This is a genomic window from Actinomadura macrotermitis, assembly GCF_009604375.1.
In the GTDB taxonomy this organism is placed as follows: Bacteria; Actinomycetota; Actinomycetes; order Streptosporangiales; family Streptosporangiaceae; genus Spirillospora; species Spirillospora macrotermitis.
This window is the reverse complement of record NZ_WEGH01000004.1, coordinates 112,345-224,365: the sequence shown is the minus strand read 5'-3', so window position 1 is coordinate 224,365 and position 112,021 is coordinate 112,345. Positions and strand designations below refer to the sequence as shown.

At 74.3% G+C, this 112,021-nt stretch carries 105 protein-coding genes (2 of these 105 running past the window's edge); 72 read left to right on the top strand and 33 right to left on the bottom strand.

Translation table 11 applies throughout. The features are described from left to right. Positions 1–961 carry the 5' portion of a nitrite/sulfite reductase gene (locus ACRB68_RS29610; protein WP_328594943.1) on the bottom strand. Its footprint begins 692 nt before the window's first position, so the window shows 961 of its 1,653 coding nt (coding positions 1–961); its start codon is at positions 959–961; the stop codon falls past the left edge of the window. A gap of 665 nt (positions 962–1,626) precedes the next feature. On the opposite strand from ACRB68_RS29610, the gene ACRB68_RS29600 reads away from it, so the two are divergent. The 3 genes from ACRB68_RS29600 (at position 1,627) to ACRB68_RS29590 (ending at position 4,359) form a co-directional block, all read left to right on the top strand. Next, complete coding sequence (locus ACRB68_RS29600) at positions 1,627–2,610, top strand: YihY/virulence factor BrkB family protein (protein ID WP_328594942.1); 984 nt, start codon at positions 1,627–1,629, stop codon at positions 2,608–2,610. Positions 2,611–2,665: 55 nt separating this feature from the next. Next, complete coding sequence (locus ACRB68_RS29595; protein WP_153538334.1) at positions 2,666–3,628, top strand: phosphotriesterase family protein; 963 nt, start codon at positions 2,666–2,668, stop codon at positions 3,626–3,628. 77 nt (positions 3,629–3,705) lie between these two features. Continuing rightward, positions 3,706–4,359 (top strand): phosphoribosyltransferase, encoded by a 654-nt coding sequence (locus tag ACRB68_RS29590; protein WP_153538332.1) that lies wholly within the window; start codon positions 3,706–3,708, stop codon positions 4,357–4,359. A 157-nt stretch (positions 4,360–4,516) separates the two neighbouring features. Here the strand turns inward: ACRB68_RS29590 and ACRB68_RS29585 are convergent, their stop codons facing one another. From ACRB68_RS29585 to ACRB68_RS29570, 4 genes are all read right to left on the bottom strand, one after another. Further along, positions 4,517–4,813 (bottom strand): WhiB family transcriptional regulator, encoded by a 297-nt coding sequence (locus ACRB68_RS29585; protein ID WP_081640018.1) that lies wholly within the window; start codon positions 4,811–4,813, stop codon positions 4,517–4,519. A gap of 183 nt (positions 4,814–4,996) precedes the next feature. Beyond that, a complete protein-coding gene (locus ACRB68_RS29580) occupies positions 4,997–5,902 on the bottom strand; it encodes a sucrase ferredoxin (protein WP_153538330.1) in 906 nt (301 codons plus the stop codon). A gap of 149 nt (positions 5,903–6,051) precedes the next feature. Then, positions 6,052–7,605: a glycerol-3-phosphate dehydrogenase/oxidase gene (locus ACRB68_RS29575; RefSeq protein ID WP_153538328.1), complete on the bottom strand. Its 1,554-nt coding sequence runs from the start codon at positions 7,603–7,605 to the stop codon at positions 6,052–6,054. Beyond that, positions 7,602–8,204, bottom strand: a complete 603-nt coding sequence (locus ACRB68_RS29570) for a TetR/AcrR family transcriptional regulator (protein WP_153538326.1) — start codon at positions 8,202–8,204, stop codon at positions 7,602–7,604. Before ACRB68_RS29570 ends, ACRB68_RS29575 begins: the two co-directional genes overlap by 4 nt. Before the next feature lie 66 nt (positions 8,205–8,270). On the opposite strand from ACRB68_RS29570, the gene ACRB68_RS29565 reads away from it, so the two are divergent. The 12 genes from ACRB68_RS29565 (at position 8,271) to ACRB68_RS29510 (ending at position 22,407) form a co-directional block, all read left to right on the top strand. Next, complete coding sequence (locus tag ACRB68_RS29565; protein ID WP_194293539.1) at positions 8,271–9,866, top strand: FAD-binding oxidoreductase; 1,596 nt, start codon at positions 8,271–8,273, stop codon at positions 9,864–9,866. Between the two features lie 6 nt (positions 9,867–9,872). Further along, a complete protein-coding gene (locus ACRB68_RS29560; RefSeq protein WP_153538322.1) occupies positions 9,873–10,769 on the top strand; it encodes a diacylglycerol/lipid kinase family protein in 897 nt (298 codons plus the stop codon). 758 nt (positions 10,770–11,527) lie between these two features. Further along, positions 11,528–11,824: a DUF485 domain-containing protein gene (locus ACRB68_RS29555; protein WP_407924315.1), complete on the top strand. Its 297-nt coding sequence runs from the start codon at positions 11,528–11,530 to the stop codon at positions 11,822–11,824. Beyond that, entirely contained in the window at positions 11,821–13,488 is a 1,668-nt protein-coding gene (locus tag ACRB68_RS29550; RefSeq protein ID WP_153538319.1) for a solute symporter family protein, read from the top strand. Before ACRB68_RS29555 ends, ACRB68_RS29550 begins: the two co-directional genes overlap by 4 nt. 91 nt (positions 13,489–13,579) lie before the next feature. After that, positions 13,580–15,076, top strand: coding sequence for a metallophosphoesterase family protein (locus tag ACRB68_RS29545; RefSeq protein ID WP_153538317.1), 1,497 nt, complete (start codon positions 13,580–13,582; stop codon positions 15,074–15,076). 123 nt (positions 15,077–15,199) lie between these two features. Further along, complete coding sequence (locus tag ACRB68_RS29540) at positions 15,200–15,700, top strand: DUF4234 domain-containing protein (protein WP_153538315.1); 501 nt, start codon at positions 15,200–15,202, stop codon at positions 15,698–15,700. A 220-nt stretch (positions 15,701–15,920) separates the two neighbouring features. Beyond that, complete coding sequence (locus tag ACRB68_RS29535; RefSeq protein WP_153538313.1) at positions 15,921–16,259, top strand: TraR/DksA family transcriptional regulator; 339 nt, start codon at positions 15,921–15,923, stop codon at positions 16,257–16,259. Between the two features lie 58 nt (positions 16,260–16,317). Next, positions 16,318–17,304: a sensor histidine kinase gene (locus ACRB68_RS29530; RefSeq protein ID WP_328594941.1), complete on the top strand. Its 987-nt coding sequence runs from the start codon at positions 16,318–16,320 to the stop codon at positions 17,302–17,304. After that, positions 17,301–17,969, top strand: a complete 669-nt coding sequence (locus ACRB68_RS29525) for a response regulator (protein ID WP_153538311.1) — start codon at positions 17,301–17,303, stop codon at positions 17,967–17,969. Before ACRB68_RS29530 ends, ACRB68_RS29525 begins: the two co-directional genes overlap by 4 nt. Before the next feature lie 16 nt (positions 17,970–17,985). Continuing rightward, positions 17,986–18,402, top strand: a complete 417-nt coding sequence (locus ACRB68_RS29520) for a hypothetical protein (protein WP_153538309.1) — start codon at positions 17,986–17,988, stop codon at positions 18,400–18,402. A 54-nt stretch (positions 18,403–18,456) separates the two neighbouring features. Beyond that, positions 18,457–20,715: a protein translocase subunit SecD gene (secD, locus tag ACRB68_RS29515; protein WP_153538307.1), complete on the top strand. Its 2,259-nt coding sequence runs from the start codon at positions 18,457–18,459 to the stop codon at positions 20,713–20,715. Positions 20,716–20,754: 39 nt separating this feature from the next. After that, the gene (locus ACRB68_RS29510; protein ID WP_328594940.1) at positions 20,755–22,407 is read left to right on the top strand and encodes a bifunctional 3'-5' exonuclease/DNA polymerase; all 1,653 of its coding nucleotides are present in this window, start codon (positions 20,755–20,757) and stop codon (positions 22,405–22,407) included. Positions 22,408–22,414: 7 nt separating this feature from the next. On the opposite strand, the gene ACRB68_RS29505 is transcribed toward ACRB68_RS29510, so the two are convergent. The 5 genes from ACRB68_RS29505 to ACRB68_RS29485 are packed head-to-tail and all read right to left on the bottom strand — an operon-like array spanning position 22,415 to position 27,054. Further along, positions 22,415–23,179 (bottom strand): ABC transporter ATP-binding protein, encoded by a 765-nt coding sequence (locus tag ACRB68_RS29505; protein ID WP_153538305.1) that lies wholly within the window; start codon positions 23,177–23,179, stop codon positions 22,415–22,417. Between the two features lie 5 nt (positions 23,180–23,184). Further along, on the bottom strand, positions 23,185–24,453 hold the full coding sequence (locus ACRB68_RS29500; protein ID WP_153538303.1) for a flavin-dependent oxidoreductase: 1,269 nt from the start codon (positions 24,451–24,453) through the stop codon (positions 23,185–23,187). Between the two features lie 47 nt (positions 24,454–24,500). Further along, on the bottom strand, positions 24,501–25,307 hold the full coding sequence (locus tag ACRB68_RS29495) for an ABC transporter permease (RefSeq protein ID WP_328594939.1): 807 nt from the start codon (positions 25,305–25,307) through the stop codon (positions 24,501–24,503). After that, entirely contained in the window at positions 25,304–26,080 is a 777-nt protein-coding gene (locus ACRB68_RS29490) for an ABC transporter permease (protein WP_153538301.1), read from the bottom strand. The genes ACRB68_RS29495 and ACRB68_RS29490 overlap by 4 nt, the downstream gene beginning before the upstream one ends. Next, positions 26,077–27,054 carry an ABC transporter substrate-binding protein gene (locus tag ACRB68_RS29485; RefSeq protein ID WP_153538299.1) on the bottom strand — a complete coding sequence of 326 codons (978 nt, stop codon included), beginning with the start codon at positions 27,052–27,054 and terminating at the stop codon, positions 26,077–26,079. Before ACRB68_RS29485 ends, ACRB68_RS29490 begins: the two co-directional genes overlap by 4 nt. Positions 27,055–27,398: 344 nt before the next feature. On the opposite strand from ACRB68_RS29485, the gene ACRB68_RS29480 reads away from it, so the two are divergent. From ACRB68_RS29480 to ACRB68_RS29460, 5 genes are all read left to right on the top strand, one after another. Continuing rightward, positions 27,399–30,833, top strand: coding sequence for a sensor histidine kinase (locus ACRB68_RS29480; RefSeq protein ID WP_328594938.1), 3,435 nt, complete (start codon positions 27,399–27,401; stop codon positions 30,831–30,833). After that, the gene (locus ACRB68_RS29475) at positions 30,830–31,273 is read left to right on the top strand and encodes a roadblock/LC7 domain-containing protein (protein ID WP_328594937.1); all 444 of its coding nucleotides are present in this window, start codon (positions 30,830–30,832) and stop codon (positions 31,271–31,273) included. The genes ACRB68_RS29480 and ACRB68_RS29475 overlap by 4 nt, the downstream gene beginning before the upstream one ends. Positions 31,274–31,302: 29 nt before the next feature. Beyond that, a complete protein-coding gene (locus tag ACRB68_RS29470) occupies positions 31,303–31,716 on the top strand; it encodes a DUF742 domain-containing protein (protein ID WP_407924318.1) in 414 nt (137 codons plus the stop codon). Next, a complete protein-coding gene (locus ACRB68_RS29465; protein ID WP_328594935.1) occupies positions 31,697–32,314 on the top strand; it encodes a GTP-binding protein in 618 nt (205 codons plus the stop codon). The genes ACRB68_RS29470 and ACRB68_RS29465 overlap by 20 nt, the downstream gene beginning before the upstream one ends. 103 nt (positions 32,315–32,417) lie before the next feature. Then, entirely contained in the window at positions 32,418–33,197 is a 780-nt protein-coding gene (locus ACRB68_RS29460) for an SGNH/GDSL hydrolase family protein (protein ID WP_153539261.1), read from the top strand. Between the two features lie 75 nt (positions 33,198–33,272). Here the strand turns inward: ACRB68_RS29460 and ACRB68_RS29455 are convergent, their stop codons facing one another. Next, the gene (locus ACRB68_RS29455) at positions 33,273–33,611 is read right to left on the bottom strand and encodes an STAS domain-containing protein (protein WP_194293506.1); all 339 of its coding nucleotides are present in this window, start codon (positions 33,609–33,611) and stop codon (positions 33,273–33,275) included. Positions 33,612–33,808: 197 nt separating this feature from the next. On the opposite strand from ACRB68_RS29455, the gene ACRB68_RS42630 reads away from it, so the two are divergent. Further along, the gene (locus tag ACRB68_RS42630; RefSeq protein ID WP_153538293.1) at positions 33,809–37,363 is read left to right on the top strand and encodes an AAA family ATPase; all 3,555 of its coding nucleotides are present in this window, start codon (positions 33,809–33,811) and stop codon (positions 37,361–37,363) included. Here the strand turns inward: ACRB68_RS42630 and ACRB68_RS29445 are convergent. Further along, positions 37,360–39,279, bottom strand: coding sequence for an ABC transporter ATP-binding protein (locus tag ACRB68_RS29445; RefSeq protein ID WP_153538291.1), 1,920 nt, complete (start codon positions 39,277–39,279; stop codon positions 37,360–37,362). The two genes, ACRB68_RS42630 and ACRB68_RS29445, sit on opposite strands and share 4 nt — an antisense overlap. A 207-nt stretch (positions 39,280–39,486) precedes the next feature. Between ACRB68_RS29445 and ACRB68_RS29440 the strand changes: the two genes are divergently transcribed. The 6 genes from ACRB68_RS29440 (at position 39,487) to ACRB68_RS29415 (ending at position 43,130) form a co-directional block, all read left to right on the top strand. Next, positions 39,487–40,563 (top strand): LCP family protein, encoded by a 1,077-nt coding sequence (locus ACRB68_RS29440; RefSeq protein WP_328594934.1) that lies wholly within the window; start codon positions 39,487–39,489, stop codon positions 40,561–40,563. Between the two features lie 53 nt (positions 40,564–40,616). Beyond that, the gene (locus tag ACRB68_RS29435; RefSeq protein WP_153538287.1) at positions 40,617–40,916 is read left to right on the top strand and encodes a hypothetical protein; all 300 of its coding nucleotides are present in this window, start codon (positions 40,617–40,619) and stop codon (positions 40,914–40,916) included. A 138-nt stretch (positions 40,917–41,054) separates the two neighbouring features. Further along, a complete protein-coding gene (locus ACRB68_RS29430; RefSeq protein ID WP_153538285.1) occupies positions 41,055–41,210 on the top strand; it encodes a hypothetical protein in 156 nt (51 codons plus the stop codon). A 147-nt stretch (positions 41,211–41,357) separates the two neighbouring features. Continuing rightward, positions 41,358–41,546, top strand: coding sequence for a hypothetical protein (locus ACRB68_RS29425; protein WP_153538283.1), 189 nt, complete (start codon positions 41,358–41,360; stop codon positions 41,544–41,546). 71 nt (positions 41,547–41,617) lie between these two features. Then, positions 41,618–42,106, top strand: coding sequence for a glutathione peroxidase (locus ACRB68_RS29420; RefSeq protein ID WP_153538281.1), 489 nt, complete (start codon positions 41,618–41,620; stop codon positions 42,104–42,106). Positions 42,107–42,224: 118 nt separating this feature from the next. Beyond that, entirely contained in the window at positions 42,225–43,130 is a 906-nt protein-coding gene (locus tag ACRB68_RS29415) for an oxidoreductase (protein WP_153538279.1), read from the top strand. A 27-nt stretch (positions 43,131–43,157) separates the two neighbouring features. Here the strand turns inward: ACRB68_RS29415 and ACRB68_RS29410 are convergent, their stop codons facing one another. Then, entirely contained in the window at positions 43,158–44,471 is a 1,314-nt protein-coding gene (locus tag ACRB68_RS29410) for an FAD-binding oxidoreductase (protein WP_153538277.1), read from the bottom strand. A 90-nt stretch (positions 44,472–44,561) separates the two neighbouring features. Here ACRB68_RS29410 and ACRB68_RS29405 point away from each other — a divergent pair, with 90 nt between their 5' ends. Next, entirely contained in the window at positions 44,562–44,945 is a 384-nt protein-coding gene (locus ACRB68_RS29405) for a winged helix-turn-helix transcriptional regulator (protein WP_328594933.1), read from the top strand. Here ACRB68_RS29405 and ACRB68_RS29400 read toward each other — a convergent pair. Further along, entirely contained in the window at positions 44,942–45,529 is a 588-nt protein-coding gene (locus ACRB68_RS29400) for a TetR/AcrR family transcriptional regulator (protein WP_328594932.1), read from the bottom strand. The two genes, ACRB68_RS29405 and ACRB68_RS29400, sit on opposite strands and share 4 nt — an antisense overlap. Positions 45,530–45,631: 102 nt before the next feature. Between ACRB68_RS29400 and ACRB68_RS29395 the strand changes: the two genes are divergently transcribed. The 6 genes from ACRB68_RS29395 (at position 45,632) to ACRB68_RS29370 (ending at position 50,712) form a co-directional block, all read left to right on the top strand. After that, positions 45,632–46,648 (top strand): FtsX-like permease family protein, encoded by a 1,017-nt coding sequence (locus ACRB68_RS29395; protein ID WP_153538275.1) that lies wholly within the window; start codon positions 45,632–45,634, stop codon positions 46,646–46,648. Continuing rightward, complete coding sequence (locus tag ACRB68_RS29390) at positions 46,645–47,313, top strand: ABC transporter ATP-binding protein (RefSeq protein ID WP_153538273.1); 669 nt, start codon at positions 46,645–46,647, stop codon at positions 47,311–47,313. The genes ACRB68_RS29395 and ACRB68_RS29390 overlap by 4 nt, the downstream gene beginning before the upstream one ends. 65 nt (positions 47,314–47,378) lie before the next feature. Then, complete coding sequence (locus ACRB68_RS29385) at positions 47,379–48,023, top strand: ABC transporter permease (RefSeq protein WP_153538271.1); 645 nt, start codon at positions 47,379–47,381, stop codon at positions 48,021–48,023. Further along, positions 48,020–48,982 (top strand): ABC transporter ATP-binding protein, encoded by a 963-nt coding sequence (locus tag ACRB68_RS29380; protein WP_235960398.1) that lies wholly within the window; start codon positions 48,020–48,022, stop codon positions 48,980–48,982. The genes ACRB68_RS29385 and ACRB68_RS29380 overlap by 4 nt, the downstream gene beginning before the upstream one ends. Continuing rightward, complete coding sequence (locus tag ACRB68_RS29375) at positions 48,979–49,734, top strand: ABC transporter permease (RefSeq protein WP_153538269.1); 756 nt, start codon at positions 48,979–48,981, stop codon at positions 49,732–49,734. The genes ACRB68_RS29380 and ACRB68_RS29375 overlap by 4 nt, the downstream gene beginning before the upstream one ends. Positions 49,735–49,755: 21 nt before the next feature. Beyond that, on the top strand, positions 49,756–50,712 hold the full coding sequence (locus tag ACRB68_RS29370; protein WP_153538267.1) for a glycine betaine ABC transporter substrate-binding protein: 957 nt from the start codon (positions 49,756–49,758) through the stop codon (positions 50,710–50,712). Positions 50,713–50,718: 6 nt separating this feature from the next. On the opposite strand, the gene ACRB68_RS29365 is transcribed toward ACRB68_RS29370, so the two are convergent. The 6 genes from ACRB68_RS29365 to ACRB68_RS29340 all read right to left on the bottom strand — a co-directional run bounded on the left by ACRB68_RS29365 (position 50,719) and on the right by ACRB68_RS29340 (position 60,208). Continuing rightward, complete coding sequence (locus ACRB68_RS29365; protein ID WP_153538265.1) at positions 50,719–51,267, bottom strand: methylated-DNA--[protein]-cysteine S-methyltransferase; 549 nt, start codon at positions 51,265–51,267, stop codon at positions 50,719–50,721. A 24-nt stretch (positions 51,268–51,291) separates the two neighbouring features. After that, positions 51,292–52,527, bottom strand: coding sequence for an MFS transporter (locus tag ACRB68_RS29360; RefSeq protein WP_328594931.1), 1,236 nt, complete (start codon positions 52,525–52,527; stop codon positions 51,292–51,294). A gap of 195 nt (positions 52,528–52,722) precedes the next feature. After that, on the bottom strand, positions 52,723–55,245 hold the full coding sequence (locus ACRB68_RS29355; protein ID WP_153538263.1) for a DUF6493 family protein: 2,523 nt from the start codon (positions 55,243–55,245) through the stop codon (positions 52,723–52,725). After that, positions 55,242–57,602 carry a DUF6493 family protein gene (locus tag ACRB68_RS29350; RefSeq protein ID WP_153538261.1) on the bottom strand — a complete coding sequence of 787 codons (2,361 nt, stop codon included), beginning with the start codon at positions 57,600–57,602 and terminating at the stop codon, positions 55,242–55,244. Before ACRB68_RS29350 ends, ACRB68_RS29355 begins: the two co-directional genes overlap by 4 nt. Further along, a complete protein-coding gene (locus ACRB68_RS29345; protein WP_153538259.1) occupies positions 57,599–58,954 on the bottom strand; it encodes an SWIM zinc finger family protein in 1,356 nt (451 codons plus the stop codon). The genes ACRB68_RS29350 and ACRB68_RS29345 overlap by 4 nt, the downstream gene beginning before the upstream one ends. Before the next feature lie 36 nt (positions 58,955–58,990). Beyond that, a complete protein-coding gene (locus ACRB68_RS29340) occupies positions 58,991–60,208 on the bottom strand; it encodes a LeuA family protein (protein ID WP_153538257.1) in 1,218 nt (405 codons plus the stop codon). A 66-nt stretch (positions 60,209–60,274) separates the two neighbouring features. Here ACRB68_RS29340 and ACRB68_RS29335 point away from each other — a divergent pair, with 66 nt between their 5' ends. The 4 genes from ACRB68_RS29335 (at position 60,275) to ACRB68_RS29320 (ending at position 63,350) form a co-directional block, all read left to right on the top strand. Further along, a complete protein-coding gene (locus ACRB68_RS29335; protein ID WP_153538255.1) occupies positions 60,275–61,486 on the top strand; it encodes a citrate/2-methylcitrate synthase in 1,212 nt (403 codons plus the stop codon). A 67-nt stretch (positions 61,487–61,553) separates the two neighbouring features. Beyond that, complete coding sequence (locus tag ACRB68_RS29330; RefSeq protein WP_235960396.1) at positions 61,554–61,916, top strand: hypothetical protein; 363 nt, start codon at positions 61,554–61,556, stop codon at positions 61,914–61,916. Between the two features lie 124 nt (positions 61,917–62,040). After that, positions 62,041–62,373: a DUF3817 domain-containing protein gene (locus ACRB68_RS29325; RefSeq protein ID WP_328594930.1), complete on the top strand. Its 333-nt coding sequence runs from the start codon at positions 62,041–62,043 to the stop codon at positions 62,371–62,373. Between the two features lie 53 nt (positions 62,374–62,426). After that, complete coding sequence (locus ACRB68_RS29320) at positions 62,427–63,350, top strand: bifunctional helix-turn-helix transcriptional regulator/GNAT family N-acetyltransferase (protein ID WP_153538253.1); 924 nt, start codon at positions 62,427–62,429, stop codon at positions 63,348–63,350. 876 nt (positions 63,351–64,226) lie between these two features. Here the strand turns inward: ACRB68_RS29320 and ACRB68_RS29315 are convergent. Next, positions 64,227–65,411 carry a PucR family transcriptional regulator gene (locus ACRB68_RS29315; protein WP_153538251.1) on the bottom strand — a complete coding sequence of 395 codons (1,185 nt, stop codon included), beginning with the start codon at positions 65,409–65,411 and terminating at the stop codon, positions 64,227–64,229. Between the two features lie 91 nt (positions 65,412–65,502). Between ACRB68_RS29315 and ACRB68_RS29310 the strand changes: the two genes are divergently transcribed. The 5 genes from ACRB68_RS29310 (at position 65,503) to lon (ending at position 72,310) form a co-directional block, all read left to right on the top strand. Beyond that, positions 65,503–66,789, top strand: coding sequence for an MFS transporter (locus ACRB68_RS29310; RefSeq protein WP_194293505.1), 1,287 nt, complete (start codon positions 65,503–65,505; stop codon positions 66,787–66,789). A 12-nt stretch (positions 66,790–66,801) separates the two neighbouring features. Continuing rightward, positions 66,802–68,085: an alkyl sulfatase dimerization domain-containing protein gene (locus ACRB68_RS29305; RefSeq protein ID WP_153538247.1), complete on the top strand. Its 1,284-nt coding sequence runs from the start codon at positions 66,802–66,804 to the stop codon at positions 68,083–68,085. Positions 68,086–68,179: 94 nt separating this feature from the next. After that, the gene (locus ACRB68_RS29300) at positions 68,180–69,010 is read left to right on the top strand and encodes an oxygenase MpaB family protein (RefSeq protein ID WP_153538245.1); all 831 of its coding nucleotides are present in this window, start codon (positions 68,180–68,182) and stop codon (positions 69,008–69,010) included. Continuing rightward, positions 69,010–69,810, top strand: a complete 801-nt coding sequence (locus ACRB68_RS29295) for a hypothetical protein (protein ID WP_153538243.1) — start codon at positions 69,010–69,012, stop codon at positions 69,808–69,810. Before ACRB68_RS29300 ends, ACRB68_RS29295 begins: the two co-directional genes overlap by 1 nt. 103 nt (positions 69,811–69,913) lie before the next feature. Beyond that, positions 69,914–72,310: an endopeptidase La gene (gene lon / locus ACRB68_RS29290; RefSeq protein WP_153538241.1), complete on the top strand. Its 2,397-nt coding sequence runs from the start codon at positions 69,914–69,916 to the stop codon at positions 72,308–72,310. 54 nt (positions 72,311–72,364) lie between these two features. Here lon and ACRB68_RS29285 read toward each other — a convergent pair whose 3' ends face one another. Continuing rightward, a complete protein-coding gene (locus tag ACRB68_RS29285; protein ID WP_153538239.1) occupies positions 72,365–73,036 on the bottom strand; it encodes a TetR/AcrR family transcriptional regulator in 672 nt (223 codons plus the stop codon). A gap of 57 nt (positions 73,037–73,093) precedes the next feature. On the opposite strand from ACRB68_RS29285, the gene ACRB68_RS29280 reads away from it, so the two are divergent. Next, positions 73,094–73,768, top strand: coding sequence for a DUF4386 family protein (locus ACRB68_RS29280; RefSeq protein WP_153538237.1), 675 nt, complete (start codon positions 73,094–73,096; stop codon positions 73,766–73,768). Positions 73,769–73,779: 11 nt separating this feature from the next. Continuing rightward, the gene (locus ACRB68_RS29275) at positions 73,780–74,280 is read left to right on the top strand and encodes a VanZ family protein (RefSeq protein WP_328594929.1); all 501 of its coding nucleotides are present in this window, start codon (positions 73,780–73,782) and stop codon (positions 74,278–74,280) included. On the opposite strand, the gene ACRB68_RS29270 is transcribed toward ACRB68_RS29275, so the two are convergent. Continuing rightward, positions 74,277–75,857, bottom strand: a complete 1,581-nt coding sequence (locus ACRB68_RS29270) for a nitroreductase family deazaflavin-dependent oxidoreductase (RefSeq protein WP_153538235.1) — start codon at positions 75,855–75,857, stop codon at positions 74,277–74,279. The genes ACRB68_RS29275 and ACRB68_RS29270 overlap by 4 nt on opposite strands. A 144-nt stretch (positions 75,858–76,001) precedes the next feature. Here ACRB68_RS29270 and ACRB68_RS29265 point away from each other — a divergent pair, with 144 nt between their 5' ends. From ACRB68_RS29265 to ACRB68_RS29250, 4 genes are all read left to right on the top strand, one after another. Then, on the top strand, positions 76,002–77,165 hold the full coding sequence (locus tag ACRB68_RS29265; RefSeq protein ID WP_153538233.1) for a Gfo/Idh/MocA family protein: 1,164 nt from the start codon (positions 76,002–76,004) through the stop codon (positions 77,163–77,165). 69 nt (positions 77,166–77,234) lie between these two features. Continuing rightward, complete coding sequence (locus ACRB68_RS29260; RefSeq protein ID WP_153538231.1) at positions 77,235–78,218, top strand: sugar ABC transporter substrate-binding protein; 984 nt, start codon at positions 77,235–77,237, stop codon at positions 78,216–78,218. Next, positions 78,218–79,258: an ABC transporter permease gene (locus ACRB68_RS29255; RefSeq protein ID WP_153538229.1), complete on the top strand. Its 1,041-nt coding sequence runs from the start codon at positions 78,218–78,220 to the stop codon at positions 79,256–79,258. The genes ACRB68_RS29260 and ACRB68_RS29255 overlap by 1 nt, the downstream gene beginning before the upstream one ends. Then, positions 79,255–80,082 carry an ATP-binding cassette domain-containing protein gene (locus ACRB68_RS29250; RefSeq protein ID WP_328594928.1) on the top strand — a complete coding sequence of 276 codons (828 nt, stop codon included), beginning with the start codon at positions 79,255–79,257 and terminating at the stop codon, positions 80,080–80,082. The genes ACRB68_RS29255 and ACRB68_RS29250 overlap by 4 nt, the downstream gene beginning before the upstream one ends. Positions 80,083–80,124: 42 nt before the next feature. On the opposite strand, the gene ACRB68_RS29245 is transcribed toward ACRB68_RS29250, so the two are convergent. The 3 genes from ACRB68_RS29245 to ACRB68_RS29235 form a co-directional block, all read right to left on the bottom strand. Then, positions 80,125–83,394, bottom strand: coding sequence for a hypothetical protein (locus tag ACRB68_RS29245; protein ID WP_153538227.1), 3,270 nt, complete (start codon positions 83,392–83,394; stop codon positions 80,125–80,127). Further along, on the bottom strand, positions 83,391–85,007 hold the full coding sequence (locus tag ACRB68_RS29240; RefSeq protein ID WP_207709856.1) for a serine/threonine-protein kinase: 1,617 nt from the start codon (positions 85,005–85,007) through the stop codon (positions 83,391–83,393). The genes ACRB68_RS29245 and ACRB68_RS29240 overlap by 4 nt, the downstream gene beginning before the upstream one ends. Before the next feature lie 95 nt (positions 85,008–85,102). After that, positions 85,103–86,452 carry a serine/threonine-protein kinase gene (locus tag ACRB68_RS29235; RefSeq protein ID WP_153538223.1) on the bottom strand — a complete coding sequence of 450 codons (1,350 nt, stop codon included), beginning with the start codon at positions 86,450–86,452 and terminating at the stop codon, positions 85,103–85,105. Between the two features lie 361 nt (positions 86,453–86,813). On the opposite strand from ACRB68_RS29235, the gene ACRB68_RS29230 reads away from it, so the two are divergent. Genes ACRB68_RS29230 through ACRB68_RS29215 form a run of 4 tightly spaced genes read left to right on the top strand, consistent with a single transcriptional unit; the run spans position 86,814 to position 88,469 of the window. Then, entirely contained in the window at positions 86,814–87,224 is a 411-nt protein-coding gene (locus ACRB68_RS29230) for a DUF3168 domain-containing protein (RefSeq protein WP_153538221.1), read from the top strand. Positions 87,225–87,238: 14 nt separating this feature from the next. Then, on the top strand, positions 87,239–87,793 hold the full coding sequence (locus ACRB68_RS29225) for a phage tail tube protein (protein WP_153538219.1): 555 nt from the start codon (positions 87,239–87,241) through the stop codon (positions 87,791–87,793). Then, entirely contained in the window at positions 87,793–88,101 is a 309-nt protein-coding gene (locus tag ACRB68_RS29220; protein WP_153538217.1) for a hypothetical protein, read from the top strand. Before ACRB68_RS29225 ends, ACRB68_RS29220 begins: the two co-directional genes overlap by 1 nt. A 47-nt stretch (positions 88,102–88,148) precedes the next feature. Further along, the gene (locus tag ACRB68_RS29215) at positions 88,149–88,469 is read left to right on the top strand and encodes a hypothetical protein (RefSeq protein ID WP_207709854.1); all 321 of its coding nucleotides are present in this window, start codon (positions 88,149–88,151) and stop codon (positions 88,467–88,469) included. Between the two features lie 53 nt (positions 88,470–88,522). Here ACRB68_RS29215 and ACRB68_RS29210 read toward each other — a convergent pair whose 3' ends face one another. Further along, positions 88,523–89,017 carry a helix-turn-helix domain-containing protein gene (locus ACRB68_RS29210; protein WP_153538213.1) on the bottom strand — a complete coding sequence of 165 codons (495 nt, stop codon included), beginning with the start codon at positions 89,015–89,017 and terminating at the stop codon, positions 88,523–88,525. Between the two features lie 139 nt (positions 89,018–89,156). Between ACRB68_RS29210 and ACRB68_RS29205 the strand changes: the two genes are divergently transcribed. From ACRB68_RS29205 to ACRB68_RS29120, 18 genes are all read left to right on the top strand, one after another. Next, complete coding sequence (locus ACRB68_RS29205; RefSeq protein ID WP_235960496.1) at positions 89,157–89,441, top strand: helix-turn-helix domain-containing protein; 285 nt, start codon at positions 89,157–89,159, stop codon at positions 89,439–89,441. 71 nt (positions 89,442–89,512) lie between these two features. Continuing rightward, positions 89,513–89,677 (top strand): hypothetical protein, encoded by a 165-nt coding sequence (locus tag ACRB68_RS29200; RefSeq protein WP_153538209.1) that lies wholly within the window; start codon positions 89,513–89,515, stop codon positions 89,675–89,677. Next, positions 89,677–89,937: a WhiB family transcriptional regulator gene (locus tag ACRB68_RS29195; protein WP_153538207.1), complete on the top strand. Its 261-nt coding sequence runs from the start codon at positions 89,677–89,679 to the stop codon at positions 89,935–89,937. The genes ACRB68_RS29200 and ACRB68_RS29195 overlap by 1 nt, the downstream gene beginning before the upstream one ends. Positions 89,938–89,997: 60 nt before the next feature. Then, positions 89,998–90,603, top strand: a complete 606-nt coding sequence (locus ACRB68_RS29190) for a hypothetical protein (protein WP_153538206.1) — start codon at positions 89,998–90,000, stop codon at positions 90,601–90,603. Continuing rightward, entirely contained in the window at positions 90,600–90,806 is a 207-nt protein-coding gene (locus tag ACRB68_RS29185; protein WP_194293504.1) for a helix-turn-helix domain-containing protein, read from the top strand. The genes ACRB68_RS29190 and ACRB68_RS29185 overlap by 4 nt, the downstream gene beginning before the upstream one ends. Positions 90,807–90,944: 138 nt before the next feature. Further along, positions 90,945–91,622: a hypothetical protein gene (locus tag ACRB68_RS29180; RefSeq protein ID WP_153538202.1), complete on the top strand. Its 678-nt coding sequence runs from the start codon at positions 90,945–90,947 to the stop codon at positions 91,620–91,622. A 47-nt stretch (positions 91,623–91,669) separates the two neighbouring features. After that, positions 91,670–92,896, top strand: coding sequence for a hypothetical protein (locus tag ACRB68_RS29175; RefSeq protein ID WP_153538200.1), 1,227 nt, complete (start codon positions 91,670–91,672; stop codon positions 92,894–92,896). 4 nt (positions 92,897–92,900) lie between these two features. Continuing rightward, a complete protein-coding gene (locus tag ACRB68_RS29170) occupies positions 92,901–93,773 on the top strand; it encodes a phage distal tail protein (protein WP_153538198.1) in 873 nt (290 codons plus the stop codon). Between the two features lie 63 nt (positions 93,774–93,836). Then, complete coding sequence (locus tag ACRB68_RS29165; RefSeq protein WP_153538197.1) at positions 93,837–95,084, top strand: hypothetical protein; 1,248 nt, start codon at positions 93,837–93,839, stop codon at positions 95,082–95,084. Beyond that, positions 95,084–96,250 carry a hypothetical protein gene (locus ACRB68_RS29160; RefSeq protein WP_153538195.1) on the top strand — a complete coding sequence of 389 codons (1,167 nt, stop codon included), beginning with the start codon at positions 95,084–95,086 and terminating at the stop codon, positions 96,248–96,250. The genes ACRB68_RS29165 and ACRB68_RS29160 overlap by 1 nt, the downstream gene beginning before the upstream one ends. After that, the gene (locus ACRB68_RS29155) at positions 96,237–96,989 is read left to right on the top strand and encodes a hypothetical protein (RefSeq protein WP_153538193.1); all 753 of its coding nucleotides are present in this window, start codon (positions 96,237–96,239) and stop codon (positions 96,987–96,989) included. The genes ACRB68_RS29160 and ACRB68_RS29155 overlap by 14 nt, the downstream gene beginning before the upstream one ends. A gap of 6 nt (positions 96,990–96,995) precedes the next feature. Beyond that, entirely contained in the window at positions 96,996–97,571 is a 576-nt protein-coding gene (locus tag ACRB68_RS29150) for a hypothetical protein (protein ID WP_153538191.1), read from the top strand. Next, complete coding sequence (locus ACRB68_RS29145) at positions 97,568–97,807, top strand: hypothetical protein (protein WP_235960394.1); 240 nt, start codon at positions 97,568–97,570, stop codon at positions 97,805–97,807. Before ACRB68_RS29150 ends, ACRB68_RS29145 begins: the two co-directional genes overlap by 4 nt. Before the next feature lie 97 nt (positions 97,808–97,904). Beyond that, positions 97,905–98,153 (top strand): hypothetical protein, encoded by a 249-nt coding sequence (locus tag ACRB68_RS29140; RefSeq protein ID WP_153538189.1) that lies wholly within the window; start codon positions 97,905–97,907, stop codon positions 98,151–98,153. Continuing rightward, positions 98,150–98,923, top strand: a complete 774-nt coding sequence (locus ACRB68_RS29135) for a peptidoglycan recognition protein family protein (protein ID WP_153538187.1) — start codon at positions 98,150–98,152, stop codon at positions 98,921–98,923. The genes ACRB68_RS29140 and ACRB68_RS29135 overlap by 4 nt, the downstream gene beginning before the upstream one ends. Before the next feature lie 195 nt (positions 98,924–99,118). Beyond that, entirely contained in the window at positions 99,119–101,590 is a 2,472-nt protein-coding gene (locus tag ACRB68_RS29130) for an ATP-binding protein (RefSeq protein ID WP_153538185.1), read from the top strand. Positions 101,591–101,703: 113 nt separating this feature from the next. Continuing rightward, positions 101,704–103,230, top strand: coding sequence for an AMP-binding protein (locus tag ACRB68_RS29125; protein WP_153538183.1), 1,527 nt, complete (start codon positions 101,704–101,706; stop codon positions 103,228–103,230). A 65-nt stretch (positions 103,231–103,295) separates the two neighbouring features. Further along, positions 103,296–104,246, top strand: a complete 951-nt coding sequence (locus ACRB68_RS29120) for an AMP-binding protein (protein WP_153538181.1) — start codon at positions 103,296–103,298, stop codon at positions 104,244–104,246. A gap of 31 nt (positions 104,247–104,277) precedes the next feature. On the opposite strand, the gene ACRB68_RS42625 is transcribed toward ACRB68_RS29120, so the two are convergent. From ACRB68_RS42625 to ACRB68_RS29090, 6 genes are all read right to left on the bottom strand, one after another. Then, positions 104,278–105,549, bottom strand: coding sequence for a sensor histidine kinase (locus ACRB68_RS42625; protein WP_328594927.1), 1,272 nt, complete (start codon positions 105,547–105,549; stop codon positions 104,278–104,280). Between the two features lie 69 nt (positions 105,550–105,618). Then, positions 105,619–107,052: an aldehyde dehydrogenase gene (locus ACRB68_RS29110; protein ID WP_153538179.1), complete on the bottom strand. Its 1,434-nt coding sequence runs from the start codon at positions 107,050–107,052 to the stop codon at positions 105,619–105,621. Positions 107,053–107,143: 91 nt separating this feature from the next. Continuing rightward, entirely contained in the window at positions 107,144–107,626 is a 483-nt protein-coding gene (locus ACRB68_RS29105) for a deaminase (RefSeq protein WP_328594926.1), read from the bottom strand. Then, positions 107,619–108,305 (bottom strand): RibD family protein, encoded by a 687-nt coding sequence (locus ACRB68_RS29100; protein WP_328594925.1) that lies wholly within the window; start codon positions 108,303–108,305, stop codon positions 107,619–107,621. The genes ACRB68_RS29105 and ACRB68_RS29100 overlap by 8 nt, the downstream gene beginning before the upstream one ends. Before the next feature lie 69 nt (positions 108,306–108,374). Further along, on the bottom strand, positions 108,375–109,289 hold the full coding sequence (locus ACRB68_RS29095) for an MBL fold metallo-hydrolase (RefSeq protein ID WP_153538175.1): 915 nt from the start codon (positions 109,287–109,289) through the stop codon (positions 108,375–108,377). A gap of 25 nt (positions 109,290–109,314) precedes the next feature. Then, complete coding sequence (locus tag ACRB68_RS29090) at positions 109,315–111,234, bottom strand: tetratricopeptide repeat protein (RefSeq protein ID WP_153538173.1); 1,920 nt, start codon at positions 111,232–111,234, stop codon at positions 109,315–109,317. A gap of 87 nt (positions 111,235–111,321) precedes the next feature. Here ACRB68_RS29090 and ACRB68_RS29085 point away from each other — a divergent pair, with 87 nt between their 5' ends. Beyond that, a protein-coding gene (locus ACRB68_RS29085; protein ID WP_153538171.1) for an exonuclease SbcCD subunit D crosses the window boundary here: on the top strand, positions 111,322–112,021 show its 5' portion. The gene runs 431 nt beyond the window's last position; only the first 700 of its 1,131 coding nucleotides appear in the window; it begins with the start codon at positions 111,322–111,324; the stop codon falls past the right edge of the window.

The following is a 112,021-nucleotide window of genomic DNA, read 5'->3' as shown; positions in this document are numbered from 1 at the left end:
GGCCGTCGGGCAGCGCGCGCCCAAGGTACTCCTTCTCCAGCACGTCGCGGAACCTGGCCGCGCCCCAGTCGGCGACCAGGAACTTGATCCGGGCGCGGTGCCGCAGCCGCCGGTACCCGTAGTCCCGGAAGATCGAGATGACGCCCTTCCAGACGTCGGCGGCCTCCTCGGGGCGGACGAACACCCCGAGGCTCTGCGCGAACATCGGGTTGGTGGACAGGCCGCCGCCGACGAACACCTGGTAGCCGGCCTCGCCCGCCTCGTTCACGGTGCCGACGAACGCCACGTCGTTGATCTCGTGCACGGTGCAGTGCGCGGTGCAGCCGCTGAAGGCGGTCTTGAACTTGCGCGGCAGGTTGGAGAACTCCGGCGACCCGATGAAGCGGTCGTAGACCTCGGTGATCTGCGGGGAGGCGTCCAGCACCTCGTCCTCGGCGATGCCGGCCAGCGGACAGCCGATGATCACGCGCGGGGTGTCGCCGCACGCCTCCATCGTGGACAGCCCGACGGCCTCCAGCGCCTCCCAGATCGCGGGCACGTCCTCCACCCGGATCCAGTGGTACTGGATGTTCTGCCGGTCGGTCACGTCGGCGGTGCCGCGCGCGTACTTCACCGCGATGTCGGCGATCGTGCGCAGCTGGGGGCCGCTCAGCTGCCCGCCGTCGATGCGCACCCGCAGCATGAAGTAGCGGTCGTCGAGCTCCTCGTCGGGCAGCGAGCCGGTCTTGCCGCCGTCGATGCCGGGCTTGCGCTGGGTGTAGAGCCCGAGCCAGCGGAACCGGCCGCGCAGGTCGGCCGGGTCGATGGAGTCGAAGCCCGCCTTGGAGTAGATGTCGATGATCCGGCGGCGGACGTTCAGCCCGTCGTCGTTCTTCTTGGTCTCTTCGTTCTTGTTGAGCGGCTCACGGTAGCCGAGGGCCCACTGGCCCTCGCCCCGCTTGCGCTGGGTCGCAGGTGGCACGGCGCGCGTCCTAATCCGGGTCGGGTGGGAGGTACGCGCGGCGCACCGGCAGCCTTCAACAGCCGGCTCGGCGCTGAGCAGGAGGATGTCAACGGTGACGCCGATGCGCCACGCGTCCGTTCCTAGAGAACGGAGGGGCGTGGTCGGGGCGTCACAGACAGATCGCGCTGCGGACGCGGAGGAAGTCGACGTGCCGGCGCATCACCAGCAGCGGGTCCACAGCGGTCATACGTGCACTCTGACATGCGGTTCCGAGGGCTGTCCAGTTCTGTCCGGCATGCGGACACGTGATAACCGTCATCCCTGCCGCTTCCAGTTCACCGGCGGCTCGGTCCCGGCCGGGCGGTCCTGGTCCGGGGCGTCCCGCCCCGTGCGCGGCGGCTGGTGCTGGCAGTCGCACCAGGAACCGCCACGGCAGTCGTCGTGGCGGCGCTCGCGGCACGCTTGGCAGATCACCCTCCCATTGTCACCGATGCGGGCGGGTGCGCGGCGACCGGACCCGGCCGGACCGGTAACGATCATGGGCCGGAACGCGGCCCGGCACGTCGAAACGGGTATGGGGAGCGGGTCATGCGGGCACATCAGCGGGGCGACGCGCGGAACGGGAACACGGAAATGGACGTAGTGCAGCGTTCCGGGCGCCGTACGCCCTACCGTGGGGCGGTGTGACCACCGTCTCGGACGGCGACCGGCCCTGGTGGACCGCCGCCCGGCTGCGGGTCCGGCTGCGGCCGCGGCCCGGCCTGCCCGGCGCCCGGCGGATGCTCGCCGTGGCCTGGTCGCTGGTCCGCCGCACCGCCGTCGCCGCGTTCCGCTACCGGGTCACCGGGCTGGCCGCCGAGGCCGCGTTCTTCGCGCTGCTGTCGCTGCCGCCGCTGGCGATCGGGCTGGTCGGCACCATGGGCCACTTCACCGGCGCGCTCGGCCCCGAGACCGTCGGCGACATCCGCGGCTGGGTGATCGGGCAGGCGCAGCGGCTGCTGACCGCCCCGGCCGTCGACACGGTGGTGGTGCCGCTGATCGACGACGTGATCAAGGGCGGCCGGCCCGACATCGTGTCGGTGGGCTTCCTGATCTCGCTGTGGGCCGGGTCGCGCGCCACCAACGTCTACGTCGACACCATCACGATCGCCTACGGCCTGTCGGGCGTGCGCGGCGTGGTGCGCACCCGGCTGCGCGCGTTCGTGCTCTACCTGGTCGGCCTGCTGGTCATGGTGGTGGTGCTGCCGCTGCTGGTGGCCGGGCCCGCCCTGGTGCGCCGGGCGCTGCCCGGGAGCGCCGGGCTGGTGCAGGTGCTGTACTGGCCCGTGCTGGTGACGCTGTCGGTGCTGCTCCTGGCGCTGCTCTACCACCACAGCGTGCCGGTGCGCACCTCGTGGTGGCGGGAGATCCCCGGCGCCGTCGTGGCCCTGCTCATCTGGGTCGTCGGCAGCGTCACGCTGCGCCTGTACCTCGCCGGGTCGCTGAGCGGGGTGTCGGTGTACGGGTCGCTGGCCGCCGCGATCGCCGTCCTCGCCTGGCTGTACGTGGCGGCCCTGGCGGTGCTGATCGGGGCCGCGCTGAACGCCGAGATCGACCGGCGGTGGCCGAGCGCGGGGACGGCCCGGGCGCGTGCGGGCCGAGACCGCCCGAAACAGGGCGAAGGGTAAAATCCGCCCCCATTTCCCCTCTGCTGATACCCAACGTGTCGTAATCTCGCCTGGTATGACCCCTCGCGACGAGACCGGTCGGCTGCGCACCGTCACCGGCACCATCCCGACCTCCGCCGTCACCGGTCCGGTGCTCGCGCACGAGCACCTGCGGCTCGACCTGCGCTGGCCGGCCCGCCCGGCCCAGGTGGACTCCGACGCCCGCCGCTGGCTGGACGAGGAGAAGCCGGTCACCGCCGAGCTGGCCGCGCTGCGCGAGGACCACGGCCTCGGCCTGGTGGTCGACCTCACCTGCGCCGGGATGGGCCGCGACGCCTCGGCCCTCACCCGGATCGGCGCGGGCGCGCGGGTCGCGGTGGTGGCCGGCACCGGTTTCTTCACCGAGCCCTTCCACCCCGCCTTCGTCCGCGACGCCGACGTCCCCCAGCTGGCCGAGCGGCTGCTGGCCGAGATCGGCTTCGGCATGGACGGCACCAACGCGCTGCCCGGCGTGATCGGCGAGATCGGCACCTGGGGCGAGACGCCCACCGCCGACGAGGAGCGCTGCCTGCGCGCCGCGGCCCAGGCCGCCCGCTACTCGGGCCTGTCGGTCGCCACCTACGGCCGCCCGGGCCTCGCCCAGCTGGAGATCCTCACCTCCGCCGGCCTGGCCCCGCACCGCGTCGCGGTGGGGCGGCAGGACCTGGCCGACGACCCGGCCGCCACCCGCAAGATGGCCGAGAACGGCGCCTACGTCTCGTTCGGCTCGCTCGGCCTGGCGGGGGAGGACCCCGTCGCGCTCGGCGCCCGGGTGCGGGCCGTGATGGAGCTGCTGGAGGCCGGGCACGCCGGCCGGGTGCTGCTCAGCACCGGGGTGTCGCGGATGACGCAGATCACCCGCTACAGCGGCCTCGGCTACGGCCACCTGTTCGAGGTCTTCGTGCCCGCGCTGCGCGCGGCGGGCGCCGACGAGGCCACGATCACCGCGATCCTGCACGACAACCCGCTGCGCTGGCTCACCGGCACCGGGGGCGAGTGACCGGCCCGCCCTGACGGCCTGCCCGGTCACTCCGGGGGAAAACGGGTAGGGCTCCTCCCCCGGAGGGGGTGACGGCCATGTCCGTGATTCTGCCGTTCGCCGACCGGGCCGAGGGCGGCCGGCGGCTCGCCGGGCGCCTCGCGCCGCTCGGCCTGGAGGGCGCCGTGGTGCTCGCGCTGCCGCGCGGGGGCGTCCCGGTGGCCCGCGAGGTGGCGGACCGCCTCGGCGGCCCGCTGGAGGTCCTGGTGACCCGCAAGATCGGTTATCCGCCCTCGCCCGAGCTCGGCGTCGGCGCGGTCGCCGAGGGCGGCGAGCCCGTCTTCGACCACGGCCTGCTGCGCCGGCTCGGCCTGGTGCCGGGGGACCTGGCCGGCACGGTGGCCGCCGAGCGGGCCGAGCTGGACCGCCGCGTCCGCGTCTACCGGGGCGGGCGCCCGCTGCCGGAGGTCCGGAGCCGGGCGGTGGTCGTGGTGGACGACGGCCTGGCGACCGGCGGCACCGCCCGCGCCGCCCTGCGGGCCGTACGGGCGCGCGGACCGGCCCGGCTGGTGCTCGCCGTGCCCGTCGCCGCGCGCTCCACGGTGGGCGCGCTGGCGGGCGAGGCGGACGAGATCGTCACCGTCGCCGAGCCGGAATCCTTCCACGCCGTCGGGCAGTGGTACGGCGACTTCGATCAGCTCACCGACGCCGATGTCCTGGCGCGGCTCGGCCGCCGAAAAGAAGATGTATGAATTCCCGTGAATAACCCCCGCACCGGTAAGTGATGCGGTATTGCGGGGGCCTGCTCGCGGGAACGCGAACGGCCCCGCGATGCGGGGCCGTGACGTTTTTTATTCCAGTGGCGTGCCGGGGGACGCGCGGGGGCCGGTGAGGGCTTGCCCGAAGGCGTCAGGCCGCGTTGGCGCGGCGCATGCGGCGACGACGCTCGGAGGCGCGCTCGTCCTCGTTCAGGCCGCCCCAGGTGCCGTACTTCTCGGGCCGGGACACCGCGTAGTCCAGGCACTCGGAGCGGACGGGACAACCCATGCAGATCTGCTTGGCCTTGCGCTCGCGGATCTCGCGCTCGGGCTGGCGCTCGCCGTCGGGGCCGAAGAAGAGCACGAGGTCTTCTCCCCGGCACGCCGCGGCGTCCTGCCAGCCCCAGCTGGGACGAGGGAGGTTTGCCTGCCGACGTACCTGAGCCATGGAACACCCATCCTTGATTGTTTGCTGAGCAATTGCGGACATGGACGCATGACGTGCTTCGTCACGGATGCGGCCGAAGCGCCGAATGGTCCAACGTCTAGAGTTGTCGCTCTGTTCCCCGTCCGGTGATCCGGAAACCTGGGGTCGTGCGACGCGAGGCCCTCGAATGGGGCCTCATGGAGATTACACGAGGGCTGCCTCGTTGAGAAGGGTGAGGTCCCTAACAATGTAGGAGCCGTGGTTCTCACCGCAGTCCGGGCCGCAGCCGGCGGCCTGCTCGGCGTCTTCCACGACCACCCGGTAACGGGTTCCGCGAGCGGAAACCACCGCTTCGTACGGAGAAGTCCCGGTGACCGATTCCACGGTCACCGCGCCGATCTCCAGTATGCCCGAGTGCGCGCGCACAAAGTGCTCCGCGGCCTGCGCCGGCTCGGGCAGCCCCGCCCGGCCCCGGAACCGCTCCAGGACGATCTCGCCGCGCAGGCAGGCCGCCACGGCCGCGGTCGCCTCGGCGGTGCCGAGCTCGCCGTAGTAGAGCCCGGCGGGCAGGCACACCAGGTTGGCCGCGAACCGGTCGCCGCCGACGTGGGTGGTCTCCCACACCAGCGGGCCGAACCGGGCCGCCAGGTCGCGGGCGAGGGGGGCGCCGGTGCGGGCGCAGCAGGCGTTGCGGCGCCCGTGCGTGCACACCAGCAGGACCGGGTCGGTGACGCGCTCGCCGAGGCCGGGACTGCGCCCGGCGGCGAGGGCCGCCAGGTCGAGCTCGGCCAGCCCGCCGGGATCGGTGAGCTCGCGGCCCTCCATCCAGACGCGGTCGCCCTCGGAGTAGGCCGCGTAGACCTGCACCGGGGGGACGCCGCGGCGGCGGCCGGTGCGGCGGATCAGCTGCGGCCGTACCCCGGCCGCGAGCGCGGCCTGGACGGCCGCGGCGATCGGCGCGGGACCGGTGAGCTGCTCGATCCGCTCGGGCCAGGGGCCGGGATGCTCCAGGAGCAGCCAGGCGCGGGGTTTGACGGTGGCGCTCGCCAGGCACGCCCGCGCCCCGGAGTGACTCCCCGGGCAGTGGTCGCAGCTGTTGCGGCGCGTCAAAAGAACCCCCTGTGACCTCGCGTTTCGCGAATTAGGTTAGGTTAACCTAATCGATAGCGGCACGGCCATCGCGGGTGACACACCTCATAGCCCGAGGCGATCTTCGCCATCCTGCCCGCCGCCGCGGGGCGGCCGCCATGTGCGCTTGGTCACGTCATGGCGGGCCGGTGGGCCTCCAGGACGGCCCGCGCCGCGGGCAGCGCGGCCGCGCGGTCCGCGCCGACCAGCCCGACGCGGGTCCGGCGGTCCAGGAGGTCGGCCGCGTCGAGCGCTCCCTCATGGCGTACCCCCCAGGCGAGTTCCACACCTAGCACGGGCAGGCCGGGCGCGACCGGCTCCATCAGGGCGGCGTCCTCGCGGCCGAGCGCGGCCAGCAGCGGCGCCTCGGCCCCGTAGCGCTGGACGAGCCGGCGCGGCGCGTCCAGCCGGGCCAGCTCCGCGTGCGGGGCGGCGCCGGCCAGCGGGATGCGGGCGGTGCGGCACGGCCCGGCGGTCAGGCCCCCGGCGGTGATCGCGGCGTCGACGGCGTCCTGCGCCATCCGCCGGTAGGTGGTGAGCTTGCCGCCGACGACCGTGACGACGCCGCCCGGCGAGGTCAGCACCGCGTGCCGGCGGGAGATGTCGGCGGTGCTGCCCCGGGCGTCGTCCAGCAGCGGCCGCAGCCCCGCGAACGCGCCGACGACGTCCTCCCGGCGGACCGGCTCGTCCAGGACGGTGCCGAGGATGTCCAGCAGGAAGCCGGTCTCGACCGGGGTCGGCTCGGGCACGTCGGGGATCGGGCCGTCGGCCGGCTCGTCGGTGAGGCCGATGTAGACGCGGCCGTCGCCCTGCGGGATGACCAGCACGAACCGGTTGGCCGCGCCGGGGATCGGCACGTGCATCCCGGCGGTGACGCCGCGCAGGCTCTCGGCGCGCACGACCAGGTGGGTGCCGCGCGAGGGGCGCAGGGAGATCCCGTCGACCAGGCCGCCCGCCCACACCCCGGTGGCGTTGACCACGACGCGGGCGCGGACGGTGGTCTGCTCGCCGGTCGGCTCGTCGCGGACCAGCGCGCCGTCGCCGGACAGCTCCAGCGCGCGGACCCGGGTGAGGATCCTGGCGCCGTGCGCGGCGGCGGTGCGGGCGATCGCGGTGACCAGGCGCGCGTCGTCGGCCAGCTGCCCGTCCCACGACAGCAGGCCGCCGCGCAGCCCGTGCGGGCGGAGGGCCGGGGCGAGCCGCAGCGTCTCCACCGCCGACAGGCGGCGCGGGCCGGGCAGCAGGGCGCGCGGGGTGCGGGCGGCGAGGCGCAGCGCGTCCCCGGCGAGCAGGCCGGTGCGGGTGAGCGCGGCCTGGCCGCGCGAGACCAGCGGGGTGAGCGGCAGCACGAACGGCAGCGCGCGCACCAGGTGCGGCGCGGTGCGCTCCATCAGCACGCCGCGCTCGACGGCGCTCTCGTGCGCGACGTCCACCTGGCCCGAGGCCAGGTAGCGCAGGCCGCCGTGGATCAGCTTGGACGACCAGCGGGAGGTGCCGAACGCCAGGTCGTGGGCGTCGATCGCGGCGACCGACAGGCCGCGCGCGGCGGCGTCGAGCGCGACGCCTGCGCCGGTGGCGCCGAGGCCGACCACGAGGACGTCCACCACCTCGCCGGGCAGTTCGGCCAGCTCGCGGGCGCGGCGCGCGGCGTTCAGCGAGGAGCGGGAGGGGCGGGGGGCGGTCATGGTGCGAGCGTCCTCTCGATGATGTGGCGGAGTTCGCCGTCGAACGCGCCGGAGGACAGGGCGGGATCGGCGTCCTCGGTCATCGTCGGGGCCGACAGGGCGAAGGACTGGACGACCAGCAGCAGCGCGCGCGCCTGCAGCACCGGGTCGCCGGGGCGGATCGAGCCGTCCTCGTGGCCCGCCCGGATCCCCTCCTCGAACAGCCCCAGGAACGCGTCCTGCGTCGCGCCGCGCCGGTCCAGCACGTAGGGGAGCAGCAGCTCGGGGTCGACGTCGAGGATCTTGCGCAGCAGCGGGTGCTCGCGGAAGATGCGCACGCCCTCGGCCAGCGCGCCGGTCACCCGCTCGCGCACCGTGCCGGCGCCCTCGCGGGCCCCGGGGGCGACCTCGGCGGCGATGGCGGTCCACTCGCGCGTCATCAGGTCGGCGACGATCGTGCGGACGTCGGGCCAGCGGCGGTAGAGGGTCATCCGGGAGACCCCGGCGCGGCGGGCGATGTCGGTCAGCGTGGTCCGGCGCACCCCGACGGCGAGCACGCAGTCGCGTGCGGCGTCCAGCACGGAGTCGTCCGCGGTTCTGTTGTGACGAATCGACGTCATGTGTCACAGTGTAAACCCATGACGACGATTCAAGGCGACCGGGAGGCACGGGTGGAGACCGCGGACATGCTGTGGAGCGGGTGGGGCGACCCCGCCAAGGCGGCGCCGCTGCCCGATTCTGTCACCGGGCTGCTGCGCGATCTGCTCGGCGTCCGGCCGGCCGAGGCCGCGCCGCCCGCGCTCGCCGACGTCGAGGTGGCCCCGTCGCGGCTCCCGGCCGGGGCCCTGGCCGCGATCGAGGGGCTCGTCGGCGCCGGGCACGTGCGCACCGACGCCGAGGCCCGGGTCCGGCACACCCGCGGCAAGTCCACCCCGGACCTGCTGCGCATCCGCGCCGGGGAGACCGCCGACGCGCCCGACGCCGTGGTGCTGCCCGCCTCGCACGAGGAGATCCTCGCCGTGCTGGAGGCCTGCGCCGCCCACGGCGTCGCGGTGGTGCCGTTCGGCGGCGGCACCTCGGTCGTCGGCGGGCTGGCGCCCGAGGGCGTGACCGCGTTCGTCGCGCTGGACCTGCGCCGGCTGGACGCCCTGGTCTCGGTCGACGAGGTGTCGCGCACCGCCGTCCTGCAGGCCGGGCTGCGCGCCCCGCGCGCCGAGGAGCTGCTGCGCGAGCGCGGCTACACCCTCGGCCACTTCCCCCAGTCGTTCGAGTGGGCCACGATCGGCGGGTTCGCCGCCGCCCGCTCCAGCGGCCAGGCCTCCGCCGGGTACGGGCGCTTCGACGACATGGTCGTCGGCCTCACCGCGGCCACCCCCGCCGGCACCCTGGACCTCGGCCGGGCGCCGAAGTCGGCCGCCGGACCCGACCTGCGCCAGCTCGTGCTCGGCTCCGAGGGCGCGTTCGGCGTCATCACCTCGGTGACCGTGCGGATCCGGCCGGTCCCCGAGGCCGCCGCCTACGAGGGCTGGCGGTTCCCCGACTTCGCCACCGGCGCCGCCGCGCTGCGCCGCCTCGCCCAGGACGGCCCGCGCCCGGTGGTGCTGCGGCTGTCCGACGAGGCCGAGACCATGATCGGGCTGGCCGATCCGCAGGCCATCGGCGGCGGCCTGTCCGAGGCGTCCGGCTGCCTGGCCGTCCTCGGCTTCGAGGGCACCCCCGAGGAGATCGAGGCGAACCGCGCCGTCGCCCGCGCGCGCTTGGCCGAGGCGGGCGGCGAGCCCGCCGGCGCCGAGCCGGGGGAGAAGTGGAAGCACGGCCGCTTCAACGCCCCCTACATGCGCGACGCGCTGCTGGACGTCGGCGCGTTCGTGGAGACGCTGGAGACCGCCGCGTTCTGGTCGGCGATCCCGGGGCTGTACGCGGCCGTCCGGGACGCCCTGTCCGCGACGCTGGCCGAGGCGGGCACGCCGCCGCTGGTGATGTGCCACATCTCGCACGTCTACGAGGCCGGGGCGTCGCTGTACTTCACCGTCGTGTCCGCGCAGGGGGCCGGCGACCCGCTCGCGCACTGGGCCAAGGCCAAGCACGCCGCCAACGACGCCATCATCGCGGCCGGGGGTACGATCAGCCACCACCACGGCGTCGGCACCGACCACCGCGCCTGGTACGCCGAGGAGATCGGCCCGCTGGCGGCGGACGTGCTCCGCGCGGTCAAGGACCGGCTCGACCCGGCCGGCATCCTGAACCCCGGCGTCCTCGTCCCGCCCGCCGCGCAGGAGTAGCCCGCCATGACGGTTCCCCCCCGATCCTTCACCGCCGTCGTCAACCCCACCGCCGGCGGCTCGGCCTCGGCGCGCACGCTGATGCCCCTCGCGCGGCTGCTGCGCGAGGCCGGCGCCGAGCTCGCCGTCGAGTACAGCCGCGGCCTGGAGCACGCCACCGCGCTCGCCCGCGAGGCCGCCGCGGCCGGGCGGGCGGTGCTCGGCGTCGGCGGCGACGGCATGGTCGGCTGCGTCGGCGGCGCCCTCGCCGGCACGGACGCGGTGTTCGGCGTCGTCCCGGCCGGGCGCGGCAACGACTTCGCCCGCCAGCTCGGCCTGCCCACCGACCCGGCGGGCATCGCCGAGGTGCTGCTGCACGGCGAGCCGCGCGCGGTGGACGTCATCGAGGCCAACGGGGTCCCGGTGCTCGGCAGCGTCTACGCGGGCGTGGACGCCGTCGCCAACGACAACGCCAACCACAGCAGGCTGCGCGGCCGGGCGTCCTACACCGCGGGCGCGCTGCGCGCGGTCCTCACCTGGAAGCCCGCCGACTACGTGGTCACCGTGGACGGGGAGCGGTACCGGCGGCGGGGCTTCACGGTCGTGGCCGCCAACTCCGGCTACTACGGCTTCGGCCGGCACATCGTGCCGCACGCCCGCGTCGACGACGGCCTGCTGGACGTGCTGATCGTCAAGCACGGCCCGAAGCGGCTGTTCTTCCAGGTCATGCGGGAGCTGTCGGACGGCTCGCACCTGAACCGCCCGCAGGTGGAGGTGCTGCGCGGCCGCGAGGTGCGGATCGAGCTGGCCGCCCCGGGGCGGGTGCTGCCCTACGGCGCCGACGGGGAACTTCCGGGCGTGCTGCCGGTGACCGCGAAGGTGCTGCCGGGCGCGTTGCGGATCCTGCTTCCCCGCAGCGGATGAAGGGTCCCGCGGACGGGCCGGGGACGCGGACGGGATATTTGGACCCCGCGTTTGGGGCGGTTTACAAGGCCATTAAGGTCGTCCGGATACTGTTCACAATAAGTCCCGGTTGAGGGACGTCTGGGACGTCTGCGGAGGCATCATGGGAAGGCGCTCGTTCGCCGTTCTGGGGGGACTCATGATGTCCGCAGGCGTTCTCATCGCGGTGACGCCGGTGTCTACGGGGGTGGCGCCGGCGTCCACCGCGTCCCTGCGCAAAGGGAAAGGGAGCATGCGTCCCTTTCCGGTCCGCAGCGTGACCGCCCCGTTTCCGGGCGGTCCCCGGCTGGTCCCCGCGCGCAGCGTTGTGTGAGCCCGGCGCCGTGAGCGGCGCCGGGCTCGTCGCGCGCTCCTGACGGGCGCGCCGCCGCGGGGCGCGGCCGCTCCTTCCGGTTATCCGCAAAGCCGTCCGAAATTCCGCGCACCGTCCGGATCACATTACGGTTTCGGCGCCGCATCGGCCTCATCTCCACCACCGGCCGCTTGCTCCAGTACTTGGTCAAATGGCCTCCACCGGCCACTCCGATCGGGCATTGTCACCGCCGTTCGCGGTGACATTCAGGAGTGATCTTTCGCCGGAGGTGCGTGTGACAACGGAGTCGTCCGGGCCAGGACCCGGACCCGCGAACGGCGGCCTGGACCAGGCGGCCTATGACCGAATCGAGCAGAGCCCCGAATTCGCCCGGCTGCGGACGGCCTTCCGCCGTTTCGTGTTCCCGATGACCGCGGCGTTCCTGCTCTGGTACCTGCTCTACGTCGTGCTGTCGGCCTACGCGCGCGGCTTCATGGGCACCAAGATCATCGGCGAGGTCAACGTCGCGCTGGTGTTCGGCCTGCTGCAGTTCGTCTCGACCTTCCTGATCGCCTGGCTCTACGAGCGCTACGCGCGGCGGCGGCTGGAGCCGCTGGCCGCCGAGGTGCGCGCCGGGATCCCGGCCGCGGCCGGCGTGGCCGCCCCGCCGACCATCAGCCCGCTCCGCAAGGACGGGCCCGGCCCAGAGGAGGAGCGCCGATGACCGGCACGCTCGCCGCCGCTCCCGCGCTCGCCGCCGCCACCACCGGCGGGAACGAGCACCGCACGTTCTCCCTCGTGCTGTTCGCCATCTTCGTGGCGATCACCCTGTACATCACGGTCTGGGCCAGCCGGCAGAACCGCACCGCCGCCGACTACTACGCCGGCGGCCGCTCGTTCTCGGCGATGCAGAACGGCCTGGCCATCGGCGGCGACTACATGTCGGCCGCCTCCTTCCTCGGCATCGCCGGCATCTTCGCGCTGTCGGGCTACGACGGGTTCCTGTACTCGATCGGGTTCCTGGTCGCCTGGCTGGTCGCGCTGCTGCTCGTCGCCGAGATGCTGCGCAACTCCGGCCGCTACACCATGGCCGACGTGCTCGCCTTCCGGATGCGCCAGCGCCCGGTGCGCGCCGCCGCCGGCATCTCCACCATCGTGGTGTCGATCTTCTACCTGCTGGCCCAGATGGTCGGCGCGGGCGCGCTGGTCTCGCTGCTGCTCGGCACCAAGAGCGAGGCCGTGGAGATCTGGACGATCGTCATCGTCGGGGCGCTGATGATCTTCTATGTGACCGTCGGCGGCATGAAGGGCACCACCTGGGTGCAGATCGTCAAGGCGGTCATGCTGATGACCGGCGCGTTCGTCATGACGGTCTGGGTGCTGTCGAAGTACGGCTTCAACATCTCCGACCTGCTGGGGGCCGCCGCCGACAAGAGCGGCAAGGGCGACGCGTTCCTGCAGCCGGGGCTGAAGTACGGCGCGACCGACGTGTGGTCCAAGCTGGACCTGCTCTCCCTCGGCCTCGCCCTGGTGCTCGGCACCGCGGGCCTGCCGCACATCCTGATCCGCTTCTACACCGTGCCGGACGCCCGCGCCGCCCGCGCCTCGGTGAACTGGGCGATCGGCATCATCGGCGTGTTCTACCTGATGACCCTGGTCATCGGCTTCGGCGCCGCGGCGCTGGTCGGCGGCAAGGCGATCGCCGCGCAGAACAAGGGCGGCAACACCGCCGCGCCGCAGCTGGCCGAGCACCTCGGCGGCGGCCCCGGCTCGACCGGCGGCGCGGTCTTCCTGGCGGTGATCGCGGCGGTCGCGTTCGCCACCATCCTCGCGGTGGTGGCCGGCCTGACGCTGGCGTCCTCGTCCTCGTTCGCGCACGACATCTTCGCCAACGTCATCAAGCGCGGCACCGTCACCGAGCGCGACGAGGTCAAGATGGCCCGGATCTCCGCGCTGGTGATCGGCGCGGTGGCCATCCTGCTGTCGATCTTCGCGCGCACGCTGAACGTGGCGTTCCTGGTCGCGCTCGCCTTCGCCGTCGCCGCGTCGGCGAACCTGCCGACGCTGCTGTTCTCGCTGTTCTGGAAGCGGTTCAACACCGCCGGCGCGGTCGCCGGCATCTACGGCGGCCTGGTCGCGGCCGTCGGGGTGGTGCTGCTCAGCCCGATCTGCTGGGGCGGCAAGTCCGCCACCCTCCCGAAGGGCAACGCCGAGGCGCTGTTCAGCGACACCGCCGTCGCGCTGATCCCGCTGCAGAACCCCGGCCTGATCTCCATCCCGATCGGGTTCCTGTGCGCCTACCTCGGCACGGTCCTGTCCAAGGAGCGCACCGACGCCAAGTACGCCGAGCTGGAGGTGCGCGCCCTCACCGGCACCGGCGCGCACTAGCCGCGCGCCAGGGGAGGAGCCGCCGCTTGACGGACGGATCACCTCCGGGGATAGGTTGCGCTCGTCGACCTTTACCCCCGGAGGTTTTTCGTTGCCTGCCGAGAACTCGCGGACCTCCGAGGCGGGCGCGGGCTGGACCTGCCAGGCCCCCGGAAGCTTCGAGGAACTGCTGCCCGAGCGGGTGCCCCGGTTCTCCTGGCGGCGGCCCTCGATCCTGTGGCGGTCGCGCAACGACGTGGTCGCGCGGTTGTTCGGCGACCCGTCCGACGAGATCCGGCGGCGCTGCGTGGCGGCCCTCACCGAGCGGGGCGTGCCGGCCGGGTTCACCGTGCACCGGCCCGCCGAGACGTTCTCGTTCATGTTGATGGGCGACACCGGCGAGGGCGACCGGTCGCAGTACGCGGTGGTGCCGCCGTTCCTGAGGGTCGCCGAGGGCACCGACTTCGCCGTCATCGCCAGTGACGTCATCTACCCGACGGGCGACGCGGCGGACTACCCCGAGAAGTTCTTCCGCCCCTACCGCGACTACCCCGGCCCGATCTTCGCCGTCCCGGGCAACCACGACTGGTACGACGGGCTGCGCGGCTTCCTGAAGGTCTTTTGTGACCTGGACGCGGACTGCACCCCGGCGTCCTGGCGCGGCCCGTTCAAGCCGGTCGCCCGGCTGTTCTGGCGCCGGCCCGGGCCGATCGACGAGCAGGCCCTGGCGCAGGCGCGCGCGCTGTACCGGGGCGGCGCGCGGCAGCGCAACGTCCAGCCCGGCCCGTACTGGGCGATCGACACGCCCCGGCTGCGCATCATCGGCATCGACACCGGCATCATCGGCGGGCTGGACCGCGACCAGGGCGCGTGGCTGCGCGAGGTGTCGGCCGGGCCGAAGGCCAAGCTGCTGGTGACGGGCAAGCCGCTGCGCGTCGACGACTCGTGCCGGCCCTGCCCGATCGAGGGCGGCGGCACGGTGGACGAGATCGTGCAGGACCCCTCGTGCAACTACGTCGCCGCGATCGGCGGCGACATCCACAACTACCAGCGCTACCCCGTCCAGGTGGGCGACCGGACGATCCAGTACATCGTGTCCGGCGGCGGCGGGGCGTTCATGCACGCCACCCACACCATCCCGAAGACCCGCGTGGTGGAGGAGGACCGGTTCCGCCTGTATCCGCTGCGCGGCGACTCCCTCTCGCGCTACAGCAAGCTGTACGGACGCGTGCTGCGGATGCCGGGACTGTTCGAGCTGACGCCGGAGGAGGCGTCGACGGTGATCCGCCACCGGCTCGGCATCGAACCGGCCCGCGGCTACGCCTACACCGAGCCGCCGTCGCGGCGCGTGCGCCTCGTCGCCGCCGTGCTGGGCGTGCCGCGCGGTCAGACCCGGCGGCCCCGCTTCCTGCGGCTGCCGGTGCGGCGCACCTCGCAGCGGTTCCGCTCGGAGTTCGCCGACTGGGACCGGCCGCCGTTCTTCAAGAGCTTCCTGCGCCTGGAGGTGTCGGAGCGCGAGCTGCGCATCCGCTGCTTCGCGGCGACCGGCTGCGGCGACCAGGAGGACGATTCGCCGGTCGAGGACGAAGTGACGATCACATTGCGATAGGCCAACGAACAGCACGAATAGCGGTTGAAACGCCAACTACTGCACTAATGTCGTCGCTCACCCCGCTAGGCCGTATCGCAGCGGACGGTCGGCCGTACCTCGACCGCGTCCTCAGGAGAGCACATGAGCTACCCCCAGCAGGGTCAGCAGCAGCCGTACCAGCAGCCCTACCAGGGCGGCAGCGCCCCGGCGCACGCGCCGCAGCACGCGCCCGCCCCGGCCGGCGCCGGGATCAACATGAAGCGCCGCAACCCGCTGGGCGCCTGGCTCGGCCTGCCGATGATCACCCTCGGCATCTACGGCCTGGTCTGGTTCTACAAGGTGCACGCCGAGCTGTTCGGCTACGACCGCCGCACCGGCGACGCCGCCGTCAACGCCCTGCTGTCGATGCTGTTCGGCTTCGTCACCCTCGGCATCTGGCCGCTGGTGATGTGGGTGAAGCTGGCCGGGCGCATCGCCCAGGCCCAGCGCGCGGCGGGCCTGCAGCCGTCCTGCAGCGGCGGCCTCGGCTTCCTGCTCGGCATCTTCGGCTTCGGCGTCCTGTACTACCAGATCGAGCTGAACAAGGTCGTGGACCGCTACAGCGGCACCCCGGCGGGGCAGCAGGTCTCCCTGGCCGCCTGAGCCGGCGGCTCGGCGTGCAGGGTGCCCCCGCGGGGAAATGGGTGTCAGGCCCGATATGACCCGCGGGGCCGACCGGCCAGAGTGGAGACGCGGGCCCGCCGGGTGGCGGGCCCGCACCACCCGGGCCGGCACCCTCCGCACTCGACGAGGACCCAGACGGCCCGGCCGTCTGGGTCCTCGGTCTTCGACCGGGGCCTTCCGGTCGAAGGGACGACGTCGGATGAGCACGAACCTGGCACGTACGCAGGACGCGACGGCGCGGGAGGTGCGGCAGCGCCTGGAGCAGGAGCGGCAGACCCGCGCCTCGCAGCTGGCCGTCCTGGAGCAGGCGGCCGGGCGGGCCCCGCAGGGGTGGGCCGAGGAGTCCGACCACACCCGCATGGACAACCTGCGCCAGAGCCTGGCCGAGATCGACGCCGCGCTGCAGCGGCTGCGGGACGGCACCTACGGCGGCTGCGAGGGCTGCGGCAAGGCGATCCCGGAAGGGCGCCTGGAGATCCTGCCCTACGTGCGCTTCTGCGTGAAGTGCCAGGCCCGCGCCGGCCGGCCGGGCCGCTGACCCGGCCGGTGCCGCGGGCGCCTACCGTGGAGGGCGGGCCGCCCCGGCGGCGGGGGCGGTGACGAGGGAGGACGTGCGGCCGGTGCGGCTGTTCTGGCGGGTGTTCTGGCTGAACGCGCTGGTGGGGACGGTGGCGACCGTCCTGCTGATGGCCGGGCCCTGGACGGTGTCGGTGCCGATCCGGGTGACCGAGGCGCTGGTGCTGACGGCCGGGCTGGGGGCGATGCTGGCCGCCAACGCGCTCCTGCTGCGCTGGGGGCTCGCCCCCCTGGACCGGCTGAGCCGGCTGATGGCCACCGTCGACCTGCTGCGTCCCGGCCAGCGGCTGCCGGTCACCGGCAGCGGCGAGGTCGCCGCCCTGATCGAGACCTTCAACCAGATGCTGCAGCGGCTGGAGACCGAGCGCGGCACCAGCAGCGCCCGCGCCCTGTCGGCGCAGGAGGCCGAGCGCCGCCGCATCGCCCGCGAGCTGCACGACGAGATCGGCCAGAGCCTGACCGCCCTGCTGCTGCACCTGGAGCGCCTGTCCGGCCGGGCGGACGGGCCGCTGCGGCGGGAGCTGGGCGAGGCGCAGGAGACCGTCCGCCAGAGCCTGGAGGAGGTGCGCCGCGTCGCCCGCAGCCTCCGTCCCGACGTGCTGGAGGAGCTCGGCCTGGCCAGCGCGCTGACCGCGCTGACCACCCGGTTCGGCACCCACACCGTGCTGCGGGTGCGGCGGCGCCTGCACCCGGACCTGCCGCCGCTCGGCCCGCAGGCCGAGCTGGTGCTGTACCGGGTCGCGCAGGAGGCGCTGACCAACGCCGCCCGCCACGCCGACGCCACCGCCGTCGAGCTCAGCCTGGCCCCGGCCGGCGGCGGTGTGCTGCTGCGCGTCGACGACGACGGCCGGGGCATGGACGGCGTCCCCGAAGGCGCCGGGATCCGGGGCATGCGCGAGCGCGCCCTGCTCGCCGGCGGCACCCTGGAGCTCGGTCCCGGCCCCGGCGGCGGCACCCGCGTCGCCCTGCACATTCCCACCGGACCCGCCGCCGAGGACCAGCCATGACCACAGCAGTGCCCGCGGGACGGCCCACCCGCATCCTGCTCGCCGACGACCACGCCCTGGTCCGCCGCGGCGTCCGGCTCATCCTGGACGCCGAGCCCGACCTGCGGGTCGTCGCCGAGGCCGGGGACGGCGCCGAGGCGATCGCGCTGCTGGAGCACGCCGAGGCGGACCTGGCCGTCCTGGACGTGGCGATGCCGCGGCTGACCGGCCTGCAGGCCGCCCGGGAGCTGTCGCGCCGCCACCCGGACCTGCGCATCCTCATCCTCACCATGTACGACAACGAGCAGTACCTGTTCGAGGCGCTGAAGGCCGGCGCGGCCGGGTACGTGCTGAAGTCGCTGGCCGACCGCGACCTGATCCAGGCCTGCCGGGCGGCGATGCGCGGCGAGCCGTTCCTGTACCCGGGCGCGGTGACCACGCTGATCCGCACCTACCTCGGCCGGGCGCACGCCGGCGAGGAGCCCGGGAGCGTGCTCACCGCGCGCGAGGAGGAGATCCTCAAACTCGTCGCCGAGGGCCACTCGTCCCGCGAGATCGCCGCTACCCTGGTGATCAGTGTCAAGACCGTGGAGCGCCACCGCGCCAACATCCTGGCCAAGCTCGGGATGAAGGACCGCATGGAGCTGCTCCGCTACGCCATCCGCACCGGCCTCATCGAACCCTGAACGGACGGTCCCCGAGATGACCACGAGTGCGGTGCGCGGGCGGCTGCTGGTCGCCGTGCTCGCCCTGCTCGGCTTCGTCGTCCCGGTGTCCTTGGACATCGTGTCCGCGGCTGGCGGGCCGGGCCGCGTCGCCTCCGCCGGCGAGGCGGCCGGCGGACGGCCCGTCCTCGTCCGGCAGGCCAGGCCGGGCGCCCGCGCGGGCCTGCGGGCCCGTGCGGAAAGTCGCGCGGAGAGCCGGGCGGTCGCGCGCGAGCACGGCGCCTCGTCCTCGGTGTTCGCGCCGCTTCTCGCCATCCTGCCGGCGCGCCCGCGCCTCACCGTTCCCGTGCGGCGCGTCGGCCGCCCGGTGCTGTGGGCGGCGCGCCCGCCCACCGTCCCGGGCGTCGCCGCGCGCGGCCGCGCCCCGCCCGCTTCCACGAGCACCCGTTCCTGACCGACCGGGCGGCGTCCTGTCGCGACGCCGCGGCCCTCGTGGAGGTATCCCCTTTTGTCTCGCGCCAACGCGGTGCGGGCGCTGCTGGCTTTCGCCGTGCTCGCCGCATCGCTGTTCCTCACCCTCACCCGCCCCGCCCGCCTCGGCCTGGACCTGCGCGGCGGCACCCAGATCGTGCTGGAGACCCAGGACTCGCCGCAGGCCGAGGCGAACGCCGAGGCCACCGACCGCGCCCGCCAGGTGATCGAGCGGCGGGTCAACGCCCTCGGCGTGGCCGAGGCGTCGCTGACCCGCTCGGGCGAGCGGCGCATCATCGTCGAGCTGCCCGGCGTGCAGGACCCGGCGCACGCCGCCGAGGTCATCGGCAAGACCGCGCAGCTGACCGCGCACCCCGTCCGCGCCGCCGGGGGCAAGCCCGGCCCGGGCGAGCAGACCCTGCCCGACGAGCACGGGCGGCCCGTCCTGCTCGCGCCCGCCGCCCTCACCGGCGCCGGGATCAAGAGTGCCGCCGCCGGGTTCGACCCGCAGAACCTGAACGGCTGGTACGTCACCGTCGACTTCCGCGGCGACGGCGGCAGGACCTGGGAGAAGATCACCGCCCGCGCCGCCTGCGCCCCCGGGGACGACCGCCGCATCGCCTTCGTCCTGGACGGCCGGGTCATCTCCTCCCCGCAGGTCACCCGGGAGGTGGCCTGCGGCGTCGGGATCACCGGCGGCTCCACCCAGATCACCGGGAGCTTCACCCCCGAGGAGGCCAAGGACCTGGCCGCGCTGGTGCAGGGCGGCTCGCTGCCCGTCCCGGTGAAGATCATCGAGCAGCGGGTGGTCGGCCCCACCCTCGGCGCCGCCGCGATCGAGGCCAGCCGGCAGGCGGCGGTCATCGGCGTCCTGCTGACCGGCCTGTTCATCGCCGCGGTCTACCGGCTGGCCGGCCTGCTGGCCACCCTCGCGCTGGCCTGCTACGCGCTGATCTCCTACGCCGCCCTGGTGCTGATCGGCGCGACGCTCACCCTGCCCGGGCTGGCCGGGTTCGTCCTCGCCATCGGCATGGCCGTGGACGCCAACGTGCTGGCGTTCGAACGGGCCCGCGAGGAGTACGCGGCGGCGCCCCGGCGCGGCGTACGCGCGGCCCTCGGCACCGGCTTCACCAAGGCGTGGTCGGCGATCGCCGACTCCAACGCCACCACGCTGCTGGCCGCCGGGCTGCTGTTCTTCCTGGCGTCCGGCCCGGTGCGCGGCTTCGGCGTCACGCTGACGATCGGCGTGCTGGCCTCGCTGGTGTCGGCGATGCTGCTCAGCCGCGTGCTCACCGAGTCGGTGCTCGGCCGCCGGGCCGTCGCGCGGCGGCCCCGGCTGACCGGCCTCGGCTCGGTCGGGCGGCTGCGCGCCCGGCTGGACCGCCGCGACCCCGACCTGATGCGGCACCGGAGACTGTGGCTGGGGATCTCCGGGCTCGCCGTGGCGATCGCCGTCGCCGGCATCGCCGTGCGCGGCCTGAACTTCGGCGTGGAGTTCACCGGCGGCCGGCTGGTGGAGTACTCCACCAGCCGCCCGGTCGCCATCGACGACGCCCGCGCGGCGGTGTCGTCGGCCGGGTTCCCGCGCGCGGTGGTGCAGACCTCCGGCGGCGCCGGCATCTCGGTGCGCACCGAGAAGCTCACCGACGCCGAGGAGCGGCGCGTCCGCGACGCCCTGGCCGAGCGGGGCGGGCCGGTCACCCGGCAGCGCGACGAGCTGGTCGGCCCGACCCTCGGCGACGAGCTGCGCCGCAAGGCCGTCATCGCGCTGGCGGTGGCGCTGCTGATGCAGCTGGCCTACCTGGCGGTCCGGTTCCGCTGGACGTTCGGCGCCGCCGCCGTGCTGGCGATGCTCCACGACGTCGTCATCGTGACCGGCCTGTTCGCCTGGCTCGGCAAGCCGGTCGACGGGGTCTTCCTGGCCGCGCTGCTGACGATCGTCGGCTACTCGGTGAACGACTCGGTCGTCGTCTTCGACCGGATCCGGGAGCTGTGGCGCGCCGACCCGGCGGCGCCGTTCGCGCGGACCGCCGGCCGCGGCGCCCTGCAGACCGTGCCGCGCACCGTCAACACCGGCATGGGCGCGATCTTCATCCTGGCGGCGCTGGCGGTGCTGGGCGGCGACTCGCTCACCGACTTCGCCGTCGCGCTGCTGGTCGGCATCACCGTCGGGACCTACTCCAGCATGTTCACCGCCACACCCCTGGCCGTGGTGTTCCAGGGCCGGAGCAAAGCGCCGCGGCCGAAGCCCGGGAAGCGGCCCGCCAAGCGCGAGGGCTCCGGCGCGGTCGTCTGAGCAGGTGATTCTGTCGGTGGCGATCGCGACAATGAGAAGGTGAGAATCGCGGTCGCCACCGGTCCCGGCGGCGCGGGGACGCTGCGTCCCCTCGCCGAGGACGGCACGCCCGCGGGCCCCGCCGAGACCGTGCCCGACCTGGTCGCGGCGATCGAGGCCCGCGAGCGCGCCGGCCGGCCGCGCTGGGTGTGGCCCGCCACCGCCCGGCTCTACCCGGCGCTGCTGGAGCGGGGCGTGCGGGTCGCGCGCTGCCACGACCTGGAGCTGGCCGAGACGCTGCTGCTCGGGCACGCGGGCCGCTACGGCGAGCCGCGCTCGGTGCGGGCCGCGTGGGCGCGGCTGCACGGCGCGCAGGTCCCCGCCGACCAGGCCCCCGCGCACGAGGGGCCGCAGCCGTCGCTGTTCGACACCGACGACCCGGCCCCGGCCGACGACCTGGACCAGATCGTCGAGGTGCACGCGGCGCAGCAGTGGTCCATCGCGGCGCTGCCGGGGTTCGCGCTGCTCACCGCCGCCGAGTCCGCCGGGGCGCTCGTCGCCGCCGAGATGGGCCACGACGGGCTGCCCTGGTCGGCGGAGAAACACGACGCGCTGCTCACCGGGCTGCTCGGGCCGCGCCCCTCCGGCGGGCTGCGCCCGCGCCGGCTGCAGGACCTCGCCGACCGGATCAACGACGCGTTCGGGCCGCACAGCCACGTCAACCCCGACTCCCCGGCGCAGATCCTCAAGGCGTTCGCGGCGGTCGGGCTGCCGGTCGCCTCCACCCGCGCGCACGTGCTGAAGAAGATCGACCACCCGGCCGTCCCGCTGCTGCTGGAGTACAAGGAGCTGGCGCGCCTGCACACCGCGCACGGCTGGGCCTGGCTCGACACCTGGGTGAAGGACGGCCGGTTCCGCCCCGAGTACGTCGTCGGCGGCGTGGTGTCGGGCCGGTGGGCCACCAGCGGCGGGGGAGCGCTGCAGATCCCGCGGGTGCTGCGGCAGGCCGTGGTCGCCGACCCGGGCTGGACGCTCGTCGTCGCCGACGCCGCCCAGCTGGAACCGCGCGTGCTGGCCGCGCTGGCGGGCGACCGCGCCTTCGCCGACGCCGCCGCGCACGGCGACCTGTACGCCGCCCTGGCCTCGGCCTTCCCGGCCGGCGGCGCCCTGTCCGCCCGCGACAAGGCCAAGATCGCGCTGCTGTCGGCGATGTACGGCGGCGGCACCGGCGAGGCCGTCCAGCTCCTGGCGGTGCTGAAGAACCGCTTCCCCGACGCGTTCGGCTACGTGGAGGCGGCGGCGCGCGCGGGCGAGCGCGGCCGGCTCGTGCGCTCCCTGCTCGGCCGCACCTGCCCGCCGCCGTCGGCCGACTGGCGCGCGCTGACCTCCACCGGCGACGACGACCGCGCATCGTCGGCGCTGCGCAGCCGGGGCCGCTTCACCCGCAACTTCGTCGTGCAGGCCACCGCCGCCGACTGGGCCCTGGTCCTGCTGGCGACGCTGCGCCGCCGCCTCACCGGGCTGGGGTCGCCCCGGCTGGTGTTCTTCCAGCACGACGAGGTCATCGTGCACGCTCCGCAGGAGCTGGCCGGGCAGGTCACCGCGGCGATCCACGCGTCGGCGCAGGAGGCGGCCCGGCTGCTGTTCGGCGGCACCCCCGTCGTGTTCCCGATGGAGATCGCCGCCGTCCCCTGCTACGCCGACGCCAAGTAGCGCCGCCTCAGGCGGGGGAGCTGGTGACGGCGCCGCGCACCAGCTTGCCGACCTCGGCGCGCAGCCGGACGAAGTCGGCGTCGGCGCGGGTGGCGATCTGGTCGCGCTCGGCCGGCAGGTCCACCGCGATCTCGGCGCGGATGCGGCCGGGGTTGCGGCCGAGCACCACGACCCGGTCGCCGAGGTAGACGCTCTCGTCGATGTCGTGGGTGACCAGCAGGATCGTCATGCCGCCGTCGCGGTGCACCTGCAGGACCAGGTCCTCCAGGTCCTCGCGGGTCTGCGCGTCGACCGACCCGAACGGCTCGTCCATCAGCAGCAGCGACGGCCGGTAGGCCAGGGCGCGCGCGATCGACACGCGCTGCTGCATGCCGCCCGACAGCTGCCAGGGGTACTTGCGGCCGGCGTCGGCGAGGCCGACCGACTTCAGCGCCTCCTCGGCGGACGCGCGCCGCTCGGCGCGGGTGCCGCCGCGCCGCTTCAGCGGCAGCGCCACGTTGTCGCGGACGGTCAGCCACGGCAGCAGCGACCGGCTGTAGTCCTGGAACACCACCGCCAGGTCGTCGGGGACGCCGTCGACCGGGGTGCCGTTCAGCACGACCTTCCCGCCGGTCGGGGCGATCAGCCCGGCGATGCAGCGCAGCAGCGTGGACTTGCCGCAGCCGGACGGGCCGACGATGCTGACCAGCTCGCCCTCGGCGACCTCCAGGTTCATGTCGGACAGGACGGTGTGGTCGCCATAGCTGTGGGTCAGCGCGTTGATCTCGAGCATGTCCTTCACCGGGGTAGACGGGCCGGGACGGCCCACGGCGAGTCGCCGTTCAGGTCGTCGGTGTGGGTGATCTGCCGGTACCCGCCGCCGAGCGGGGCCAGCTCGGCGGGGGTGAGCACGTCCTCGACGCGGTCGAAGCCTTCGGGGGCGCGCTCGGCGACGGTGTTCAAGATGGCGTCGCCGGGGTTGGCGCGGTTGCCGAGGACGATCTTGTTGACGGGTTCGCGGCGCGCCGCGTCGTAGGCGGCCAGGCCCGCGGCCGGGGAGGTCGCGCGGGCCAGCTCGAAGGCCAGGACGCGGGCGTCCAGCACCGCCTGTGAGCCGCCGTTGGAGCCGAGCGGGTACATCGGGTGCGCGGCGTCGCCGAGCAGGGTGACGTTGCCGCGGGTCCAGAACGGCAGCGGGTCGCGGTCCACCATCGGGTACTCCAGGATCTCGGCGGCGCCCCGGATGAGGCCGGGCACGTCGATCCAGGGGACCTTCCAGTCCGCGAAGTGGGGGAGGACGTCGGCCAGGGCGCCCTCGCGGTTCCAGTCGGCGACCTCGGTCAGCTCGTCGTGCGGGAGCTGGATCTCGCCGAGCCAGTTCACCAGGGCGCGGCCCCGGTCGCCGGCCTCCTTGGAGATGGGGTAGCAGATGAACTTGGCCTGGTACTTGTTGCCGAGGACCGCCATCGTGGCGTTGTCCAGGAAGGGGTCGGCCTCGGTGACGCCGCGCCAGAGCCGCACCCCGTTCCACAGCGGCGCGCCCTCGCCGGGGTGCAGGGCGCGGCGGACGGCCGAGTGCAGGCCGTCCGCGCCGACGAGCACGTCGGCGGTCTCGGTGGTCTCGGCTCCGGTGGCCTGGTCGCGCAGCCGGACGGTGACGCCGTCCGCGCCGTCGGTGAACCCGCTCAGCGCGGTGCCGGTGCGCACCGCGCCGGCGCCGAGCCGCTCGCGGACCGCGGCGACGAGCAGCATCTGCAGCTCGCCCCGGTGCACGAAGTACTGCGGCCACCGGTAGCCGAGCGCACGGCCGCGGCCCTCGCCCCACACCCGGTTGCCGTGCCGGTCGAAGTGCACCAGCGACTCGGCGGGCAGGGCCGTCCGGGCGAGGTCGTCGCCGAGCCCGAGCCCGATCAGCTCGCGGACGGCGTGCGGCAGCAGGTTGATGCCGACGCCGAGCGGCCGCAGCTCCCGCGCCGACTCCACCACCTCGGCGTCGATGCCGGCGGCGTGCAGGGCGAGCGCGGCGCTGAGGCCGCCGATGCCGGCCCCGGCGATGAGGACGCGCATGACCGTGCTTACTCCAATCGAAAAAGGTGGTCCCCGAAGGGGCGGGCTCAGCCCGTGTTGCGGCGCAGGCCGGCGTGCCAGGCCAGGACGCGGTGCTCCACCAGGTGGAAGACCAGGTTGAACAGGCAGCCGAGGACGCCGAGCAGCACGATCCCGCCCCACATCTGGTCCATGTGGAAGCTCTGCTGCGCAGTGGTGAGCCGCACCCCGATGCCGGTGGTGCTGCCGACCAGCTCGGAGATCACCATCAGGATCAGCGCGAAGCCGAGGCTGACCCGCAGCCCCGCGAAGATCTTGGGGGCGGCCGACGGCAGGATCACCCGGCGCAGCCGCAGCGCGCCGGTGATGCCGAACACCTTGGCGGTCTCCAGCTGGAGCCGGTCGACGGAGCGGACGCCGTCGATGGTGTTGAGCAGCACCGGCCAGATCACCCCGTACACGATCGTGGTGACCTGCAGCTCGGTGCCGAGCTCCAGCACCGCGATGAGGAACGGGATGAGGGTCGGCGGCGGGATCGAGCGGCCGAACTGCAGCAGCGGCTCCAGCACCGCGCCCGCGATCGCCGACCGGCCGATCAGCAGGCCGAGCACGACGCCGGCGACCGAGGCGATGGCCCAGCCGGTGAACAGGTGGGCCAGGCTCGGGCCGAAGTCGTCGAACGCCTCGTCGGTGAGGAACGCCTGGCCCGCCGGCCCGGAGAACCAGACCTCGTGCATCGCCTTGACGATCTTCGAGGGCGGCGGGAAGAAGTCGTCGGCGGCCGAGCGGGCGGCCAGCTCCCAGGCGCCGACCAGCAGCGCCAGCAGCCAGAGCCGGCCGGCGGCCGCCAGCGCCCGGGTGAGCTTTGCGGTCACGAGAGTCCCTCCGTCCGGACGGTGTGCCAGCGGAACGCCCGCCGCTCCACCGTCACCAGCAGGGAGTTGGCGGCGATGCCGAGCAGGCCGGCCCAGACCGCGCCCGCCAGCATCAGGTCGGGGTGGCCGCCGCCGGACTGGCTCTGCATCAGCCAGCCGCCGACGCCCTCGCCGGCGCCCGCGACCAGCTCGGTGCTGACGACCACGACCAGGCCGACCGACGCGGCGATCCGCACGCCGGTGAGCACGAACGGCGCGGCGCTCGGCAGGCTGACGCGCAGCAGCACCGCGGCCTTGCCGAAGCCGAAGCTGCGCAGTGTCTCCTTGGCGACCGGGTCCACGTCCCGCAGCGCGTACAGGGTGTTGATCAGGATCGGCCAGGTGGAGGCGTAGAAGACCAGCGACATCTTGCCCTGGGTGATCGAGCTGAAGGTGACGATGGCCAGCGGGATCAGCGCGAGCGAGGGGATGGGCCGCAGCAGCTCGACCACGAGCCGGGCGGCGTTGTTCAGCCAGGGGGTGGCGCTCAGCAGCAGGCCGAGCAGCACCGAGAAGAGCGTGGCGAGCAGCAGTCCGCCGAGCCAGGCGCGCAGGGTGTCGCCGACCGCGGTGAGGAACTCGCCGTCGCCCGCCATCTCGGCGGCGCGGCCGAGCACCGTCGAGGCGGCGGGGACGGCCTCGCGGTCCACCAGGCCGGTCCGGGTGACCAGCTCGGCGACCGCGAACGCCCCCGCCACCCCGGCGGCGCCGAGCGCGATACGGGTGGTCCTCATCCGTTCTGCGACACCATGGGCTTGACGTCGAACGGCTCCTTGAGGTAGCCGAACTGCTTCATGACGTCGGCCACCCGCTGCAGCCGGGTCGCGTTGGTGGAGGTCGGGAAGGCGGGCAGGTTGATCAGGCTGATCGTCTTCGGGTCCATCTTGGTGAACTTGGGCATCGCCGCGGCGAGCACCGAGCGGTCGCTGGCCAGGGCCTGCGCCTTGACGAAGGCGCGCTGGAAGGCCGCCACCGTCTTGGGGTTCTTGGCGGCGAACTCGTCGGTGGAGGAGAACCCGGTGATCGGGAAGTCCTTGGTCGGGCCGCTGGAGAAGTCGGTCAGGACGCGCGCCCCGATCGTCTGCTGGATCTGGGTGACGAACGGCTCCGGCACGATGATCGCGTCGACCTTGCCGCTCTTGAGCAGCTGCTCCTGCGCCGGGAACGGCGCGACGACCACGTCCTTGTCCTCGTTCACGTTGATGTTGAACGGGGCGAGGGTGGCGCGCAGCAGCAGGCTGTTCTGGTTGCCCTTGGCGTTGGTGCCGATCTTCTTGCCGGCCAGGTCCTTGGGCGAGGCGAGCTTGGAGTCCTTGGCGACCAGCACCCCGTTGAGGTTCTTGGTCATCGAGGACGCCTCGGCCAGGATCTTCAGCTTGAACGCACCGCTGGTGTGGGCCTGGATGATGCCGACGTGACCACCGTGGATGATGTCCAGGCTGCCGCCCTTCAGCAGCGGCAGGCCTTCGGCGGCACCGGTGATGGTGCGCATCTTCACCTTCAGGCCCTCGGCCTTGAAGAAGCCCTTGTCGATGGCGATCTGGATGGCGGCGCCCTCGGTGATGGGCATCACGCCGACGTTGATCTCGGACTTCTCCAGGCCGTTGGCGGATTTCTTGTCGTCACCGCCGCACGCCGTCATGGACAGGGCTAGCGCGGCGGCGACCACGCCGCCGAGGGAGACACGGCTGAGACGAGCGAACTTCATGAACGCTCCTTCACGGGGGCGTAAGGATGGGGAAGGGGCCGTCCGGACGGCATGATCGTCGCAGACCCTAGCGCAGTGACCCACGGTGATCATCCGTGGTTCCGGGATGTTTACCTAGGTGAGATACAAACCGGTCACGCGGCACGTTCCACATACGGAACGTGACGAATACATCGAAGAACGGAATGTCTAAACTTCGGGTTGGTCCTAGGGATTACTCTGTGCTCCAATGACCCACGCCCCAGAGGTCACAAAGGTCACAGGCGCCCCACAGCGAGGTCGGCCTCCCGGTGACCGCCGGGCCCCCCGCCCAGCCCGAATGCCATGAGAGGTGATGGAGGGAAGTGCGACCAGCAACGCCAGCGGACCGTCTCCCGGGTCCCGAAGCTGAGTCCCTCCGCGACGGCGGGGGTGACCGGCCCCGGGCGCGGACGCGCCGCGGCCGGTTCCGGCTCGCCGACCGCCGCGTCACCACCCGGCTGATCGCGCTCATCGTGATCCCCGCCGCCGTCGCCGGCATCCTGGCCGGCCTGCGCGTGCGCGACGCCATGAACGACGCCGCCGTCTACACGCGCGTCGAGCACCTGGCCACGCTGGGCGACCGGCTGGCCGGGCTGGTGCACGAGCTGGAGGAGGAGCGCGACCTCACCGTCCAGTTCCTGTCCCTGCCCACCAGCGCGCGCACCGGCAGGGCGCAGGACGTGCGCAACCAGCACGACGCCACCGACCGCGCCGCCCGCCTGGTGCGCGGCGCGACCGACGGCGTCGACGGCGACTACTCGCCGCAGGCCATCGCCAAGGTCCGCGACATCCGCTACCGGCTGGACAACCTCGCCACGGTGCGCCGCACCGCCTCGGGCGAGAACGCCTCGGCGTTCGCCACCCTGGACATCTACAGCCAGGTCATCGCCTCGCTGCTGGAGTTCGACGACCTGATCGCGCAGGGCAGCCCGAACGCCGCGCTCTCCGAGAGCACCCGTGCGTTCGCCTCGCTCGCCCGCGCCAAGGACTTCGCCTCCCAGGAACGCGTCCGCGTCACCATGACGCTGCTGAAGGGCCGGTTCGCCAACCCGGCCGACCGCGAGCACCTGGAGGCCATGCGCTCCCAGCAGGACACCCAGATCGCGCTGTTCCGCTCCGCCGCCACGGTCGAGCAGCGCCAGCACTTCGAGGACGTCGTCACCGGCCCCGAGATCGGCCGGCTGGAACTGCTCTACCAGCAGGTGCTGGTGCGCTCCGACGCCTCGCGCACCCTGTCGGTCCGGCCGCTGCGCGCCCGCGACGCCGCCGGGTGGGACCAGGCCGCCTCCTCGCGCATCCAGCAGATGCGCACGGTCGAGCGGCGGATGTCCTCCTCCCTGGTGAACACCAGCCGCTCCCTTCAGGACGACGCCTGGCGCGCGGCCTTCACCGACGCCGCCGTGCTGCTGATCGGCCTGCTGCTCGCGGGCCTGGCCACCATCATCGTCGCCCGCTCGCTGGTGCGGCCGCTGCGCCGCCTGCAGACGGGCGCGCTGGAGGTCGCCGGCACCCGGCTGCCCAGCCTGGTCGACCGGCTGCGCGACCCCGAGGCCGCCGCCGGCGGCATCGAGGTCGAGCCGATCGACGTCGACTCCGCCGACGAGATCGGCCAGGTGGCCCGCGCGTTCGACGAGGTGCACCGCGAGGCCGTCCGCCTCGCCGCCGACGAGGCCGTGCTGCGCGGCAACATCAACGCGATGTTCGTCAACCTGTCGCGCCGCAGCCAGACCCTCATCGAGGGCCAGCTCCAGCTGATCGAGAAGCTGGAGCAGAGCGAGCGCGACGAGGAGCAGCTGGCCAACCTGTTCCAGCTGGACCACCTGGCCACCCGCATGCGCCGCAACTGCGAGAACCTGCTGGTCCTCGGCGGCCAGGAGCAGGTGCGGCGGCGCAACCAGCCGGTCCCGCTGATCGACGTGGTGCGCGCCTCGCTGTCGGAGGTGGAGCAGTACGAGCGGGTGTCGCTGCGGGTGCACGGCGACATGACCGTCGCCGGCCCGGTCGTCAACGACCTGGTGCACCTGCTGGCCGAGCTGATCGAGAACGCCACGGTGTTCTCCTCCGAGCAGACCAAGGTCACCGTCTCGGGCCAGCTGCTGAGCGGCGGCGGCGCGATGCTGCAGATCAACGACAACGGCGTGGGCATGGCCCCCGACGTGCTGGAGCAGGCCAACTGGCGGCTGGCCAACCCGCCGGTCATCGACTTCGCCGCGGCCCGCCGCATGGGCCTGTTCGTGGTCGGCCGCCTGGCGGTCCGGCACGGCATCCGGGTGGAGCTGCGCGCCGCGCAGGGCGGCGGCCTCACCGCGTTCGTCATGCTGCCCGAGGGCCTGATCATCCCGTCCGAGGCCGGCGTCGGCGGCGGCCGCTTCGGCGGCCGCGCCCCCGAGCCGCGCACCGCCGGCGGCGTCGCGCTGGCCGAGCAGCCCCCGATGGTCGCCGAGGAGCCGCTGCCGGGCGCCCGCCCGCACCGCGGCGGGACCGGCCCGCTGCCGCGCGTCGACGCGGGCGGCCCGGTCATGCGCACCACCGCCCCGCAGCCCGTGGTCCGCGACAGCGGCGCCCACCCGATGTTCGGCCCGCGCGACGGCTCGGCCGGCGCCGCCGCCAACGGCGCCGCCGAGAGCTGGGACGAGGCCCCCGAGATCCGGCCCGCCTACGGCGGCGGGCGTCCCGACGTCCCCGGCCCGCAGCCGGTGTTCGGCGGCGAGTCCCGCGACCGCGACACCGGGGCCCATCCGATGTTCGGGCCCCGCGACGGCTCGCTCAACGGCGCCGGCGCCGGTGGCGCCGCCGGGTGGAACGACGCCCCGGAGGCCCGGCCCGCGTACGGCGGGCCCCGCCGCGACACCGGTGCCCAGCCGGTGGTCGGCGACGCCCGCCCGCCCGGCCGCGACACCGGTGTGCAGCCGGTCGTCCACGACGCTTTCGGGCAGTCCTTCGGCCATGAGCAGACCGAAGAGCGGCCGCCCGCCGGCGGCCACGGCGAAGGCGGCGACCGGTTCGCGACCGGGGCGCAGCCGATGATCAACGACACCGGCGCGCAGCCGGTCGTGCCGCCCGCCCGGCCCGAGGCCGGCCTGCCGGTGCGCCGGCCCGGGGCGCAGCTGCCCGGGCGTCCGGGCGCCGCGGCCGTGCCCGAAGCCCAGCCCGTGATGCCGGAGCGGACGGCGCCGCCCCGGCGCGTCTCCTGGGACACCGGCCCGCTGCCGGAGACCCCGGCGGACCAGCGTGCCCAGGACGGCGCGCCCGCGGGCCCGTCCGCGCCGTTCACGCTGGAGGAACCCATTCCGGAACCGCCCGCTCCCGAACCGCCCGTGGCCGTCCGCCCGCCGGCCCGCCCGCCCGCCCGCTCGCCCATCTTCGACGCCATGCAGTCGGAGTGGTTCCAGCGCCGCGACGGCGGCCCCGGCGGGAACCAGGACCCCGCGCGGGGCTGGGCCTCGCCCGCCGACGCCGGGTTCGAGGCGGCCGCGGCCGCCGCCAAGCCGGCGGCCGACCGCCGCACCTCGGCCGGGCTGCCCAAGCGGGTGCCCGGCAAGAACCGGGTGCCCGGCGCGGTGGCCGCCCAGCCGGCCCCGCCCGTGGTGCCGCAGGCCGAGCAGCAGCCGGCGGCCCCGGCCCCGTCGGCCGAACAGGTCCGCAACCGGTTCTCCAGCCTGCAGCGCGGCGTCCACAAGGGACGCAGCGAGACCCGCGGTGAGCCCGGCAGTGAACGCCCGTCGTGGAATGACGGAGAGACAGGAGGAACCCGGTGAACGGGCAGGATCTCAACTGGTTGGTCACCAACTTCGCGGACCGGGTTCCCAAGGTCGCGCACGCCGTGGTGGTCTCCTCCGACGGCCTGCCGATGGCCTACTCGGCCGGGTTCCCGCCCGAGCGCGCCGACCAGCTGTCGGCGATCGCCTCGGGGCTGATGAGCCTCACCCAGGGCGCCGCGAAGATCTTCGACGCGGGCGGGGTGAACCAGACCGTCGTGGAGATGGACCGCGGGCTGCTGTTCGTGATGTCCATCGCCAACGGCTCGGTGTTCGCGGTGCTGGCCGCGCCCGACTGCGACCTCGGCCTCGTCGCCTACGAGATGACGCTGCTGGTCGAGCGGGTCGGCCGGGTGCTGACGCCCGCGCTGCGCGGCGGGCTGGAGCAGCCGCCCTATCCGCCGGTGACCGAGATGGGCGCCGGCCCGGCCCGTTACTGAACTGACTGATTCCGGCGGAGGTCGGCGTGGTGGAGCGAGGCAGGCATTACGGGCCCGGATGGCCGGGCGATCCGGGTGCGGGGCAGGGCGTGCCGGAGGAGCCGGCGGCCAGTTCCCTGGTGCGCCCGTACGCCGTCACCGGCGGGCGCACCAAGCCCCGGTACGACCTGGCGATCGAGGCGCTGGTCTCCACCGTGCCGCAGCCGCCGCGCGACGTCGCCGGGCTGACGCCCGAATACCGGGCGATCATGGACCTGTGCCGGTCGGCCCGCTCGGTCGCCGAGGTGTCGGCGCTGCTGCGGCTGCCGCTCGGGGTGGCCCGGGTCCTGGTCGCCGACATGGCTCTTGAGGGACTGCTGCGGTTGCACCAGTCGCGTCCCACCGGTACGCAGCCGGACCTCCGCCTGCTGGAAAGGGTTCTGAGTGGACTACGCAAGCTCTGACCGGGCCGCCGGGCCGGACCCCGAGCTCACTTCGGTCAAGATCGTCGTGGGTGGCGGCTTCGGCGTCGGCAAGACCACCTTCGTCGGGTCGGTGTCGGAGATCATGCCGCTGACCACCGAGGCGGTGATGACCGCGGCGAGCGCCGAGGTCGACGACCTGTCGGCGGTCCCGGACAAGACGACCACCACGGTCGCGATGGACTTCGGCCGCGTCTCGCTGGACCGCGAGCTGATCCTGTACCTGTTCGGCACCCCCGGGCAGCACCGGTTCTGGTTCATGTGGGACGACCTGGTCAAGGGCGCGATCGGCGCGGTGGTGCTGGTCGACACCCGGCGCCTGGCCGACTGCTTCGCCGCGGTGGACTACTTCGAGGAGCTCGGGCTGCCCTTCGTGGTCGGCGTCAACGGCTTCCACGGGGAGTTCCAGTACGCGGTGGAGGACATCCGCGAGGCGCTGTCGATCAGCCCCTACGTGCCGATCGTGGAGTGCGACGCGCGCAGCCGCGAGTCGACCAAGTCGGTGCTGATCACGCTGGTGCAGCACGCGATGACGGTGCAGACCGCGCCGCCGGGCGGGATGGCCGCGCAGCGGGGCTGACCCGGGCCCCGGGCCGGGAACGGATCTTACGGTCGCGTAGGCATGTGTGCAGGATGCATGATAAATCCCCGTGACCGACCATAGACCCGTCCTGGGGACCCCGATGCTCGACCTGGAGAAGATCGACACTTTCGTCGCCCTCGGCGACAGCTTCACCGAGGGCATGAACGACCCCGACCCCGCAGGCGCGCCGGACGCCTTCCGGGGATGGGCCGACCGGCTCGCCGAGCACCTGGCGCAGGTCCGTCCCGGCCTGCGGTACGCCAACCTTGCGGTGCGCGGCAAGCTGCTGCGCCAGATCGCCGAGGACCAGGTGCCGGCCGCGCTGGAGCTGGCGCCCGACCTGGTGACGCTGTGCGCCGGCGGCAACGACATGATCCGCCCGGGCGCCGACCCCGACGCCCTCGCGGTGCTGTTCGACGACGCGGTGCGGCGGCTGCGCGGCGGCGGAGCCGAGGTGGTGCTGTTCACCGGCTTCGACACCCGCAGCCTGCGCTCGGGCCACCGCATCCGCGGCAAGGCCGCGACCTACAACATGCACCTGCGGGCCATCGCCGACCGGCGCGGCTGCCACGTGGTCGACCTGTGGTCGTCCACGGCGTTCTACGACCCGCGCGCCTGGTCGGAGGACCGGCTGCACCTGTCGGCCGAGGGGCACCGGCGGATGGCGCTGCGGGTGGCCGAGGCCCTCGGCGTCCCGGCCGCGCAGAGCTGGCGCGAGCCGTGGCCGCCGCTGGAGGCGCCCGCCGACTGGCTGACGCTGCGCCGCGAGGACATCCACTGGGCGCGCACCTACCTGCTGCCGTGGATCGGGCGGCGCGCGCGGGGCCGCTCGTCCGGCGACGGCCGCGCCCCGAAGCGCCCGACGGCCCTCCCGCTCTAGGGCGCGGGCCCCGGAGGACGGGGCGGCGGCCCGCGGCGTCGGGGGTCGCCGCAGGCCGCCGCGTCCGGGGACCGGTCAGGTGGCGAGCGCCTCGTCCAGCGTCCCGACCACCGTCATCCGGCGGTTCAGGCCGGTGACCTCCAGGGTGCGGCGCACCACCGGCCGCGGCCCGGCGAGGGTGAGGCTGCCGCCCGCGGCGGTGACGTCCTTGTAGCAGCCGACCAGGACCGACAGGCCGATCGCGTCCATGTACTCCAGATCGGCCAGGTCGAGGACCAGGTTCTCGCCGTGGTCGCGGCGGGCCGAGCGCAGGCACCGCTGCAGCTCCTGCGAGCCGGCGGCGTCGAGTTCACCGCGCAGCCGGACCAGGGCCCGTCCGGCGTGGGCGCGGGTGGTGAGCTCGAGAGGTCGCACAGGGTATCCCTCTTCCTGCCGGGGCGTCTCCGCGGAGGGGACCGGCAGACGTTTTCCTTATGACAACTATTGCCGAGGAACGCCCGTCTGCCAACCCGTGCGGCGTGCCGGGAAGGGATGTGCCCGGTCGGGGCCGCGCCATAGGGTGCTGGGCAGACCCGTACGCCGACGCTCCTTCGCTGAAAAGGACATTCCCGGTGAATGCTCCCCGCCTGCCGGAACACCTCGAGCTGCTGCTGACCGACGAGCCCGTCCTGGACGTGTACGCGCACGGACCGTGGCGGGTTCCGGACGGCCTTTACGAGGAGCTGCGCGGCCGGGCCGTCGGGCTGGACCGGGACCGGCGCGCGGCCGTGTTCGTCCGGCGCCTGTCGGACTTCTACGGCCGCGGCGCCACCGCCGTCGGCGCCGAGCTGTGGTCGCAGCTGACGTTCCTGCTCGGCGCGGCCGCGCTGCGCGGCGGCTCGCGCGGCGACGTCGACTACGAGGTGCTGTCCGACTTCCTGGCCGCCCCCGAGAAACCCGTCCGCGACCCGCTCGGCTGGTTCACCCAGGGCGGCCGGTGGCGGCCGCCGGGCCTCTGGCTGCCCGAGCCCGCCGGCGACGACCCCGAGCGCCGCGCGGTGATGTACGAGCTGGCCCGCGAGTGCCTGGAGGTCTTCGCCGGGCTGGAGCCGGTGCAGGAGCGCCGCGCCGCGCTGGCGGAGCTGTTCGAGCGCCGCGCCGCCGACCCCGGCCTGCGGCGTGAGGACCTGGCCGTCCCGCACGACCGGCTCGCCGAGGTGTGGACGGCCGGGCTGCCCGACGCGACCGTCCAGGTGCTGCCCGAGCTGGCCGGGCCGCTGTCCTACCTCGGCTGGGCCTGCTCCGGCCTCGCCGCCGCGCACGGGCGGCTCACCGCCGCCCTCGGCGAGGACGAGCCGTTCACGACGGCCCTCGCCCGGCTGCTGCTCGCCATGGACGTCACCGTCGCGCCCGCCGAGCTGGCCCTCCCGCTCGGCACCGGCGGCTACACCGCGCTGCAGGAGCGGCTGCGCGCGCTGCGCGGGGACTTCGCCGCCGAGGTCTGGCAGCGCGAGGTGCGCGACCGGCTGGCGCGCGGCCTGGTCGCGGGGGAGGCCGACGCCTGCCGCGCCTGGCTGGACCTCGGCAACCGCGTCCTCGGCGCGGTGAAGGGGCTGCCGGACGCCGCGATCGGCCCGCGCAGCCCGCTGCCGGTCCGCCACTTCCAGGCCGACCTGCGGCGCCTGTTCACCTACCGGCGCATCCTGCACCCGGGCGCCATCGAGGCGCCGGCCCCCGCCTCCGGGCAGCCCCGCCCCGAGTCCGCGAAGCCCATGGAGCCCGCGGAGCCGGCGGGGGAGTTCCTGGTCGAGCAGCCGCAGCTGACCGCCGCCCTGCACGACGCGCTGACGGCGCGCCTGGCGGGGGAGCGGCCCGTCCGGCTGCTGGTGGCGGGCCCCGAGGGCACCGGCAAGGGCACCGCCGCCGAGCTGGCGCAGCGCGTCCTCACCGAGCGCGGCATCGTCCGCGACGCGCTGTGGATCTCCGACCAGGTGTTCGCGGCCCTCACCGTCAGCGACGCGGTGCTGTGGCTGCAGGCCCGGGTCCGCGAGTGCGTCGAGGGCCGGCTGCTGCTCGTCGTCGACGACCTGGAGCGCCTCGCCGCCGCCGAGCGGTGCGGCCCGGCCGCCGCGGAGGAGCTGCGCCGCCTGCTGGCCCGCTCGCCCGCGCTGGACGTCGTCGCGCTCTGCCGCCCCGGCGGCGACCGGCGGCTGTTCGAGGCCAACCCGGCGCTGGTGCGGGCGTTCGACACCGCCGCCACCCGCGACTTCACCGAGACCGGGTTCGCCGAGCTGTTCCGCCGCGCCGCCGCCGCGCGCGGCGCGGCGGTCTCGGCCGAGGTCGCCGCCGCCGCCGGGCGGCTGCTCGCGCGCACCCCGCCGGTGGACAACCTGCGCGGCGCGCGCCTGGCCGACCGGCTCGCCGCGCAGTGCGCCGCGACCGCGCTCACCCGCGCCGACAGCGAGGCCGCCGAGATCACCACCGCGGACCTGCCGCAGCACGCCGCCGGCGGCGTCCGCGACCCCGAGGACGAGCTGGCCGGCCTGATCGGCCTGGACCAGGTCAAGCGCGCCGTGCGGGAGCTGTTCGCCGAGGCCAGGGCCGTGCACCTGCGCCGCGAGGCCGGCATGGCCGCGGCCGGCACCCGGCCCGGCCACCTGGTGTTCGCCGGCAACCCCGGCACCGGCCGCCGCACCGTCGCCGGGATCGTCGGCCGCGTCTACGCCGCGCTCGGCGTGCTGCCCGAGGGCCGCCTGGTCGAGGCCGACCGCGCCGACCTGCTCGGGGAGTACGCCTCCGACACCGTGCTGAAGGTGCGGCGGGTCGTGCAGCGCGCGCTCGGCGGGGTGCTGGTCGTCCGCGACGCGCACGCCACCGACCCGGCCGACCCCGCGCGCGCCCGCGAGGTGATCGACGCGCTGCTCGCCGCGCTGCACGCCAACCCCGGCGACCTGCTGGTCGTGCTGACCGGCCCGGAGGCCGAGCTGAACGGGATGCTGGCCTCCCACCCCGACCTCGCCGCGCTGTTCCCCCGGATGATCCGCTTCCCCGACCTGTCGGCCGGCGAGCTGGTGCAGGTCTTCCAGCGCGGCGCCGCCGAGGCCGGGTACGCGCTCGGCGAGGGCGTCGCGGAGAAGGTCGGGGCGCTGCTGCGCGCCGCGCCGCGCGAGCGCGGCGTCGCCAACGCCCGCCTGGTCGCCGGGCTGCTGGAGTGGGCGGTGGCCGCGCAGGGCCGCCGGGTGCTGGCCGACGGCGTCGTCGACGAGACCGAGCGGCTGGACGAGATCCTGCTCGCCGACGTCCCCGACTCGCTGCTGCAGGCCCGCGAGCGGCCGGCCGGCGACCCGCTCGCCGAGATCGATCGGCTGATCGGGCTGGAGGAGGTCAAGGAGGAGATCCAGCGGCTGGTCTCCGACGCCCGCATCGAGCCCGACCGGCGCGAGGCCGGCCTGCCCGCGCAGGCGCCGGCCCGGCACATGGTGTTCGTCGGCAACCCCGGCACCGCCAAGACGACGGTGGCGCGGCTGCTGGCCGGCGTCTACGCCGAGCTCGGCCTGCTCGCCTCCGGGCACCTGGTCGAGGTGACCCGCGCCCAGCTCGTCGGCGAGTACGTCGGGCAGACCGCGCCGAAGGTGCAGGCGGCCGTCGAGCGCGCGCTCGGCGGGGTGCTGTTCATCGACGAGGCCTACGCGCTGGCCCCCGGCGACCCGGGCGGCCGCGACTTCGGCCAGGAGGCGATCGACGCGCTGGTGCAGCTCATGGAGCGCCACCGCGCCGACCTGGTGGTGATCGTCGCCGGGTACGAGGAGCCGATGAAGGGGTTCCTGGCCGCCAACCAGGGCCTGGCCGGCCGGTTCCCGCGCACGCTGCGCTTCCCCGACTACGACGACGACCGGCTGCTGGAGATCTTCGTGGCGATGACGGCGGAGAAGGGCTTCGTCCTCGGCGACGGGGTGCTCGCCGCGGTCCGCGCGCGGCTGGCCGCCGAGAAGCGCGACGAGACGTTCGGCAACGCCCGCCTGGTCCGCAACATCCTGGAGGAGGCCATCTCCCGGCAGGGGCTGCGGATCACCCAGGCGCCCGCCTGGCACGACGAGCACGACAAGGCGGCCGCGGTGCGCCTGCTGCTCCCCGAGGACGTCCCCCCGGCCCCGCCCAGGGGGACGCCCCGCAAGTTCGGCTTCTAAGCGGCGTGGTAGGCGGCGGCCTGGAGGGAGTACAGCTCGGCGTACAGGCCGCCGGCCGCCATCAGCTTCGCGTGGTCGCCCTCCTCGATGACCCTGCCGCCGTCCAGCACGTAGATCCGGTCGGCGTGCCGGACGCTGGCCAGGCGGTGCGTGATCAGCAGCACGGTGCGGCCGTCGGCGTGCGCCCGGATCCGCTCGAACAGGTGGTGCTCGGCGCGGGCGTCGAGCGCGGCGGTCGGCTCGTCGCAGATCAGCAGCGGCGCGTCGCGGAAGAAGCCGCGGGCGACCGCCAGCCGCTGCCACTGGCCGCCCGACAGCTCCGCGCCGCCCTCGAACCGGCGGTCCAGCAGCGTCTGGTAGCCGCGCGGCAGGTCGGCCACCACCTCGTCGGCGCCCGCCGCGCGGGCCGCGGTGAGCATGCCGTCCTCCCCGTCCCCGTCCCCGCCGCCGCGGCCCATGGTGATGTTCTGCGCGGCGGTCATCGGCCAGTGCGTGTACTCCTGGGCGATCACCGCGATCCGCTCCCACACCCGCTCGGGCGCGACGGTGCGCAGCGGCACCCCGTCCCAGCGCACCTCACCGCCGTCGGGGTCGTACAGGCCCGCCATGATCTTGGCGAGGGTGGTCTTGCCCGAGCCGTTCTCGCCGACCAGGGCGACGACCTCGCCGCGCCGCAGCGTCATCGAGATCCCGTTCAGCGAGCGCTTCTCCGCGCCGGGGTAGGTGAAGGTGACGTCATGGACCGCGATCTCGTCGAACCGGCCGGGCAGCTCGCCGGTGGCGGTCTCGGCCGGGCGGGCGGGGGCGAGCGCCTCGGCCTTGTCGCACAGCCGCAGGTAGTCGCCGAAGTACAGGCCCTCCTCGTAGCACTGGTTGACCGCGTAGACCAGATTGGCGAGCGAGCTCTGCCCGGCGCGGATCGCCAGCACGGCGGTGCCGGCCACCGCGAGCGGCACCGCGCCGCTCCACAGCATGAGGCCGAGCGCGACGTACACGCCCGCCGACGCCACCCCCTGGAGCAGGTCGCCGGTGACCCGCACGATCGTCTGGCGGCGCGCGAGATCGAGCTCCACGCCGCGCTGGTAGGCGGCGAGCCGGTCGTACTCGCCGAGCAGGAAGCCGCGCATGGTGAACGAGCGGACCTCGGCGGCGTGCCGCCGGTCCGCCATCAGGTCCGACAGGATCCACTTGCGGCGGACCACGCCGACCACCGCGAGCTCGACCAGGTACCGCATCCGCGCCGACCGCACCGACGCCCAGCCCTCCGGCAGCGCCGTCAGCAGCAGCAGGGGCAGCAGCAGCGGGTGCAGGACGCCGAGGGTGCCCGCCGCGGCGAACATGCCGACGGCGCCGGTGAGGACGTCCACGGCGGTCCGCACGACGAGGGGCGCCGCCGCCATGCCCGGCCCCTGGGCGCGCTTCAGGTCGTCCAGGAAGTCGGGGTCGTCGAGCGCGGCCAGCTCGACGGCCGTGGTCAGCTCGTACAGCCGCAGCTCCACCAGCCGCGTCACCTGCGGCTGCAGCCGCGACTGCGACCACCCGGCGGCGGCCTGCAGCCCGGCGCGCAGCGCGGCGGCGACCGCGACCAGCACCAGCGACGGCAGCGCCGCGCGCACCCGGTCGGGCGTCGGCCCGGCGCTGAACAGCGCGGTGAGCACCCCGGTCGTGGCGAGCAGCCCGAACGCGGTGAACACCCCGGCGAGCAGGTTGCAGCCGACCGTCACGCACGTGTCGGCGCGGCTGGCCCGCCAGGCCAGGCCGGCGGCCCGGGCGACCACCGACGGCAGTTGCCGGGCCATCACCCGCATGCCGGTCTCGGCGAGCTCCCCGCTGCGGGCCGTCCAGGTGTGGGCGACCAGTTCGGGGAACGGATCGGCCGGTTTCTCCCGTTGCCTTTTCCTGCGCCGCAGCCTCATCCGCCGCCCCTCTCCGATGCGTACGACCCCAGGGGCAGTGTGCATCGGTAGGAGGAGGCCGTCAGGGGAGAACGTCACATGTGAGGGTGACGATGCCCTGCCCCTGATTCATGCGGGGGGCCGACGCGAGCAGGCGCCGGCCTTGTCTAAGGTCGACGGCAGTACCGATACCGGGTCTGGCTCCCAGGCCCCGAGGAGGAGATGCGCGTGGCGCGCAGCAGGCCGGCTCCTGTTCCCGAGGAGGACCCCTACGCCCGCCAGGGCGACCAGCTCCACGGGTACGGCGACCCGTACCGGCAGGGCCCGCCGCCCGGCGGCCGGGTCCGGCGGCCGCACGGCCGGCGCTGGCCGAAAGTGGTCGGCGGGCTGCTGGCGCTCGTGCTGGTCCTGATCGTCGGCGGCTACTTCTTCTTCGACGCGCGGCTGAAGCGCGAGCAGGTGCTCGTCGACTACGCCGGCCGGGTCGCCGACACCCCCGGCACCAACTGGCTGATCGTCGGCTCCGACAGCCGCGCTGGCCTCACCCGCGAGCAGCGGCACAAGCTCGCCACCGGCAAGGCCGCCGGGCGCCGCACCGACTCGATGATGCTGCTGCACTACGGCGCGGGCGGCACCACCCTGGTCAGCCTGCCGCGCGACTCCTACCTGCCGATCCCCGGCCACGGCTCCAACAAGCTGAACGCCGCGTTCGCCTTCGGCGGCCCGAAGCTGCTGGTGCGGACGCTGGAGGGCGCCACCGGCGTGCACATCGACCACTACGCCGAGATCGGCTTCGGCGGGTTCGTCGGGGTGGTCGACGCGATCGGCGGCGTCGACATCTGCGTCAAGAAGCCGATGAAGGACCCCAAGGCGGGCCTGGACCTGCAGCCGGGCTGCCAGACGCTGGACGGCGGGAAGGCGCTCGGCTACGTGCGCACCCGCGCCTCGGCCCGCGCCGACCTGGACCGGGTGGAGCACCAGCGGCAGTTCTTCGGCGCGCTGATGAAGAAGTCCACCAGCCCCGGGACGCTGCTGAACCCGATGGCGAGCATCCCGCTGGCGATGAACGCCACCTCCAACTTCCTGGTCGACGACGGCGACCACCTGTACGACCTGGCCCGGATGATGTGGGCGATGCGCGGCGTCACCGGCGGGGACGGCGTCACCACCACCGTCCCGATCGGCGGCGCCGGGTCCTCGCCGGTCGCCGGCGCCTACATCACCTGGAACCGCACCCTGGCCGGGCAGCTGTTCGGCGCGCTGAAGGACGACCAGCCCGTCCCGCGGAGCGCCGTCACCAAGTGAGCCCGCCGCGCTCGTCGCGATTAGGGCGCGTTCGCCTGGTTAGAGACCAGGACATGACCGATGTGAAAGCCGGGGCGGACGAACTGGACAACCTGCCGACCGCCGAACTGCACGACGCGGCGGTGAAGCGGGCCAAGGAGCGGCACGACGCCCGCTTCCTGTGGGACCTGCTGCGCGCCATCCCCGCCGCGGCCGCCGCCGTGGGGGAGGTCGACCGCGCCGAGTTCGACATGTTCCACGGCCTGTCCCTGCTGGAGGAGTTCCGCAATGCGGGCGAAGGGGACCTCGGTGAGGCGCTGCGGCCCATGTATGTGAGCTATCTCACCGAGCACGGCATGCCCAAGGCGGACTGACCGCCCCACCAGCGGAGATGTCCCGGCGGCCCCGTTTCGGCGGGGTCGCCTGGCCGGGTTTTTGTGCCGCGTTGGTCTATGCCCTCCCAGCCTGGGGAATCACTCTGTGTAGGCGAGTGACCGCGGAAGGTGGGGGACGTGAACAAGAAGCACTTGAAGCTCGGCGCGATCGCGTTTGTCGTCTGGTACGTGATCAGCAGGCCCGAAGGGGCCGCCAGCCTGGTCAACAGCGGACTGGGCGGGCTCGGCACCGCGGCCGAGTCGATGTCGCAGTTCGTGAGCGCCATTCCCTGACCCGGGAACGCCGCCCGCCCCGTGCCCGGAATCCGGGTACGGGGCTCTGTCGTTCCCGATAGGCCGTCAGCGTCCGCTAGCCCCTTGGTCACAGTAAAATCCCGCTTTGCGGGTCGGAGCAGATGGGCACAATCTGATCGGGTCAGTGTGTCGCTGCGCTACAACAGGGACGGCGTTCGGATGAAGAAGAACCTCCGCTATGTGGCCATCGCCTTCGTCATCTTCTACTTGCTCACCTCCCCCCGGGCCGCGGCTCAGGTGGTGAACAACGCGTTCGACCAGCTCGGCAACGCGGGCAAGTCGCTTTCGGTGTTCGTGAGTGATCTGGGGACCTGAGCCGGGGCCGGCGCGGCGCCGGCGGTGCACACGGCGGGGCGGCGGTGCGCCGATCTTCTAGGATCGGCCACATGTCTGTCTTCGACGTAGAGATCGCAGGACTGCGGACCGGGTCCGCGGACCTAGGGCAGTACCGGGGCAAGGCCGTGCTCGTCGTCAACGTCGCCTCCAGGTGCGGCCTGACCCCGCAGTACGAGGGTCTCGAGAACCTGCAGAAGCGGTACGCCGAGCGCGGTTTCACCGTCCTCGGCGTGCCCTGCAACCAGTTCATGGGGCAGGAGCCGGGAACGGCGCAGGAGATCGAGCAGTTCTGCTCGACGACCTACGGCGTGACCTTCCCGATGACCGAGAAGGTGGAGGTCAACGGGGAGGGCCGGCACCCCCTCTACCGAGAGCTCGTCGGCGTCCCCGACGTCGAAGGGCACACCGGCGACATCCGGTGGAACTTCGAGAAGTTCCTCATCGCCCCCGACGGCACGGTCGCCGCGCGCTTCGCGCCGCAGGCCGAGCCGGAGTCGGACGAGGTCGTCGCCGCCATCGAGAAGGCCCTGCCGGCCTGATCCCCGGCCCGTGCGGCGGCCGGGTGTGCGGTGTGCGTCACACGCCGTGCACCCGGCTTGTCGCCGGTTGACACCGCGTCTAGCTTTGTCGCAACGCGATATGACGTGGAGGTGCCCCATGGGCTGGACGGCGTCCGACATCCCTGATCTGCACGGGAAGCGGGCCATCGTAACCGGCGCCAACAGCGGCATCGGCTACCACACCGCGCTGCAGCTGGCCCGGCACGGCGCCGCGGTGGTGCTGGCCTGCCGCAGCGCCGAGCGCGGGCGGCACGCCCTCGGCAAGATGACCGCGGCCGTCCCGGACGGCGACATCACCCTGGCCTCGCTGGACCTGGCCGACCTGGCGTCGGTCCGCGAGTTCGCCAAGCGGCACGGCGACGGGCCGCTGGACCTGCTGGTCAACAACGCCGGCGTCATGGCGCTGCCGCACCGCACCACCGCCGACGGCTTCGAGATGCAGTTCGGCACCAACCACCTCGGGCACTTCGCGCTGACCGGCCTGCTGCTGCCCGCGCTGCGCTCGGCCGCCGCGCCCCGCGTCGTCACCGTCACCAGCATGGCCGCCTGGATGGGGCGGCCGCGCTTCGACGACCCCAACTGGGAGCGCGGCTACCGCAAGTGGGGCGCCTACGGCTGGTCCAAGCTCGCCAACCTGGTCTTCGCCAAGGAACTGGACCGCCGCTACGCCGGCCTGACCAGCAACGCCGCCCATCCCGGATACGCCGCGACCAACCTGCAGCAGGCGGGCCCGAAGATGGCCGGCAGCGCCCTGCAGGACCGGCTGAACGCCGCCGCCAACGCGCTGGTCGCGCAGTCGGCCGCGATGGGCGCGCTGCCGACCCTGTACGCCGCGACCGCGCCGGCCGCCGAGGGCGGCGCCTGCTACGGGCCGCGCCTGCTCGGCTACCGGGGCACGCCCGCCAAGGCCATCATGCCGGGCCAGGCGGGCCGCCCCGAGACGGGCCGCCGGCTGTGGACCCTGTCGGAGGACCTGACCGGCGTCGCCTACGACCCGGCGTGACGGCGCGCCGCCCTCCGCCGGGAGCGATCAGATCGGCAGGGGGCGGAAGACCCCGCCGGGGTCGTAGCGGCGCCACAGCTCCTTCACCCGCGCCCCGGTGGCGCCGGGGTAGGAGCGGTCGAACGCGTCGGCGCCCGTGGTGCTCTCGAAGTTCACGTACGAGCCGGGGCCGTGCGCCCAGACCGGCTCCCAGGCCCGCCTGAGGTCGTCCCAGGTGCCGGGCGGCGGGAACAGCGGGCTGGCGAAGACCTTGGCGTCGCGGTGCGCGAACGCCGTGGCGTCCGCCGCGACGTCGTTCGGCGCGCCGCCGATCCAGCGCAGGTGCACCATCGCCCCGGGCAGGACCCGCGCGGCGCGCATCAGCGCGCGGGCCGCCTCCGGCGTCATCTCCGGCAGCAGCGCGCTGGTGCTGGACGCGCGCTGCTGCCCGGCGTTGCGGTGCTCGTGCGCGGTGGACACGAGGGCGGTGTAGGGGGCCATCCGCGCCTTGGCCTGGAGCGGCCGCGGGCCCGACAGCAGGGGCCGCAGGGCCGCGCGCACCGCCTCGGGGTCGTCGGCGGCGACGGCGGCGGTCACCACGAGCACGGCGCGGCTCCCGTCGCGGGCCAGGAACGCGCCGGTGGTGACCTCCCGGGGCGAGGCGGCCATGGCGGCGGCCCAGCGGACCAGCGCCTTCCCGTCGGCCTTGGCCTCGAACGCCATCTCCACGACGCCGATCCGGCGCAGCGGCATCGCCTCGATCTCGACCGACGTCACGACGCCCACGCCGGCGCCCGCCCCGCGCACGGCCCAGAACAGGTCCCGGTGGCGGCGCTCGTCCGCGCGCACCTGCGTGCCGTCGGCGAGCACCACCTCGGCGGCGCGGACGTTGTCGACGGTGAGCCCGTACCGGCGGACGAGCCAGCCGATCCCGCCGCCGGTGGCCAGGCCGCCCACCGCCACGTTGCCGTGGTCGCCGGAGCTGATCGCCAGCCCGTCCCGGGCGAGCCGCTCGGCGACCGCGCCCCAGCGGGCGCCCGGCCCGAGCCGCACCAGCCCCGCCGCGCGGTCCAGGACCTCGACGCCGTTCATGCCCGACAGGTCCAGCACCACGCCGCCGTCGTTGGTGGACCGGCCCGACATCGCGTGGCCGCCGCTGCGCACCGTGAGGGCCAGGCCCTGGTCCTGGGCGGCCGCCAGCGCGGCGGCGGCGTCGCGGGCGTCGCGCGCGAGCACCACGGCGGCGGGGCTCCCGACCCGGGTGTAGGTCGAGCGCAGCAGCCGGTAGCGCGGATGGCCGGGCTCCACGACCCGGCCCGCCAGCTCGGGCGGCGCGGCGAAGGCCGCCGCCGCGGTGGTCATCTTTCCGCCGTGCGCCGGTGAATCATGGGTCAAGTCTGGTGAGCGCGGTCCGCCTTGCCCATCCGGCGGGTAGCAACTTACTTTAGGTAAGTGCTTTCACCGGATCAGCGCACCCTCGACGAGGCCGCCGCCGTCCCCGATCTCGACCTGGGCACCTGCCAGGCCTACCAGCGCCTGCTCGAGCTCGTCGGCCGGCGCTGGACGGGCGCCGTCCTGCTGGCCGCCAACCGCGGCGCCCGCCGGTTCCGCGACTACCGCCGCATGGTCCCGGGCATCTCCGACCGGCTCCTGTCGGCGCGGCTGAAGGAGCTGGAGGAGCTCGGCCTCCTGGAGCGCGAGGTGGTCCCGACGACCCCGGTCCAGATCCTCTACCGCCCGACGCTCCAGGGCGCCGAGTTCATGGCGGCCATCGGCCCCCTGGTCACCTGGGGCACCCGCCACGTGCAGTCCGGCGGGCCCGCGGCGGACCGCTAGGAGGCCCCGCCGCCGAGGCCGTGCACGGCCTGGGCGACGGCCGCCTCGATGACGGCCTCGGCCCGGCCGGGGCGGCGCTGCGCCGCGCCGGCGGCGGCGTCCACCACGCCCTGCACCAGCTCGGCGCGCAGCCCCGGATCGGGCACCCCGGCCTCGGCCAGCGCGGTGACCAGCGGCTTCATCAGCATCGCGTGCCCGTCGCGGATGCGCTCGCGGGCGGGCTCGGCGAGGGCGTGCTCCACCAGCGCGACGGCGGCGGCGTGCCGCCCGTCGGTCATCACCACCAGCTGCGCCCGGACGTAGGCCTCGATCTTGCCGACCAGGTCGGCCGGTCCGCTGAGGGCGCGCTCGGTCAGCTCCGCCCAGCGCGGCAGCTCCTCCTCCACGATCGCGGCGACCAGGTCGTCGCGGGAGCGGAAGTACTCGTACAGGCTCGGCCGGGACAGGCCGACGCGGCGGGCGAGCGCCGCCAGCGACAGCGCCTCGATGCCCTCCTCGGCCACGAGGGCGCGCGCGGCGTCGAGCAGCGTCCTCAGCTGGCGGGCGCGGTGCTCGGCGACGGTGGGCTCGCTGATCTTCGGCACCCGCCCATTCTACGTTTTCCGACAGGCTGTCGGTAACTTGGCATTCCGACAGGCCGTAGGTATCTTTGCCTACACACTGTCGGAAACAAGGAAGGCCGTCATATGTGGTTCCTCGCCTGGCGGGAGATCCGTCACGGGCGCGTGCGCTTCGGGCTGACCGCCGTGCTCGTCGGGCTCGTCGCCTTCCTGGTGTTCATGCTGACCGGCCTCGCGGTCGGGCTCGGCGAGGCGGGCGTGTCGGGGCTCCAGCGGCTGCCCGGCCAGGTCGTGGTCTACTCGGCCGGCGCGGAGAAGACGGTCTCGCGCAGCGCGCTGCCGGAGTCGGCCGCCGCGAAGATCGCCGCGGTGCCGGGGGTGACCGCCGTCCGCCCGCTCGGCCAGTCGATGGCGCAGGCCGGCGGCCTGCCGGTCGCGCTCATGGGCGTGGACACCCGTGCCGGCGGGATCGTCCTGGACCGGACCTTGAAGGCGCGCGTGGGGGACACGCTCACCCTGCAGCCCGGCGGCGTGCGGGTCCGCGTCGCGGGGTTCGCCGACCTCGGCTCGGTGCAGCACACCGCCGTCGCCCGGGTGCCGCTGGAGGTGTGGCGGAGGACCCAGCCCGCCAGGCCAGACGCCGGCGTCTACCTGGTGGACGCCCGCGACCCCGCCGCCGCGGCGAAGGCGATCGCCGCCGCCGTCCCGGGCACCGAGGCCGTCACCAAGGACGCCGCCATCGAGGCCGTCCCCGGCTACGCCGCCGAGACCGGCACCGTCACCATGATCCGCGGCTTCCTGCTGGCGGTCGCCGCGCTGCTCATCGGCACCGTCTTCTGGATCTTCACCATGCAGAAGGAGGCGACCCTGGCGGTGCTGCGCGCCACCGGCGCCCGCGCCCGCCTGCTGGTCGGCTCCTACCTGCTCCAGGTCGCCGCGACGACCGCGCTCGGCGTGCTGCTCGGCTTCGCCGCCGTCCTCGCCATCGGCGCCGCGATGCCCGCCGGGACCTTCTCGCTGCCCGGCCGGTCCGCCGCGCTGTCGGCCGCCCTGCTGGCCGCCCTCGCGCTCGGCGCCTCGGCCGGCTCGCTGCGCCGCCTGCTCACCGTCGACCCGCTGCTGTCCCTCGGGAGGAACGCATGACCGCCGCGCTCGCCACCGCCCCCCTCGCCCTGCGCGGCGTCCGCCACTCCTACGGCGACGCCGAGGTCCTGCACGGCGTCGACCTCACCTTGGACCGGGGCGAGCTGGTCGCCCTGCTCGGCCCGAGCGGGTCGGGCAAGACGACCCTGCTCGCCGTCGCGGGCGGCCTGCTGAAGCCGACCGCCGGCGAGGTCTCCCTGCTCGGCGCGGACATGACCGGGCAGCGGCTGGACCGGATCGCCCGCCAGGTCGCCTACATCCTGCAGGCCGGCGCGCTGATCCCGTACCTGACGGTCCAGGAGAACCTGATCGCCCGCCGCGTCGTCACCGGCCACCGGCCGACCGCCGCCGACCAGCGGGACGCCGCCCGCCTGCTCGCCGCCGTCGACCTGGCCGGCAAGGCCGGCCGCTACCCGGACCGGCTGTCGGGCGGCGAACGCCAGCGCGCCTGCGTCGCGCAGGCCCTCTACACCGGCGCGCCGGTGCTGCTGGCCGACGAGCCCACCGCGAGCCTGGACCGCGCGCGGGGCCGCGCCGTCATGGAACTGCTGGCCGCGCACGCCCGCGACACCGGCGCCGCCGTCCTGGTCGCCACCCATGACGAGCGCTCCCTGGACCTGGCCGGCCGCACCCTCGCCATCGAGGACGGAGTGCTCACCGGCTGACAGCCGCCGCGGAAGATCGCGCCCAGGCCTTGTTTTGACGATCACCCCTGGGCAGATTCTCAGGTATGAGCTTCAGCGAGTACCTCGCCGAGCGGTGGCCGCGGATCCTGCAGATGACGGCCGAGCACGCCGAGGTCGTGCTGATCGCGGTGGCGGTCGCGGCGGTGCTCGGCATCGGCCTCGGGATCGCGGTGCAGGGGCGGCCGCGGGCGAGCCAGGTGGCGCTCGGGGTGGCCGGGACGATGCTGACGGTCCCGTCGCTGGCGCTGTTCGGGCTGCTCATCCCGCTGTTCGGGCTCGGCCTCGCGCCGACGATCACCGCGCTGGCGCTGTACGCGGTGTTCCCCATCCTGCGCAACACCATCACCGGGCTGGAGTCGGTGCCGGGCGCGGTCGAGGAGGCGGCGCGCGGCATGGGGCTCGGCGCGGCGGGCTGGCTGGTGCGGGTCCGGCTGCCGCTGGCGTGGCCCGTGGTGCTCACCGGGGTGCGGGTCGCCACGATCATGACGGTGGCGATCGCGGCCATCGCGGCGGCGGTGGCCGGCCCCGGGCTCGGCGAGCTGATCTTCCAGGGGCTGGCCCGGATCGGCGGCGCCAACGCCCTCAACGACACCGTCGCCGGCACGCTGGGGGTGGCGCTGCTCGCGCTGCTGCTGGACCTGGCGTTCGTCCTGCTGGCACGACTGACCACCTCCAAGGGGCTGCGATGACCGACGAGATGATCCGCCTGGACGGGGTGACCAAGCGCTACCCCGGCACGGACGCCCCCGCGGTCGGCGGCCTCACCCTCGGCGTCCGGGCCGGTGAGACCGCCGTGCTGCTCGGGCCGTCGGGCTGCGGCAAGACCACCACGCTGCGGCTGATCAACCGGCTGATCGAGCCGACGTCGGGGCGGATCTTCCTGGACGGCGAGGACGTCACCCGCGCCGACCCCGACCGGCTGCGGCGCCGCATCGGCTACGTCATCCAGCAGGTCGGCCTGTTCCCGCACATGACGATCGCCGACAACATCGGGCTGATCCCGCGCACGCTCGGCTGGGACAAGAAGAAGATCCGGGCGCGGGTGGACGAGCTGCTCGACCTGGTCGGCCTCGACCCCGGCACCTACCGCCGCCGCTACCCCAAGGAGCTGTCGGGCGGGCAGCAGCAGCGGGTCGGCGTCGCGCGGGCGCTGGCCGCCGACCCGCCGGCGCTGCTCATGGACGAGCCGTTCGGCGCCATCGACCCGATCACGCGCGAGCGGCTGCAGGACGCGTTCCTGGAGCTGCAGGCGCGGATCGGCAAGACGATCGTCCTGGTCACGCACGACCTCACCGAGGCGCTGAAGCTCGGCGACCGGATCGCGATCCTCGGGCAGGGCGCCCGGCTCGTCCAGTACGACACCCCGGCGGCGATCCTCGGCGAGCCGGCCGACGACTTCGTCGCCGAGTTCGTCGGGGCGGGCGCGGCGATGCGCCGGCTCCGGCTGGTGGCGGCCGGGTCGATCGAGCTGGAACCGCTCGGCGGCGACCACGCGGGCTGGCCGGAGGTGCAGGCCGAGCAGAGCCTCTACGAGGCGCTGGACACGATGCTGCGGTCCGGCCGGGAACGCGCGCTGGTCGCCGACGGCGACGGGCGGCCGCTCGGATCGCTGTCATGGGCGGCGATCGTCCGGGAGACCCCGGCATGAGCGTCTCCGCGATCCCCGCCGAACGGGACGGCCGCTCGATCGCCGGGCTGCTGGCGACACCGGTGTTCCTGCTGCTGGCGTGCGCGGCGCTGCTGGTCTACCTGCGGGGACGCGACCTGGACGAGATCGAGCGGCGCGCGGTCGGCGGCCACGTCATCCGGCAGCGGTTCGTCGAGCACATCGAGCTGGTCGCGGTGTCGACGGTGCTGGTGCTGGCGATCGCGATCCCGCTCGGCGTGCTGCTCACCCGGCCGCGGCTGCGCCGGCTGGCGGCGCCCTTCCTGGCCCTGGCCAACGCCGGCCAGGCCGTCCCGTCCATCGGGGTGCTGGTGCTGCTCGCCGTCACCGTCGGCATCGGGTTCCGGCCCGCGGTGGTCGCGCTGGTCCTGGTGTCGGCGCTGCCGGTGCTGCGCAACACGATGGTCGGGCTGCAGGGGGTGGACCACTCCCTCATCGAGGCGGGGCGGGGCATCGGGCTGTCCAAGGCCGGGGTGCTGTTCCGCGTCGAGCTGCCGCTGGCCGTCCCGGTGATCTTCGCCAGCGTCCGGGTCGCGGTGATCCTCAACGTGGGCAGCGCGACCCTGGCCGCGTTCACCAACGCCGGCGGGCTCGGCGACCTCATCAACACCGGGATCGCGCTGAACCGCACCCCCGTCCTGCTCACCGGCAGCGTCCTGACCGCCGTGCTGGCGATGGCCGCCGACTGGCTCGTCGGCCTCGCCGAGCACTTCCTGCGCCCCCGCGGAGTCTGACCACCTGAGGAGAGTCCCATCATGCGCCTGCTCCCGATCGCCGCGACCGCCGCGGCCCTGACCCTGACCGCCGGGTGCTTCAGCCAGTCCGGCACGGACGCGAAGGGGGGCAGCCTCGCCAAGGGCAACTCGCTGAAGGGCGCCTCCCTCACCGTCGGCTCGAAGGAGTTCACCGAGCAGCTCGTCCTCTGCCAGATCACCGCGCTCGCGCTGCGCTCAGCGGGCGCGACGGTGAAGGAGAAGTGCGGGCTGCAGGGCAGCAACACCACCCGCACGGCGCTGACGTCCGGCAGCATCGACATGTACTGGGAGTACACCGGGACGGCCTGGATCAACTACCTGAAGAACACCAGGCCGATCGGCGACCCCGCTGAGCAGTACCGCGCCGCGGCCGAGCAGGACCTGGCCAAGAACAAGGTGAAGTGGCTCGCCGCCGCGCCGGCCAACGACACCTACGCGATCGCGGCGAAGACGACCGCCGCGCAGGAACTGGGCGTCAAGACCCTCTCGGACTACGCGCGGCTGGCGCGCACCGACCCGGCCAAGGCGGCCACCTGCGTGGCGAGCGAGTTCGCCGGGCGCAGCGACGGCTGGCCCGGCCTGCAGAAGGCGTACGGGTTCACGCTGCCCAAGCAGCAGGTGGCGACGCTCGCCGAGGGCGCGATCTACGACGCGATCGGCAAGCGCAGGCCCTGCACGTTCGGCATGACGACCACCACGGACGGCCGGATCAAGGCGCTCGGCCTCACCCCCATCGCCGACGACAAGAAGTTCTTCCCTGTCTACAACCCGGCACTGACACTCCGCGACGAGGTCCACCGGGCCCACCCCGCCATCCAGAAGATCATCGACCCGGTCGCGGCGGCCTTGACCGACCAGGTCCTGCAGGACCTGAACGGCCAGGTCGACATCAAGGGCAAGGAGGCCTCCGACGTCGCCCAGGCCTGGCTCCAGTCCAAGGGCTTCATCGGCAAGTGAGCCGGGTCAGGACAGGGGGCCCTGGGCGGGGTCCCAGTCGAGGGTGGCCGGGACGGCGCCCTCCAGGGTGAGCAGCCAGCGCTTGACCTCCACGCCCGAGCCGCCGCTGTAGCCGCCGAGCCCCGTCGACGACACCACCCGGTGGCACGGCACGATCAGCGGGATCGGGTTGCTGCCCATCACCTGGCCGATGACCTGCGGCGGGACGCCCGCGGCGCTGCGCGCGCCGATCTCGCCGTAGGTGACGAGCGACCCGTAGGGGACGGTCTCGTAGAGCGTGGCCAGGACCTGCCTCTGCAGCGGCGAGTACAGCCGCCAGTCGACCGGCACGCCGAACGTGCGGGCCGCGCCGGTGAAGTACGCGCCGATCGCGGCGAGGGCGGGGGCGGTGCGGGCCGGGTCGTCCACCACGGGCAGCCCGAGCGCCGCGACCGCCCGCGCGCGCTCCTTCGGGGTGTCGGCGAAGGCCAGCCAGGCGACGCCGGCCCCGGTGACGGCGACCAGGAGGCGGCCGAGCGGCGTGTCGGTCGCGCCGAACGCGACGGTCTCGTTCATCGGCTCCATACTCCTACAACCCCGCTACCCCTCGGACGGTTGCGGGGCGCGGGCCGACAGCAGCAGCGCGGCCGCCATCGGGGCGACGACGCCGACCGCGATCGTGGCGAGCGCGGCGTAGGACAGGGCCGTGACGATCGCGCCCGCGGCCAGGCCGCCGAGCGCGGCGGCGCCGTTCATCATCAGGTCCGACAGGCCCTGGACGGCGGGCCGGTCGTGCTGCGGGACCGACTCGGTGAGCAGCGCCGAGCCGCCGACCAGGCCGAACGACCAGCCGAGGCCGAGCAGCACCAGCGCGATCGTCAGCCGGGCCACCTGGTGCGGCGACGACAGCGCGGCGAGCCCGGACGCGGCGGCGAGCAGGGCCATCCCGGCCAGGACGACCGGGATGCGGCCGAAGCGGTCGGCGAGCCAGCCCGGCAGCGGCGACAGCGCGTACATCCCGGTGATGTGCAGCGAGATGACGACGCCGACGATCGTCAGGCTCGCGTGCCCGTGGTTGAGGTGGACCGGCGTCATCGTCATCACCGACACCATCACCACGTGGCTGACCACGATGGAGGCGACCGCGAGGCGGGCCCGGGGCGTGGCGCGCAGCACCGGCCAGCCGCCGCCGGGGGAGGGGCGGGCGACGGTGCCGCCGGACAGGTGCAGCGGGTCGGGCCGCAGCAGGGCGAGGACGCCGAGCAGGGCGAGGCCGAAGGCGAGGGCGGCGAGCGCGTACGGGCCGGCCCAGGCGGCGAGGCCGAGGGCGCGGCCCGCCTCGTCGGCCGGGTGCGCCAGGTTCGGGCCCGCGATCGAGCCGACCGTGGTGGCCCACACCACGACCGACAGGTCCCGGGCGGAGTGCCGCGGGTCCGACAGGTCGGTCGCGGCGTAGCGGGCGGCGAGGCCGCCGGCGGCGCCGCCGCCGAACAGGAACAGGCCGGCGAGCAGCAGCGGCCAGGCGTCCAGGACGGCCGCCGCGGCGGCGACGAGCGCGCCGAGGGTGCCCGCGCCGTAGGCGAGGGCGAGCGCGGCGCGGCGGCCGCGGCGGGCGGCGGCGCGCGCCATCGGCACCGCGAGCACGCCCGCGCCCGCGACGGCGCTGGTCTGCGCGAGGCCGCCGACCGCGTCCGAGCCCGACAGCGTCGCCGCGGCCAGCGTGCTGATCGCGACGCCGGTGGCGACGCCGACGCCGCCGAGCACCTGGGTGGCGGTCAGCACCGCGAGCACCCGGCGCTGGGCCGGGTGCCGGCCCGTCCCGGGGACATCCTCCACGAGCGTCATCATTGACCCCGATCTACCGAGATAGGCGATATGCCAGGGCAGTATACGGATGAGGGGTATGACCCCCGCGAGCGGCCGAGACCACCCGCCCTCGGGGAGCGCGCGGACACCGGCCCACCCCTTCACACCAGTGCCTCCTTCAGCGGCGCGCCTCCTGCACCGGCCGGAATGAGCCGCCCCGTCCGGTCACGCCAGTGCCTCCTTCAGGCGGCGTGCCTCCCGCACCAGCCGGGACGAGCCGCCGCGTGCGGCGACCTCGGCGAGGCCTGGGATGTCGGGGCGATGCCCGATCATCCCGGCGGCGCGGGTGGCCACGGAAAGCAGGTCGGGCAGGCCGGTGGCAGGCCGGGCCAGCAGCCGGGGGAGCGCGGCGGCGAGGGCCGTCAGGACCTCCGCCGCGGCGCCCGCGTCCACGGCCTGCCCGAGCGGCCCGGCCAGCCGGTTCAGCATGAGCTGCTCCCGGTCGGCGATGGCCGTGCCGAGCTCGGCGGCGGGCAGGGCGCCGCGTGCGGCGAGGATGAGCAGCGCGTCGACCGCGCCGTTGCGCTCCTCGGTGTGCCGGGAGCCGAGGGTGAGGGCGAGCACGGCGGCCGTCGCGGCGCCGGCCGGGCCGTCCGCCTCGGCGAGCGCGGTGGCGAGCGCGCCCTGCCCGGACCGGTCGTCGACGTACATCGGCAGCGAGAGCAGGATCTGCGCCGCGATCACCTCGCGGTGCGACGGCAGCAACGACGGCCACCAGCCGATGGTGGTCAGGTCGAAATACGTCCGCTGCAGATGACCGAACAGATCATCGACCAGGCTGCCCGGTGCCGGCGGGGCGGCCGTCGTGATGGCCGGGAAGAGCCGGTGCTCCTCTGGAGCGTCGCCCCTGCCGACGAGGGTGACCTGCGGGTCCGGCAGGCAACCCGAGGCCAGCCATTCCGCCGCGGCGCGTCCGGCGGGGGAGGCGAGGCCGCGGAACCGGTCGGCGGTGGCGGGGTCGATCTCGCGCGGCAGGCGGAGGAGGGCCTGCTCCAGATCGAGCGCGCCCGGCTCGGCGCCCGCCTTCTCCAGGAGGGAGAGGCGCTCCAGCAGGACGTCGGGGGCGAGGTGGCCGGTGGACAGCGTCGGCGTCGCGAGAAGGACCGGCGCCTCGCCGAGCAGGCCGGCGATCTCGCGCATGCGCTTGATCAGCGCGCGGCACGGGCCGGGCCCCAGGTCGCGGTGCGGGAAGGGCCGGGGACGCGCCTCCTCCCGGGGCGGGACCAGCGCTTGCAGCGCGGTGCCGATCCAGGTGCCGGGATCTTCGTTGAGGCCGCTGCGGCGGTCCGCCAGCCAGGGCGCGGTGTCCGCGATCACCTTCCGCACGGCCTCGCGGGTGGCGGCGGGCTCGCGGTGGGCGAAGGCGGCCAGGCCCGCGAGGACGCGCTCGCCGCCCGCCCACGTGCCGCCGTGCAACTGCGCGGTGACCTCGGCGGCCAGTTCGGCGACCGAGGAGATGGGCGGCGGCAGTTCGCTCGGCACGGGCGCGGGGGGCAGCGCGGGAAGTGCCGTGCTCACCGCCGCGACCTGGCCGATCGCCGCGGCGATCTGCTCGCGGGCGGTGGCCGGCAGTGCCCCGGCCGCGTCCCGGACGGCTGCGCGGGTCTCCGCGCCGGCGCGAGCGGCGTGCTTGACCACGATCCGCGCGGCCCGTTCCTGCGCATCCAGGCTCTCGTGCCCGAACGCGACGGTGAGCGCGCCCAGCACGGCGTCCTCACGGCCGCGCGCGGCGCGGTCGAGCCAGCCCAGCGCGGCGTTGACCAGTTTCTTCTCGGGGCGGAACAGCAGCGCCCCGGCGGCCTCGGCGAACAGGGACGTCTCCAGCGCGCCGGCCTCGTCCACCTGGCGGACCGCGCGCAGCGCCAGTTCGGCGACGCCCGGCGGCGCGGCGGGCAGCAGCCGGACGTAGTCGCGGACCCGTTCGGCCGCCTCCTGCGCGGTCGGCTCCAGCCGGACGTGCAGCTTGACGAAGAAGCGCAGGTCATGGGGTGTGCCGCCGCGCAGGAACCGGGAAAGGCACCCGTCCAGCAGCGCTGCACGCCTGATGCGGCCCGCGGCGGCGAGCCGCGCCAGCTCCCCGTCCCAGCTGCCCTGCCAGTCCCGGAGGCGCCCATTGCCCGCGAACGTTCTTCCGACGCCGTCCACCTCGAACAACCGGGGGAGCATGGCGTCCAGGAACGGGTCGTCGGCGAGCGGGAGGCGTCCCTGGTCCCGGATGGTCCAGCCGAGGACGAAGCCGTCGTTCAGCGGGACCGGCCCGCCGTCCGCGCGGACCAGCGCCGCGGTGATCTGCCAGGCGGCCGGCTGCTGCCACGGCGGGGCACCGGGCGTGAAGCGGGCGGCCAGGCGGTCGACCAGATCGGTCCGCCACTGCGCGGGCCGGGCCGCCAGGACCCGCTGGAGCGGGCCGGTCAGCGACGTCCAGCCGCCGGTCGGTATCACCTGCAGGTCGCGGTGGCCGAGCCAGGACGCCACCGCCGCCGCGCCGCCGATCGTGCCCGCGCCCGCGACCAGCAGCGCCGGTGTCTGCCCGCCGTGCAGCCAACCCCATCCGCTCTCGGCGGTCATCTCCTCCGGCAGACCGGGCAGCCGCGCCGCGACCTCCTTGCGCCCGGCGGCGTCGAGGGCGAGGACGGCGTCGGCGACGGCCTCGGTGTCCCCGCTCTTGACCAGGTCCAGCACCTTCATCGGCGCTCTCCGTTCAGCAGGCCGTTGAGGCGGGCGGCCTCGCGGACCAGGCGGGACGCCCCGCCGCGCCCGGCGACGTCCGCCAGGCCCGGGATCCCGGCGCGGGCGCCGGTCGTCTCCGCCGTCTCGGCGGCGACCGCGATCAGGTCGGGCAGGCCCGTCGCGACGCGCTCGCCCGGCGCGGGCCAGAGCACGGGCAGCAGCCCGGCCGCGGCGGCGAAGACCTCGGCGGGCGCGCCGGAGCGGGCGGCGTCGCCGAGGCCGGACGCGATCCGGTTCACCTTCAGCTCGCCGGTCCCGGCGAGGGCGGCGAGGGCCGTGCCGAGGTCGCCGCCGTCCAGCTGGTCGCGGGCGCGCAGCGTGAGCAGGGCGTCCACGGCGCCCGACCGCTCCCGCGCCTCGCGGGTGTTCAGGCCGTGGGCGAGGGCGCTGTTCAGCGCCGGGCCGACCGGGCCGTCGGCCTCGGCGAGGGCGAGCAGCACGCCGCCCTGCCCGTTGGCCTCGTCGAACCAGTGCGGCAGCCAGGGCAGCAGGTGCGCGGCGATCACCTCGCGGTGCGAGGGCAGCAGCGCCGCCCACCCGTCGACCGGGCCGGCGAAGTCGATGCGCAGCCACATCGGCTGGGTGGTGAACAGCGGCCCGCCCGCGTCGCCGGCCGGGGTGATCCGGGCCCGGATCGCGCCCTTGTACGGCGTGCAGACCACCGCCGGGTCGGGGACGATCCCGGCGGCGTCGCGCGGCAGGCGCAGCAGCGCCTGCTCCAGGTCGGCCGGGCCCGGCTCGACGCCCGCCTGCTCGTACCGCTTGCGGCGGGCGGCGAGCACGTCGGGGTCGATGTGGCCGCTCGCCCGTGTGGGCGTCGCCAGCAGCACCGGCACCTTGCCGACGAGCCCGACGATCTCGGTGTAGCGCCGGTAGAGGAAGACGTTGGGCGGAACGGAGCTACGGCTGAAGTACGCCGCGCGGGCCTCGGCCGTACCGGGGAACAGCAGGCTCCGCGCGGCGATGCCCGGCCAGGTGTAGTCGAGCCACCAGCGTTGCGTGCCGGAGACGATCCGCCGCAGCGTCTCGATGGTCTCGGCGCGCTCGTGGAACGCGAACTCGACCAGGCCGCTCAGCGTCCGCTCCAGCACGGCCGCCTCCTGCTCATAGTCGTGCAGCGACACCATGAGCTCGGCCTCCAGCTCCGCCAGGGAGGCGATCGGCTGGACGGCGGCGGGCGGCGTCCACGACGGCGCGACCGGCGCGGGCGCCGTCGCCGGGACGGGGGCCGTCGCCTCGCGCAGGGCCTCCTGGACGGCCTCCCCGGCCCGCGCGGCGTGCTTGGCCGCGATCGCGGCGGCGCGTTCACGCAGGTCCAGGGCCTCCAGGCCGAACGCGGGGAGGAGAGCGGACAGGGCGGCGTCGGGGCGGGTGCGGGCGCTGCGGTCCAGCCATCCGAGCGCGGCCCGCACGAGCTTCTTCTCCGGCCGGAACAGCAGCGCGCCGGCGGCGTCGGCGAGGTCGGCGTCGTCCAGGCCGGGTGTCCGGCGCACCTCGGCGAACGCCAGCTCCGCGACGCGGCCCGGCGCGGCCGGCAGCAGCCGCAGATGGTCGCGGACCCGGGCCGCCGCCTCTTCGCCGGTGGTGGCGAGGGCCTGGTACAGGTCGGCGTACCAGCGCAGGTCGCGCAGCTCGCCGCCGAGCAGGAAGCGGCGCACGCAGCCGTCCAGCAGGACGGCCCGGTCGACGCGGCCCGCCTCCGCCAGCCCGCACAGCGCGCGCGCCCAGTCGTCGCGGCCTTCCAGGGCCCGCCCGGCGGCGGTGATCTCGAACAGCGACGGCAGCAGGTCGTCCAGGAACGGGTCGGCGGCGAGCTCGCCCGGCTCGGTGCTCTGCAGCCAGCCGATGACGAAGCCCTCGGCACGGGGCGTCGGGGCGCCCGCGCTGCGGGTGAGGACGGCGGCGATGCGCCAGTTCGCCTCGTCGCGGCTCCAGCGGAGCTGGTCGGTGACCCGCAGCCGCGCCGCGATGCGCCGCCCGGCGTCGGCCTGCCACCCTTCGGGGCGGCGCGCGAGGAGCCGGGTGACGAGCAGGACGTGCGTGAGCAGGGTGGTGCGCTGCAGCCAGAAGACGCGCAGGTCACGGCGGGTGAGCCAGGACGCGACACCCGCCGCGCCGGGGATGCACGCGGCCCCGGCGACGCGCAGCGGCAGGATCTGGTGCCCCGCGCCGTTGAGCCGCAGGCTCTTCAGGTGGCCGGGCAGCTCTTTGGCGACGGTCTTGCGCGCGTCCTCGTCCGCGTTCGCGACGAAGGAGGCCACCGCGTTCGCGTCGCCCTTGTCGATGGCCTCGCGCACGTCGTCCCAGAGGCTCATCGGGCCGTCTCCTTCTCCGCGTCCCGCACCATCCGTGCCGCGAGGACGTGCTTGCATGGCCCGCGTTCGCCCCGGTAGTCCATCCACCACGGGCAGGTGCAGTACTCCTTGCCGTCGACGAAGCGCACCTGCCGCTCCTGACCGTTGCTGAGGACGACCGCCGCGTCGGGCGCGGTGAAGCGGACCGCGTCCGTCAGCTCCCGCGCCGACCGCAGCCGCGGGTTCAGCGCCGCGACCCGCGCCGGGTCGTAGGGCAGCTCGCGGTGGAAGAACGCGGCCTCGGCGGCGTCGAAACCGACCCGCCCCGACGTGCCGAGCCAGGTGAGCGCGGCGCGGGTGCGCGCGGCGTCCAGGCCCGCGCGCTCGGCCAGCAGGTCCGGCTCGACGCGCGGCTCGAACGCCAGCAGCGCCCCGAGCAGGTCGGCGTCGGCCGCGACGTCGTCGCCGGCGAGCGCGTCCAGCACCGCGCCCTCGCCCGAGAAGCCCCGGTTGTTCTCGGGCGACAGCGCGAGGACGTAGCGCATCCCCGGCAGCTCCAGCTCCCACACGCTGGACATCGGGCCGCTGCGCGCCTCCACCGGCGGCCCGTAGGCGCGCAGCGCCTTGGCGAAGCGCAGCAGCGGCAGCATCGTGCGCAGCCGCTCCGGCCCGGCCAGGCACACCGCGCCGGGGACCGGACGCGCGCCCAGGCGCATCATCTGTCCGGCCGGAACCGCCCAGAGCGGCCCGCGCGACCGCCCCGGCAGGCCGCGCAGGAACCGCACCGCCTCTGGCGCGGACAGCTCGGCGCGCGGGTCGAACCCGGCGGTGATCACCTGCACCTCGGCGAAGCCGCGCAGCCACCGGTCGGGCAGCGGCACCTTCTTCTCCACCACCGCGCCGTCGCCGGTCGTGACGACCAGTTCCTCGGCGCCGACCGCCAGGTGCAGCGGGTCGGCGCCGCCGACGCGGGCGAGCGCCTCGCGCAGCGGGCCGTTGACGTCGACGTTGGTGGTGCCGCGCTCGTGCACCTCGCCGTCCAGGGCCTGCTGCAGGACGTCCAGCCGGGCGTACACCCCGCCGCACGCCGAGAACGACTCCAGCCGCAGCCGGTCGCCGTTGCAGGTGACGACCGGGTCGCGGAACCCGGTCGGCCGCGGCTGGAAGTACCGCGTCCGCGCGACGTCGGCGAGCCCGAGCAGCGCCGCCGCGGCCGGCGCCGCCTCGGTCAGCAGCCCGCTGAAGAAGTGCGGGTGCGCTTTCGGCCCGGCGAGGGTGGTGCCGCCGGAGGTGGACAGGCCGAGAAGCCCGCCGGACAGTCCCGAAGGACGCGGGTAGCTGTAGCCCTGTGCAGGGCTCGCCGTCGTCGCCATGGCGGAGAAGCTAGAGGACGGGCCCGACAAAACCGATCAATTCAGCTGACCGGGGAAGAGCAGCGCCAGCTCGCGCGGATAGCCGCCGATGAGGCGCAGCTCGTCGTCGGTCAGCGGGCGGCCGGTCTGGGCGTTGCAGAGCTGGACGAGCCTGAACGCCAGTTCCTCGTCCACCGGCTCGATGCCGAGGCCGTCCATGACGTGCCGGAAGCCCGCCTTGCCGCCGTACTCGCCGGTGAGCACGACCCGGCCCGGCCGGTCGTGCCGGTCGGCAGGGAACGGGCCGAGCGTCCGCTCGTCGTAGAGCTCGTAGTTGCCGTGGTCCTTCAGCGCGCCGTCGGCGTGGATGCCCGACTCGTGCGCGAACGCGTTCGCGCCGACGCCGACCTGGTTGCGCGGGAGCGGCTGGCCGAACGCGTACGACGCCCACAGCGCGAACCGCCGCGCCCATGTCAGGTCGATCGGATCGCCGATCTCGGCGTCCAGCCCGAACCCGTGCCGGAAGGCCAGGATGCACGACAACAGGTCGGCATTGCCTGCCCGTTCCCCGACGCCGTTGATACAGGTGTTGATCCAGGCGTCCTGCCCGGCCTCCAGGTCGCCGAGCGCCCCCGACACCGAGTTCGCGACGGCCATGCCGAGGTCGTTGTGGCAGTGCGTCTCCACCGGCATCCCGACGGCCGAGGCGAGCTTGGCGAACCGCTCGCGGATGCGGTCGGGGGTGTCGCCGCCGATCGTGTCGCAGTAACGGACGCGGTCGGCGCCCGCCTCCTTGGCGGCGAGCGCGAACTCGGTGAGGAAGCCGTCGTCGGTGCGCGAGCCGTCCTCGGCGTTCACCCCGACGGTCTTGGCGCCGCCCGCCTTGGCGGCCCGGACCGCGGCGACGGTCTCGCGGACGATGGCGTCGCGGTCCAGCCGCCCCCGGAACTTGTTGGCGATCATGTAGTCGGACGTGGAGATCGACAGGTTGTAGTGCGCCAGGCCGAGCGGGACGGCCTTCTCCACGTCGGCGGCGACGCCCCGGCACCAGCCCGACAGCCGCAGGCCGCCGAACGCGCCCGCCTCGGCCAGCGCGACCTGCGCGCGGACGTAGGGGACCTCGTGGAACAGGAACGGGAAGCCGATCTCCGACTGCGCGACGCCGAGTTTGCCGAGGTAGAGGTTCACCATCGTCTTGCCGAACTTCGACAGGCCGGTCCGGGCCGTCTGGACGCCGTCGCGGTTGGTCACATCCAGGAAGTGAATCTGAGGCATGCCCACAGATTGACACTGCCGTCTACATGTATCAATATTGACGAAAATCAATGTGAGTGAGGGCGCATGAGCGGGGACCCGCAGGCGGGGGAGTGGATCGACGCGGCGGCGGCGGCCGAACGGCTCGGTGTGAAGCCCGCCACGTTGTACGCCTACGTCAGCCGCGGCGTGCTCCGCCGGCGCCGCGGCGACGACGGCCGCCGCAGCCTGTTCGAGGCCGCGCAGGTCGAGGAGCTCGCCCGGCGCGGCCGGCCGCGCCGCCCGCCCGGGCCCGGCGAGCTGGCGATCGAGTCGGCGATCACCGCGCTCGGCCCGGACCGCCCCTACTACCGGGGCCGCGACGCGCTGGAGCTCGCCGCCGCGCACCGCTTCGAGGAGGTCGCGGGCTGGCTGTGGACCGGCGACCTCGCCGCCCGCGACGGCTGGACCGCGCCGCCGGACGGCCTCGCCGCCGCCGTCGCCGCGCAGTCCGGGCTGGCCGCCGGGGCGCTGCCGCTGGACCGCCTCCAGCTGATCGCCACCGCGCTCGGCGTCGCCGACCCGGCCCGCCACCGGCTGGACCCCGGCGCCGTCACCGCCACCGCCCGCGCCCTCATCGCCGGGCTGGTCGAGGCGCTGCCGGCCCTGTCGGGCGACGAGGCCGAGCGCACGATCGCCGGGCGGCTGTGGGCGCGGCTCACCCCGCGCCGCGCCGAGCCGGGCCTGCTGCGCGCGCTGGAGACGGCCATGATCCTGCTCGCCGACCACGAGCTGGCCGCCTCCACCGTCGCCGCCCGCGTCGCCGCGTCGGTGCGCGCCGACCCCTACGCCGTCGTCGCCGCCGGGCTCGGCGTGCTCGGCGGGCCGCTGCACGGCGGCGCGTCCTACGCCGCCGAACGGCTGCTCGCCGAGATCGGCGACGACCCGGCGCGGGCGGCCCGGGTGCTCGGCGAGCGGCTGCGCGGCGGCGAGCGCGTCCCCGGCTTCGGCCACCAGGTCTACAAGCAGGGCGACGCCCGCGCCGGCCACCTGCTCGCGGTGCTGCGCGACGCCGCCCCCGGGCGCCTGGCCGCCCTGGACGCGGTGCTCGCCGAGGCCGCCCGGCTCCGGCTGCCCGAGCCCAACATCGACCTGGTGGTCGCCGCGCTCGGCGGCGCCGCCGGGATGGTCCCCGGCGCCGGCGAGGCGGTCTTCGCGGTGGCGCGGACGGCGGGCTGGCTCGCGCACGCGGCCGAGGAGTACGAGCGCCGCGCGCCGCTTCGCCCCCGCGCCGTCTACACCGGGCCGCCGCCGGCCTGAGCGGGCGGCGCACCGCTGCGCCGGGGGCGGGCACGGGCTCGGCGGTGCCGGGGGTACGCTCGGTGACGTGCGCAGGTTCCTCACCCCCGGCTGGCTCGGCCTCCATGCGATCGCCGTCGTGCTCTGCTGCTCGTTCCTCGGGTTCGGGTGGTGGCAGTACGACCGCGCGCAGGCCGGCAACGACCGCAGCTGGGCCTACACCTTCGAGTGGCCCGTCTTCTCGATCTTCGTCATCGTCATGTGGGTCAAGATGATCCGCGACGAGCTGGCCGAGGACGGCAAGCCGAAGACCCCGAAGACGATCGAGGAACCGGCCGAGGCCGCGGTCAAGCGGGAGATCATCCGGCAACAGGAGCAGGAGGACCCGGCGCTGGCCGCCTACAACCGCTACCTGGCCCGGCTGAACTCCGAGTCCCACCGCCGCGACTGACGGCGGCCCCTCCGGCCGTCCCGCCCGGCCGGCCCGTGGTCGATCGGCCCGTGGTCGACCGGCCCGTGTTCGACCAGCCCGTGTGATTGCGCCGGGGACCGGCGCGCTGAGAAAGGTGTGAACTGTGGAAGCGGCCATCAAGCGGTACCGCGTCATGGCTCTGGTCGTCGGTGTGATGCTGCTGGTCCTGGTCTTCGTCGGGATGCCGCTCCGCTACATCGGCGGCGACCCGACGCCGTCGGGGATCATCTCCCCGATCCACGGCACCCTCTACATCGTCTATCTGATCTGCGCCTACGACCTGTGGAACAAGACCGGCTGGCCGCTGAAGAAGATGGGGATCATGGTGTCGGCGGGACTGATCCCGTTCCTGGCCTTCTACATCGAGCGCAAGATCGTCCGCGAGGCGCAGGAGGTCTCCCGCGCCCGGGCCGAGGCGGCCCCCGCCGGCTTCTGATCCACTGCCGATGCCGGTATGTTTGACTCAGTCAAACATACCGGGAGGCAGGCATGGGCGCCCGCACGGACGACGTCGCGACGGTCCGTTCGTTCAACCGTTTCTACACCGGCGTCATCGGCGTGCTCGGCGAGGGCCTCGCCGGCACGCCCTACTCGCTCACCGAGGCCCGGGTGCTGTTCGAGCTGGCGCAGCGCCCGCGGACCGCGGCGCTGGACCTGCGCCGCGCCCTCGGCCTGGACGCCGGCTACCTCAGCCGGATGCTGGCCCGCTTCGAGGCCGACGGCCTCATCGCCCGCGACCGCGACCCCGCCGACGCGCGCCGCCAGGTCGCCCGGCTGACCGAGCGGGGCCGCGCGGTGACCGCGACGCTGGACGAACGCTCGTCCGCCGAGGTCGCCGCCCTGCTGGACGGGCTGCCGGACGCCGGCCGGCGGCGTCTCACCGCCGCGATGCGCACCATCACCGCCGTCCTGGAGGGCACCGGGCCCGAACCGGCCGTCACCCTGCGCGGCCTGCGGCCCGGCGACCTCGGCTGGATCGTGCAGCGCAACGGCGCCCTCTACGCCGCCGAGTGCGGATGGGACCGCACCTACGAGGCGCTGGTCGCGAGCGTGGTCGCCGAGTACGTGGACGGGCACGACCCCGAGCGCGAGAACGCCTGGATCGCCGAAGTGGACGGCGAGCCGGTGGGCGGGGTGTTCTGCGTCCGCCGCGAGGAGAAGGTCGCCCAGCTGCGGCTGCTGCACGTCGAGCCGTCCGCCCGCGGCCTCGGCGTCGGCGCCGCCCTGGTGGCGGAGTGCGTGCGCTTCGCCGCCGCGGCGGGCTACGCCGAGATCATGCTGTGGACGACCGCGCTGCAGCGCCCGGCGCACCGCCTCTACGCACGCGCCGGATTCGAACTGGAGACCGAGGAACCCCCGGTCCGCCGGTTCGGCGACATGATCCACGGCCAGGTCTGGCGCCGCCGCCTCTGAACCCCGCCTGTCTCGGCCACGCCCGCGCGACCAGCGATGTGCTCTGCGGAGGTGGGGGGCATGGCCCGTGCGGGCGGGGTGCGCGCACGGGCCATGGTCGTTCCGGCGGCGCTGCGCTTTCCGGGCGTCCGGGACGGGGGTCGGGGCGTCGGTCCGTCTGCCCGGGCGGGTCGGCTGGCGCCGGTGACTCGTTCGGTGTCGGTCTGGGGCACCTCCTTCGCGTCGGACGGTGGATGGCGAGGCAGGAAAGACGAGCGGGGCTTGGACCGCTGAGCGGGGCCGGACTACCAGGCCGGCGGCACTGCACGATGCCGCCGGCCCGGCGGGGGCGGGCGTCCGTGCCGCGGGGGCGTGCGGCACCGGCGCCCCGGGGTGGTCGCGCGGCCCGGCGGTGGCGCCCGCCGGGGGGACCGGGAGCCTGCCGCCGCACCGCGCACCAGCGGCGGCAGGCTCGTCTGGTGGCCCCGCCGCCGCGCGGCGGCAGGGCGGACGGGCCCGGAGCGGCCGAGGACCCGAGGTGTGTCGCCCGGCGTCGCGCGCACCGTGCGCACCGGCGGGGACGGGTGCCGGTGCGGGGTGCGGCGCGACGCGCGGGGAACGCCCTCGGCCGTCCGGACGAGCCCTGGCGGCGGGGCCGCGCCGGGCGGCGCGGTGGCGAGGGCCGCCCGGGCCGCTGTCGCCGACGTTCCGCTTCCCACGATGCCCCTCCTTGGCCGCCTGCCGGGTTGGGACGGCGGACCTTTACCGGCCCACCGTGATTCTTTCACCCAGCGTCATGGTCTCGTTGCGGAAAGTATGCTCCGATCAAGCGCGCGTAAACCTGGCGCCACCCAGAATCATGGCCATGACCTGGGCTTTACCTTGATGAGGGCCCGCTCAGCCGAGCTGACGGAGGGTGAGGGCCGCCGCGCACAGCAGCATCCCGCGCGTGGTGCGCGGATCCACGCCGAGCAGCCGCGCCGCCCGCGCCAGCCGGTTGTCGACGGTGTTGGGGTGGACGGCCAGAGCGCGCGCGGTGCGCCGCCGGTCGGCGTCGTTGTCCAGGAAGGCGCGCAGTGTCGCCAGCAGCTCGGGGGAGCCGTCCAGCGGGTCCAGCAGCGCGGCGACCGTCCGGCCGCTGTCGGCCGCGCCGCTCAGGTGGTAGTCCAGCAGCACGTCGCCCATCTCGTAGAGGCCGGGCGGACGGCCCGTCGCCTGCGCGATGTGGGCGATCCGCGCGGCCTGGCCGGCGGCGGCGGGCACGTCGGCGACGCCGCGTGAGCGGGCCGCGCCGACCACGAGCGGCTCGGCGGGGGACAGGACGAGCCGTGTCAGCTCCTCCATCCGGTCCGCCGCCGCGGCCGGCAGCAGCACGTGGCCGCCGTCGGCGTCCGGCAGGGTGAGCGGCGGGTCGCCGGTGAAGCCGTCCAGCCGGGCCCGGACGCGGCGCAGCGCCCGCCGGTCCGCGACCGCGCCGCCCGCGGCCACGTCGGCCTGGCGCAGGTTCAGCACCAGGTAGGCCGGCGCCAGCGGGACGCCGAGGCGGGCGGCGGTGGCGTGCGCCGACTCGCCGGTCAGCAGCGCCCGCGCGACCTCCCGGAGCGCCTCGCGCCGCTCGGCCAGGATCGCGGCCTGCTCGGCCTGGTAGGCGGCGGTGACGGCCGCCACCACCCGGCCGAGCCCGCGCAGCTGGACGCGGGCCAGCCAGCGCAGCGCCTCCTCCTCGCCGGGGCGGGCCGCCGCGCACAGCGCGTCCCAGACGGCCTCCGCGCCGATGTGGTAGGTGCCGAGCAGCGTGGCGAGGTCGATGCCCTCCTCGGCGCGCTGCGCGGCGCGCTCGCGGAACAGGGCGAGGTCCTCCTCGCCGACCGGGACGCCCATCGCGTTGTGAAGGAACTGCCGGAGCGCGTACCGGGCGGTCCCGGCGATCTCCAGGTCGCGCATGTCCTCCGGCAGCCCGCTGTACTCGGGCAGCACGGCGAACCGGCGTTCGGCCAGGTCACGGGCCAGCCGGTTGACCTGGCCCTCGCAGCGGGCGGCGATCCGCGCCGCAACCCGCCGGACCTCCTCGTCCGCGCTCATCCCCGAGATTGTGACATGTCACAACGGGGCGGCCCCGCGGGTGGGCGCATCGCCGCTTGCCGGGCACCCCGCGCCCGGTGAGGGTGATCACATGACCCCTCCCACCCCGGCCCCCGCCCGGAGAGCATGGACGGTCGTCGTCCTGCTGGTGCTGTTCATGGCCGTCAACTTCCTGGACAAGAGCGTGCTCGGCCTCGCCGGCAAGCACATCAAGGACGACCTCGGCCTGGACGACACCCGCTTCGGCACCATCGGCAGCGCGTTCTTCCTGCTGTTCAGCCTGTCCGGCGCGGCGGCCGGGTTCGCCGCCGACCGGCTCACCGCCCGCCGCCTGGTCACCGCCATGGCCGTGGTGTGGAGCCTCGCGCAGCTGCTGGTGGCGCTGCCCGCCGCGGGCCTGGCCACGCTGGTCGCCACCCGCGTCGTGCTCGGCGCCGCCGAGGGCCCGGCGTTCCCGCTGGCCAACCACGTGGCGTTCAGCTGGTTCCCCGACGAGCGGCGCACGCTGCCGGGCAGCCTGCTGACGATCGGCGGCGCGGTGGGCGTCGCCGTGGGCGCGCCGCTGCTCGCGCTCACCATCACCCGGGCCGGCTGGCGGGCCGCGTTCGCCCTCACCGGCGTCCTCGGCCTGCTGTGGCTGCTGGCCTGGCTGCGCTGGGGCGGCGAGGGGCCGCACGGCGTCCACGCGCGGCCCGCGGAGGGCGGCCGCGTCCCCTACCGGCGGCTGCTCACCCGCGGCACTGTGCTCGGCGGCCTGGCGGGCGGGTTCGCCGCGTTCTGGCTGATGGCGGTCGCGCTCACCTGGCTGCCGCAGTTCCTGCAGCGGGTGCACGGGTACGAACTGGAGCGCGCCGGGCTGGTCGCCGCCGGGACGCAGGTCGCCGGCATCGTCTTCATCCTCGGCATCGGCTACGCCTCCCAGCGGATGCTGCGCCGCGGCCGGTCCAGCCGGGTCGCGCGCGGAGTGCTCGGCGGCGCCGCCGTCGTCGTCTCCGGAGCGGCGACGCTGCTGCTCACCCGGGTCGGCGGAGGCGTCGCGCTGGTGGCGGCGATGCTGGTCGCCTTCACCGTCGGCAACGCCTTCTTCGGGCTGATGCAGGCCGTCCTCGCCGAGATCGCGCCGCTCCGTCAGCGCGCCGCGCTGCTCTGCACGGTGACCGCGGCGGCCTCCACCGCCGGCGCGTTCGGGCCGCTGGCCAGCGGCGCGCTCGTCGACGCGGCCGGGTCGGCGGCGGCCGGGTTCCGGCACGCCTTCGACCTCGCCGCCGCCCTCATGATCGTCTGCGGCCTGCTGGCCGCGGCGCTGATCCGCCCCGCCCGGGACCGCGCGTCCCTGGCGGAGCCGCCCGCGGCCGCCGTGCCGCAGGCGGCGCACTGAGAAGGAACCCTCATGGACATCAAGGACTACGCCGACCGGGTCTGGCGCGGCGAGCAGGACGACAGCATCGTGCACACCGGCATGGGCGGGGCGGGCGTCGTCGACATCGCGGACGGCCTCGGCTGGCTGCCCGGCTTCGGCAACGTGGTGGCGTTCCGCGCCGCCGGCGAGCTGATCCTGTTCGACACCGGCAACCCGGCGACCGCGGAGCGGGCGCACGCGCACCTGCGCGCGTGGTCGCCCGACCCGCTGACCACGGCGTTCTACTCGCACGGGCACATCGACCACGTGATGGGGCTCGGCCCGTTCGACGCCGAGCCGGGCGCGTCCGTCCAGGTCGTCGCGCACGAGGCCGTCCGCGACCGCTTCGACCGGTACCGGCTGACCAACGGCTACAACACCGTCATCAACCGGCGCCAGTTCCAGGTGCCCGACCTCACCTGGCCGTCGCGGTACCGGCAGCCCGACGTCACCTTCCGCGACGGCCTTACCGTCACCCGCGGCGGGCTGACCTTCGAGCTGTTCCACGCCAAGGGCGAGACCGACGACGCCGCCGTCGCCTACGTGCCCGAGCACCGGCTGCTGCTGCCCGGCGACCTGTTCATCTGGCTCACCCCGAACTGCGGCAACCCGCAGAAGGCGCAGCGCTACCCGCGCGAGTGGGCGCACGCGCTGCGCCGCATGGCCGCGCTCGGCGCCGAGCTGATGATCCCCTCGCACGGCGCGCCGGTCTACGGCGCCGAGCGGATCCACCAGGCGCTCACCGAGACCGCCGAGTGGCTGGAGAGCATCGTCGAGCAGACGCTGGCGATGCTGAACGACGGCGCCCGCCTGGACGCGATCGTGCAGGCGGTGAAGCCGCCCGCGCACCTGGCCGATCGCGTCTACCTCCAGGCCAAGTACGACGAGCCGGAGTTCATCGTGCGCAACCTGTGGCGGCTGTACGGGGGCTGGTACGACGGCAACCCCGCGCACCTGAAGCCCGCGCCCGACGCCGTGCTGGCCCGTGCCGTCGCGGACCTGGCGGGCGGCGCGGCGAAGGTCGCGGACGCCGCCCGCCGCGCCGTCGACGCCGGCGACCTGCGCCTCGCCGCGCACCTCGCCGAGATGGCCGTGCAGGCCGACCCGCAGGACGGCGGCCTGCACGAGGTCCGCGCCGAGGTGTACCAGGCGCGCGCGGCGGCAGAGCCGTCGCTGATGGCCAAGGGCGTGTACACCTGGTCGGCCGACGAGTCCCGGCGCGCGGCCGGTGTCGAGGCGGGCGGGCACACCGCCCCGTACCGCCTTCTCGGTTAGGAACGCGCAGAGGAGGGGGCGGCTGCTATTGGCACAGCGCCAATAAGGGAGTAGACATATCGGCATGAGTCCGCCCCACCCTCCGGAGGCGCCCATGTCCCCGGCCGATCTGCGCGACCGGCTCGCCGAGCGGTCCGTCCTACAGGAGCTGGCGGCCGAGCCCCTGCTCGGCCTCGGCGCGGGCCGCGCGCTGCTGCTGCAGCTCGCCGAACCCGGCGTCGCCCAGGGCGTCGCCGACCACAGCGACTTCCAGCGGCGCCCGCTCGCCCGCCTGTTCGGCACGCTGGACTTCCTGCTGATCGTCACCTTCGGCGAGCCGGACGAGGTCGAGCGCATGGCCGCCCGCGTGCGCGGCCTGCACAACCGCGTCACCGGCCCCGGCTACTCGGGCAACGACGCCGATCTGCAGGTCTGGGTGAACGCCACCCTGATCGACGCGGCGCTGTACGTCTACCGGGAGGTCATGCGGCCCGGCGACGACGAGCGCGACCTGTCGGCCGACTACTACCGCGAGGCGCGGATCGTCGCCGAGGTCCTCGGCTGCCCGCCGGACGCGCAGCCGCCCGACCTCGCCGCCTTCGAGGCCTACATGGCGGAGAAGATCGCCACCCTGGAGGTCGGCGACGCCGCCCGCCAGGTGGCCCGGGCCGTCCTGTGGCCGGGCCGCCTGTGGTACCTCGCGCCCGCGATCGCGCTGTTCCGGCTGCTGACGATCGCGATGCTGCCCGAGCCGGTGCGGGCGCAGTACGGGTTCGAGTGGAGCCACGGCCGGCAGCGCGCCGCGGACCTGTTCCTGCGGCTGGCCACCGACCTGTACCACGTGACGCCCGCGTTCCTGCGCCGCCCGCCGCGCCGCCTGCTGGTCCGGCTCGCCGAGCGCCGCGTGCAGGCCACGTTCCGCTCCCGCCGCGCCCGGAGACGGTGATGCTGGGCGTCTACGCGGACGTGCCCTGGTCCTACGCCGCCGGCGCCGGGATCGCCCTGGCCGCCGCGCACCAGCTGAGGCTCGGCCGCGCCGGACGGCACTTCGCGCTGGCCCTGCTGTACGGCGGCCTGGTCTTCGTCCCGGCCAGCCTGTCCGTGGCAGCGGCCTACCCCGAATGGGCCACCCTGCAAGAGCGCGCCTCCCTGCCGGGCGGGTTCCTGCCCGGCCTCGGCGCACTCGAGCTCGCCCTGCTCGCCGCGGGGTTCCTGCTCACCCGCTGGGCGATCGCCGCCGGCCGGACGCGCTGGGCCGTCCTGCAGGTCCTGCTGCCCTGCCTGGTGATGGCGGTGCTGCTCGTCCACGGCTGGAAGCGGCTGATCTCCCTCGACCGGGCCGGCTACGCGCACTTCCCGGAGCTGCGCCGGGTGGACGACCTGCGCCCCCTGCTCGCCCATGCGGTGACCTTCCTGACCTCGGGCCTCGCGCTCACCCTCCTGTTCACCGGCGCCCTCACGGTCGGCGCCCTCGCCCTGATCATGGGAATCCTGCACCAGTTCGGCCTGACCGACGCGGGCGTGCGGGAGGGCCCCGGGCTCATCCGGGCCGGGCTCGCCGGTGTGATCACCATCGCGGGCACCCTCGCCGTCGCGGCCCTGATCGGCCTGCTGCTGCAGGGCGTCGGCCCGCTCGGGGTGCTGGCGGTCGTCCCGGTCCTGTGGCTGGCGATCGCGGCCCGGGGCGGTTACGCGTCGCTGCTCGTCGCCGACCTCGCCCTGCCTCCCGGCCGCGAGAAAACGTGATCGCTGAGAGCGAACGTTGCTGAGGAAACAAATCCGTGCTCCGTTTTCTTGAGTGTGTATGACTCAACTTGAGGTTGGGTCTGTCGATGACTTGGAGCTGAGCATGAGCGAGACCCTGACGCTGCCGGTGCTGCCCCTGGACGAAGGGGTCGTTCTGCCCGGCATGGTCGTTCCGCTGGACCTGTCGGAGAGCAGCGAGGTTCGGGCCGCCATCGAGGCGGCCAAGGCCGGCGCGCAGGTGAAGGGGCCTGGGATCCGGTCCGCCGTGAAGCCGCAGGTGCTGGTCGTGCCGCGGCTGAACGGCCAGTACGCGGCCGTCGGCACGCTGGCGGTCGTGGAGCAGGAGGGCCGGCTGCCCGGCGGCGAGCCCGGCGTGGTCGTGCGCGGCGTGTCGCGGGTGCGCATCGGCACCGGCACCACCGGCCCCGGCGCGGCGCTGTGGGTCGAGGGCGCCGTGGTCGAGGTCCCGGCCCCGAACGGGCGGGTGCAGGAGCTGGCCAAGGAGTACAAGGGCCTGGTCAGCGCGATCCTGCAGAAGCGCGGCGCGTGGCAGGTCGTGGACGTCGTCCAGCAGATCGACGACCCGTCGGTGCTGGCCGACAACTCCGGCTACGCCCCCTACCTGACCGACGAGCAGAAGATCGAGGTGCTGGAGACCGCCGACACCGCCGAGCGGCTCTCCCTCGTCATCGGCTGGACCCGCGACCACCTGGCCGAGCTGGACGTCGCCGAGACGATCCGCAAGGACGTCCAGGAGGGCATGGAGAAGACCCAGCGCGAGTTCCTGCTGCGCCAGCAGCAGGAGGCCATCCGCAAGGAGCTGGCCGAGCTGAACGGCGACCCGGCGGACGAGGAGGACGACTACCGCGCCCGCATCGACGCCGCGAACCTGCCCGAGAAGGTCCGCGAGGCGGCGCTGAAGGAGGTCGACAAGCTGGAGCGGTCGTCCGACGCCTCCCCGGAGGGCGGCTGGATCCGCACCTGGCTGGACACCGTCCTGGACATCCCGTGGAACGAGCGGAGCGAGGACTCCTACGACATCGCGGGCGCCCGCGCCGTCCTGGACGCCGACCACACCGGCCTGGACGACGTCAAGGAGCGCATCGTGGAGTACCTGGCGGTGCGCAAGCGCCGCGAGGACAAGGGCCTCGGCGTCGTCGGCGGCCGCCGCAGCGGCGCCGTGCTGGCGCTGACCGGCCCGCCCGGGGTCGGCAAGACCTCGCTCGGCGAGTCGATCGCGCGCTCGATGGGCCGCGAGTTCGTCCGCGTCGCGCTCGGCGGCGTCCGCGACGAGGCCGAGATCCGCGGCCACCGCCGCACCTACGTCGGCGCGCTGCCCGGCCGGATCGTGCGTGCGATCCGCGAGGCGGGCTCGATGAACCCGGTGGTGCTGCTCGACGAGATCGACAAGGTCGGCGCCGACTACCGCGGCGACCCGACCGCGGCGCTGCTGGAGGTCCTGGACCCCGAGCAGAACCACACCTTCCGGGACCACTACCTGGAGGTGGAGCTGGACCTGTCGGACGTGCTGTTCGTGGCCACCGCCAACGTGGTCGAGGCGATCCCCGGCCCGCTGCTGGACCGCATGGAGCTGGTGCAGCTCGACGGCTACACCGAGGACGAGAAGGTCGCCATCGCCCGCGACCACCTCGCCCCGCGCGAGCTGGAGAAGGCCGGCCTGGACGCCACCGAGGTCGTCTTCGCCGACGAGGCGTTCCGCCGCCTGGCCGCGGAGTACACCCGCGAGGCCGGGGTGCGGTCGCTGGACCGCTCGATCGCCCGCGTCCTGCGCAAGGTCGCGGCGAACGTGGCGCTGGAGAAGGCGACGCTGCCGGTCGCGATCGGCGCGGCCGACCTGAAGGACTACCTCGGCCGGCCCCGGTTCACCCCCGAGGCCGAGCTCAGCAAGTCCGAGCAGCGCACGGCGGTGCCGGGCGTCGCGACGGGCCTGGCGGTCACCGGCGCGGGCGGCGACGTCCTCTACATCGAGGCGTCGCTGGCCGACAAGGAGACCGGCGGCACCGGGGTGACCCTGACCGGGCAGCTCGGCGACGTGATGAAGGAGTCGGCGCAGATCGCGCTCAGCTACCTGCGGTCGCGGGGCGCCGAGCTGGAGCTGCCGGTCGGCGACCTGAAGGACCGCGGCGTGCACGTCCACGTGCCGGCCGGCGCGATCCCCAAGGACGGCCCGTCGGCGGGCATCACGATGACCACCGCGCTCGCCTCGCTCCTGTCGGGCCGTCCGGTCCGCCCGGACGTGGCGATGACCGGTGAGGTGTCGCTGACCGGGCGGGTGCTGCCGATCGGCGGCCTGAAGCAGAAGCTGCTGGCCGCGTCCCGGCTCGGCATCACCACCGCGATCGTGCCGAAGCGCAACGAGCCGGACCTGGAGGACGTGCCGGCCGAGGTCCTGGACGCCATGACGGTGCACACCGTCAGCGACGTCCGCGAGGTCCTCGACCTGGCGCTGGAGCCGGCGACCACCCCGGTCGCCGTCTGACCCCCTCCGCCCGAAGGCCGTCCCCGCGTCATGCGGGGGCGGCCTTCGCCGTTCTCAGGCCAGGCCCGTCAGCAGGCGCTCCAGCCCCCAGCGGAACTGGCCGGTCGACACGTAGGCGGCCATGGTGTCGGCCGCCGCGTGCGTCAGCGGGTAGGCGGCGGGGTCGAGGTGGCCGAAGGCGGCGCGGCGCTCGGCGACGCGGTCGGCCTCGGGCGCGGCCGGGGCGCCCGGGGTGATCTCGGCGGCCTCCAGGGCGATCGCGCCGAGCACGTAGACCATCACGGTGTAGGACGCGCGCGCCGCGTCGCCGGGCTTCAGGCCCGCGTCGCCGAGGGCGTGCAGCATGCGCTCGCCGACGGTCAGCGCGACCGGCCCGGTGAACGGGCCCGCGAGCATCGCCGGGACGGCGCCCGGGTGGCGCAGCAGCACCTCGCGCAGGCCGAGCGCGAACCGGGTCAGCCGCTCCTGCCAGGGCAGGGCCCCGTCGAGCAGGGGCGCGGTGTCGGCCTCGGCGAGCAGGTGGTCGACGAGCGCCGCCACGATCGCCGCCCGGTCCGGGAAGTAGGTGTACAGCGCGCCGGGGGTGAGGCCGACGCGGGACGCGAGCGCGCGCATGGTGAGGGCCGGCAGGCCGCCGGCGTCCACCAGCGCGAGGGCCTCGGCGAGGACGGCGCCGCGGTCGGCGGAGCGTTTCGGGCCGCGGCGGGCGGGGCTTCCCTGATCCATGGCAACAGTGTACGGTGTTTAATGTTGAACAGCGTTCACAGTTTCTGGGAGGTCGTCATGCACGAAAGGTCACTGGCCGCCGCGCTGGCCGGCGGGGTCGTCGCCGCCAACGCCGCGTTCATCGGGCTCGGCTCGGTCTTCGACTACCCGGCGGTCCTGCACCGCCCGGCGGGGGAGGTGCTCGCCCGCTTCGCCGCCGACTCCACCGCGATCAGCGGGTTCTTCCTGCTGCTGGCGCTCGGCGCCGGCCTGCTCATCCCCGCCTCGGTCCTGCTCGGCAGGCGCCTCGGCTCGGCCGCCGTCACCTGCGCCGGCGTGCTGGCCGGGCTCGTCCAGCTCCTCGGGCTGCTGCGGTGGCCGTTCGCGGTGCCCGCCCTCGCCGACGCGCACCCGGCCGACCCACGCACGACCGAGACGGTCTTCACCGCGCTCAACGACTACCTCGGCGTCGCGGTCGGCGAGACCCTCGGCTACCTGTTCACCGCGGCGTGGACGCTGCTGGTGCTGCGCGCCCTGGACGGTGCGCCCCGCTGGTTCACCGGGCTCGGCGCCGTGTCGGCGGCCGCCGTCGCGGCGGGCGCGTTCGGCGCGGCCCAGGTCAACTTCGCCGGCTACCTCGGCTGGAGCGTCTGGATGCTCGCCCTCGCCGTCCTGATCCTGCGCGATCGCGGGCCGGTGCGCATATTCGCCCGGAACGCGGGGACACCCGTCGCGGGTTCGAGCGAGATCTGAGGGAGTGGAACGTGGCGGTGACGGCCGAGATGGAGCACACGGCAGCCGGTGCCGAGGAGAAACCGGCCTGGTACGTCACCGCCCTGCGGGGGCTGGGGGTGCTGGTCGCGCTCGGGGCGCTCGGGGTCTTCTTCTACTTCGCGTTCCGGCTCACGCTGACCCCCGTCCACGACAACGGGCAGGCCGGCGGCAACACCAGCCCCGGCCACTCGCTCCGCTTCTACCTGAACCGGCCCACCAAGGAGGCGCTGCTGCAGGTCGGCGGCAACCTGATGCTGCTCGCCCCGCTCGGCGTGCTGCTGCCGTGGGTCTCGGTGCGGCTGCGCGGCCCGCTCCGGCTGGCCGTGATCGGCGGCCTGGTCTCGCTGGTGATCGAGACCGTGCAGGGCCTGCTGGTGATGGGCCGCGCGTTCGACATCGACGACGTCATCCTCAACACCGCCGGCGTCGTGCTCGCCTACCTGGTCATCGGCCGGAAGACCTCGCGGATGATGCGGGGCCGCCGCCGCTAGCGCGGCGTCAGCCGGAAGACCCGCAGCTCGCGGCCGGAACGCTCGACGTAGCGGTCGTAGACCGGCCAGACGGTCAGCAGCCGCGGCCACACCTCCGCGCGCTCCTCGCCCGTCAGCAGGCGCGCGGTGACGGGGGTGCGCCGGCCGCGGAAGCTGACGGTGGCCTCGGGGTTCTTCAGCAGGTTCCCCGTCCACGCCGGGTGCTTCTCGCGGCCGAAGTTCGAGCCGACCACGACCCACGTGCCGCCGGCCTCGGGCAGGCAGGCGAGCGGCGCCTCGCGCGGCTCGCCGCTCTTGGCGCCGACGGTGGTGAGGACCAGGCTCGGCACCAGCGACTGGCCGAGCAGCACCCGGCCGCCGGTGAGCCGGTGCAGGGCCCGGTCCAGCGGCGGGACGACCTTGGGCCCCACCTTGGGGAACCAGGACGACCCCGCCATCCGCTGGAAGAGCGGCCCGAGGGTGCGCTGGACGAGGGACGGCATCGGCTGCTCCTTGGTGTCGGCGAGACGCCCGGCCTTGCGGGCGTCCAGGTGGCCTGCTTCGACGAGCCAGCGCAGCGCGTCGGCGACGGTCTCCTCGACCGGGCGCAGGGTGAGGCCCAGCGCGTCCAGCGCGGGGCGGTCGTCGGTCGGGACGAGCCGCACCATGAACTCGGCGGCGTCGCGGGTCAGCGGGTAGTCGAACGGGCGGACGCGCTTGACGGCGTCCAGTGCCGACCCGGCGGCGAGCAGCAGCCCGGCGGGCGCGGGCAGCCGGCGGCACTTCACGCCGGTCAGCTCGTCGCACAGGTCGGCGTAGGCGGGCCAGGTCAGGTAGTGGCCGCCGAGCAGCCAGCGCTCGCCTTGCCGCGGCGCGGCCACCGCGCGGGCGAGCGCCTCGGCCAGGTCGCGGACGTCGATCACCGACACACCGCCGCGCGGCGTCGGCCACGCCGTGCCGAGGGCGCCCGCCAGGCCCTCCATCAGCGCGTCCAGCGTCGGCTGGTGCGGGCCGCAGACCCCGCCGGGGTAGACGATGCAGACCGGCGCGCCCTCTTCCTGCAGGCCGCGGACGTAGCGCTCGGCGGCGACCTTGGACCGGCCGTAACCGGTGCGCGGCCGCGCCAGCGCCCCGTCCGCGGTGATGACGGGGGGCCGAGGCGCCCGGAGCCTGCGACGCGCCGAGGTGTTGGGGGTGTCCCCCATGGTGATGACAGGCCCGGCCGGCGGCACGAACACCGCGATCGTGGACACGTGCACCACCGGCGCCAGCCCGGCCGCCACCGCGCCGCCGACCACGTTGCGGGTGCCGGTGACGTTCACCTCGACCAGGTCGCCCGCCGCGCCGGTGACGCCGATCGCGGCGGCGGCGTGGATCGCGGCGTCGCAGCCTTGCAGCGCGCCGGCGACCGTGGTGGGGTCGAGCATGTCGCCCTCGACGAACTCGACCGCGGCCGGATCGGCGCCGATCGCGGTGAGCACCCGGGCGGCCTTGGCGGGGTCGCGGACCAGCGCCCGGGGGGTGTGCCCGGCCGCGAGCAGCGCGCGCACCGTGTAGGAGCCGACGAACCCGGACGCGCCGGTGAGGAAGACCCGCATGGAGTCAAACTAGCGCTTGGTGGGCCGACTGGCACGCCTTTCGGACGGCTACTTATCCCCTCCGGGGGAAGGGCCGGGCGTTGACGGCCCTGGAACGCTCCAGCACACTCGGGGCCCACCCAACCGCCGACCGGGAGGGGACCCATGAGGATCGGACTGGCCGGCGCGGGGCGCATCGGTGCGCGCCACGCCGCCGCCCTGAGCGCGCTGCCCGAGACGGAGACCCTGATCGTCGCCGACGCCGACCCCGCCAGAGCCCACGGCCTGGCCGCCCGCCTCACCGCCGCGGCCGGCGGACACGACCCGGCCCGCGCCCCCGAGCCCGCTTCTCCCGTGCCGGTGCGCGCCGGATCCGCATCTGCCGGGTCCGCGCCCGCCGGCTCCGCCGGATCCACGTCCATCGGGCCCGTGCCCGCCGGGCCGCTCGCCGCCGGAGCCGGGCGGGCCCGGGTCGTCGCGGTCGACGATGTGGCGGAGCTGTTCGGGCAGGTGGACGCCCTGGTCGTCGCCGCCGCGACGGACGCGCACGCGGATCTGGTGCGGCGGGGCGTCGCGGCCGCGATTCCCGTCTTCTGCGAGAAGCCGCTCGCCGCGGACCTCGATGGAACGTTCCACATCATGGCGGCGGCGGCGGCCGATGCCGGAGTGCCGGTGCAGGTCGGGTTCCAGCGGCGCTTCGACGCCGGGTACGTCGCGGCGCGCGAGGCCGTGGCGTCCGGGCGGCTCGGGCGCCTGCACACGCTGCGCTCCTGCGGCCTGGACCCGGCCCCGCCGCCGGCCGCCTACGTCCCGACGTCGGGCGGGCTGTTCCGCGACTGCCTGATCCACGACCTGGACTCCGTCCGGTACGTGACGGGCCGGAGCGTGGTGCAGGTGATGGCCGTCGGCGCGAACCTCGGCGACGCGGTGTTCCGCGAGTGCGGCGACGTCGACACCGGCGCCGCCCTGCTCGTGCTGGACGACGGCGCGCTCTGCCTCCTCGCCGCGACCCGCTACAACGCCGCCGGCTACGACGTGCGGCTGGAGCTGTTCGGCTCCCGCGACAGCGTCGTGGCGGGCCTGGACGAGCGGACGCCCGTCACGCCCCTGCCCGGCGGCGGGCCCGCCGCGTCCCCCTACACCGGGTTCCTGGACCGGTTCGCCGCCGCCTACGACGCCGAGCTGCGCGCGTTCGTCGAGGTCGCGGCGGGGGAGCGGCCCAACCCGTGCCCCCCGGAGGAGGCGCTGGAGGCGTTCTACCTCGCCGAGGCGTGCGAGCTGGCGCGGCGCGAGGGACGCGCCGTCGACCCCCGTGAGGTGCGGCGCTGAGGCCCGGACGCGCCCGTATGTGATCTCCTAGGGTCGGCCATTTCTTCGGGGGAGAACGGAGAAGGACCGATGCGAGGCTTGTTCAAGGGCGCGCCGATCGCGGCGGCCGTGCTCGCCGGGGCGCTGGCGCTCGGCGGGTGCAGCAGTTCGGGCGGCAAGAAGGCCGAGGAGAAGGCGACCGGGGACGGCGGTCCCCGGCTGAAGGTCGCGATGGTGACGCACTCGGGACCCGGCGACACGTTCTGGGACATCGTCCAGAAGGGGGCGAAGGCGGCCGCGGCCAAGGACAACGTCGACCTGCTCTATTCGGCCGACCCCGACGGCGGCAAGCAGGCCCAGCTGGTGCAGACCGCGATCGACCAGAAGGTCGACGGCATCATCGTCACCCTCGCCAAGCCCGACGCGCTGAAGGACGTCCTCGGCAAGGCCGCCGCCGCGAAGATCCCGGTCGTGTCGATCAACTCGGGCGCGGAGGTGTCGGCCAAGCTCGGCGCGCTGGTGCACTTCGGGCAGGACGAGTCCGTCGCGGGCGAGGCCGCCGGCAAGGAGCTGGCCCGCATCGGCAGCAGGAACGCGCTCTGCGTGGTGCACGAGCAGGGCAACGTCGGGCTGGAGAGCCGCTGCGCCGGGGCGCGCAAGACCTTCGGCGGCAAGCTGCAGAACCTGTACGTGCCGGGCACCGACATGCCGCAGGTGAAGTCGGCCGTCACCGCCAAGCTGCAGGCCGACAAGTCCATCGACGGGCTGCTGACGCTCGGCGCGCCGTTCGCCGCGACCGCCGTCGACGCCGCCAAGGACGCCGGCAGCACGGCCAAGGTCGCCACCTTCGACATGAACAAGGACCTGATCGCCTCGATCAAGTCCGGCGCGATCTGGTTCGCCGTCGACCAGCAGCCCTACCTGCAGGGCTACGAGGCCGTCGACGAGCTGTGGCTGTTCAAGCGCAACGGCAACGTCCTCGGCGGCGGCCGCCCGGTGCTGACCGGCCCGGCGATCGTCACCAAGGACAACGCCGCGTCCCTGGCGGAGTTCGCGAACCGGGGCACCCGCTGATGGCGCAGGCCGTCACCGCGGGACCGGCCGGCGACGAGCGCCTCGCCCGGCGCTCGCCGCTGCGCCGGCTGCTCGGCCGCCCCGAGCTCGGCGCGCTGCTCGGGGCCGTCGCGCTGTTCGTGTTCTTCTCCGTCGTCGCCGACGCGTTCCTGCAGGCGAGCTCGTTCTCGACGGTGCTGTACGCCAGCTCGACGTTCGGCATCATGGCGGTCGGGGTGTCGCTGCTGATGATCGGCGGCGAGTTCGACCTGTCCGCCGGGGTGATGGTGACCAGCAGCGCGCTGATCGCCGCGCTGACCTCCTACCAGCTCACGCTGAACGTGTGGGCGGGCGTGGCGATCTCGCTGGTGCTGACGCTCGCGCTCGGCTTCCTCAACGGGCTGCTGTACGTGAAGACCGGACTGCCGAGCTTCATCGTCACGCTCGCGACGTTCTTCATGCTGGCGGGCGCGAACCTCGGCGTGACCAAGGCGGTGACCGGCAACGTCGCGTCCGACTCGGTCCGGGACATGGACGGGTTCGCCGCCGCCCGGAAGGTGTTCGCCTCGCAGGTCGACATCGGCGGTGTCAGCGTCACGGTCACGGTGTTCTGGTGGCTGCTCTTCGTCGCCGTCGCGACCTGGCTGCTGCTGCGCACCCGCGCCGGGAACTGGGTCTTCGCGGCGGGCGGCGCGGCGGACGCGGCCCGCGCCGTCGGCGTCCCGGTCGCCCGCACCAAGATCGCACTGTTCATGGGGGTGGCGTTCTGCGCCTGGTTCCTCGGCATGCACCTGCTGTTCGCGTTCGCCAGCGTGCAGTCGGGCGAGGGCGTCGGCAACGAGTTCTACTACATCATCTGCGCGGTGATCGGCGGCTGCCTGCTGACCGGCGGCTACGGCTCGGCGGCCGGCGCCGCGATCGGCGCGTTCATCTTCGGCATGACGAACAAGGGCATCGTGTACGCCGAGTGGAACCCCGACTGGTTCAAGTTCTTCCTCGGCGCGATGCTGCTCCTGGCGACCGTGGTGAACCTGCTGGTGCGGCGGCGGGTGGCGCGGTGAGCGGGCTGATCAGGCTGGCCGGCGTCGGCAAGGACTACGGCAACGTCATCGCGCTGCGCGACGTCTCCCTGGAGGTGGGCGAGGGGGAGGTGGTGTGCGTGCTCGGCGACAACGGCGCCGGCAAGTCCACCCTCATCAAGATCATCGCGGGGCTGCACCGGCACGACGCGGGCACCTACGAGGTGCAGGGCGAGCCCGTGGCGTTCTCCTCCCCCCGCGACGCCCTGGACCGCGGCATCGCCACCGTCTACCAGGACCTGGCCGTCGTGCCGCTGATGCCGGTCTGGCGCAACTTCTTCCTCGGCTCGGAGAAGCGCAAGGGCCCCGGCCGCCTGGACATCGGGTCCATGCGGCGCGCCACCCGCGACGAGCTGCTCGCCATGGGCATCGACCTGCGCGACGTCGACCAGCCGATCGGCACCCTGTCGGGCGGCGAGCGCCAGTGCGTCGCGATCGCCCGCGCGGTGTACTTCGGCGCCAAGGTCCTCGTCCTGGACGAGCCGACGGCCGCGCTCGGCGTCAAGCAGGCCGGGGTGGTGCTGCGCTACATCGTGCAGGCCCGCGCGCGGGGCCTCGGCGTCGTGTTCATCACCCACAACCCGCACCACGCCTACCCCGTCGGCGACCGGTTCCTGATCCTCAAGCGGGGCCGGGCCGTCGCCTACCACGCCAAGGACGACATCACCCGCGACGAGCTGACCGCGCTCATGGCGGGCGGCACCGAGCTGGAGGAGCTGGCGCACGAGCTCGGCACCGTCGCGTCGGACGCGGGCGGGGAGATGGCCGCCGAGGCCCGCCGGCTGGGGCTGCCGGACGGCGAGTAGCGCGGCGGCGGCGAGGCCACGGCCCGGGGTCTCGCCGCCGGCCTACTCCAATGCGGTGCGGATCTCGCGGGCGGCGAACGCCACGTCCTCGTGCGGGTGGGCGCGCAGGTCCCGCAGCAGCGCGCGCCACTCCGCCGGCCACCCCGCCCGCTCCCCGTGCTCGCCCGCCAGCGCGCACGCGAACAGGCCCCCGGTGAGGTCGCCGCGCGCCGCGAGCCGGGCCGCGTGCGGGAGCGCCAGGGCCGGGTCGGGGCGGGGGCCGAGGTGCGGCCCGGACCAGGCGAGGGCGGCCGCGACGTGCCGGACGGCCAGCACGCCGCCGAACCGGCGGCCGGCCAGGGCGTCCACGGCCGGCCCGGCGGACGGGTCGTCCCAGCGCAGCGCCGCGGCGGCCAGCCGGCCGGCGAGCGGCTCGGGCAGCCGCCCCTCCAGCGCGCGGACGACGCGCGCCGCGCCGCGCGGATCCCGGTGCGACAGCGCCGCGACCTGGTCGGCCAGGGCCGCCAGGCGCTGCTCGGCGGGGCGGTCGCGCTCGGCGCCGGCGTCGGGCAGCGCGGGCGCGGCGGCCAGCCGGGAGGCGGCGGCGGCCAGGTCGTCCGCGCCGTGCCCGCCGGCCACGCAGGCGACGAGGGCGTGCAGCGCCTCCCGCCAGTTCGCGCAGTCCAGGTCGGCGGCGAGCCCGGCGGGCACGGCGGTGACGTCCGGCGCCCAGGGCGCCCACGGGCCGAGGGCCGGGATCGCGGCGGCCTGCGCCTCGGGGTCGGTGGAGCGGGCGACGCGCACGATCAGCGCGGCGTAGCCGGGGCGGAGCCGCTCGGGCAGGCTCAGCGGGTGCGTGCCGAGGACGTGCCGGGCCACGTCGCGCGGCCCGGCGGCGGCCTCGGCCAGGATCCGCGCGGCCACGGGGTCGGCCAGGCGCGGCCGGAGCGCCGAGGCGATCGCGCCCCGCACGTCGCGGTGCTGGTCCGGCGCGTCCCAGGCGGCGGCGAGGACCGCCACGGCGTCCGGGACGCGCTCGCGCAGCAGGATGCGCAGCGCCTCCTTGCGCGCGGTGATCTTCCCGTCGGCGATGACCGGCGCGAGCACGGCGGACAGGGCGGACGGCGCGGCGTACCGGGCGGCGCGCGCCGCCGCGTACAGCGCGACGTGCGCGTCGTCGGACGAGGCATGGGACAGCAGCAGCGGCAGCGCGTCCTGCGGGCGGGACGTCCAGGGCATGGCGGTCAGCGCGGCGCGGCGCAGCACGTCGTACTTCAGGTGGCGCTCCAGGTCCGCGACGCCGGCGCCGGGGACCCCCGCGATGAGGTGCACGGCCTGGACGCGCTCGTGCTCGCGGGAGCCGGCGTCGCCCGCGAGGCGCCGCAGCAGGAGCAGATAGCGGCGGTGCTGCGCCGCCGTCCAGCGGCGCATCCAGGACGGCTGCGCCAGAGGGACGACGGGCGCCCGGAACCGGCCCTCGTGCGGTGCGCCCGTCAGGGCCAGGTGCAGCAGGTCGGTGCGTTCGGAGGCGACGGCCGCGAACACCTCGGGCAGGGCGATGGTGGAGGCGTCCCCGGCCAGTACGCGCGCCACCCGCTCGCCGCGCGGGCCGGGCGGGGCGAGCCAGAGCGCGGCGGCCCGCCGGACGGTGGCGTCCTCGCGGGCCGACAGCGCCGCCTCCAGCGCGTCCTGCACGACCGGCAGGCGGTGCGCGCGGCGGCCGAGGGCGGCGGCGAGGTCGAGCGCGAGGCGGTGGTCGCCGCGGCGGCGCCCGGCCTCCAGGCGCGGCGCCATCAGCGCGGCCAGCTCGTGCTCCTGCCCGCGCCGCAGCGTCCTTTCCAGCCGGCCGAGCGAGACGGACTCGGCGACCTTGGCGTAGGTGTCCAGGCCGAACGCGAGCAGGTCGCCGTCGGAGCGCGCGGCGCCCTGGCGGCAGAACAGCGCGGCGAGGGCGGCGAGCGCGGAGCGGGTCGCGTAGGAGCAGTCGCGGGCGCCCAGCGCGTCGTCGGTGAACTGCGCGACCAGCACGGCGTGGTCGGCGTTCAGCAGGCCGGGCGGGATGCGCGCGAGCGCGCCGAGCGCGGCCGAGCGGACCGGGTCCTGCTCGTTGCGCAGGCGGCCGAGCGTCTCCAGCAGCCGGGTCAGCACGCGCGGGTCGCGGGCCCGGCCGGCGCAGGCGATCAGCAGCCGGTAGCCGGTGGCGCGCTCGTCGGCGTCGGGGCGGCGGGCGAGGTCGCCGAGGACGGGCAGCGCCTCGTCGTAGGGGAGGAACGCGGTCGTCTCCCAGGTGCGGCGCGGGCTGGTCGCGATCCGGCGGAGGCCGAGCATCCGGCGCGCCTCGCGGACGCGCACGGCGGCGGGGAGGACGTCCAGGAGGGCGTCGCCGAACACGGCCGTGGCCAGGTCCCGGCCGTCCGTGGCGAGGGCGAAGACGCGTTCGCGGCGGCTCGGCGGGAACGCGCGGAGCAGCAGCCGCAGCGCCTGCTCGTCGTCGCGGACGGCGCGGGCCAGGGCGGCGACGTCGTCGTCGCCGAACGCGGCGACCCGGTCGCGGATGGCGCGGCGGGCGAGCACCGTGCGCAGGCCCGGCAGCCGTCCGGGGTCGAGCAGCAGGCGCAGCGTCCGGTCGCGGTCGGCGTCGAGCAGCAGGCCGATCCGGCGTTTCAGCGCGTGCGGGAACGGGCCCGTCCGCCAGTACCGCTCCAGCAGGCCGAGGACCCGCTCCGGCGCGTGCGGCGCGGCCGCCGCGAGGCCGGGGCCGTAGCGGGACCACCAGGCAGGCAGCGCGCTCTCGGGCAGTTCCGCCAGCGTGCCCTCGGCGTGGTCGAGGACCGGGCCGGGATGGGCGCGGCCGAGCGTCCGCCAGTTCGGGACGGCGTCCGCGAGGCCGGGGAGGCGGCGCCGGACGGTGTCCTCGCCGCACGCGGGCAGCAGCGCGGCCGCCTCGGCCGCGCCCCAGCGCTCGCCGGTCCGTTCGATGAGCGCCTCGGCGAGGCCGGCCCGGTGCCACTTGCGGACCGCCTGGTAGAAGGCGCGGCGCAGCGCGGACGGGGCGTCGTCCCCGAGCCCGGGGTCCAGGCCGTACCGGACGGCCAAGTGGACCGCGGTGGCGGCGAGGCCTGCGTCGGGATCGTGCGCGGCGCGGGCGATGTGCGCCAGCGACGCCTCGTCGCGCACGGACGCCGCGACGGACAGGGCGAGGGAGCGCTCGTAGTGGCCGCGCCCGTTCAGGTCGTCCAGCAGGGCCGCGACGTCGCGCAGCGCGGCGAGCCGGCGGCGGCGCTCGCGGTGCGGCAGCGGCTCGACCTCGGCGAGCAGGGCGTCGGCCGTCACGTCCAGGCGGCCTTCTTCAAGATCTCGTCGAGACCGGGGGTGTTCCACTCGTCCACAATAAGGATCTTGGAGTCGGGCAGGTACCAGAGCCGCTGCACGAACGACACCGCCGGCCGGTTCTGGTTGTCGGCGCAGACCAGCCGCCACTCGAAGTACTGCGCCTGGTGCGCCCCGACCGGGCGGAGCTCGTTCTTGAGCCGCTTGTACTCGCTGCCGGGGGTCACCGCGAGCTGGTGGTACTTGGCCGGAGCGGGCGGGCAGACGTGCGAGGGGTCGGTGCCGGGGATGAAAGGGTACTTCGGGTCATAGGACTGGATGGAGCGGTTCTCCGAGGGCCGGATCCAGTCGTTGCCGAGAACAGCGAAACCGGCGCATTGGGTCGTGTACTCGTACTTGTCCTGGAAGTCGGTCAGTTGACGGTCCTTCGCCGCGGCCGGGCAGGTGGGCGCCAGATCGACGCGGTAACTGCCGGTCAGGGCCTTGTCCTCCCTGCTCCAGTCGCGCAGCCGCTTCACCTTCCACCCGATCGGCCCGGCGGTGCGGAATTTGCCGAATACGAGCGGCGCGGCCGGGGGAGCGGACGACACGGCGGCGGGCCGCTTGCGGGGCGCGTCGGGCCTGGTGGCCGCGTACACGCCGTAGCCGCCCGCCGCCGTCGCGCCGACGACGGCCGCGCCCGCGACGGCGATCCCGGCCTTGGTGCCGAGGACGGCGAGAACCCCCGAACCGCCCGCGCCACCGGCGGCGGCACCCGGTGCCAGCCCCGCGGCGAGCGGGAACAACGCGGCGAGCGCGACGGCCGACCCGGCCAGGGCGCGGACACCGCGCGACTCCCAGTCCGCCCCGTAGGCGCCGCGGGCCAGCTCCTCCAGCTCGCCGACGAACGCCGCGGCACCCGCCGGCCGGCCCGCCGGATCCTTGGCCATGCCGCGCTCGACCAGCGGCCGCAGCACACCGGGCACCCGCTCGACCGGGACGGGCCGGTTCAGGTGCCCGTCGCGCACATCGCCGGTGTAAGGCCGCTCCCCGGTGACCGACTCGTAGAAGACGCAGGTCGCGGCGTACACGTCGGTCGCGGGGCTCGCGGGTTCGCCGCGCCACTGCTCGGGCGCCATGTAGACCGGAGTGCCGGAGCGGGACGCGGCGCCGTCCAGGGTGGCGACGCCGAAGTCGATGAGCTTGCTGTTGCCGTCCGCCGGGACGATCACGTTGGCCGGCTTGTAGTCCCGGTGCACCACGCCCGCGGCGTGCGCGGCGGCCAGCCCGCGCAGCGACCCCTTCAGCACGGCCAGCGCCGCCTCGGGCTCAAGGGTGCCGTACCGGCCGAGGATCTCCTTGAAGGAGACGCCGTCCACGGCCTCCATCACGATCGCCAGGCCCTGCTCGCTCTCCACCAGCCGGTACAACCGCGCCACATGCGGATCGCGCACCTGCCCGAGCAGCCGCGCCTCGCGCCGGAACATCTCCCGCGCCGCCTCCGGCGCCCCCGCCGCCAGGTACTTGATCGCGACCGGGGTGCCCCGCACGGCGTGCCGGGCCAGCACCACCCGCCCCTGCGCGCCCCGGCCGAGCTCCCTGACCTCGTCGAATCCAGCGACCCGCCACTCCGCCACCACGGCTCCCCTCAAGATCCCGAAAGTGGGACGCGGCGGCCCTGGGGAAGGTTGGTCCTCCCGGCACTGCTCTACTTTGTAAAGGCAGTCGGCGGTCAGCGCCGGCGGTGGTGGTGCGGCGGGGGCTGGGCGCGCAGCCGCAGGCGCTGGATGTTGACGAGGAAGGCGTGCACCGGCGGGACCAGCGTCATCACGATCAGGAACGTCATCGCCGCGACCGGGTTGCCGTTCGGCCCCAGTTCGGAGTCCGGGGTGGTGACGATCACGACCAGCATCGCGATCGTCAGCGCCAGGTAGGCCAGCGCCGTGGCGAGCCAGACGCGGTGGCGGTGCCGGATGCCGATGTACAGGAACGCCGCCCACGGCAGCATCCCGATGGAGAACGTCGGCAGCACCCACAGGCTGTGCAGCAGGTGCCAGCCGACGCCGAGCCGCTGCTGCTGCACTGGGTGGTGGCCGGTGTAGGGGAGAGGTTGCGGGATCGGCGGCGGGAATCCCGGCGGGGGCGGCACGGCGGTCATGGGCGGGACGGTGGTCACCGGCGGCAGGGTCCGGGCCGACGCGCCGGCGGGCAGCGCCGTGACGTCCAGGCGCGGCGGCGGGACGGTCAGCGCCCGGGCGCCGGCGGCGTGCGGCAGCAGCCGCGCGCGCACCTCCTCGGCCCCGGTGGGCCGTTGCGCCGGGTCCTTGGCGAGCATCTGCAGGATCAGCCGTTCCAGGTCGACCGGGACGTCGGCGCGGCCGATCGGTTCGGGTGCGCGCTCCAGGTGCTGGTAGCCGAGCGAATGCGGGGAGACGCCGCTGAACACCCGGCGTCCGGCGAGCATCTCGTACAGCACGCAGCCGAGGGCGTACAGGTCGGTGCGGGGGCCGACCGGCTCGCCGCGCACCTGCTCAGGCGACATGTAGGCGACGGTGCCGAGCGCCGCCCCGGTCTGGGTGATCTTGGTGTCGGTGTCGAGCACCGAGGCGATGCCGAAGTCCAGCACCTTGACGGTGCCGTCCGGGGTGACCATGAGGTTCTGCGGCTTGATGTCGCGGTGCACCAGCCCGCGCGCGTGCGCGTGGGCGAGCACCGCGCAGATCTGCACCCCGGCGGCGGCGGCCGTCCCGGCCGGGAGCGGCCCCTCCTCGGCCACCAGCGCGTCGACGGTGCGCCCCTCCACCAGGTCCATGACCAGGTAGAGGCCGCCCTCGTAGATGCCGGTGTCGTGCACCGCGGGCACGCCCGGGTGGGAGAACCCCGAGGTCACCGAGACCTCCCGGGAGAAGCGGCGGATGAGCTCGGCGGGGTCGCTGCGGCCGGCGATGGTCTCGTGGGTGAGCAGCTTGACCGCCACCCGCCCGCCGGTCCGCCGGTCGGCGGCGGCCCACACCTGCCCCATCCCGCCGCGGCCGAGCTGGGCCGTCAGTTCGTAGCGCCCGCCGAGGAGCCCGTGGACCATGGCGCCGCGTCTCCCGTCCCCGTGTCCGATCACTGGTTCAGGCGACCGTACCGCAGCGCCCCGGCGGATTCCGGCCGGTGACGTTTCCGCCGGGAGACGCCGGGCCGGTGAACATCCTGTTGCGAAGCCCAGTCAATTGCGGCGGACCCGTGGGGCCGTCACCATCTGTTCCGATGGTGGTGCTCCATATTCAGGAGGCCACAGGGAAGCCCGCCGGTCATATTGATGTCCGGCGGGCTTTCCATTCTCGGCTCAGGTCGCGGTGGCCGCCTCAGTCAATTGCAGAGGCCAGGGGGCGCCGTAACACTGTTTTTCGACGGTGGTGCTCGATTGGCCGGGTGCCGCGAAGAGAGGAGGGACGATGTCGGCACAGATCTTTCCGGATGTGGAAAAGCTCGTCGGGGACCGGTTGCGGGCGCGCCCCGAGCTGGCCGGGGTGGCGATCGGGCCGCTGCCCCCGGCGGGCACGGACGGCACCGTGCCCGCGGTGGTGCTGATCCGCGACGGCGGCTCGTACCGCGAGGACGAGGTCATCGATGACGCCCAGCTGCGGATCGAGACCTACGGACCGGATCTGCCGGCGGCGCACGCGCTGATCCTCAAGGTCCGGGCACTGCTCGCCGACCTTCCCGAGGCCGACCTGCCGGGGGTCGTCGTCTCCGATGTCTCCGAGGAGGGGGGAGTGCGCGGACTGCGGCGGCTCACCGATCGCAACCGACCGGCGTTCACGCGCTACGTCCTCAACGTACGTCTGCTCATCCGATTCAAGTAAGCGAGGGAAAAACGATGGCTGGAATTAATGCGACCGAGATCCGCGTTGCCGGCAACGGCCGGGTGCTGATTGCTCCGAAGAACACCGATATGGCTCTTCCCGGCACTGCCGTCACCGCTGCGTGGAAGGATCTGGGTTACACCACCAACGACGGCATCAAGCTCACCAAGAAGGACAAGATCGACCCGGTCGACGCCTGGCAGACCTCGGCCGCGGTGCGTTTCATTCAGACCGACCGCGACCTGACGGTGAAGTTCCAGCTGCTCCAGGTCAATGCCGACACCCTTCCGTTCGTGATGGGTTCCGGCACCAACGCGCTGACCCCGGACGCGGCCGGCATCATCCGGTACGACATCGACGCGGCGCCGGTGGCGGCCGAGTTCGCGCTGGGCGTGGAGTTCGTGGACGGCGGCACCGTCACCCGGTTCTACGTGCCCCGCGCGGTGGTGACCGAGATGGACGAGGTCCAGTTCGTCAAGTCCAGCCCGGTCAAGCTGGGCGTCACCATCAACGCCATCGCCACCGACAGCACGCCCGCCAAGCCGCTGGCGAGCTGGATGGCCAAGTGATGGCCCGCTACAACGTCAACGCCGTCCGGGCCCAGCGGCTGGAGGCGCTCGGCGAGCGGTGGGAGTTCGAGTTCGAGGGCGAGGTCTACTCGCTGCCGAGCGAGCTTCCGCACACGGTGGTGCAGCGGCTCGGTGAGCTCGACTCCTCCGATGTGGCGGGCATGCTGGAGCTCCTGCTCGGCGCGGAGCAGTACGAGCGCTTCCGCCGGCACGAGGCCAGCGTGCAGGACGTCCAGGCCCTGATCGAGGCGTACGGGGAGGAGTCGGGGATGTTCGCGGGGGAATCCTCGGCCTCGACGAGCTCCTGACCGAGCACGCCGAGGCGATCGAGGCGGACCTTCTCCGGTTCTACGGCGTGGACCTTCTCGATTACCACCGCGGCACGCTGTCCGCGCGGCGGGTGCGGGTGCTGGTCCAGCACCTGCCGCGCGACAGTGCGTTCGTCCAGGAGCTGCAGGGCGAAGAGGCCCAGTGGGGCCTGGGCGAGCATCTGATGGCGAGTGCGGTGGATCAGCTGGCGATCGGCAACTGGTTGTTCACGGCGGCGCACACCGCCGAGCACGACACGGTTCCCGATCCTCCGGTCCCGCTGCCCCGGCCAGGGATGGACGAGGACCCGGAGGAGGACCCGGTGACGGACGGAACGGACATCGCGGCCTTCTTCAGCGGGCTGTGAACGAGAGTCCGTCCACCATGCCCCACGAGGACCGATGACGGCTTCCTGCCCGCTCAGGACGGGTCGCCCGACTCGGTGGCGGCGGCGTGGATCTGGCGCTGGACGCCTTCCCAGCGCTCGACCCGCCGCCGCCTGCCGTGCCGCTCGGGCGGCGGCGGGTCCGTCTCCAGCGCGAGCACGATCACTCTCAGGCCGCCGGCGATGTCCAGCACGGCCGAATCGAACAGCTCGTGCTCGGCCAGCTCGTCCCGCACGCGTTTGGGCAGCCGTGCGGCCCATTCCCCGCTCGGCGGCTCGGAAGGTGAGGCGTCCAGCTGCCGTGGCTGCTCCCCGGCCTCGAGCACCTCGAAGGAGCCGGGGGCCCAGCCGAGCGCCCGCTCGACCAACGGCCATTTGGTGGGCCGGCCGCCGATCCGGCCGGCCTCGATGTTGCGGACCGTCGTCTCCGACACACCGGCGGCTACGGCCAGGTCGCTTTGGCGCAGGCCGAGCTGGACACGGCGGGTGGCCACCGCGGCGCCCACGTGTGCGTGACTTTGCAAGGACATCGCTTCATTCTGTCGGAGCCGAGCGTCAGTATGCCGCTCCTTCGGCAGGCCGGCGAGTGAAGTCTGGGCGTGGTGACGTTGCTGATCAACGACGTGGCGGCCGATCGGTTTACCGCCGAGACGAGATCGTTAAGTGAAGATGATCACTGCAAACCGTCAAGTTTTTACTCGCCATGACCGCACCTTGTTGACATTATCTGGCGTCATGAAACGTCAACTTCTGGTTCATGTAGATGGGGTGGCGCTGCGCGCCCTGCGCCGCGGCCATGCGCTCAGGCAGGCCGATCTAGCTGCACTCGCGGGCATCGACACCTCGTACCTGTCCATGCTGGAGACCGGGCGCCGGACACGTGCCTCATTGCCGGTGGTGGACGCTCTGGCGGAAGCGTTGGCGGTCGATAAATCGTCAATAACCATCAACTAACGACAACTCTGTGCGTACTTCGAAGGAATGAACATGCAGATGTTCCACAGTCGCCCGGCGAAGGCCCGCTGATGCCGGCGCTTCTCGAGCAGGCCGCTCTCGCGGTCGGGCTGGTCGTACTGGTGTCGATGGCCCTTGTCTCCGGCCTGGCCGTACTCGAGGTCGTCATCGAGGAGGTGCGCGCCGGCGGCCCCCGCCCGCGCCGGTCCGTCCACGGCAGGAAGGGAGAACGGTGATGCTCACCACCGAGCAGTCCTGGCACCCCGGCGCACGGTGCCGTGACGCCGATCCGGAACTGTTCTTCGCCAAGGCGGCCGAGCGCGCCGCCATCGCCAGTGCCAAGCGCATCTGCGCCGGGTGCCCGGTGCGCGAGCAGTGCCTGTCACAGGCGCTGGAGGACGAGTCGCTCGAAGGCATCTGGGGCGGCACCACCGAACGCGAGCGGACGGCCGCCCGCCTGCGCCTCCGCCTCACCACGTTCCGCCGCTCGGCCTGACGCACGGCGACCAGGCGTGACCGCAGCACGCCTGGTCGGCCCGATCCATCGAGGAGCCCCATGTCCGCCTGCCCAGGCCCTTGCAACCGCCGTCGCTCCGGCGACGAGCCCGGCCGTCCCACCGAGGGCGAGCCGATCTGGTGCCGCCGTTGCGCGTCGCTGGTCCGCAAGCGGCTCGCCGAACTCGACGACCTCGCCGCCCGCACGGGCGCCGCGCTCGACCAGCGCCGCAACGGCCCGGCCGAGCGGGTGTCGGGCTCCCGGTCCCGCCCCTCTCCCTCGTCCGCCGTCGACGACCTGGACGAGCTGCTGCACACCCTGCTGGGCTGGGAGGACGCCTACCGGGAGACGCGCCGCTTCGCCCCGCGGCCGCGGCGAGGCCGCTACGCCCCGACCCTGGCGGCCTGCATCGCCTGGCTCGGCGCCCACGTGGACGGCCTGCTCGTCTTCCCGGGCGCGGCCGATTTCGGTCACGAGGTGCTGAGCCTGCACCGCCGGCTCTCCGCCCGCGTGGCGCCGGCCGCCCCGCCCCGCCGCCCGTGCCCGCCCTGCCCCGAATGCGATCTGCTGACGGTGAAGTACGACGACACCACCGACACGGCCCGCTGCCGCGCCTGCGGCTGGACCGGCGTACCCGCCCCCGCCGCCGGGCGCCGCGCCTCATGAGCGGCGACCTGTCCCGCACCTACCTGTCGATCCCGCAGGCCGGCGAACGCGTCGGTGTCGGCGCCTCGACCATCCGCCAGTGGATCCACCGCGGCCACCTGCCGGCCGTGCGCATCGGCCGCCGCGTCTTCGTCCGCGAACTGGACCTGCTGAAGGCCGAACGCGCCACCCGCCACCGCGGCGGCACCCGCCGTACGGCTTGAAGCCAGGGGTGGACGCTCCAAGATTCCCCGACTCCTGTCCGCAGCAGTGCGCCGCGATCGGCGCCGGCTGCTTCACGGTGAGCGGTTCCTGTAGGACGCCCCCGCAAGGGCGATTCTTTTCGAAAGGAAGTTGCCGATATGGGGAAATATGTTACCGAAGAAGAGCTTGAAGGGAAAATTCAGAAGTGGGCCGACAGGAAGGGGTATGAGCCAAAAGAAAAAGAGAAGACCCTGCAGCAGCAGTTCAAGGAGTGGGGTGCGAAGAATTATGAGATCGACCTGCAGAAAAAGGTCAAGCAGTGGAGTGAGACTGCCGTAACCCTTAAATGGGAGACGGTCAAGGCGACCGAGCTGAGCGCCTTCAAGGGTGAGGCTACGGGCATCAAGCCCGAACTGCTTCTCGCTGCCGTGGCCGTCGGGATGGCCAGCTTCGACTTCAAGTTCCTCAAAGCCGACTTTGCCGTCCTTGATTACACGGATCGACTCAAGAGGTACGCGCTCACCTCGCGCAACGATCCGGAAGAGCTGAGAAATCGCGCTCGAACGAGCATTGATAAAAACCGTAACAGAGAAAAGGAGATCAAGAATTACGAAAAAATAATCAGGGAAAATCCCGATACGAAGGCCGCGATTGAGGCGGCTAAAGAAATAGAGAAGCTCAGGGTCAAGATCGAGTCCGAAGAGAGGAAAATAGATAAATATACAAAGAGAATCGCAAAAGTCAGAGTTGATGCCGAGGCCACGGAAGATGCTCTGGAAAGCCTCGAAAATAGCGCATTCAATGCGGAGAAAGCGTTCCGGCGACTTTCCGGGTAAGGCCTATCGTATAGAAGAGGATTTTGATGTCTCAAGTGCTATCGCGCGTGGCGCAAGGGCTGACGAAGGTCAAGGCTTCGGCGCAGGGCGCTTCTACGGCGCTGGGCCGGCTGCAGGGATCGACGGTGAAAGCCGGGCAGGCGCTCTCGGGGGTGCAAGGTAAGGCCCAGCAGGCAGCCGCTTCCGTTGGAAGGGTCAAGGCGCAGGCCGCGCCCACCGGCTCGGCCCTGCAGAAGCTCGGCACCCAGGCGCGGAGCGCCGGGACCGGAGTGGTCTCCCTCCAGAAGGGGGCAGCCCAGAGCGGCAAGGCCGTCGCGGGACTGAAGAAGGATTTGACATCCGCCGGAACCGAGGCGACCAAGAGTGGAAAGAGCCTGGGGGCCGCCTCCAAGGGAGTGAAGGGCCTCGGGCCGGCGGGGAAGCTGGCCGGAGGCGGCCTCAAGGCGGTCGGGGCCGGGTTCAAGTCGGCGCTCGGGCCGGCCGGGCTCATTCTGATGCTCCTGCAGCCCTTCCTGGAGAAGCTCATCGAGGCCGTCACCAATTCCAAGACGTTCAAGAAGATCGTCTCGGGGGCGATGAAGGCGGTCTCGGCCTCGGTCAAGTGGCTGAAGGACGCCGGGAAGGTCGTCTTCGACTGGATCAAGAAGAACTGGCCGCTGCTGCTCGCCATCCTGACCGGCCCCATCGGGATCGCCGTCCTGGTGATTAAGAAGAACTGGGGCAAGATCAAGGAGGGCGCCACCGCCGTCAAGGACTGGATCGTCGGCAAGTTCACCGGCATGGTGGGCTTCTTCCAGAACCTGCCGGGCAAGCTGGCGCGCGGTCTCGGGAACGTCAACCGCACCCTGTTCAACAAGGGCCGTGACCTGATCATGGGTCTCATCCACGGCATCACGTCCATGGCCGGCAATCTGCTCAACGCCATCAAGAACTCGGTGACGGACAAGATCCCCGGCTTCATCAAGAAGGCCATGGGGATCAATTCCCCCTCCGTGCTGATGATGGGCCTGGGCCACAACATCGGCGAGGGCATGGCCATCGGTGTCGCCAAGGGCGGTGAGAAGGTCGACACCGCGATGAAGGGCCTGGTCATGCAGCCCGCGCAGCTGTACGCGCACGCGGCCGCCTCACGCAAGCACGCGATCGCGGGCATGCCGGCCCGAGTCGGTGCCGTCTCGGGCGGCCTGCACGTGGAGAACTACTACGAAGCCGAGCGCGGTGACGCGCGCAGGACCGCTGAGGAACTGCTGTGGCTGGCGAAGGGCAGGGGGTGAGGTCATGCCGAACCTGATCACAGGGGCGGGGCAGATCGAATGGAACGGCTTGCTGATGGGGGATGGGACGGAGTACTTCGTCCAGTCGCTCACCGGCTGGCGTGAGACGCCCGGAATGGACATCGGCAGTGAGAACAGGCCGATGGTGCACGGCGCGTGGGCGGGCCGGGTGCTCTCACAGGAGCGCGTCGTCACCGCGGAACTCACCCTCTCTCCCGCGGACGGCGACGTCGGCGCGGCGGTGACGGCACTGGAGAGGGCGACCATGCCGTCCGAGGACGGCCTCGAGTACGAACTGGCCGTCGCCGACCTGGACGCCGAGCCGAAGGTGGCCTTCGGTCAGGTCACGCGCCGCTCGGTCCCGTTGACGGTGGGATACGGCCGGCGCGTCACCGGAGTCGCCGTGCAGTGGAACTGCTCCGACCCGCGCCTCTACGGGGCCGTCGAGAAGGAGGCCGGCAGCGGGCTTCCGTCCGCCTCCGACAGCGGCCTCGTCTATCCCTTGCAGTATCCGCTGGACTACGGGGCGCCCGGCAGCAGCGGGAATCTCCAGGTGGTGACCACGGGCAACGTGCCCACCGCGCCCGTGGTGACGTTCACCGGACCGTGCGTGCAGCCACGGGTGCTCAACCAGACCACCGGCAAGTCCCTGGGGTTCGGCTTCAAGATCGCCGCCGGGGAGTGGCTGGAGGTCGACTGCCGGGCGGGGACCGCGATGCTCAACGGCGCCGTCGACCGGCTGTACCTGCTCACCCCGGATTCGGTGCCCCCCGAAGAGTTCGAACTGATCGCAGGAACCAACGACCTCACCTTCCGTGCCTTCCGTGACGATGCGGACGCCCAGTTGACGCTCCGCTGGCGCGACGCCTGGCTATAGCCGCCCTTCCGCAGGGCGCCCTTTTTTGATGTCGAGCAAGCACTGACTAAGAGGAGTACTTCGATGGCCGTTCATGTTCTGGCGCTCAAGTCGGGTGCCACCACCGCACAGCAGCACCGGCTCGGGCTGGGGGTGTTCATGCCCCAGTCGTCGGGAAGCAGTTCGTGGTTCCAGCGGCGTAGCGGTCTGTTCCCCGGCGCCGCGGGCCTGGGCGATCTGGTCGGCACGACCGGGACCATGCAGGCGGTGGTCAAGCCGTTCAGCGCGTGGATCAACGGGACGTCCAATGTGACGCAGGGCGGCTACAGCTTCGTCAACGGCACGGACGTCACGCTCACCTTCGACCCCGGTGAGGCGGCGGTCGCGCGGGTCGACCGGGTCATCGCACGGGTCAAGGACGACGCCTTCGACGCCTCGGGCGTCCAGGACGGCTTCGTGGAGGTCCTCAAGGGCGGCTCGGACGGCACCGCGGCCGCGCTGCCGGCCTCCGCGCTGCTGCTCTGGGAGGTGACGGTCCCCGCCGGCGCCTCGGTCGGCACCGGCGGCCTCAACTGGAACACCGTGCGCGCCGACAAGCGCCGCTTCACCGCCGTCAGCGGCGGGATGATCCCCGTCGTCGACGCCGCCGACCGCGACAGCAGCCTCAGCTTCTACGACGGCCTGACGGTCTGGCGCCGTGACCTGCGGGCCCAGCAGGTCTACCACAGCGGCGCGTGGCGGTGGCCGACCACCATCGCCGTCACGAACGCCGCCGACCGCAACCTCAAGGTGCCGTCGACCGTGGCCACGACGGGGCAGCAGGTGTGGCGGTCCGACAGCCGCATGCTGGAGGCGTGGGACGGGGCGCGCTGGCTGGAGCAGGGGGCCCTGCTCGCCCGGAAGTCCGCCGACCAGACCGTGACCAACTCGACCACGGTGGTCGACGACAGCGACCTGGTCCTGACGCTGCCCCCCGGCGGCCTCTACGAACTGTCCGGGATGCTGATCTACTCGGCCCACATGGACGCCGACCTGAAGATCATGTGGTCGGGCCCGGCGAACGCCACCCTGGACTGGTCATGCCGGGCGCTGCACTCCGCCAGCGATGGAGTCGACGGCTTGCAGTTCGTCGACCGTCAGACCATCACGAGCATGCCCGGTCTGGGCGGCGGGGCGGCCAACAACACCGTCGTGCTCACGGGCACGCTGCACGGCCTGCTCTCCTCCGGAGACGGCGGCACCCTCAGGCTGCGCTGGGCCCAGCGCGTCGCCAACGCGACCGGATCCATCCTGCGGGCCTCGTCCTATGTGCTCCTGCGGCGGGTCGGGTGATGTCCGCCTACCGCTACCTGTTCTGCGACCTGCTGACCGACCGGCCGATCACGACGCTGGAGCTCGCCGGCGTGAGCTTCGAACGCCGCATCGTCCAGGCGGGCACCTTCCAGGCCACGCTGCCCGTCACCAACGCGCAGACGGCCGAACGCGTCCGGCAGGTGTTCCCTCCCGAGGACCAGCCCCGGTCGCTGGCGGGACCGGGCCGGGTGATCTGCCATGTGTACCGCAACGGCGACCTGTGGGGTTCGTACGTCATCTGGCAGGCCACCCCGGCAGGGGACAGCAGGGGAAAGGTCACGTTGCAGATCCAGGGCGCCTCCCTGGAGTCCTACCTGCACCGCCGTGAGATCTGGGACGACCTGGCCTTCACCGGTGAGGACCAGATCGACATCGCGCACGCCCTGATCGCCGACATGCAGGACGAACCCGCCGGCAACCTCGGCATCGTGCCCGTCGGCGCTCCGTCCGGTGTACTGCGGGACCGGCAGTACAAGGCGAGCGAGGCGTCGACCTACGGGGACAGGCTCGCCGAGCTGGCCAACCTGACCGACGGGTTCGAGTACTGCATCCGCACCTACCTGAACGGGGAGGGCGAGCGGGTACGGGAGTTCGTCACCGGCCAGCCTCGGCTGGGCCGCCCGGCAGGGGACGCGGACATGGTCTTCACCCGTCCGGGGAACCTGCTGTCCTGGTCGTACGAGAGCGACGCGACGAAGGCGGCCACCCGCTGGAGGGCGCGTGGCGACACGGTCAACGACGACCTGACCACCGACTCCGAGCCGCTGGTCGGCCCGGCCGTCCCGGCGCAGGAACTGCTGGACGTCGGCTGGCCTTACGTGGACCGCACGGTCGACTACCAGGGCGCCCGCGACGTCGCCACGCTCCAGGGGTACGCCGAGTACTACGCCGCCAAGCGCTCGGGGGCCGTGCGCATCCCGCAGATCACGGTGCGGCTCGCCGAGGACACCGTGGTCCATCCGAACCGGCTCGGCGACCACGCACGGGTGACGATCGTCGACGACTGGTGGCCGCTCGGCGCGGACGGCAGGCCCACGTTCGCGCACACGTGGCGGGTCGTGGGATTTCAGATCACGCCCCCGGCGCGGGGCGCCGCGGAGCAGGCGACGCTGATCCTGGAGGAGGCCGAAGATGGGGACGCCTAACTACCCCGACGACTGGGCCGACCAGTGGAACCGGATGCGCACCGGCCTGCAGGCCGCGATGACGGCGGCGCGCGCCCGGGTCAAGTACGCCCGGATCGCCGCCGCCGAGATCCTCGTCGGTGAACAGCCCGGCCGCCGGATCGTGGTCAACCCTGAGGGGGCGGCCACGCCGAGCATCCGCTTCTACCCCGAAGGGGTGCCGGAGAACTACGCCGAGATCCTGGGCAGCGCGGACCCCGATTCGCCCGGTTTCACGCGGATGCTGCTCAACACGATGACGCAGGCGCCGCACACCCAGCTTCTGATCGACAAGGACCAGTTCCGGGCCACCATGCGCGACGAGCGGGGCACCGTCAACGGCGGCACCCTCGAACTCAACCGCAACGCGGTCAACGTCGGGTTCGTCTCCACCGCCACACAGTCGCGGATGCAGTTCCAGGCCAACGGGGTCACCGCGCACTACGGCCGCTGGAGCAACACCGGCCTGACCAACTCACAGACGGGGATCTTCGCCGGCCAGGTGCTGCAGGGCAGCGGTTCGGGTTCCACCTGGACCGACCTCGCCATCGGCTACGGCGTCACCATGGCCAGCCCGATGGTGGCCGTCGCCACGATCAAGAACACCGGCGCCCAGGCGCCCTTCGCCCACTATGTCACCGCCGAATCCGTGACGGGGTTCACGATGCGGGTCGAAGGGTCGCATGCCTTCTACGCGAACTTCTGGTGCTTTCGAACATGAGGGATCATGCCTGACGTTTACGAAGTCGATGCCGTCGAGCGGTGCACCGTCGGCCAGGTCGAATGCTGGCGGGTCGCCTACCGGCGGCCGGACGGCGGACTGACCGGATATGTCTTCCCGGTCGAAACACTCGAATGGCGCGCGGCGGAGTACGGGATCGACCCGGCGGACGTGACCACCCTGCTCGACATCGTCCTGCACGAGCCGTTCATCCCCGACCCGACCGATCCCGCCTCCTTCGCCGGCGACGCGGCGGCGGCCAAGGGCATGACCGTTCCGGCGGCGGCCTCCGGCGACCGGGTCGCCGAGGGGGACCCCGTACCGGTCTGGCTCTACAACGCCGAGACGATCGAGCAGGCGAGAGCCGCTCATCTCGCCCGCGTCGCGGCGGTCAAGCGCGACCGGGTGCGCGTCGCCACCGCCGCGCGGACCGGTGCGCGCGCCGCCGCCGATCCGCTGAAGGCGATCCACGCCCGCGCCGTCGATCCCGCCGCGGTCAAGGCCAAGGCCGAGGTGGTGGCCGCGCTCAGAGAGCGGGTGCGCGCCGAGGCGCGCCTGCGGGACGAAGGAGGCGACCGATGATGAACGAGACGCACAGCGTCCTCATCACCGCACGTGACATCTACGACAAGCTCGTCGAGCTGAGCGGGAAGGTGGACGGCAGCCTCGCCGCGCACGAGCAGCTCCGTCTCCAGGTCATCGACCACGAGCAGCGGATCCGGGCGGTCGAGCGCTGGCGCTACACCCTGCCGGCCTCCCTGCTGCTCGGCGTGATGTCGGCGGTCGCCTCGATCCTCGCCGGGTTCAACGCCACCTGACCGGCCGGCCGGAGCCGGCCGGCGGTTTCCCTTGTTCTCCACGGCCGCTGCCGCACCTTCACCGGGTGCGGCGGCGGCCGTCGTCATTGGAGGAATCATGATCGACAGTCTCATCCGCACCTTCGTGCCGCTGATCGCGGGCGCCCTGCTCGCCCAGGCCGCCAAGTACGGCCTGGACCTGCCGGAAGGGACGGTGACGGAACTGGTCACGGTGCTGTCCACCGCCGTCTACTACGCGCTCGCCCGCCTCCTGGAGAGGCGGCTGCCGAAGGCCGGCCGCCTGCTGCTCTCGCTCGGCCTGACGAGGCGAAGCCCCGTCTACCGGTCCCCGGGCGGTGCGGCATGAAGCTGGTCGGCCGGAAGCAGTGGGGCGCGCGCGACGCGCGGGCCACGACCTACCTGGCCTCGGCGCGGGGGGTCAAGGTCCACTACGTCGGTTCGCATGTCGACCGCAGGCTGGAGACCGACCATGCGCGCTGCGACGACGCGGTGCGCGGCATCCAGCGCGACCACATGGACGGCAACGGCTGGAACGACATCGGTTATTCGATGTGCGTCTGCCCGCACGGATACGTGTACGTCGGGCGCGGGCCGCACCGGCTCCCCTCCGCCAACGGGCCCGGCCTGAACTCCGGCCACTACGCGGTGCTCGGGCTGGTGGGCGACACCGGCCTCACCGAGCCCACCGCCGCGATGCTGAACGGCATCCGCGACGCCATCGACTACCTGCGTGACAAGGGCGACGCGGGCAGGGAGATCAAGGGACACCGCGACGGTTACTCCACGTCCTGCCCGGGGGCGGCCCTGTACGCATGGGTCAGGAAGGGGGCGCCCCGTCCCGGGGACAAGCCCGCGCCCCCGCCCTCGCCCGGCCCTTCCGCCGGCCCGAAGTGGCCCGGCCGGTATCTCGCCTGCCCGCCGACGATGCGCGGGGACGACGTCCGGACCTGGCAGGCGCAGATGAGGGCCCGTGGCTGGGACCTCACCGTCGACGGGGCGTACGGGCCGGGGTCCCAGAAGGTATGCCGTGCCTTCCAGGCCGAGAAGGGCCTCGCCGTGGACGGTGTCGTCGGCCCGGACACCTGGCGGGCCGCGTGGACCGAGGCCGTCACCTGAGAAAGCCCCGGGTGCGCCGGAACCGGCGCACCCGGGGCCCGGCAGGTGTTCCGGGAGCCGCTGGGGCGGGGGGATGCCCGAAGGCGGCCAACGGGGGAGAAAGCGGGGACGGCGCGGCGGCGCCGGTGACACACTCACAGGGAACGCACACACACGCCACGCACGGCCGGAGCAAACGACACCACCAGTGGGCGCATGACTTCGCTGAACCCCCCATCCGACGGCGGCCTGCCCGTGGAGACCGACGCCTTCGTCGGCCGCGAGCGGGACGTCACCGACCTGTGCCGCCTGCTCGGCACGCTGCGCGCGGTGACACTGTGCGGCGCGGGCGGCATCGGCAAGACCCGGCTGGCGGTGCGGGTCGCGCGGTCGCTGCCGGACGCCCGGCCCGGCCGGGTGTGGTTCGTGGACCTGGCGGGCGTCGCCGGGGACGGCACGCCCGACCCCGCCGCGCGCCGCGTCGCGGCCGTGCTCGGCGTCACCGGCGGTGAGGGACGCCCGTCCGCCGAGGGCGTCGCCGGCGCGATCGGGACCGGGCCGGCGCTGCTGGTGCTGGACAACTGCGAGCACCTGGCCGAGGGCTGCGCCGAGCTCGCCGGGGCGCTGCTGGCGCGCTGCCCGGGGCTGCGGATCCTGGCCACCAGCCGCGAGCCGCTGCGGATGCCCGGCGAGACGGTCTGGCGGGTGCCGCCGCTGGACCCCGACGAGGCCACCGCGCTGTTCGTCGAGCGGGCCCGGGCGGTGCGGCCGGGCTTCGCCGTCACCGAGGCCGTCGCCGAGGTCGGCCGCGCCCTGGACGGGCTGCCGCTCGCGCTGGAGCTCGCCGCCGCCCGGGTGCGGGTGCTGTCGGTGGAGCAGATCGCGCAGCGGCTCGGCGACCGGTTCCGGCTGCTCAGCGCCGGCGACCGGACCGCGCCGCCGCGCCAGCGCACGCTGCGCGCCGCGATCGACTGGAGCCACGAGCTGCTCGGCGACGCCGAGCGGGCGCTGCTGCGCCGGCTGTCGGTGTTCGCGGGCTGGACGCTCGGCCAGGTCGAGCAGGTCTGCGCCGACGACGGCCCCTACCTGGCGGGCCTGGCCGGTGAGGACCTGCTGGACCTGCTCACCGCGCTGGTCGACAAGTCGCTCGTCGTCGTCGGCGGCGAGGTCGCGGGCGAGACCCGGTTCCGGCTGCTGGAGAGCATCCGCGGGTACGCCGCCGAGCGGCTGGAGGCCGCCGGGGAGGCCGAGGAGATCCGGGTCCGGCACCGCGACGCGGTGCTGGAGGCCGCCGAGCGCGACGGGGAGGTCGTGTTCGCCGAGTGCCCGGCGTCGTGGCCCGAGCGGGTCCGGCTGTTCCAGCGCCACGACGCCGAGACCGGCAACGTGCGGGCCGCGCTCGCCTGGTCGCTGGAGCACGGCGACGTCGAGGAGGGCCTGCGCCTGTGCACCGCGCTGCGCGCCTGCTGGATCGTGCGCGGCCGCGCCGCCGAGTGGGCCGGGTGGGCCGACCGGTTCCTGGACGCGGCCGGCGGGCAGCCCGCCTACGTCCTCGGCCCCGCGCTGGCCGGCCGCGCCCAGCTCGCCGCGGGCGCCCGCGACTTCGCGCGGGCCGCGGCGTTCGCCGACCGCGCGCTGGAGCCGTGCCGCAAGGCCGGCGACGACTTCATGGCCGCGGTCGCCCTGATCACGCTGGCCGAGGCGCACACCCACGCCGGCCGGTTCGCCGAGGCCGCCGCCCGGCTGGACGAGGCCGACGCGGTCGCCGCCGGCGAGGGCCAGGAGTGGAACCGCGCCCACGCCATGATCGTCCGCGGCCGGCTGCGGCTGCGCCAGGACCGCCAGCGCGAGGCGCGCGAGCTGCTGGAGTCGGGCCTGCACGCCATGCGCGCGATCGGCCAGGAGTGGGGCGCCGCGCTCGCGCTGGCCGGCCTGGCCCGGCTGGCCCGGCTGCGCGGCGACCTCGCCGCCGCCCGCGCCCGCCACGACGAGGTGCTGCCGATCCTGGCCGAGATCGGCGCCCGCCCCGAGACCGCGCGCGTCCTGGCCGGCGCCGGCCGCGTCGCGCTCGCCGCGGGCGACCTGCCCGCCGCCCGCCGCGCCCTCGCCGAGAGCCTGGAACTCAGCCAGGCCTGCGGTATCCGGCTGGACGTGGCGCGCGCGCTGGAGGTGTTCGCCGACCTGCTGGCACGCGAGGGCGACCCGCGCGGCACCGTCCTGCTGGCCGGCGCCGCCGCCGCGCTCCGCGACGACGCCGGCCGCGGCCCCGGCACCGGCGCCCGCCTGGAGACCCTCCTGGAACCGGCCCGCCGCGCCCTCGGCGAGCCCCTGGTCGCCCAGCTGTGGGCGCAGGGCGGCGCCCTGCCGCAGGGCGACGCCGTCGCCTACGCGCTGCGCGGCCCCGGCGCGGGCACCGGCACGGGCCCCGGTCCCGCCGCGGCCGTCGTGCCCGCGCCGCGCACCGAGGAGCCGGTGACGCCGCCGAGCACCCTCACCGCCCGCGAACGCGAGATCGCCGCGCTCGTCGCGCGCGGCCTGTCCAACCGCGGCATCGCCGACGAGCTGGTCATCAGCCCCGCCACCGTCGCCCGGCACGTCACCAACATCCTCACCAAGCTCGGCTTCGCCTCCCGCGCCCAGGTCGCCGCCTGGGCCGTCGACACCGTCGCCGACGAGCCGCGCGGCTGACCGCCCGGGGGGATGTGTACACACCCCCCGGCGTCCCGGCGCGCCGCCGAATACGAAGCCGGTTGCACACTGTGGAGCATGCGCGGCGGGCGGCGCCCGCCTACCGTCGGGGCATGATCTCCCACGGTGCGGACGCGGGGCCGGTCTACCCGTCGGTGACCATGGCCGAGGCGGTCTTCGGCGCGGCCGGCGACCCCGCCCGGCAGCACCGGCCCGCCGTGGTGGACGCCACCTCCGGCCGCGGCCCCTCCCACGCCGAGCTCGCCGCCGCCGTCGGCGCGGCCGCCGCCGGCCTGGCCCGCGAGGGCGTCGGCCCGGGCACCGTCGTCGCGCTGCACCTGCCCGACACCCCCGAGTTCGCCCTGGCCCTGCACGCCGTCGCCGCGGCCGGCGCGATCCCCTTCCCGGTCCGCGCCACCGTCCCGGCCGCCGAGCTGGCGCGGCTGCTGAAGGCCGCCGGCGCCCGCGTCCTGGTCACCTGGCCGGTGCTGCTGGACATCGCCAAGCAGGCCGTGGACGCCGCCGGCGGCGCCGTCGAGCGCCTGTACTGCTTCGGCGACGAGCCCGACGCGGTGCCGTTCGGCCGGCTGCTCGCCGCCGGCGGCGCCGCGCCCGACGTGGCCGTCGACCCGGCCCGCGCGCCCGCCCTCATCGCCTGCACCCGCGGTCTGGCCGGGCCCGCGCGGCCCGTCGTGCTCACCCACGCCGAGGTCGTCGCGGGCCTGGTCCGGGTCGCCGGCGCCGGCATGATCGGCGCCGCCGACACCGTGCTGACGGCGCTGCCGTTCGCCGACGTGCTCGGCCTGAACGGCCTGCTCAACCCCGCGCTGCGGGTCGGCGCCACCGTCGTGGCGCGGCCCGGCGCCGGCCGCCACGACCTGCTGCGCGCCCTGCAGGACCACCGCGTCACCGTGGCGGTGCTGCCGCCCGAGCTGGTGGAGACGCTCGCCTACGACCGCGCCGTGACCGGCTACCGGCTGCGGTCGCTGCGCGCCGTCGTCGCCACCGGCGGGCCGCTCGGCGCCGAGGCCGCCCGCGCCTGCGCGACGCGGCTCGGCTGCCCGGTCCGCCAGGCCTACGGCCTCGCCGAGGCCGCCGGGTTCACCCACCTGAACCTGCGCGCCGCCGAGGAGGGCACCCACGACTCGGTCGGCCGCGGCCTGCCCGGCATCACCGCCCGCGTCGTCGACCCCGGCACCGGCGCCGACCAGCCCGCCTACCAGCCCGGCGAGCTGTGCCTGCGGCTGCCGGCCGCGGGCGTCCCGGGCGCCGTGCCGCGCTGGCTGCCGGCCGGCGACGCCGCCTTCGCCGACGAGCACGGCCGGGTGTACGTCCTCGGCCGGGTCGGCGCCGACCCGCCCGAGCCGCCCGCCGAGCCCGACGCCGTGCTCGCCGCGCACCCTGCCGTCAGCGACGCCGCCGTCGCCGCCGCCCCCGACCTCGACCTCGGCCTGGTCCCGCACGCCTTCGCCGTGCTGACCGAGCCGGTCCCGGCCGCCGACCTGCTCGCCTACGTCAACGGGCACGTGCCGGCCTACCGGCGGGTGCTGGCGGTGCACGTCGTCGACAGCATCCCGCGCGGCGCGGGCGGCCGCGTGCAGCGCCGCGCCCTGCTGGAAAGCGCCGGGCTCGCCCCGTGAGCTACACATCGGCGTACACACATCTGCGGATGCAGGGGCCGCCCGGCCGGGCGTACGTTCACCGCATGCTCGACGGACACCACGGCCGCACGGCCGTCTCCGACACCACGGTCACCGCCGCGGTGCTCGCCGCCGCGCGCGAGCACGCGGCCGGCCGGCCGGGCGCCGCCGCGCTGCTGGACCCCTTCCACCGCCTCGGCTACGCCCGCTTCGCCGAGGCGGTGCCCGCCGCCGCCACCGGGCTGTGCCGCCTCGGCGTGCGCCCCGGCGACGTCGCCGCGATCCACCTGCCCGGCGTGTGCGAGCTCGCGCTCGCGGTGCACGCGGTCAGCGCGGCGGGCGCGGTGCCCGCGCCGCTGCCCGCCGGGGCGGGCGCCGCCGAGCTGGCCGCGATGATGACCGACTCGGGCGCCCGGTTCCTGCTGACCGGCGGCGCCACCGCCGCCGAGGCGGTCGCGGCGACCGAGCACTCCTACGTGCGGCAGGTGTTCTCCTTCGGCAACGTGCCGGGCGCCGTCCCGTTCGCGCGGCTGGTCGAGGCGGGCACGCCCGCCGCGCCGGGGCCGGGCCCGCTCCCGGGGCCGGTCCCGCCGCCCGACCCGCTGCGCGACCTGGCGTTGCTGCTCTGCGACCCGCCCGGCCGGGTCACCCACGCCGAGCGGTTCGCCGACCTGTACCGTCTCGCCGCCGCGGCCGACCTCGGCCCCGGCGACGTGCTGGCCTGCAGCGCCCACGACGTGCCCGCGCCCACCTGGATCGGCCTGGCCGACGTGTGCCTCACCGCCGGCGCCGCGTTCGCCGGGGTGCCCGGGCCCGACCCGGCCGCGCTGCTGGCCGCGATCGAACGGCACGCCGCGACCGTCGCGGTCGTCACCCCGGCCAAGCTGGGCGCGCTGGTCCACGGCAACGCCGCGCCGCCCGCGCCGGGCCTGCGCCTGCTGCTCACCGGCCCGCCGGCCCCCGAGCTGGTCCGGGCCTGCCGGCTGCACCACGGCTGGACGGTCCAGGCGCTGTGACCCGGTCCCGCCGGGGAAGGACGCGGCCGCGTCACGGGCCGGGCGCGAGGTCCCCGGCCGGGATGGCGGGGACGCTGGCGCGGACCGCGGTGCCCGCGCCCGGCGCGGACTCCACCGCCAGCGTCCCGGCGACGCGCGCGACCCGGCGGTGCATGGCGGCGAGCCCGTACCCGCCGGACTCGTCGCCGCCCCGGGGGCGGTCCGGGGCGAAGCCCGCGCCGTCGTCGCGCACGTCCAGGGCGACCTGGTCGTCCCGGTAGGCCAGCGTCACCGTGACGCGGGAGGCGGCCGCGTGCTTGGCGACGTTGGCGAGCGCCTCCTGCGCGGTGCGCAGCAGCGTGCCCTCCACCTCCGGGTGCATGGGCCGCGCCGCCCCGGTGGTGCGCACCTCGGCGGCGATCCGGTGCGCCTCGCTCCAGCGGGCGGCGATCTCGGCGAGCGCGGCCGGCAGCGCGGCGTCCTCCAGCTGCCGCGGGCGCAGCGCGTGCACCGACCGGCGCGCCTCGGTGAGGCTGCCGCGCGCCATCTCCTCGGCCAGGGCCAGGTGCCGGGACCCGTCGCCGCCGCGCTCGTGCGCCCGCCGCGCCGCCTGCAGCTGGGCGACGACGCCGGCCAGGCCCTGCGCGACGGTGTCGTGGATCTCCCCGGCCATCCGCTGCCGCTCGTCGTGCACGCCCGCCGCGCGGGCCTGCGCGAGCAGCCGGGCGTGCAGCTCGGCGTTCTCGCGCATCATCGCCTCCAGCCGGGCGTTGGCCTCGCCCAGCTCCCCGATCACGGCCTTGCGCCGCTGCGACTCCTCGTCGCCGCGCCAGCCGAAGAAGCAGAACGTCCCGGCGATCATCGCGTTCACCGCGAAGACCAGCAGGTAGACCGGCACGCTCGTGGTGTGCAGGCCGTGCACCCCGCCGACCTGCGACAGCGCGGCGAGCGCGGCCGTGGCGACCACGCCGGGGATGCGCCAGGCGCGCGGCAGCAGGAAGGCGTGCACGTATCCGGTGAGCACCGCGAACCCGTACATCGGGTTCAGCGCGACGAGGGAGCCGAGCAGGCCGAGCAGGACGAGGTAGTAGCACGCGGCGAGCCGGGCCCGTTCCCGCCACCGCGGGTGCAGGGTGACCATCCAGGCGATCCAGCCGTGGGCGGCCGCGGTGAGGCCGACCATGGCCAGGTCCCGCCCGGCCGAGCCGTGGTCGACCAGCAGCGCCAGGACGGTGGAGATCGTCAGTGTGGCGTAGGGGACGAACGCGAGGCCGATGCGCTCGCGCCGCTCCCAGGTGTCGATGCCGTCCGCGTGCTGCGCCACTGCCCTACCTCCGACCGCCCCGCCCCATTATGGCGAGCGGGGCGGGGCGTGCGGACCCGGCCGGGTGTCCTAGGCAGGACGGGCGATGGCCTTGTGCTCCAGGTAGGCCGACAGGCCCTCGGGGCCGAGCTCGCGGCCGAGGCCGCTGTCCTTGTAGCCGCCGAAGGGGGTGTTGGGGTCCAGGATGTACATGTTGACGCCGCAGCTGCCGGTGCGGATCCGGCGGGCGACCTCGACGCCGTGCGCGACGTCGGCGGTCCACACCGAGCCGCCGAGGCCGTAGTCGCTGTCGTTGGCGATCCGGACGGCGTCGTCCTCGCCGTCGTAGGGGATGAGCGCCAGCACCGGGCCGAAGATCTCCTCGCGGGCGATGCGCATGTCGTTGGAGACCTCGCCGAACACCGTCGGCGCCACGTACCAGCCGCGGTCGTGCGGCCGGGTCAGCCCGCCGGTGATCAGTTTGGCGCCCTCGTCCTGGCCGATGCGGATGTAGTCCTCCACCCGCTCCTGCTGGCGGCGCGCGACGAGCGGCCCGATCTCGGTGCCGTAGTCGGCCGGGTCGCCGACCGCCAGGCCGGCGACCATCTGCGCGAGCGCGTCGGCGACCTCCTCGTAGCGGCCGCGCGGCGCCAGGATGCGGGTCTGCGCGGCGCACGCCTCGCCGTTGTTCATCAGCGAGGCCATCTTGAAGCCCTCGATGGTCGCGGCGAGGTCGGCGTCCTCCAGGATGATCGCGGCGGACTTGCCGCCGAGCTCCAGGGTGGCCGGCCGCAGCCGCTCCCCGCAGACCGCGCCGATCTTGCGGCCGGCCGCGGTGGAGCCGGTGAAGGCGACCTTGTCCACGCCCGGGTGCGCGACCAGGTGCGCGCCGACCTCGCGGCCGGCCGGGACGATGTTGACCACGCCCTCGGGGATGCCCGCCTCCTTGATCCACTCGGCGAGCAGGAAGCCGTCCAGCGGGGTCTCGGGGGAGGGCTTGGCGACCACGGTGCAGCCGGCGACCAGCGCCGGCGCCAGCTTCATCATCAGCGTGAACTGGGGGACGTTCCAGGGGTAGATCGCGGCGACGACGCCGACCGGCTCGCGGGTGACCGCGACCGGGCCGAGCATGCCGGCGCGCTCCTCCTCCCAGGTGAAGGTGGCGGCGAGGTCGGTGTAGTACTGCAGCACCATCTGCGGCAGCGCCGCCTGCCCGAAGATCGAGAACAGGATCGGCGAGCCCATCTCGGCGGTGACCAGGTCGGCCATCTCCTGCTGGCGCTCGGCGTAGATCGCCGACAGCCGGCCGAGCGCCTCGGCCCGTTCGGCGGGGGTCAGCCGCGGCCACGGGCCGTGGTCGAAGGCGCGCCGGGCGGCGGCGACGGCGGCGTCGATGTCGGCCTCGGTGCCCTCGGGGACGCGCCCGATGACCTCCTCGGTGTGCGGGGAGACGACCTCGATGACACCGGTGCCGGCCGGCGCCGTCCACTCGCCGCCGATGAACAGCCGATCGTGCTCGCGCATGCCGGAACGCCTCCTCTTGACCGAATGCTTGCTTGGTCACAGCATGGACGGCGCGCCCGCGCCTTGGCAAGAGCGAAATGAGACGGGAGTCTCAGCCGAGCAGGTGCGCGTTCGGCTCGCGGGCGCGGCCGGCCAGCTCCGCCAGCTCGATGGTCCGCACGCCGTGCGCGGCGAGCAGCTCGGCGCCGGTGCCCTCGACGAACAGCGCGGGCTCGCGCCAGGCGAACACCGCCCGGCGCAGGCCGGCCGCCACGATCAGCTCGGCGCAGCAGCGCGGCCGCGACAGCCGCCGCCCGCACGGCTCCAGCGAGGTGTAGATCGTCGCGCCGGCCAGGTCGGCGCCGGCGCCGAGCCGGCCGAGCGCGGACTCCTCGGCGTGGTCGCGCGGGTCGCGCTCGCGGGAGAAGCCGCGCGCCAGCTCCCGCCCGTCCGCGCCGACGATCACCGCGCCGACCGAGAACGCGGTGCCCGACGGCGGGCAGCGCACCGCCAGGTCGCAGGCGAGCGCGAGCCAGTGCACGTCGGAGGGCTGCACGCCGGACGGCCCGGCCGCCGCGGCGTCCCGCTCAGGCACGGGACCCGCCGGCCAGGTAGCGCAGCAGCGCCAGGTTGCCGATCCGGGTGATCTCCTCAAGCCGCATCGGCTCGGCCGGCGTCTGCGGGAACACCCCGGACTTGACGAACCGCGGCGCGGACGGGTCGCCGATGAAGAACGGCGCGATGACCAGCTGCAGCTCGTCCACCACCCCGGCGGTCAGGAAGCGGGTGTGGATGCCGCCGCCGCCCTCCACCATCAGCCGCCGCACGCCGCGCGCGGCCAGGTCGGCCAGCAGCACCGGCAGGCCGAGCGGGTCGCCCGCGTCGATCACCTCGGCGCGGTCGCCGAGCCGGGCCGCGGTGGCGGCCGCGGCGGAGGTCGGCGCGTAGACCAGCTTGGGCGCGTCGCCGGTGGTGAAGAACCGCGACCCCGGGTCCAGGTCGCCGCTCCAGGTCATGGTGACCTTGGTCAGGTCGGCCGGCAGGCCGCGCGCGACCCGGGCCGCGCGCCGCGTCTCCGAGCGGAGCAGCAGTTTGGGGTCGTCGCGGCGGACGGTGTTGGCGCCGACCAGGATCGCGTCGCAGGAGGCGCGCACGCCGTCGACGCGGTCGAAGTCGGCGGGGCTGGACAACCGGAGCCGCTCGGGGGTCGCGTCGTCGATGTAGCCGTCCACCGACATCGCGCAGCTCAGCAGCACATAGGGACGCTCGCTCACGCGGTCACTCTAGGGGAGCGACCCGCCCGGCGCACAGAGTGAGTAAAATATCACTGTGGGTAAGGAAGGTCAGGCCAGGCAGGTCGGGATCCGGCCGCCGTTGTACTCGACCATCTCCATGATCGCGGCCATGGAGTCCAGCGGCGTCCCGGGCGGCTCGCCGAGCGCCTCGGAGTAGGCGCGGTGCAGGTTGCCGACGAGCCGTTCGGGGTCGGTCCACTCCCGGTACACGCCGAGGTCGGTCTCGCGGGCGAGCGCGAGCGGGGACAGCCCGGCGGCGATGCCGTCGCGGGCGAGCTCCTGCAGCCACCGCAGGTAGCCCTCGGTCCGGTCGAGCACCTCGGGGCCGCAGACCGGGCCGTGGCCGGGCACGATCGTCTCGGGGCCGAGCGCGCGCAGCTCGTCCAGGGTCCGCAGCCACCCCCGCACCGAGCCCATCAGCACGAACGGGGTGCCGCCGTTGAAGATCAGGTCGCCGGTGAACAGCACCCGCTGCCCGGGCAGCCAGGCCACCACGTCGCCGGTGGTGTGCGCCGGGCCGTGGTGGATCAGCTCGGCGGTGAGGTCGCCGGCGTGCAGGGTCAGCCGGTCGGTGAAGGTCACGGTGGGCGGGACGACCCGGATGTCGCCCCACTCCACCTCGGTCCACAGCTGGGTGGTCAGCAGGCCGTGCTCGATCATCTCCGCCGCGCAGTTCTCGTGCGCGACGATCGCCGCCTCCCCGGCGAATACGACGTTGCCGTAGGTGTGGTCGCCGTGGAAGTGGGTGTTGACGACGGTGCGCGGCGCGAGCGGCGTCACCGCGGCGATCGCGGCGCGCAGGCCGCGGGCCCGCGCCTCGGTCGCGGCGGTGTCGATCACCGTCACCGCGTCCGGGCCGACCAGGAACCCGGCGTTGTTCAGGCACCAGGTGCCGTCCGGCTGGATCCAGGCGTAGACCCGGTCGGCGATCTCTTCCAGGCGGGGCGGGGGCGCGGTGCTCATGGTCACTCCTCGGGAGGGGGTCCGCCTACGCTACGCTGGTCGGCTCGGCCGGGCGGCCGCGGCGCTCGGTGAGCAGCGCCCCGATGCGATGCCGGGGATGGGCGCGCAGGATCTCCTCCACCAGGGTCTGCGCCTCGGCGTCGCGTCCCAGCTCGTACAGCACCTCGGCGAGGGGCTCGCGCGGGTCGAACAGCGAGGTCCGCATGAAGCCGGTGTAGCCCTTGAGCACGTGCGGGTGGACGTCCACGGCGGTGCGCAGCCACTGCGCGGCCTCGTCCGTCCGGCCCTGCCCGCGCAGCGCCAGCCCGAGCCAGTAGGCGGCCTCGTGCAGCGGCTCCTGCTCCGCGCGCGCCGCGTAGGCGGTGCGCAGCAGCGGCTCGGCCTCGGCGTGCGCGCCGCGCCGCACCATGGCGCGGCCCGCGAGCCAGCCGCACCAGGGCACGCCCCGGCGGGCGGCGAGCGTCCACATCCGCTCGGCCTCCTGCGGGTCGCCGTGCTCGGGGGTGTCGGACCGGTTGCCCGCCCACCAGGCGGCGTTGCCGTGCCCGAGCCGGGCCGCGCGGCGCAGCCACCGCTCGGCGAGGAAGTCGTCGCCCTCGTCCAGGTACAGCCGCCCGGTCCACTCCACCAGCGTCACGTCGGCGGGGTCGGCGACCGGCGCGGCGAAGGCCCGCGGGTAGGCGGCCTCGGCGGCGGGGACGGCCAGCGGCAGCACGTGCCGGGCCTCGGACCCGCAGTGCTTCCACAGCAGCCGGGCGAGCGCCTCGCGGGCGCGCAGGTCCCCGGCGCCCGCGGCGGCCCGGAACCGGCGGACGGCCTCGGCCAGGTCGTGCCGGTCGCGCAGCAGCCCGCCCAGCTCGAACGCGGCGGCGGCGTCGCCCGCGTCGGCGGCCACGCGCAGGTCCGGCAGGCGCGCCTCGTCTTCGGCGGACAGGACGTTGTCGGGCGCCGCGCGCAGCTCGGCCACCCGGGCCAGCTGGGCGCCCGCGTCGTTGTCGCCGCCCGCCTCGCGGTAGCGCCCGAACCACTCCTGCGCGCCGTCCAGGTCGCGCAGCCGCAGCCGGTGCAGCGCCAGGCTCCACATGCCGGGCAGGTAGCCCCGCTCGGCGCTGACGCGCAGCGCCTCGCCGGCGGCGTCGAGGTCGCCGCGCTCCAGATGGGTAAGGCCGAGGACGCGCGCGGCGTACCCCTCCTCGGGGTGGCGCTGGACGGCCGCGCCGAGGACCTGGCACGCCTCGTCGACGTGGCCGAGCTTGTCCAGCAGCAGCGCCTTCCAGACGGCCGGGCGGTCGTCGCCGACGACCTCGGCGGCGGCGTCGTAGACCTTCAGCGCGTCGTCGAGCAGGTGCGGGAAGGCCCGGAACCGCTCGGGGCGCTCGTCCAGGCCGCCGATCAGGTCCAGCACGTACTCGGCGTCGGTGTCGGCGCGGACCTCGCCGAGCAGGGTCTTCAGCTCGTCCGCCAGCTCCGCCATGTCCCCCAGCCGGCCGGCCGCGACCTCGTCGCCCTCGGCGGCGGCCTCCCGCAGCGCCTCGGCCGCCTCCACCTCGCCCTGCTCCAGCCGCCGCAGCGCGCCGTTGGTCTTGCACTCCAGGCTGCCGAGCGCGGCGCCCCGGTCGTACCACTCCAGGGCGCCCGCCAGGTCGCCGGACTTGTCCAGCAGGTCGGCGAGCCCGAACGCGCATCCGCCGTCGCGGTCGGCGGCGGCGCGGTACCAGCGTTCGGCGTGCTCGTGCTCCCCGCGCGTGCGCATGATGATGGCGAGGGTGCGCGCGGCGTGGCCGTCCCCGGCGAGCGCGGGCGCCTCCAGCCAGGGCAGCGCGCCGTCGATGTCGCGGCGCCCGCACAGCAGCTCGGCGTACCGGACCGAGGCCCGCAGGTCACCGCCCCGCGCGGCGGCCAGCAGATCGGACTCGGCGGGATCAAGCGGGTTGTTCCGGGACATGTGCCCTAGAGATACCAGAGATCATTTGGGGCGGTCCGGCGTTTCCGGGCAGGAAGTGGCCCCGGTGGTGCCTAAGGTGTGTGCGTCATGCGAATCCTGCACACCTCCGACTGGCACCTGGGACGCTCCTTCCACCGCGAGGACCTTCTGCGCGCCCAGGGCGACTTCGTCGACCACCTGGTCGAGACGGTCCGGGCGGAGCGGGTCGACTGCGTGCTGATCTCCGGCGACGTCTACGACCGGGCGCTGCCGGCGGTGGACGCGGTCCGCCTGTGCGACCAGGCCCTCGCCCGGCTGGCCGAGCGGGCCCGGGTGGTGCTGATCGCGGGCAACCACGACTCGGCGCACCGGCTCGGCTTCGGCTCGGCGCTGATGGACGGCTCCGGCGTGCACGTGCGCACCGACCCCGCCCGCGTCGGCGACCCCGTCGTGCTCGGCGACACCGCCTTCTACGGCATCCCCTACCTGGAGCCCGAGCTGGTCCGGCACGACTGGGAGCTGGCCGAGCGCAGCCACGCCGCCGCGCTCACCGAGGCGATGGGCCGGATCCGCGCGGACGCCGCCGCGCACCCGGGCCGCCGCTCGGTGGTGCTCGCGCACGCGTTCGTCACCGGCGGCGAGGCCAGCGACAGTGAACGCGACATCTCGGTCGGCGGCTCGGCGCACGTGCCCGCCGCGGTGTTCGACGGCGTCGACTACGCCGCGCTCGGCCACCTGCACGGCGCCTGGACGATCACCGACCGGGTCCGCTACTCGGGCTCGCCGCTGGCCTACTCCTTCTCCGAGG

What these genes read in the sequence shown, in the direction of transcription:
- ACRB68_RS29595 (WP_153538334.1), top strand. Translation starts at nt 2,666, where the DNA reads ATGACCCCTCGCGACGAGACCGGTCGGCTGCGCACCGTCACCGGCACC.
- ACRB68_RS29590 (WP_153538332.1), top strand. Translation starts at nt 3,706, where the DNA reads ATGTCCGTGATTCTGCCGTTCGCCGACCGGGCCGAGGGCGGCCGGCGG.
- ACRB68_RS29585 (WP_081640018.1), bottom strand. Translation starts at nt 4,813, where the DNA reads ATGGCTCAGGTACGTCGGCAGGCAAACCTCCCTCGTCCCAGCTGGGGC.
- ACRB68_RS29575 (WP_153538328.1), bottom strand. Translation starts at nt 7,605, where the DNA reads ATGACCGCCCCCCGCCCCTCCCGCTCCTCGCTGAACGCCGCGCGCCGC.
- ACRB68_RS29570 (WP_153538326.1), bottom strand. Translation starts at nt 8,204, where the DNA reads ATGACGTCGATTCGTCACAACAGAACCGCGGACGACTCCGTGCTGGAC.
- ACRB68_RS29565 (WP_194293539.1), top strand. Translation starts at nt 8,271, where the DNA reads ATGCTGTGGAGCGGGTGGGGCGACCCCGCCAAGGCGGCGCCGCTGCCC.
- ACRB68_RS29560 (WP_153538322.1), top strand. Translation starts at nt 9,873, where the DNA reads ATGACGGTTCCCCCCCGATCCTTCACCGCCGTCGTCAACCCCACCGCC.
- ACRB68_RS29555 (WP_407924315.1), top strand. Translation starts at nt 11,528, where the DNA reads ATGACCGCGGCGTTCCTGCTCTGGTACCTGCTCTACGTCGTGCTGTCG.
- ACRB68_RS29550 (WP_153538319.1), top strand. Translation starts at nt 11,821, where the DNA reads ATGACCGGCACGCTCGCCGCCGCTCCCGCGCTCGCCGCCGCCACCACC.
- ACRB68_RS29540 (WP_153538315.1), top strand. Translation starts at nt 15,200, where the DNA reads ATGAGCTACCCCCAGCAGGGTCAGCAGCAGCCGTACCAGCAGCCCTAC.
- ACRB68_RS29535 (WP_153538313.1), top strand. Translation starts at nt 15,921, where the DNA reads ATGAGCACGAACCTGGCACGTACGCAGGACGCGACGGCGCGGGAGGTG.
- ACRB68_RS29525 (WP_153538311.1), top strand. Translation starts at nt 17,301, where the DNA reads ATGACCACAGCAGTGCCCGCGGGACGGCCCACCCGCATCCTGCTCGCC.
- ACRB68_RS29520 (WP_153538309.1), top strand. Translation starts at nt 17,986, where the DNA reads ATGACCACGAGTGCGGTGCGCGGGCGGCTGCTGGTCGCCGTGCTCGCC.
- ACRB68_RS29505 (WP_153538305.1), bottom strand. Translation starts at nt 23,179, where the DNA reads ATGCTCGAGATCAACGCGCTGACCCACAGCTATGGCGACCACACCGTC.
- ACRB68_RS29500 (WP_153538303.1), bottom strand. Translation starts at nt 24,453, where the DNA reads ATGCGCGTCCTCATCGCCGGGGCCGGCATCGGCGGCCTCAGCGCCGCG.
- ACRB68_RS29490 (WP_153538301.1), bottom strand. Translation starts at nt 26,080, where the DNA reads ATGAGGACCACCCGTATCGCGCTCGGCGCCGCCGGGGTGGCGGGGGCG.
- ACRB68_RS29485 (WP_153538299.1), bottom strand. Translation starts at nt 27,054, where the DNA reads ATGAAGTTCGCTCGTCTCAGCCGTGTCTCCCTCGGCGGCGTGGTCGCC.
- ACRB68_RS29460 (WP_153539261.1), top strand. Translation starts at nt 32,418, where the DNA reads ATGCTCGACCTGGAGAAGATCGACACTTTCGTCGCCCTCGGCGACAGC.
- ACRB68_RS29445 (WP_153538291.1), bottom strand. Translation starts at nt 39,279, where the DNA reads ATGAGGCTGCGGCGCAGGAAAAGGCAACGGGAGAAACCGGCCGATCCG.
- ACRB68_RS29435 (WP_153538287.1), top strand. Translation starts at nt 40,617, where the DNA reads ATGACCGATGTGAAAGCCGGGGCGGACGAACTGGACAACCTGCCGACC.
- ACRB68_RS29420 (WP_153538281.1), top strand. Translation starts at nt 41,618, where the DNA reads ATGTCTGTCTTCGACGTAGAGATCGCAGGACTGCGGACCGGGTCCGCG.
- ACRB68_RS29415 (WP_153538279.1), top strand. Translation starts at nt 42,225, where the DNA reads ATGGGCTGGACGGCGTCCGACATCCCTGATCTGCACGGGAAGCGGGCC.
- ACRB68_RS29410 (WP_153538277.1), bottom strand. Translation starts at nt 44,471, where the DNA reads ATGACCACCGCGGCGGCGGCCTTCGCCGCGCCGCCCGAGCTGGCGGGC.
- ACRB68_RS29395 (WP_153538275.1), top strand. Translation starts at nt 45,632, where the DNA reads ATGTGGTTCCTCGCCTGGCGGGAGATCCGTCACGGGCGCGTGCGCTTC.
- ACRB68_RS29390 (WP_153538273.1), top strand. Translation starts at nt 46,645, where the DNA reads ATGACCGCCGCGCTCGCCACCGCCCCCCTCGCCCTGCGCGGCGTCCGC.
- ACRB68_RS29385 (WP_153538271.1), top strand. Translation starts at nt 47,379, where the DNA reads ATGAGCTTCAGCGAGTACCTCGCCGAGCGGTGGCCGCGGATCCTGCAG.
- ACRB68_RS29380 (WP_235960398.1), top strand. Translation starts at nt 48,020, where the DNA reads ATGACCGACGAGATGATCCGCCTGGACGGGGTGACCAAGCGCTACCCC.
- ACRB68_RS29375 (WP_153538269.1), top strand. Translation starts at nt 48,979, where the DNA reads ATGAGCGTCTCCGCGATCCCCGCCGAACGGGACGGCCGCTCGATCGCC.
- ACRB68_RS29370 (WP_153538267.1), top strand. Translation starts at nt 49,756, where the DNA reads ATGCGCCTGCTCCCGATCGCCGCGACCGCCGCGGCCCTGACCCTGACC.
- ACRB68_RS29365 (WP_153538265.1), bottom strand. Translation starts at nt 51,267, where the DNA reads ATGAACGAGACCGTCGCGTTCGGCGCGACCGACACGCCGCTCGGCCGC.
- ACRB68_RS29355 (WP_153538263.1), bottom strand. Translation starts at nt 55,245, where the DNA reads ATGAAGGTGCTGGACCTGGTCAAGAGCGGGGACACCGAGGCCGTCGCC.
- ACRB68_RS29350 (WP_153538261.1), bottom strand. Translation starts at nt 57,602, where the DNA reads ATGAGCCTCTGGGACGACGTGCGCGAGGCCATCGACAAGGGCGACGCG.
- ACRB68_RS29345 (WP_153538259.1), bottom strand. Translation starts at nt 58,954, where the DNA reads ATGGCGACGACGGCGAGCCCTGCACAGGGCTACAGCTACCCGCGTCCT.
- ACRB68_RS29340 (WP_153538257.1), bottom strand. Translation starts at nt 60,208, where the DNA reads ATGCCTCAGATTCACTTCCTGGATGTGACCAACCGCGACGGCGTCCAG.
- ACRB68_RS29335 (WP_153538255.1), top strand. Translation starts at nt 60,275, where the DNA reads ATGAGCGGGGACCCGCAGGCGGGGGAGTGGATCGACGCGGCGGCGGCG.
- ACRB68_RS29320 (WP_153538253.1), top strand. Translation starts at nt 62,427, where the DNA reads ATGGGCGCCCGCACGGACGACGTCGCGACGGTCCGTTCGTTCAACCGT.
- ACRB68_RS29315 (WP_153538251.1), bottom strand. Translation starts at nt 65,411, where the DNA reads ATGAGCGCGGACGAGGAGGTCCGGCGGGTTGCGGCGCGGATCGCCGCC.
- ACRB68_RS29310 (WP_194293505.1), top strand. Translation starts at nt 65,503, where the DNA reads ATGACCCCTCCCACCCCGGCCCCCGCCCGGAGAGCATGGACGGTCGTC.
- ACRB68_RS29305 (WP_153538247.1), top strand. Translation starts at nt 66,802, where the DNA reads ATGGACATCAAGGACTACGCCGACCGGGTCTGGCGCGGCGAGCAGGAC.
- ACRB68_RS29300 (WP_153538245.1), top strand. Translation starts at nt 68,180, where the DNA reads ATGTCCCCGGCCGATCTGCGCGACCGGCTCGCCGAGCGGTCCGTCCTA.
- ACRB68_RS29295 (WP_153538243.1), top strand. Translation starts at nt 69,010, where the DNA reads ATGCTGGGCGTCTACGCGGACGTGCCCTGGTCCTACGCCGCCGGCGCC.
- lon (WP_153538241.1), top strand. Translation starts at nt 69,914, where the DNA reads ATGAGCGAGACCCTGACGCTGCCGGTGCTGCCCCTGGACGAAGGGGTC.
- ACRB68_RS29285 (WP_153538239.1), bottom strand. Translation starts at nt 73,036, where the DNA reads ATGGATCAGGGAAGCCCCGCCCGCCGCGGCCCGAAACGCTCCGCCGAC.
- ACRB68_RS29280 (WP_153538237.1), top strand. Translation starts at nt 73,094, where the DNA reads ATGCACGAAAGGTCACTGGCCGCCGCGCTGGCCGGCGGGGTCGTCGCC.
- ACRB68_RS29270 (WP_153538235.1), bottom strand. Translation starts at nt 75,857, where the DNA reads ATGCGGGTCTTCCTCACCGGCGCGTCCGGGTTCGTCGGCTCCTACACG.
- ACRB68_RS29265 (WP_153538233.1), top strand. Translation starts at nt 76,002, where the DNA reads ATGAGGATCGGACTGGCCGGCGCGGGGCGCATCGGTGCGCGCCACGCC.
- ACRB68_RS29260 (WP_153538231.1), top strand. Translation starts at nt 77,235, where the DNA reads ATGCGAGGCTTGTTCAAGGGCGCGCCGATCGCGGCGGCCGTGCTCGCC.
- ACRB68_RS29255 (WP_153538229.1), top strand. Translation starts at nt 78,218, where the DNA reads ATGGCGCAGGCCGTCACCGCGGGACCGGCCGGCGACGAGCGCCTCGCC.
- ACRB68_RS29235 (WP_153538223.1), bottom strand. Translation starts at nt 86,452, where the DNA reads ATGGTCCACGGGCTCCTCGGCGGGCGCTACGAACTGACGGCCCAGCTC.
- ACRB68_RS29230 (WP_153538221.1), top strand. Translation starts at nt 86,814, where the DNA reads ATGTCGGCACAGATCTTTCCGGATGTGGAAAAGCTCGTCGGGGACCGG.
- ACRB68_RS29225 (WP_153538219.1), top strand. Translation starts at nt 87,239, where the DNA reads ATGGCTGGAATTAATGCGACCGAGATCCGCGTTGCCGGCAACGGCCGG.
- ACRB68_RS29220 (WP_153538217.1), top strand. Translation starts at nt 87,793, where the DNA reads ATGGCCCGCTACAACGTCAACGCCGTCCGGGCCCAGCGGCTGGAGGCG.
- ACRB68_RS29210 (WP_153538213.1), bottom strand. Translation starts at nt 89,017, where the DNA reads ATGTCCTTGCAAAGTCACGCACACGTGGGCGCCGCGGTGGCCACCCGC.
- ACRB68_RS29205 (WP_235960496.1), top strand. Translation starts at nt 89,157, where the DNA reads ATGATCACTGCAAACCGTCAAGTTTTTACTCGCCATGACCGCACCTTG.
- ACRB68_RS29200 (WP_153538209.1), top strand. Translation starts at nt 89,513, where the DNA reads ATGCCGGCGCTTCTCGAGCAGGCCGCTCTCGCGGTCGGGCTGGTCGTA.
- ACRB68_RS29195 (WP_153538207.1), top strand. Translation starts at nt 89,677, where the DNA reads ATGCTCACCACCGAGCAGTCCTGGCACCCCGGCGCACGGTGCCGTGAC.
- ACRB68_RS29190 (WP_153538206.1), top strand. Translation starts at nt 89,998, where the DNA reads ATGTCCGCCTGCCCAGGCCCTTGCAACCGCCGTCGCTCCGGCGACGAG.
- ACRB68_RS29185 (WP_194293504.1), top strand. Translation starts at nt 90,600, where the DNA reads ATGAGCGGCGACCTGTCCCGCACCTACCTGTCGATCCCGCAGGCCGGC.
- ACRB68_RS29180 (WP_153538202.1), top strand. Translation starts at nt 90,945, where the DNA reads ATGGGGAAATATGTTACCGAAGAAGAGCTTGAAGGGAAAATTCAGAAG.
- ACRB68_RS29170 (WP_153538198.1), top strand. Translation starts at nt 92,901, where the DNA reads ATGCCGAACCTGATCACAGGGGCGGGGCAGATCGAATGGAACGGCTTG.
- ACRB68_RS29165 (WP_153538197.1), top strand. Translation starts at nt 93,837, where the DNA reads ATGGCCGTTCATGTTCTGGCGCTCAAGTCGGGTGCCACCACCGCACAG.
- ACRB68_RS29160 (WP_153538195.1), top strand. Translation starts at nt 95,084, where the DNA reads ATGTCCGCCTACCGCTACCTGTTCTGCGACCTGCTGACCGACCGGCCG.
- ACRB68_RS29155 (WP_153538193.1), top strand. Translation starts at nt 96,237, where the DNA reads ATGGGGACGCCTAACTACCCCGACGACTGGGCCGACCAGTGGAACCGG.
- ACRB68_RS29150 (WP_153538191.1), top strand. Translation starts at nt 96,996, where the DNA reads ATGCCTGACGTTTACGAAGTCGATGCCGTCGAGCGGTGCACCGTCGGC.
- ACRB68_RS29145 (WP_235960394.1), top strand. Translation starts at nt 97,568, where the DNA reads ATGATGAACGAGACGCACAGCGTCCTCATCACCGCACGTGACATCTAC.
- ACRB68_RS29140 (WP_153538189.1), top strand. Translation starts at nt 97,905, where the DNA reads ATGATCGACAGTCTCATCCGCACCTTCGTGCCGCTGATCGCGGGCGCC.
- ACRB68_RS29135 (WP_153538187.1), top strand. Translation starts at nt 98,150, where the DNA reads ATGAAGCTGGTCGGCCGGAAGCAGTGGGGCGCGCGCGACGCGCGGGCC.
- ACRB68_RS29130 (WP_153538185.1), top strand. Translation starts at nt 99,119, where the DNA reads ATGACTTCGCTGAACCCCCCATCCGACGGCGGCCTGCCCGTGGAGACC.
- ACRB68_RS29125 (WP_153538183.1), top strand. Translation starts at nt 101,704, where the DNA reads ATGATCTCCCACGGTGCGGACGCGGGGCCGGTCTACCCGTCGGTGACC.
- ACRB68_RS29120 (WP_153538181.1), top strand. Translation starts at nt 103,296, where the DNA reads ATGCTCGACGGACACCACGGCCGCACGGCCGTCTCCGACACCACGGTC.
- ACRB68_RS29110 (WP_153538179.1), bottom strand. Translation starts at nt 107,052, where the DNA reads ATGCGCGAGCACGATCGGCTGTTCATCGGCGGCGAGTGGACGGCGCCG.
- ACRB68_RS29095 (WP_153538175.1), bottom strand. Translation starts at nt 109,289, where the DNA reads ATGAGCACCGCGCCCCCGCCCCGCCTGGAAGAGATCGCCGACCGGGTC.
- ACRB68_RS29090 (WP_153538173.1), bottom strand. Translation starts at nt 111,234, where the DNA reads ATGTCCCGGAACAACCCGCTTGATCCCGCCGAGTCCGATCTGCTGGCC.